Below are 115,343 nucleotides of genomic sequence, written 5' to 3'. Positions count from 1 at the left end.
ATAAATAAAAAAAGGGAGTGTCCATGTATAATTTTAGGAATTTATATAAAAAAATTTATGTTCCCGAAGAATTAAAAAACAGGATGATGGGGTGTCATCCTGATTTATAGAGTTTGTGAGAGAGTTTACACAAAATTATGGACACTTTCGTATAAAATTATGGACACTATCTACTCTATGAAAAATCATATATTTCAAACACGTCTGATACATAATTTCTTACTATTTCTTCATCACTTTTCAATAATAATTCTAATTTTCTTTTAGCTTTGAGTGTTCCAATTTTTCCTAACGCATAACAACATTTTCCTACCAAAGCAAAATTATCATCCCAACGATACTTTTCAAAATTTGAAATTGCTAATTCATAAACACAATCTACTGTATTAGGTGATCCTATATACTGAAATATATTTGCAATATCTTCGTGTTTATAATGCCATTCTTCTTTTGAAAGTTTACATAATATATCAATAAATTCTTTAGAATATAATTCAAAGCAAAATATCGACATTACAAACAAATCTACTTCATGATAATCCTTGTTATGATATGCTTTTTCTAATCCTATTTTTATTATCTTTATTTTTTCATTATCACCATACAAAAAATTTTCTTTTAAATATTTTATTGTTATTTCATCTTTACAATATTGTTTCAACATTATTAATAATTTTTTCAATTTTTTTTCTATTTCTATCATTTATTATTCATTTACACCTATCCCGTATTTTTTCATTAATCATTGAATTTTATGATATATCTCATCCACAGTCCATCAATTATATATACTTCATTATCTTTATAATTTCTGTTTATCATATTTGAAAACTCATTTATTTCTAATTTCTTTAACAGACTATCATAATAATAAAGTTCAGAAAATACTGACTTAAAACTTTTCACATTAGAAAAAATCAGACATTTATTATTATTTTTATGCCTATAATAAATATATAATTTTGTATCTTTATATCTACATTTTTTTATAAAAATATTTTCAAATTTCTGTTTTAACATTACTTATATCCCTTTCTATAATAATTTCAACTCTTACTTTATCTTTTGATATTATCAAATTTTCATATTTTTCATTTTTATTAAAAATTATATTTGCTTCTTTAAAAAAATTTTCATATTCTTTTGTTTTTTTGATATATATTCCTTTTTCCTCCCCATCTTTTTCAACTATATAGTTTATAAAATTCAATAGCTGAATTTTTATAGTTTTATTCCTATATATTTTATAATTTATGTTAAGATTTTTTAAAATTTGTTCTTCTTCTTTTGAAATATTTAAAAATTTCAGTTCTATTAATTCCATAATTCCTTCTTCTGCATATTTCTTATATTTTTCAAATTCAGAAGTAATATAATAATTAACTTCCATATTATGATTCCTTTCTATTATTGAAATTTAATTTTTGTAACCCATGAACCTGTACTTCCTTTAAACAATTCAATAGTTGGATAACTACCATTTATAACTGAAAAATCTCTATAAGTTAATTTATTTCCAAATTTATCGAATCCTATTTTTATTACTTTTCCTCCAGAATTTACTTTAGTTTCTATTTCCCCGACTACTCTACTTTCGAAAAATTTTAATGCTTCTTCTTTTGTTCCTTTCAACATTTTTATAGCATTACTAGAAGTGGTCTCTGAAGAACCAATTTTTCTTAAATCTTCTAAACTCATTTCTTTAATTTGTTTACTTGTAAATCCATTTATTATTGGAACAGTTTCCTGTTCAACTTTAGTAACCGGTTTAACTACAGGATTCTTTGGTGCTTCCAGTGTTGTTACACTCTTTCCTGATGTAATCAAATTTGAACCAATTGACCCTGTTACCGTTCTTGCAGAAGATGAAGTTGTTACCGTTACTCCGGAAGTTTCCATTTTTTTAACAGAAGTTACAGTATTATTTACACTCCACTCATTACTTCTACCTAATACATGGTTTCCATTAGAGGTTTTTACTGGTGTTCTTGGAATTTCTGGTTTAAATTTCCAATTTGATTTTTCTGAATTTAATGTGTAACTTTTTTCCCCTGTAGATCTATGCGAATTATTTGAACTCCTATGAGTCCTATTATTAATATTTCCTATAGATTCAGATCCTTCTTCAAGAACTGTCGCTCCTTTTCTTGTAGCGACGATTATGTTATTTTTTATTATGTGTTAAAAAAAATTTTAATATTTAACTTTGTAATTTAGATAAAATTTCTCTATATTTTTTTATTACTTTATCTTCTGTCAAAAACTGAATTCCCTTTAATTTATTATGTTCTTTCGATATAATTTCATTTTTACTTATATCATTATTTTGTATTATTTTTTTTAATTTCTTTTTAAAATTTTTCCATATTTTTTTATTATCATGAATCATTTCCAATATCATGTTAATTGAAAATATATCTAGATATTTTAAATCTTTTTCAAACGCACTTATTGTTTTATCTAAAAGATGATTATCTTCTAAAGTTTCAGTTAATATATATAGAATATTCCAGTATTTATCATATTTTAAGTTTATATTCTTCACTTCACTTATTGTTGATAGTATTTTCTCTACTTTTTCTTTTAACCATTTTCTTTCTTCTTTTTTTGAAATATTAAATTTCATATATTGATCAAGATACTCCTCTCTTTGCATATGAAAATAACTTCCATTATAATGTAAAAATATTTTTTTTGCTTCACTATAGTCTTTTATAATCATTATTGTTTCACCGCTTTCCAGAAACCTTTCTTTTTTTACATACTCTTGTCACATATGTATTATCTCACAACAAAAATTTCATCTATTTTAAAGAAAAAAATTAAAAATTTTAGTTTTACTGTTCTTTTACTATGAATTTTAAAAATATTTTATCTAACCATAAAAAATATCATTTAAAAAGCTCATATAACATCTATACAGCTCAAAAAAATCAATATTTGGAATACAGAAAAAATGTAAAAAAAAACTGCATCTCCTATTTTGTGACCCAAATTTAGGTGTAATGTAAAATAATTCTCTGACATCTTTTTTCTTTTTTTTTAATGTAATTTTTTATTTATTATTTAATCTTTTGACTGCTCATTTTTTTCGTCAATACAACTATTAAAAATTCTTGATTTACACCAATATTCTTTTGGAAATTCATTTTCAAATAATATTTTTAAAGTCTTAATCAATTTTTCTTCATCTTCAGAAAGACTGATATCTTTTTTATGCAATATTTTATTAGGAGTAAATATTGTATATTCAAAATTATAATCTGGAACCCAATAATAACTTTCTTCTTGCTTTATTGAATCAATTTTTTCTATAATTTTAAATATTTCATTATTTTTTTTAGATATTTTTCTTATTTCAAAATTATTATAATGTAATTCAAGAGAGACTTTATTATCTTCGATTTCCCATTTTCCAAACAAAATATTACTTTCTTTATCTTTCTTTATTATGCAAGTTGGATATAAATTCATATAATATTTTTCTATGTCTAATGAAAAAAAATTTAATACTTTTGATTTTGACTCTTCATCTAAATTATTTAAACAATGAATTTCTGGATAATTATTCTTTCTAAAATATATCTGAGCTTTTTTTTCAACATAATTTTTAGATTTTAAAACGAAATCATACGAATAATACGTAGTATAATGATTATATACATTATGAATAAAAGTATTTGTTTTTCCATCATAATATAATGGTACATTACCTGTTGTTAGATTTTTTAAACAATCTTTATTATCTGGACTACAAAAAATCTGATTGATTATTGTTTCATCATAAGAATAATCAGGTATTCTGCCAAATATTTTTATTTCTTTACAATACATAATATTATTAATAAAATAACCCTTTTCATTTTTTTAGCTCCGTCTCTTTTAGAATATTCTTTACATTGCCAATTTCATCAAATTCTATTTCAAATTCTTTTTCTAATCCAGAAAATATTATAATTTTTTTTATTTTGTTTTCTTCATAATTATAATATTCTACAACCTTTTCAATACCAGTTTTTATATTTGATTGTTCATTCAGATTTTCTCCATATAAATATCTTGCTATATTCAATTTATAAATATTTGCGTTTTTATAAATTTCTTCTCTTTTTATTTTATTATTTTTATTAAAATAAACGATTTTGTTAATTTCTTTCTTCTGATTAAAAAAGATAATAATATTTCCCGATGTTTCTGAAATAGTGATAAAGTCTTTATGATTAACATTTTTTTAGATAAATTCTTCATATTTTAAATCCATTTTCCTAGTAAAATTGTCATCCATTTTTTTAAACTCACTACCAAGTAAATTTAATGAAATTATAAAAACTATAAATTTTTTCATCATTTTACCTCTCTAATATATTTTTTGCATATTATATTTTTGACGAATGAATGCATCAGGTTTAAATTTTAACTCTGCATATCCAGTTCTTTTTCTGAAACATGAATTAAATTATCCAATGCCTTTGTAATGTCTTTTATTTTATCTTTAATCTTATTCGAATTTTCTTTCAACTTATCAGGATTAGTAGCATACTTAATAGACTAGCTCTCAAACACTGCAATCTTTTGTAACTTCATTAGCTTTCATAACATCCCTATTTATTGAACCTTCAGAAGTTTTACCTATTTCAGCATTTCCAACTACTGTATTTCTAGTTACTTCTTGTTTATTTCTATCATCTTGATTAAATCCAATATTTGTAACTCTAGGAGATTTTCCTAATGAAGCTCCTGTTGTTGTCATTGTATCATAGTTCTGCATATTATGTCCAGGATACTTATTATGAAAAAAATAGAAAAAGTACGATTATGAGGTAAAACTAATTAATTCAAAACAAATGTTATAATTATAATTTATAATTCTATTTTGTTATAAAAAATATAAGTGTGGAAAAATAAAATTAATCGTTGTATAATAATATAAAACTAAAAAATTTTTTTTAAAAATTAAAAGTTATAAATTATTAAATTATAAATTAGAAAGGCTGGAAAAGAATGAGAAAGAATGAAAAAGTTTGGTATAAATTAGACGCTTTTGCAAAAACTTATTCTTCTATCATAAGTGAAGGTAGAACAACTTGTTTTAGACTTTCCATTAAATTTTTGGAAAATGTTGACTTGGAAGTTTTACAGAAAATATTACCTTTTTTGGAAAAAAAATATCCATTTTTTAATTCAGAGCTTAAAAAGGGAATTTTTTGGAACTATCTTCAAGAAAAAAATACTGGATTTATGCTCGAAAAAGAAAAAACTTATCCATGTACAGACATTCAAAAAAATAATCCTTTGAGAATAATTTATTACAATAATAAACTTTCGGTGGAAATTGCTCATTTTTTGACTGACGGCGGGGGAGCTATGATATTTTTTAGAGATTTAATAGAAAAATATTTAGAACGAAAATATTTTTTTATAAAAAATAAAACGAAATTTTTCACAGAAACAGAAGAAGAAAAAAATTTTGAAGAAGTCAAAAATGTTGAAAAAGATGGATATGTAAATTCATATGAAAAGTATTTGCGAAAAGTGAGTAAAGAAGTGACAATAAAATCAGCATTTCATTTGCCACTAAAGATATTAAAAAAAGGTCAGTATCATATAACAACAGGAGAAATTCTTTTAAGTGAAATAAAAAAAGAAAGTAAAAAACATAACACAACAATTGGAAAATATTTACTCGCTGTTTATTTTAAAATTTTACTTGATAGATATTCAAGTGCGAAAAATCCGATTGTTATTGGTGTTCCTGTGGATTTGAGAAAAATTTTTTGTGAAAATACTTACAGAAATTTTTTCATGAACATAACACCAAGCATTGATGCAAGTCTTGGGACTTATTCGCTCTCGGAAATCATCACATATTTGGATAATTATTTTGCTCTTAAAATAAATGAAAAGGAGTTTTACAAAAGTATTTATAAAGCGATGAATCCAGTTGAGAATATTTTAATACAAATAGTCCCGTATTTTATAAAGCGAATGTTTTTTCCATTTATTTTTGACTATTACGGCGAGCGGGGATATACGACGGGATTTTCAAATTTGGGAATTTTTAGAATTGAGCCGAAATACGAAAAATATATTTTGGGATTTAGATTTTTGCCACCACCTAGCAAGAGATGTAAAGTAAAAGTTGGAGTAATTAGCGATACAAAAAAAATATATATAAACTTTGGGAATTTGACTACAAATTACGAAATAGAACGAGATTTTTTTATTTATTTGCGAAAGCGGGGAATAAGGTCAAAAATTATAACAAATTATTAAAAAAATAAATAAATTAAAGAAAGGAAAATGAGATGTATTGTGTAAAATGTGGCGTGGAACTTGAAGATGGCGTAAAAAAGTGTCCTTTGTGTGAAACACCTGTACCACAAATGGAAGATTTGGAAAAAAATATTTATGAAAGTGAATATCCAAAAATAAATATAAATATTTATGAATTAAAAATGAAAAGAGTGAAGAAAACCGTATTTTTGTCTTTTTTTTCAATTTCAATAATTTCAATTTTAGAAGTGCTTTTTCAAAATATTATAATGTATAAAAAATTAAAATGGGGATATTACACAATTCCATCAATTTTAATTTTTGACTTATTTTTATTTATTTTGCTTGATTCTTACAGAATGAGAACAAATTTATTCATTTGCTTTTTCGGACTTAGCGGTTATTTTTTAATTTTGGATTATGGAGATAAAGTCTTGACTTGGAGTTTGAAATTGGGAATTCCGATTGTTGTGGCATTTACAGTAATTGGATTGATTTTTTCATTTGTTTGGGATAAGCATAAATCAGATAAATTAAAAATATTAAATTTTTTTATTTTTTTTGTCGGAATATTTTTACTTGTGCTAGAACTCATAATAAGCCAAAAAATGACCTGGTCAATATTTTCCTCAATTCCGCTTTTTATCTTAAATATACTTTTACGATATTCGTATAAGTCGTATAAAGAGGAATTTAAGCGAAGATTACATTTATAAAAAAATAAAACCCAAAAAACATTTGTATTTGCAAAAAAGAATTTTTGGTGCTATAATAAAAAAATAAAAAATAAAATATAAATATAAAAATATAAATATAAAGGAAAAAATTTATGAAAAAAATAATTTTAAATTCTCTAATTTTACTTGTAATAGTTTCTTGTGGAAGTAAAAATAGTAGTAAAGTTGAAGAATCACAAGGTGTTTCTAAAAATTATGTGGAATATGTAAATAGTTTAAAATCTGAAAATGATTTGAAAATTAAAATGGGTGGAGAGCCAATTACAATCGTTGGAAAAAAATTGAAAGTTGGCGACAAAATAACTCAAGTTCCATTAGTTGTAAATACAAAATTGGAGGAAAAAAATATTTTTGATGATAAAAATATAAAAGTTTTGTATACAGCACCTTCTTTAGATACAAAAGTTTGTTCACTTCAGACGAAAATTTTGAATGATGAAGCTAAAAAAAATCCAGCTATAAAATTTTATTCGATTACAGAAGACACACCATTTGCACAAGCTAGATTTTGTACAGAAAATGACATAAATGGAATAAAAGCTGTTTCAGACTTTAAATACCACCAGTTTGGTCTGCAAAATGGATTGTTTATTAAAGAAAAAGGTCTTCTTACTCGTGCGTTAATCATTTTGGATAAAGATAATACTGTTAAATATATAGAATATGCACAAGATGAAAAAAATGAAGCTGATATAGACAAAGCATTAGCTTTTTTACAAAAAATGAAAAAATAAAATATAAAGTGAAAATATAAATTTAAAATTGGTAGTTTGGACTGCCAATTTTTTATTTTTTGTATTTATTCTACATTATTATTATTTATTTAAAATTTTTTTGTGGTTCACAAATTTTATTAAAAATGATATAATAAAAACAGTCATAAAAAGAAATGAGAAGTGAGAATATTGAATATTACATTGTATAGAAAATATCGTCCTCAAAATTTTGATGAAATAGCGGGACAGGAATTTGTAACTCGTGCTATAAAAAATTCTTTGAGAGAAAATAAATTATCACATGCTTATTTATTTAACGGACCTCGTGGAGTTGGAAAAACTACGATTGCAAGACTTATTGCAAAAGGAGTAAATTGCTTAAACAGTGAAGATGTAACGGATTCTCCTTGTGGAGTTTGTGAAAACTGTGTTGAAATAAGTAAGGGAATTTCTATGGATATGGTGGAAATTGATGCGGCATCCAATCGTGGAATTGATGAAATTAGGGAATTAAAAGAGAAAATAAATTATAGACCCGTAAAAGGAAGAAAGAAAATTTATATAATTGATGAGGTTCATATGCTCACAAAAGAAGCGTTTAATGCACTTTTAAAGACACTAGAAGAACCGCCGTCACATATAATATTTATTTTGGCTACAACGGAAATTGATAAAATTCCAGATACAGTTATTTCTCGATGTCAAAGATATGATTTTTTGCCAATTGATAAAAAAGGTATAATAAAATTGTTGAAAAGAGTCGCTTTTAAAGAAGATATTAAAATTGATGAAGAAAGTCTGGATTTGATATATAAAAAATCTGAAGGAAGTGCAAGAGATAGCTTTTCAATTTTTGAGCAAGTTGTGTCAAATTATTCTGGGGAAGCAATTGATATTTCAAAGACGCAAAAGGCATTGGGAGTTGTTCCAGAAATTCTTTTAAGAGAATTTTTGAATTTAATTTTTCTTGCAAATAAAGAAAAACTTATCGATTTTATTGATAGAATTTGGGAAGACGGAGTAGTGATTGAAAATTTTTTAAAAGATTTTGCTTATTATTTGAAAGAACAGTTTAGAAAAAGTGAAGAAGTCAAAGTAAATTTTTTGCTTGATACGGTAAGTTCGATTTATTTTACACTAAATGAATTTAAGTATGAGGAGGATAAAAGACTTCTTGGGTATGTCTTGATTTATGAATTGTATAAAAATAAGAGAGTTAAACTTTTAGAAAAAAAATTAGAAGATTTTGAGAATCTTGATATTGAGAATGAAAGAAAATCTTACGATAATTTAGAAACTTTTGATTATTTAAAAGAAGCAAATAGAACTTCTAAAAAAGGTTTTGAGAAAAAAGAAAAAATCGAGGATAATTCTAAAAAAGAAATTGCAGAAGAAACAATGGAATTAGAATTAGAATCAGAATCAGAATCTAATGAAAATATTGATATTTCTATTTTTAGAAAAAGAATTAAAAAGATAATGAATGAGTTGGAAAATTTAAATATGGCTTTTCCATTTTATTTTCAAAATGCAAGTTTTTTGGAAATAGAAAAAGAGATGCTTTGTATAGAAGTTGAAAATGACTTTATTAAAAATAAAATTATGGGAGAAGACAAGAGAAAAATAGAAGAAGCGATAAATAAAGTTTGTAAAACTAATATTGAAGTAAAAGCCGTAGTTTTAAGAAATAAGGTTAAAAGCGAAAGTAAAAAATTTTTGGATAAAATGACTGAATTTTTCGAAGGAAAAATTTTGAAACAAAAAAATCAAGAATAAAAAGATTAAATAAATAAAAAATAAAAATAAAAGGAGATTTTTAAAATGAAAATTAAGGTAATTTTGACAGAAACAATTAAAGGAATAGGGAAAAAAGATGAAATTATAGAAGTAAAAGATGGATATGCCAACAATTTTTTGTTGAATAAAAATAAAGCAGTTTTGGCAACACCAGAAAACATTAATAAATTACAGAAAAAAAATGAAAAGATAGAAAAAAATCATGCAAGAGATGTAAAGGAAGCAAATGAATTGAAAGATATACTTGCAAAAAAAGAAGTTGTACTAAAAGTTAAAGCTGGAGAAAACGGAAAAGTTTTTGGTTCAATTGGAGCAAAGGAAATTTCTGAAGCAATAAAAGATCAATTAAATATTGAAATTGATAAAAAGAAAATTTCGACTAGCACAAGAGTGAAAGATTTGGGACTTCATACAGTTGAGTTAAAACTTCATTCGGAAGTAAAAGGAAGTATAAAAGTGAAAGTGGAAGCAAAATAGTTTTTTAAAATTTTTTAGTAAAGGAAAAAAATGGATATAGACGATTTAAATTTGACTGATGAGAGAATGGGATTACCTGAGAAAACATACAGTATAAAAGCTGAAGAAGGTTTAATTGGTTCAATATTTTTAAAACCCAAAATTATGTCTGAAATTTTAGAAATTGTAAATGAAGAAGATTTTTACAAGGGAAGTCATAAAATATTATTTAATGAGATGAAAAAAGCTCATGAGAACGGAAAAATTATTGAAGTTCTCGTAATTGTTGAACTTTTGAAAAAGAATAACCTTTTGGAAGAAGTTGGCGGAGAAGATACCATTTACGATTTTACAGAAGTTGTTTCAACAGCGGCAAATGCAACAACTTATGCCAGAATAATAAAAGAAAAATCAATTCAAAGACAGCTTATTGATGTTGGAGAAGAAATTATAAAATTATCGCAAAATAGTTACAGCAGTATTGAAAAAATAATAGATGATGCTGAAAAGAAAATTTTTGAAATTTCCAAGAAAAAGCAGCATCAAGATATTATAAGAGTTGCAGAATTAGCTGATCAAAAAATAAAGTTACTGGATGAATATCAGAATTCGACAAGCGAGTTGAGTGGAATACCTACAGGATATTTTGCTTTTGATCAGATGACAGGAGGTCTGCACGGTTCTGACTTAATGATTCTTGCAGCTAGACCTGCTATGGGAAAAACGGCATTTGCACTAAATCTTGCGATAAGTGTTGCAAAACAAAATAAGCATGTTTTAGTCTACAGTTTGGAGATGGGAAATGAGCAGCTATTTGACAGAATTTTGTCAATTATGGCAAGAATAAGACTAAAATCGCTTAAAGATAATATGCTTAAAAAAGAAGAAATGTTTAAAATGGGTGAAATTTTTGGTGAAATTACTGAGATGCCACTTTATATATCAGATTCTGCAAGTGTAAATATGATGGAATTAAAATCAACAGCTCGTAGATTAAAATCAGAAGGAAAATTAGATTTTCTTTTGATTGACTATTTGCAGCTTATAAGTCCGCAGGAAGGTTATAGAAAAAGCAGGGAACAGGAAATATCAGAAATTTCTCGTTCGTTAAAACTTCTTGCAAAAGAATTGAATATACCAATTTTAACTTTATCGCAACTTTCTAGGGGAGTTGAGCAAAGAAATGATAAAAGACCGATGCTGTCTGACTTGAGAGAATCTGGAGCGATAGAGCAGGATGCTGATTTAGTGATGTTTTTATATCGTGACAGTTATTACAAAAAAAATAATTTTGATGATGAAGAACAAGGCGAAACTTCTGATGATAGCAGTGGTAGTAACGCTAACAGTAGTGAAGGAAATGAAAAAGGTGAAGAAGTGGAATTAATAATTGGAAAACATAGAAGTGGACCGATTGGAACGATAAAATTATCGTTTGAAGCTTCATATCAACAATTCTTGAATATAAAAGATGAACAACATTTGCCGCCGTCTGAATAAAAAAATTGCAAACAGAAAATAATTAAAAAGTTAAGGAGAAAAGATGGAAAAGAGAAAAAGAGTGGAGTTATTAGCACCTGCTGGAAATATGGAAAAGTTAAAAAGTGCTTTTCATTTTGGAGCGGACGCTTGTTTTATTGGAGGAAACGCCTTTAACTTGAGAGGAATGTCCTCTAATTTTAATAACAAAGAATTAAAACAAGCTATTGATTATGCTCATAGCTTGGGGAAAAAAGTGTATGTGACACTGAATATTTTTGCGCATAACGCAGAAATTGAATATATGCCAAGATTTATTAAAAAATTGGAAGAATATGGAGCAGATGCGGCAATTGTGGCAGACCTTGGAGTTTTTCAGCTAGTTAGAGAACATGCTCCAAACTTGAGAATACATGTTAGTACACAAGCTAACAATACAAACTGGATGAGTGTAAAAACTTGGAAAGAGATGGGAGCTAAAAGAGTTATTTTGGCAAGAGAAATGTCATTAAACGAAATTAAAAAGATTCGTGAAAAAGTGCCAGATGTTGAAATAGAAGTGTTTATTCATGGAGCGATGTGCATGACTTATTCGGGTAGATGTCTGCTTAGCAACTATTTTACTGGAAGAGATTCAAATCGTGGAATTTGTGCGCAAGATTGCCGTTGGAATTATAAAGTTATTGCAGAAGGGCATGAAGAAACAGGGGCGCATGATGTTATAGAAAATGAAGATGGAACATTTATGTTTAATGCAAAAGATTTGTGTACAATTGAATTTATTGATAAAATTATTGAAGCGGGTGTCGATTCTCTAAAAATTGAAGGAAGAATGAAGAGTATTTATTATAATTCAACTGTTGTAAAACAGTATAAAAGAGCACTAGATTCTTATTATTCAGGAAATTATAAATATGATGAAGATTGGTTAAAAGAACTTAAAACAATTAGTCATAGACAATATTCAAATGGATTTTTCTTAGGGCCTACGACTGAAAAGGATCAAAATTATAAGACAGGGCTTTCTTATAGCCAGACTTACAGATTGGTTGCAAATGTACTAGAAAAAGTAGATACGAATAAATATAAAATTCAAATTAGAAATCAGGTTTTTGCAACACAGGAATTGGAACTTGTAAGACCAGAGTCGGAAGTTGTGAAATTTAAAGTGAAAAACTTTTTTAATACAAAAAAAGAAGAATATGAAGACCATGTAAATCCAAATACAATAGCAATTATCAAAACTGATGTTGAAATGGGACCGATGGACTTGCTTAGAATAAAACTTCCTGAGGGAAAATCAGATAGTGATATGGACAAAGAAAATTTTTAAAATTAAATTTTTATAATAATTATTTAACTAAAAATTTAATAAAATAAAAGTAAAATTCGTAAAAAAATAGCTATATTAATTTTATTATAATTATTTTTTATATAAAAATTGTTTAAAAAAAAAGATAAAAGTGTATACAAATTTTAAAAAATAAGGTATAATAACTACAATGAATTAAAATAAATTAAAATAAAAGTGGTGATAAATGATGAAAGAAAAAATATTGGTTGTGGAAGACGACCCAAAAATTTCAAGACTTCTTGAAATTGAATTAAAATTTGAAGGTTTTGATGTGTTTTTTGCATATGACGGTAAAGAAGGATTAAATATGGCTAAATACGGATCATATGACTTAATCTTGCTAGATGTAATGCTTCCAAAAATGAGTGGAATGGAAGTTTGTAAAAGAGTGAGGGAAACTTCACAAGTTCCTATAATTATGCTTACAGCTAAAGATGAAATAAGTGATAAGGTTGTTGGATTTGATTATGGTGCTGATGATTACATGACTAAACCATTTTCAAATGAAGAATTGCTTGCTAGAATAAAAGCATTATTAAGAAGAACTAAAAAATCGGTTGATCATAAAGGACTATTTGAATTTGAAGACTTGACAATAAATTATTCGACTTATGAAATTTTTAGAGGTTACGGAAAAGATCTGATTCAATTGTCAAAAAGAGAATTTGAATTGCTTGACTTTTTAGTTCTGAATAAAGGGATTGTTTTATCGAGAGATAAAATATTGGAAGAAGTTTGGGGATTTGATTATATTGGAAATGATAACATTTTGGATTTATATATCAAATATTTGAGAGATAAAATTGACAGACCTTACGAAAGAAGATTTATTCAAACAGTGAGAGGAATTGGATTTATCTTTAAATAAGGAGTAAATTATGAAAAATTTAAAATTAGAAGATCGTATTTCTTTGAACTATGTTCTTCTATTTTTGGTATTGATATTGTTTTCGAATATTATTTTAGTGTACTCGTTGCAAAGACAGTCAAAAAAGGCTTTGGTGTCTTTGGCACAAAATAAGGTTGAAGACATAAATAGTTTTTTGGATAAAGTTACTGTATTTTCGCAGAAAACAAATGAACTTACATTTGATTTTAATCCACAAGTTATGGAAGGAAAAAAGATTATTTATCTAAAACCTTTTAATCCTGGAGAAGAAGGTTATTTGTATGTTCTTGAGATGAAAAGAAATAATAGTCGTGTAATTCCAATAAATACAATTGGTGGGACTGACACGGAAGAAGCGAGTGCCACAAACGAAGAAATAGTAAAAATGTTAGAAAAATTTAATTTGAAAAAAAATGATGCAAATGGAAAAACTATTGACTTAGGAAGTGAAAATAAATATTTTGCATTTAAAGTTGCAAGAAATATTAAACACTATGATTTCAATGTCTATGTGTTAAAAAATATTTCACAGGAAAATAAAATTTATAAAAGACTGGAATATCTTGTAATTTTATTTACAATAATAGGAGCAGTTCTCACAGCAATTGTTTCAAAAATAGTCAGCAGAAGAATTTTAAAACCAGTTAAAAATGTAATAAAAACAGCAAAAACTATTACAAGTGAAGATTTGAGCCAAAGAATTGAAGTGCCAAAAAGTGAAGATGAACTTCAGACATTGACTCTTATTATAAATGAAATGCTAGATAGAATTGAAATTTCTTTTGGAAATCAGAAAAAATTTGTGTCGGATGCATCGCACGAACTTAGAACGCCACTTGCGATAATAAAAGGTTATGCGGAAATAATTAAAAAGCGTAGACTTACAAATGAAGAAATTTTTGAGGAATCAATTGACTCGATTATAAATGAAACTGACAACATGCGAAATTTAATTCAAAAGTTGTTATTTTTAGCAAAAGGTGATATTACGAAAATTAATACAAAATTTATTGAAATTGATGCGAATGAAATGGTTAAGCAGATTTATTCGGATACGACTGTTTCAACAAAAACTCATAAGATTCATTTGACAGAGGGAGAAAATTTTAAAATAAACGGAGATGAAACTTTACTTCAACAGGCAATTAGAGCAATAATTGAAAATGCGACAAAATATTCGGAAGAAAATACGAATATTTATATTGAATCAGAAATAAGAAATGGAAATGGAGTAATTTCAATTCGAGATGAAGGAGTTGGAATTTCAAAAGAAGATGCGAAACGAATTTTTGACAGATTTTACAGAGTTGACTTGTCGAGAACTAAAGCGACTGGAGGAACTGGACTTGGACTTGCAATTGTGAAAAGAATAATTGAAATTCATAATGGAAAAATAGAAATCGATTCTGAAATGGGAAAAGGGACTAAAATTTCTATAGTTTTGCCAATAAATGGAAAAGAAATTGTAGTTAAAAATGAGAAATCTAATAAAAATGATAAAACAAAAGAAAAATCAAGTTCTTTTTTTAGATTTTTTAAAAAAAAGTAAAGATAAAAGATTATAATAAAAAAATAAAATAAAGAATTAAAACAAAAAAATTAAAAAACAAAAGAAAAATAAAATTGAAGAAAAGAAAGGAATAAAATTAATAAGAATGGCTAGAAAATATTTTGGAACAGACGGAATGCGTGGAGAAGCTAACAAAGATTTAACTATTGATTTAGTTGGAAATTTGGGACTTGCTCTTGGATATTATTTAAAAAAACATAGAAAAAAAGCGGGAAAACCAAGAATTATCTTGGGAACTGATACAAGAATTTCGGGATATATGATAAGATCGGCACTATCTGCTGGTTTAAATTCAATGGGAGTTCACATTGATTTTGTAGGAGTACTTCCAACACCTGGTGTTTGTTATTTAACAAGAAAATTAAAAGCTGATGCAGGAATTATGATTTCTGCTTCACACAATCCAGTAAAAGATAACGGAATTAAAATTTTTAGCTCAAATGGTTATAAACTTCCTGATAAAGTTGAAGAAGAAATAGAAGCGCTTATGGAAGACAGAGAAAAATTATTAAAACATCAAATTGCTGGAGATGATCTAGGAAGATTTAAATATGTTGAAGACGATATGAGAATTTATTTGGACTTTTTGGCTTCAACTGTAAAAACAAGTTTTAAAGGTTTGAAAATTGTAATTGATGCGGCAAATGGTGCTGCTTATAGAGTGGCTTCAAAAATTTATCAAAAACTTGGTGCAGATATTATTGTAATAAATAATATTCCAAACGGAAAAAATATAAATGTAAATTGCGGTTCAACTCATCCAGAACTTTTACAGGAAGTGGTAAAAGTTTATAAAGCTGACTTGGGACTTGCATTTGATGGGGATGCGGACAGACTTATTGCAGTTGACCACGAAGGAAATGTAATTAATGGAGATTTAGTAATTGCTATAATTGCAAAATATTTCAAAAAAAGAGGACTTTTGAACGACAACAAAGTAGTTACAACAGTTCTAAGCAATATGGGATTTGAAAAATATTTGGATGAACAAGGTATTGGATTAATTAGAGCAAATGTTGGAGATAGATATGTTCTTGAAAAAATGAAAGAATATGGTCTAAATGTCGGTGGAGAACAGTCTGGACATATTTTGATGCTGGATTACAACACGACTGGAGATGGAGTTTTATCTTCGATTCAGCTAGTTGCAGCAATTTTAGAAAGTGGAAAAACATTAAATGAATTAGTAAAAGATATAAAATTGTGGCCACAGGATTCTAAAAATATAATGGTTTCTAAAGAGAAAAAAGCAACTTGGGAAACAAATAAAGAATTGACAGATTTTATAAGAGAAAAACAGAAAGAAATTGCTGGAAAAGGTAGAATCTTAGTGAGAGCTTCTGGAACAGAATCGCTTATTAGAGTGATGGTTGAAGCAGAAAAACAAGAAATTGTGGATAAATATATCAAAGAGTTGACAGAAAAAGTCGAAGAAGTTTTGGGATAAGTTAGTTGAATTATGGGAAATAGGCTAGATAAAATTCTAGTCTTTTTCTTTAATAAAATAAAAAAAAGTAAAAAAATAAGTTTAGAGTGATTAATTATCTTAGATTTAGAAAGGACTGTAAGTTAGAATGATTAAAAAAATTTTTGAGTATATAAAATCTAATGAATATATATTTTTTTCTCTATATTCATCAATAAGTCTAATTCTAGTATATTTTTTTTATAAATTAAAATTATTTAGAAAATTCGATGATTTAAGAATTGTATTTTTATGGTATTTGATGTTTTTTGGTATTTATGGACCATATAAAAAATTAAAGATCAAAAATTATTTGGTTAGATTTGTTATATCAATGTTTATTTTAATTATAGTTATAATAGGAGTTTAAGTTATGAAAATATCAAAAACAAAAATATCAACTGTAATAATTTTTTATTTAAGAATATTTATTTTAGTTAAATTACTTTTTTTTACATCTTTTTTGAACACTTCAAAAGAATATGAAATATGGACATATATGAAATTTATAAGTCTTGAATACACGATGTTAATTTTTGGGGATAAAAAAAATAAAGTATTAAATTTAATTGTAAATTTATTTTTTTTCTTTTGGGTTTTAAAAATATATTTTTGTTAATATAAAGTTTATACTTAGAGTAGAAAGAGAGGAAAAATGAAAGTAAATTTTTTTTATTAAATAGTACAAGAACACTCGCGACTTTAGTCGTGAGATGAATTGTACGAAAATTTTAGTAAGCATATAGGGAAACTTGTATGTAGACACGGAGCAAAACCGTGCAACAAAGAAACTGAACTGCTGGGAACTCTTAAAGCTAGTATAACCACAACATAATACCTAAGTGAGAATACGGTATAAGTGTGATGGTGGCGAAAGCAGAAAAAATATACTAGATGGTGCAAGGTTAAATCCTAAACATTATGATAATAGACAATCAGCAGCTAATCCTGAAAAGGAAAGTTCAACGACTATCCCTCGTGAGGGGAGTACAATACAAGCGGTAGGTATTGGAAGTGGTTTCGCCTAAGTCCTTGGAAATAGGATAAGGATAAGGATAAGATATAGTCTGTGCTTGTTAGAGATAACAAGAAGTTCAAGGCTAATCTCCTTAATTTATTAAGGAGTGTATATGCCATGAGAACTGCATAAGTAGTAGCGAACTTATGTGAACGACGCTTCCCACTGTTGTGGGGGTTTAAAAACTTTAAAAATATTTAAAAATAAATAAAAAATATTACTTTTTTGACAGATAAAATGTAGAATACATGGTATAATATCTCTGATGAAAAGGAGGTGATATCTATGTATTTAACTTTAAAACAGCAGGTAAAACATCTTAGTAAAAAAGAGTTTAGGAATTTAAAATATTTATCTCATATAGCCAAGAACTTAACTAATGAAGCTATATATAATATTAGACAGTATTATTTTAATAAGAAAAAGTATTTAAGTTATAACGAAAACTATAAAATGCTTAAAAATAGCGAGAACTATAAAAAATTAAATTCTAATATGGCTCAACAAATTCTAAAGGAAGTAGACGGAAGTTTCAAATCATTTTTTGGACTTTTGAAACTTGCTAAGAATGGTCAATATAATTTTAAAGATATAAAATTACCTAAATATCTTGCTAAAGATGGATTTACAACTCTTGTTATAGGTTTTGTTAGATTAAAAGATGATATGCTGATAGTTCCTTATTCAAATTCATTTAGAAAGACACATAAGGAAATCGCAATAAAACTACCACCAGTATTAAAAGACAAGAAGATAAAAGAAATTAGAATAATACCTAAACAACATTCTAGGTACTTTGAAATTCAATATACTTACGAAGTAAAAGAAGTTCAAAGGGAATTAAATGAAAACAATGCACTAGGGATTGATTTAGGTATAGATAATCTTTGTACTTGTGTAACTAATAATGGAGCATCATTCATAATAGATGGTAGAAAATTAAAATCAATAAATCAATACTATAATAAGATAAATGCAAAATTACAAAGTATAAAAGATAAGCAAAAGACCTCCCGAACAACATTAAGACAAAAAAGAATAACTAGAAAGAGAAATAATCGTATAAATGATTATCTTTCAAAAGCAGCAAGAATAATTATAAATTATTGTCTTAATAATGATATAGGAAAAATAGTTTTAGGATATAATGAAGATTTTCAAAGAAAATCAAATATTAGGAAGTATAAATAATCAAAACTTTGTAAGTATACCATATGGAAAATTAAGAGATAAATTAATATACCTATGTAAACTATATGGAATAGAATTCAAACTGCAAGAAGAAAGTTATACATCAAAAGCAAGTTTCTTTGATGGAGATGAAATCCCGATATATGATAAAGAAAATCAAAAAGAATATATATTCAGTGGAAAAAGAATAAAAAGAGGACTATATCAAACAAGTAAAGGCTATCAATTAAATGCAGATTGTAACGGAGCATTAAATATATTAAGAAAAAGTAAAGTTGTGGACTTAAGCGTCCTATACAATAGAGGTGAGCTGAACACACCTAAAAGAATAAGGGTAGTGTAAAGCTATCAAACTTCTTAGAAAATTTTTGAATATTTTTAAAGATTTTAGAACCCTGCGACTTTGGTCGTGGGAGGTTCAGACTCAAATAAATAAAAAAATAGGAATATATCATTTGGAAGATAGCATACTTTCAATTGGTAAAATAATTAAAGTTTCTAAAAATTATTTATTTTTGAAATCGTATGGAACAGATAATTTGGAAGATGGAATAAAAATTTTTTTGATTGAAAAAATTAAAAGAGTTATTTTGGAAGCTGATTATATTGAGAAATTAGAGAATGTAAAAAAAATTACACAACATTTTGAAAATTTAAGTGAAAAAATAAATTCATTTGAAGATGTATGCGAAGAAATTATAAAAAGAAAATATCTTATTTTATTAAATTTAAAAAATGGAGATATTGAGAAAGGATATCTTGTAAAAAAAGAGATTGATTACTGCTATTTTGAAATAGTAAATCAAGAGTTAGAAGTAATTTCTAAAGAAATTTTTGATGTGAATTACATTGAAAAAATAAGAATTTTCGTAAATGCTATAATTAATGAAAAAAATTGTAGTTCTTTGAATAAAATAGAATTATTTTCAGGAGAAATTTTTCAAGGAAATTTACTAGATAAAAGAGAAAAAATTGTTGTTTTTAAAGAAATAAAAGAATTTTCTGATGATAGCTATATTTCAATAGTGAGAAAACAAGATATCAAAGAGATAACAGAAATTTGTGGGGAAGAAAAAATTAAATATATGAATATAGTAAAATATTTTCAAAATATATCTAGTATAAATTTCTTGGATATTTTAGAAATTTGTATGAGATTTAAAATATTTATTTTTATTGACAATATTTATTTTGATGAAACTAAAGTTGGAATTGTTGAAGAAATATTTGATGAATATATTTATTTGAAAATGATAGATGAAAATTATCATTTTGTTGAAAAAATAAAAATAAAAATTTCTGAAATTGATATTTTGAGAATCAAAAATTATGTTTTAGAAATTTAAAGTAATGGAGATAGAAAAAAATGAAAATCAATGAAATAAAAAAAGTATATATGTTATATCATAGGACAAAACAGGGAGATGAAAAATTAATTGGATTTTTTTCAACAAAAGAAAAGGCGAAAGAAATTATGGAAAAAAGGAAATTGGATAAAGGTTTTAAGGATTTTCCAGAAGGATTTAAAATTAGAACGATGATTGTCGGAAAAGATTACTATACAAAAGGTTTTATATCAAAATGTTTGAAATAAATTTATTTAACAAGAGTTTTGGAAAGTGAAAAAATGGAAGTTTGGATTTTGTCGCATGGCTATGAATACGGAGATGTTTATAATAAATATAAATGGGAGGAAGAAACTAGATTTTTAGGTGCATATTGTACTAAAAAAGAAGCGATGGAAGCATTGCTGAGATATAAGAAAATAAGGGGATTTTGTTCTCATTTGGACGGATTTTATATAGGAAAATATACGCTTGATAAGTATTCACAGTGGGAGGGTGGTTATACTACTACTTATTACAAGAAAAATGAAGAAAAACATATTAAATCAAATAATCGAAAATTGTATTTGCTTTCACATTTTTATTATACAGTTGGTTTTCAAGAAAAAGAAAAACATAGAATTTTAGGTGTTTATCTGTCAAAGTTGGAAGCTAAAAGAAAAATAAAGAAATATCAGAAAATAAAAGGATTCTCTTCACATATTTCTAATTTTTATATTGAGGAATTTATTTTGGATGAATATAAAGAATGATATGACAGAAAAACTAAAAGGTTAAAAAAAATATAAACTAAGAAAAAAACAAATGTGGGAGGGTATAATTAAACAAAATATAAATAGCATTGAGAGAGGTGATTTACTATGTCAAAATATAAAGATGATGATGAAACTAAAGTAGTAACCGATGATGATTTGACTAATTTCTTAGGAACTGATTTGAATCCAAATGATCCAGATGATTAATCCAATCTTGAAGATAGAATTGAAGGCTAGTTTAGCAAATAATTTTTAGTATTATTAAAGAAATATTCTGTTTATTTTATTATGAGCGGAGTATTTTTATTATACAATATTATCATTAAATTTCTCAACTTCAACATATTTTTTAATAAAATTTTGTGGTATAATATACTTAAAATTTAAAGGAAAAATGAAAGGTGAAAAATATGGAACATAAAGAGTTTGCAGAAATTTATGATGTTTTTATTAAATAGTACAAGAACACTCGCGACTTTAGTCGTGAGATGAATTGTACGAAAATTTTAGTAAGCATATAGGGAAACTTGTATGTAGACACGGAGCAAAACCGTGCAACAAAGAAACTGAACTGCTGGGAACTCTTAAAGCTAGTACGACCACAACATAATACCTTCGTTAAAATATGGTATAAGTGTGAAGGTAGCGAAAGCAGAAAAAATATACTAGATGGTGCAAGGTTAAATCCTAAACATCATGATAATAGACAATCAGCAGCTAAGCCTGAAAAGGAAAGTTCAACGACTATCCCTCGTGAGGGGAGTACAATACAAGCGATAGGTATTGGAAGTGGTTTCGCCTAAGTCCTTGAAATAGGATATGGATAAGATATAGTCTGTGCTTGTTAGAGATAACAAGAAGTTCATGAGAGAACTGCATAAGTAGTAGCGTACTTATGTGAACGACGCTTCCCGCTGTTGTGGGGTTTTAAAAACTTTAAAAATATTTAAAAATAAATAAAAGATATTACTTTTTTGACAAATAAAATGTAGAGTACATGGTATAATATCTCTGATGAAAAGGAGGTGATATCTATGTATTTAACTTTAAAACAACAAGTAAAACATCTTAGTAAAAAAGAGTTTAGAAATTTAAAATATTTGTGCCATATAGCCAAGAACTTAACTAATGAAGCTATATATAATATTAGACAACACTATTTTCAAAATAAAAAGTATTTAAGTTATAACGAAAACTATAAAATGCTTAAAAATAGTGATAATTATAAAAAATTAAATTCTAATATGGCTCAGCAAATTCTAAAAGAAGTAGACGGAAGTTTCAAATCATTTTTTGGACTTTTAAAACTTGCTAAGAATGGTCAATATAATTTTAAAGATATAAAATTACCTAAATATCTTGATAAAGATGGTTTTACAACTCTTGTTATAGGTTTTGTTAGATTAAAAGATGATATGCTGATAGTTCCTTATTCAAATTCATTTAGAAAGACACATAAGGAAATCGCAATAAAACTACCACCAGTATTAAAAGACAAGAAGATAAAAGAAATTAGAATAATACCTAAACAACATTCTAGGTACTTTGAAATTCAATATACTTATGAGGTAGAAGAAGTTCAAAGGGAATTAAATAAAGAAAATGCACTAGGAATTGATTTAGGTATAGACAATCTTTGCACTTGTGTAACTAATAATGGAGCATCATTCATAATAGATGGTAGAAAATTAAAATCTATTAATCAATACTATAATAAGATAAATGCAAAATTGCAAAGCATTAAAGATAAGCAAAAGATTAAGCGGACAACATTAAGACAAAAAAGAATAGCTAGAAAGAGAAATAATCGTATACGAAGATTATCTTTCAAAAGCAGCAAGAATAATTGTAAATTATTGTCTTAATAATGATATAGGAAAAATAATTTTAGGATATAATGAAGATTTTCAAAGAAATTCAAATATTGGAAGTATAAATAATCAAAACTTTGTAAATATACCATATGGAAAATTAAGAGATAAATTAATATATCTATGTAAACTATATGGAATAGAATTTAAACTGCAAGAAGAAAGTTATACATCAAAAGCAAGTTTCTTTGATGGAGATGAAATTCCGATATATGATAAAGAGAATCCGCAAGAATATATATTCAGTGGAAAAAGGATAAAAAGAGGACTATATCAAACAAGTGCAGGTAAACTTATAAATGCGGATTGTAATGGAGCATTAAACATATTAAGGAAAAGTAAAGTTGTGGACTTAAGTGTCCTATACAATAGAGGTGAGCTGAATACGCCTAAAAGAATAAGGGTAGTGTAAAGCTATCAAACTTCTTAGAAAATTTTTAAATATTTTTAAAGATTTTAGAACCCTGCGACTTTAGTCGTGGGAGGTTCAGGAAGCATGTAGATTATGACAGCTGGTATAATTTTCTTAGGAGTTTTATTAAGAAAAAAGGAACTTTATTAGATTTGGGATGTGGAACTGGAGAGTTTTTAGTTAGGTTTTTGAGAGATGGGTTTTCAGTAACTGGAGTTGATTTGTCGGAGAAAATGTTGGAAATTGCAAAGAAAAAAATAACTGATAGAAAACTTGAGAATTGCGACTTTAAACTTGTAAAAGAAAATATTGTAAATTTTGAAAATACTTTTGAAAATGGAGAAATTTGCGAAGTTGACAATATTATTTGTAATTTTGACACGGTAAATTATTTGAAAAATGGAAGCGAATTTGAAAAGTTTTTGGAAAAATGTTCTAAAAATTTGAAAAAAGATGGGTTTTTGATTTTTGACGCTGTCACAGAAGATATTTTTTCTGAAATTTTTGAAAATGATATTTTTTTGGATGAAGAACCTGAATATACGAGCATTTGGCGTCATGAAAAACTTTCACAAAGAAAACATCTTGTGGAAATAGATTTATTTGTCAGAGAAAATCTAAATGATAATTTATTTAGAAAATATAACGATATTCAGTACAAATTTATTTATGATTTAGAATGGATAGTTAAAACTGCTAAAAATTATGGATTTGAAGTATTTGACACGGCAAGTAATCCTGAATTTGGAGAGAGTAGAATATTTTTTGTATTTAAAAAAATATAAGTTAGGGAGAAAATGAATATGTTAGAAAATAAAAAAAGTACAGATACAGATACAGATAAAAATATGAATGGAAAAAATATAGAGAAAGAAAATATTGACGAAGAAGAAAAAAGAAAAAAAGAATTTATGAAATTGAAAAAAAACTTGGACGGCATAATGAAAATGAGAAAAGAAATCGAAAAAGAAATAATAAACTTATCAAATATTTTGCACTAGCTACAAATATGGTTTATATTTTATCTGTGCCAGTACTTCTTATGATGGGATTTTATATGCTTTTGAAAAAATTCTTGTTTAAAACTGATCAGCCGATAGTTTTGGTCGTATTTCTTGTGATAGGTGCAGTTTCTGGATACTGGTCTTTGATTAAGCAGATTAATAATATAAAATAAGGAGAGAATATGTCTATCGAAATTAAAAAAAATTACAAACTTTCAATTTATATTACGATAATTGCATTTTTTATTGGACTTGTTTTTAAAATCGTGGAACTTTATTTTGGATTTTTTGTTGGGGGAATAATTTCACTAATAAATGTCAGACTTCTTATTTCAGGAATAAATAAAATTATGTATTTTAAAAGTAATGCAAAATTGCGAGGAAATTTTGAGCTTTGGAAAAGACTTTTGATTTTTTGTATTGGAATGTTTCTTGTTGGGAAAATTAGCCAAAGATATTTTGTGGATCATGTGTCGACAAATCTTTTATTTACTGGAATTGGAGCGACAAATTACAAAATTGCAATTATTTTGAGAAATTGTTCAAAAAAAATTAAAAAAAAATTATTTTAAAATTAATAAAATACTGTTTTTTTTATTAAAGAATAGATTAAAAATATCTAAATTAGAAGATTTTGGCATAATGTAAACTCAATGAAATCAAGCGTAAGTGAAATTTTAAACAAAGAATAAAATTTGCAAAAAGAAAATAATTGGAGTATAATAAATATACGAGTGAAGTTTTTAATCTTTTTACTCCAAAATAAAAAAGAACTCTTAAAAGAAAGGAGGAAAATTGATGAAAAATAAAGTTTTTAAATTTATTGGACTCTTATTTCTTATGATGGTGATTGTAAATGTTATTTTGGCAGTTGTAAGTACAGTTTTGCCGATTAATTTTGAATCACCGAGTTCAGTTGTAGAGCCACCGCATTATTTTAATTTTGTCATCGGAAGTTTTAATTTTTCGTTGAGTCAAACGGTGTTAAACACTTGGGTTTTGATGCTTGTAATAATGTTTATAGTGCATATGGGAACAAAAAATGCAAGTGTTACCAATCCAACTAAGATGCAAATTGTAATGGAAGAGTATTATAACTTTATTGAAAATACATTTCTTACAACTTTTGGAAAATATAAAAAGAAATATGTTCCGTTTTTTGCGGCACTGTTTGCCTTTATAATGTTTTCAAATTTATGTGGATTTTTGTTTCCATTTGTAATAATGGTCTTAAAAGGACAGCATGGAATGGAAGTAAAACCATTTTTTAGAACACCGACAGCTGACCCAAATACGACAATTGGATTATCACTTGTAGTAATTGTTCTGTTTTTGACGGTTTCTATAAGAAAAGGCGGATTTAGAGCGTATTTAAAATCGTTGTTTGAGCCAATGTGGTTTATGTTTCCACTAAATATTGTCGACATTTTTTCAAAAGTTTTGAATACATCAATGCGTTTATTTGGGAATATGTTAGCAGGATTAGTAATTGTGGGACTTTTATACAGCCTTGTAGGACATCAGTTGTTCCAAACTGTGACAAATAATTTATTAAAAGGAAATTTCTCGTTCGCAGTAGGTTGGACAATAATTTTACAACTATACTTGGATTTATTTATAGGAATCGTTCAAGCGTTTGTCTTTACGGTGTTATCATCCGTTTATATTGGTGAAGGACTGGGCGAAGAAGAGGAAAGTGAGTAACAAAATAAATTTTAAGTATCTAAAGAGTACAAAGAATAAAAAAACTAAAAAAACAAAAAAATTAAAAAAATAGGAGGATTTTAAAATGGCAGCAACACCAGAAATCATTAATGCAGCAGCATTATTAGGAGCAGGAATAGCAGCAATAGGAGGAGTTGGAGCAGGACTTGGACAAGGAATTGCAACAGGATATGCGGTAGAAGCTATTTCAAGACAACCTGAAGCAAAACAAGACATTATGCAAACACTAATTACAGGATTGGCAATTACTGAGTCATCAGCAATTTATGCATTGGTAATCGCATTCTTATTGATTTTCTTGAAAGGATAGTTCTTATATTTTTAAAGAAAGGTTGTGATTGTCATAAATTTAAAAAAAATAGCAATAGGATTGTATTTAATCACATTTTTTAATGTATCTTTTGGAGCGGTAAATAATAAACCGAAAAAGGCCGATACTACTAAGACAAAAACTGCAACCCCAATTTCCAAAAAAGTTGATAATAAGTCTAAAGCAATAGATAATAAAAAAATAACAAAAAAAGTAGAAACTGTAAAAACTCCACCTAAAAATCAAAAAAAAACTGACAATAAAATTACAAAGCCAGTGCCAAAAGATTTAAATGGAACTAAAACTCCAGTTAAACCAGTTAAAACTTTAGATAAAAAGAATGTGGATAAAAAAAATCCAGAAAATAAAAAAATAAAAAAGACATCTGTAAAAAAAAATAATTTGCCAAATTCAAATAATGATGAAAATTTGAATGAAGTTGATAAGAAAATAAGAAAAGCTAAAGATTCGATTGAAAAAGGGATTTATACCGAAAAAGAAAATCCAAAACTTTTAAACGATTCACAAAAAAAAGATGAAAGAGTTGACAGAGTGAAATTAGACAAAATAACAAAGGTAAATTCTGAGAAGGTTTTGTCTTTTACAAAGAATTCAGAAGAAATTTTGGCTGGTGGAACAATGGTGTCGACTGATAATTATAAAATATTGTTTACTGGAATTAATGAAACTAATTCAGATGGAAGCGGTGAAATTACAAAGTCCACTAAGTTAAATACAAGTTTTATTTTGGGATTTCAAGTAAAAAAAACTGAAATTGAATTGGAGAGTGTAAAAGTTTATTTAGTTACATCAGAAAGAAATGAAAAACTTTTGATTTCTTCAAAAGTTCCAGAAAAGAGAGAAAAAAGAGAAAAAAATAAACCTTTTGTGGAAGAATGGGTAACTGAAGTTGGGAAAGTTTCTAAAATAAAAGGATTTGGAAGTGAAAAAGAAAGTAATTTAATAAGTTGGAGCGGAGAATCGAGTAATATAGGTTCAGTTAATTTGAAAAATGTGTTAAAAGATACAAAAGTTGATTTGGAAAAAGTAAAAGTTACCAAATTAAAAGATTTGTTTGCTTTAAGTGACAAAAAGTATCGTTATTTATTTAAATTTGTGATAAAAGCAAAAGGAAAAGAAGAGGAAGTTATTTTTCAACCTGGTATTTTAAATGTAAAATTGACGGGTGGTAAAAATATAAAATAAAAATAACTAGAAAATAAGGAGAAAAAATGGATGGATCAAAATTAGTAAACATTGATTTTACAATGGCTATTCAAATAATAAATTTTTTAGTATTAGTCTATTTTTTCACACGGGCATTTTCAAAAAAAATTGGAAAAATTTTGGAAGATAGAAAGAAAATAGCATTATCTGAAATGGAAATCGTCGAAAATGAGAAGGAAAAATTGGAAGAGAAAAAGAAAAATGTTGAAAAACTTAAAAAAGAATCAAAACGACGAGCTAATGACATTTTGATAAAAGCTGAAAGACAAGCTGATGAAAGAAAAGATCAAATTATAAATTTGGCTATGAATAACCGTGAAAGAATGATGATGAAAGCGGAAGCTGATATTGAAAAAATGCGACAAAAAGCTAAATTTGAGTTGCAAAAGGAAGTCGGAGAAATGGCTGTGGATCTTGCGGAAAAAATTATTAAAGAAAATATTGATAAAGATCAAGATAAGACAATTGATAAATTTATTGATGGATTAGGAGATTAATATGGAAGATGAAATCGCAAAAACATATGCACAAGCCATTTATGATGTAGCAAAATCTTCTAATAAAATTGATGAAATTCGAGAAGTTCTTAATATTTTGATGGAAAAATATTCGGAAGAAGAGCAATTTAGAAGAATTTTGGAAAATCCGATGATTAAAATTTCTGAAAAAGAAGAGTTTTTACAAAAATCTTTTAGTTTTGCTAGTGCAGAGTCAATTAAAGTGATAAAGTATATTGTCAAAAAAGATAGATTATCTTCAGTAGCGAAAATAAAAGCTAAATTTTTGGAAATTTATTATAAAGAAAATGATAAACTCCCTGTAACAGCTATATTTGCAAAAAAATTATCAAATGATCAAGAAAAAAGATTAACAGAAAAATTGGAAAAAAAATATAACAAAAAAGTTGTATTGAATTTAGTTGTTGATAAAAGTATAATTGGTGGAGGAATCATAAAAGTAAATGATGAAATAATTGATGGTTCAATAAAAAATCAAATAAGCGATATGAAAAAAGTTTTTTAGAAATGGAGGTGCTTTTTTTGAAGATTAAACCAGAAGAGGTAAGTAAAATAATTCGTAGCGAAATAGAAAATTACAAAAATAAAATTGATATTTCCAACACTGGAACAGTTCTTGAAGTTGGAGATGGAATCGCTAGAATTTATGGATTAAGTGATGCTATGTCTGGAGAACTATTAGAATTTGAAAATGGTGCAACCGGAATGGCGTTAAATTTGGAAGAAAGTAATATCGGAGCGGTTATTTTTGGTGAAACAGTCGGAATAAAAGAAGGAAGCCTTGTAAAAGGGACAGGAAAAGTTGCACAAGTACCAGCTGGAGAAGAATTACTTGGAAGAGTTGTAGATGCGCTTGGAAATCCAATTGATGGAAAAGGTGAAATAAAAGCTAGTAAATATATGCCAATTGAAAGACAAGCTTCTGGAATCATTGCAAGAAAACCTGTAAGTGAGCCGTTACAAACTGGAATAAAAGCAATTGATGGAATGTTTCCAATAGGAAAAGGACAAAGAGAACTTATAATTGGAGATAGACAAACTGGAAAAACTGCAATAGCAATTGACGCAATAATAAATCAAAAAGAAAATGATACAATTTGTGTTTATGTTGCAATTGGTCAAAAAAGATCAACAGTTGCACAAATTTATAGAAAATTAGAAGAAACAGGAGCACTTGATTATACGATAATTGTAGCAGCAACAGCATCGGAATCTGCACCGCTTCAGTATTTAGCACCATATGCGGGAGTCGCAATGGGAGAATACTTTATGGATAATGGAAAGAGTGTTTTGATAATTTATGATGATTTATCTAAACATGCTGTAGCTTATCGTGAAATGTCATTGCTTCTTAAAAGACCGCCAGGAAGGGAAGCATTCCCTGGAGATGTATTCTATTTACACTCAAGACTTCTTGAAAGAGCTGCAAAATTAAGTGACAAATTGGGTGGTGGATCAATTACAGCATTACCAATTATTGAAACGAAAGCAGGAGATATTTCGGCATATATCCCAACAAATGTAATTTCGATTACAGATGGACAAATTTTCTTGGAAACTGATTTGTTTAATTCAGGATTTAGACCAGCGATAAATGCGGGAGTTTCTGTGTCAAGGGTAGGTGGATCAGCTCAAATTAAAGCAATGAAACAAGTTGCTTCAAAAGTAAAATTGGAACTTGCACAATATAATGAGTTACTTGCATTTACGCAATTTGGTTCAGATTTGGATAAAGCGACAAGAGATCAGTTAAATCGTGGTTCTAAAATTATGGAAGTGTTAAAGCAAGGTCAATATAGTCCTTATAAAGTTGAAGAACAAGTAATTTCATTTTACTGTGTAACAAACGGATTTTTTGACGATGTACCAACAGAAAAAGTTCGTCAATTTGAAAAGGAATTGATTGATGAAATTTCAAATAAAACAATTATTTTGAAACAAATTTTGGAGAAAAAACAGATAGATGATGAAATCAAAAATTCTTTAAATGATTTTATTAAAGAGTTTAAAGAAGATTATGTCTGGTAAGTAGGTGAAAAAATATGGCTGCAAATATGAAAGAAATAAAAGAAAGAATTGACAGCGTAAAAAATACAAGTCAAATCACAAATGCTATGAATATTGTTTCTTCTACAAAATTTAAAAAGTTTCAAATATTGACGCTAAAATCTCGTAGTTATGCACAGGCACTAGATATAGCGTTTGATAACTTAGTTGCGGGATTAAAAGGTAATAAATTTGTAATATTTGACGGAAAAACTCAAGTTAAAAAAGTTGGAATTATTGTGATGACTTCAGATAGAGGACTTTGCGGAAGTTTTAATTCAAATACGCATAGAAAACTTGAAGAAATGAGAAAAAAATTTCAAAAAGAAAATAAAGAAATTTCTGTAATTACAATTGGAAAAAAGGCAAAAGATTATTGTAAAACTAGAAATATAGATGTCGACAGTGAATATACACAAATGATACCTGAAACAATGTTTGAAAAAGCGAAAAAAATAAGTGAAGATGTTGTACAATTTTATTTGGATGACTACTATGATGAAGTTTATTTGATTTATTCAAAATTTGTGTCAGCGGTAGAATATAATATTCAAACTGAGAAATTGCTTCCAATTGAAAAAAAGGAAGGACTTCCAACAAAAGAATATATGTTTGATCCATCGGAAGATGAAGTGTTAAACGTTTTTATTCCACAAGTTTTAAATATAAAATTGTATCAAGCGCTTTTGGAAAATTCAGCAAGTGAACATTCAGCTAGAATGTCAGCGATGAAACAAGCCAATGACAATGCTGCAGATATGATAAAAAAATTGGAAGTGCAGTACAACAGAGAGCGTCAAGGACTTATAACACAAGAATTAACCGAAATAATTGGAGGTTCATCAGGAGTACAGTAAAAGTTAAATTTACATAAAGAGAAAGGAGAGCGACATTAATCAATGAATAAAGGTAAATTAGTTCAAGTAATTGGACCGGTTATAGATGTAAGATTTGAGAACGAATTGCCAGATATTTATAACGCTTTGGAAATTCACACAAAAAGCGGTAAACTGGTTGCGGAAGTTCATTCACACAATGGAAACAATGTAGTAAGAGCGGTAGCGATGTCTGGGACTGACGGATTAAGACGAGGACTAGAAGTAATTGACACAGGAAAACCTATTCAAGTACCAGTTGGTAGAGATACTTTGGGAAGAATATTCAATGTTTTGGGAGAAACAGTTGATGATGGAGAACCACTTGACAATGAAAGTGTTTTAAAAGAGTCAATTCATAAAGAAGCACCATCATTTGAAGAACAAGGAACAGATACAGAAATCTTAGAAACTGGAATAAAAGTTGTAGATTTATTGGCACCTTATTTAAAAGGTGGAAAAATTGGACTTTTTGGAGGTGCAGGAGTAGGAAAAACTGTACTTATTCAAGAGTTAATTAATAATATTGCAAAAGGACACGGAGGACTTTCTGTTTTTGCAGGAGTAGGAGAACGTACAAGAGAAGGAAGAGATTTATATAATGAAATGACTGAAAGTGGAGTTATAGATAAAACTGCCTTAGTGTATGGACAAATGAATGAACCGCCTGGTGCAAGACTTAGAGTAGGTTTGACAGCACTTACAATGGCTGAATATTTTAGAGATAAAGAAGGACAAAATGTACTTTTATTTATCGACAATATTTTCAGATTTACTCAAGCTGGAGCAGAAGTTTCGGCACTACTTGGAAGAATGCCATCAGCAGTTGGTTATCAGCCAAATTTGGCAACTGAAATGGGAGCACTACAAGAAAGAATCACTTCAACAAATGCTGGTTCAATTACATCTGTTCAAGCAGTTTATGTTCCAGCGGATGATTTGACTGACCCGGCACCAGCGACAACATTTGCGCATTTGGATGCAACTACAGTACTTTCAAGACAAATTGCTTCACTTGGAATTTATCCAGCAGTTGACCCACTTGATTCAACATCAAGAATTTTGGAACCAGAAATTGTTGGAAATGAACATTATAAAGTTGCAAGAGATACTCAAAAAGTTTTGCAAAGATATAAAGAATTGCAAGATATAATTGCTATTTTGGGTATGGATGAATTGGATGAAGAGGATAAACTTATCGTAAACCGTGCAAGAAAAATTCAAAGATTTTTCTCACAACCATTTTCAGTAGCAGAACAGTTTACTGGAATGAAAGGAAAATATGTACCTTTGCGTGAAACAATCCGTGGATTTAAAGAAATTTTGGATGGACTTCACGATGATTTGCCAGAACAGGCGTTCTTATATGTGGGAACTATTGACGAAGCAGTTGCAAAAGCAAGAGAATTAATGGCAGAATAGAATGAAAATAGGAGTGTTTAATTTGCTCCTTTTTCATATTTATAAAATTTTTTAGTTGTTAAAGGAGGGAAGATGGCTACAGAATTTATTTTAAAAGCAGTAACTCCAGAAGGTCTTGTGTTTGAAAAACCTGTTACTTTTGTGAAACTTAGAACAGAAAACGGAGATATTGGGATTCTTGCCAAACATATAAATTTTATTTCCCCAATCGGTGCCGGAGAAATGGTAGTTAGAGAGAATGATAAAGAAGAGGTCACATATTATTTGGAAGGCGGATTTTTGGAAGTAAGACAAGATAAAGTCGTAATTTTAGGAGAAACTTTGGTTGAATCGACAAAAGCTGAAGCTGTCAAAAGAGCGAGAATTGCGGCAATTGAAATTGCAAAGAAACACAAAATTCAAGAAGAACGGGATATTTTAGGAACTAAAAAAAGACTTCAAAGTAATTTGACAAGAAAGTAATTTTAATGTAAAATATAGGTATAAAAAAATTTATGGGAGGCGGTGTTATCATGATGCAAAAAAATTATAGGACAAAAAGGACACATTATAGAAATTATGTAAACAAAAAATTTACAATGAATAAAAAAATGGAAAAAGAATTGAAAAAAATATCAAGATTCGTTCCAATGGAAGTAATTGAACGAATGATGATAGTAAAATTTTTAAAAAATATTTTTGAAATAAAAAGAAGTAAAGTTTTTTATAGAAATTTTATAAATAAAAAATTAATAGGAAATTTAGGTCAAAAATATAGAAAAATTTTTAGAGAAATATCTTTTAATTATGAAGGTATGACAGTGGAACAGTTAAAGAGAAGACACATTGAAACAGAAATAAATCAGTCAAAATTTGCGATAGGAACAGAATTTGATGGAAATTCTAATCATGAAGATATTTATTTTGATAAATCACCACTTCCATATTCATACTTTGTAGATGAAATAGTTCTTATGCCTAAAAATCCAACAACATTGTTTGTTTATTGGGAAATTAGAGAAGAAACATTTACAAGATTGTCTAATGACAATGGAGTAATTGATAATGTAATTATTAAATTGTTTAAAAATGGACAAGAATATAGAAAAATAGTAAGACATGAAAGAATAGGTTCACATTATATTACTGATATTGATGTAAATGAACATTATGAAGTTTCAATCGGATATGAAGATGTTTATGGAAACTTTTCTGAAGTAGCACATTCAGTTGAAGCAATTTCACCAAATGATAAAATATCTGATAATTTAGATTTGTTATGGGGAACTGTAAAAGAAGATGAAAATACAAATCAACTTATAAAATATATAAATGTTCCTGTAATGACACCAGAAAACAAAGAGTTCTTGGAACTTTCTGGAGAATTTGAAGGTGAAACAGGAGATGAATTTGTTTATGAAATAATAAGAAGATTAAGAAAAGTTGGTTCATCTGAAATTTTAGTCGAAGAAGAAGCATTAAAAGGAAGAACATTGAAATCAAAACCAGATAGGCTTGATATGAGTGGATCTAGAAGTAGTTAATGAGCAATTAATTTTGAGAGAATAAAGTGTTCTCTCATTTTTTTTATCAGTTAATTGTGAAATTGTGGATAAAGGAGATGAAATCAGAAAATATGAAAAATTTAGAAAAAATAAACGAATTAAAAAAAATAATAGAAGAAAGTAAAAAAATTGTGTTTTTTGGAGGAGCTGGAGTTTCCACAGAGTCTGGAATTCCTGATTTTAGAAGTGCAAATGGAATTTATAATCAAAAGTTAAATAGACATTTTTCACCTGAAGAGCTGATTTCACACACGATGTATTTAAAATATCCAGAAGATTTTTATGATTTTTATAAAAAAAATTTAATTTATAAAGAAGCTAAACCCAATTTTGCACACTTTTATTTGGCTAAACTGGAAAAAGAAGGAAAATTGAGTGCTGTTGTAACTCAAAATATTGACTGTCTGCACGAGATGGCTGGAAGTAAAAATGTTTTGAAAGTGCATGGAACAATTGATAGAAATATTTGCACAAAATGTGGTAAAGTTTATAATTTAGATGAGTTTTTGAGTTTTTGCGAAAAGGAAAAAATTCCACATTGTCCCAAATGTGGTGGAGTTATAAAGCCAGATGTGACTCTTTATGAAGAAAGTCTAAATATGGAAATTTTTTCAGAAGCGATAAGACAGATTTCAAATGCGGATACTTTAATTATCGGCGGAACATCTTTAATTGTTCATCCAGCGGCTTCATTGATTCAATATTTTAATGGAAAAAATCTCGTTTTAATCAACAAAAGTTCAACTGACAAAGATTATTTAGCAAATTTAGTCATTCACGATAAAATTGGAGAAGTTTTTAAAAAATTATAATTGACAAAATATATTAAAATGGTAAAATATTATAAATAATTTAAATTTTTTGGAAAGTGAAAATTTTAGATGGAAGATAGAAATAATAATGGAAATAGAGATAAAAATAAAAAAATAAATATAAAAACTTGTGGAAAACTTTATATTGTTGGAGAATATGCCGTATTAAACTGTGGAAATAGTGCGATTATAAAAAATGTTGATATTTTCATGAATGCACAAATAAATTTTTCTAAAAATTCAGAATATCATATATTTTCAGATATGTTTGATTATTTAGTTACACTTAAATACGATAAAAACTATTCGTTAATTCAAAATGCGATAAAAAATGTAAATGATTTTTTGATTTTAAATAAAATTGATCCAGAACCAATTGATTTAAAAATAACTGGAAAAATGGAGAAAAATGGGAAAAAATATGGAATTGGATCAAGTGGAAGTGTTGTAATTTTGGTAATAAAAGCTATGTTTGAGTTATATTATAAAAAATTAAATAATAAATTTTTCTCAAAAGAAATAATTTTTAAATTGGCAGCTTATACATTGTTAAAATTGGGAGATAATGGCTCAATGGGAGATTTAGCCTGCATTTCTTATGAAAATATGGTATTTTACACATCTTTTGACAGGGAAAAAATAAAAGAATTTATTGAAAAAAAAGATTTAAAAGAAGTTTTGGAGATGGACTGGGGATATAGAATTGAAGAGATAAAATGTGGAATTGAATGCGATTTTTTAGTTGGCTGGACGAAAAAGCCGTCAATTTCTAGTGAAATGATTAAAATTGTGAAATCTTCAATAGATAAAAAATTTTTAAGTGAAGTTCAAGATATTGTAAATAATTTGAGAGAAGCTATTATTAACGGAGAAAAAGAAAAAATAAAAAAATTAATTGAAAATAATGGAAATATTTTGAAAAAATTAAATGAAAATATTTATAGTTTAGAATTGATAAAACTTGTCCAAGCTACACAAGGACTTGATATATGTGCTAAAAGTAGCGGTTCTGGCGGTGGCGACTGTGGAATTGCGATTTCTTTTGATGAAAATGACAGTAAAGAATTGATTAAGAGATGGGAAAAATTGGAAATTGAGACAATATTTTCTGGAAAATTATAAAAAATGGATAAATTAAATAAATTAAAATTTAAAAAAAATTAAAATAAAAAATTTAAAAATTTAAATATTAAATAAAAGAAAGGAAAAAATTTATTGTATGAAAAGAAAAGATGATCACATTAAGTTTGCTCTGCGATATAAAAGTGATTATAATAGCTTTGATGATGTTCAGTTGGAGCACAGTTCACTGCCAAAATATAATTTGGATGAAATTGATTTATCGACAAATTTTGCGGGACATAATTTTAAGTTTCCGTTTTTTATCAATGCGATGACAGGTGGAAGTGAAGCTGGAAAAAATATAAACGAAAAATTGGCTAAAATTGCAAATGAATGTGAAATTTTGCTTGTAACTGGTTCATACAGCGCAGCGTTAAAAAATAAAGATGATGATTCTTTCAAAATTGTGCGAAAAAATAATGAAAATTTATTACTTGCAACAAATATTGGAGTTGACAAAAATTTCACAAGTGGACAAAAAGCGATAAAAGATTTAAATCCAATATTTTTACAAATTCATATAAATCTTATGCAAGAGCTTATAATGCCTGAAGGAAGCCGAAATTTTAACGAGTGGGAAAATAATTTAAGAGATTTTGTAAAAAATATAAAAGTTCCGTTGGTTCTAAAAGAAGTTGGCTTTGGTATGGACAGAAAAACTATTGAAAAAGCAATAGAGTTGGGAATAAAAACAGTGGATATAAGTGGTCGTGGCGGCACAAACTTTGCTTATATCGAAAATATGCGCCGTAAAAATCATTTTAAATATTTGAATGACTGGGGAAAGACGACGGTTCAAGCACTTTTGGATGCAAAAAAATTTGATGGAAAAGTTGAAATTGTTGCAAGTGGCGGAGTGCGAAATCCACTTGATGTAATAAAATGCCTTGTATTAGGAGCGAGTGGCGTTGGAATTTCAGGGACAATTTTAAAATTTTTGAGCGAATATTCTACAGATGAAATTATAGAAATTTTGAATAGCTGGAAACATGAGTGTAAAATGATAATGTGCGCTTTAAATGCAAAAAATTTAAATGAATTAAAAAATGTAAAATATTATTTGTATGGAAAAACATTAGATTATTATAAAAATTTATGAAAAGGAGCTGATTTATGAAAAAAAAATTAGTTGTGTATGACTTTGACAAGACAATTTATGATGGAGAAACTGGAGTTAATTTTTCGGTATTTTATTTAAAAAAATATCCACTAAAATCTATTTTATTTTTGATTACTTATTCCAGATATCTATTTTTGTATCTTTTTAAAATTGTAAATTTGACAAAAATAAAAGAAAAATATTTTAAATTTTTAGAATCTCACACAAAAAAAGAAATTCAAGATTTGATTGATGAATTTTGGGAAACGAAAAAAAATAAAATTTATCCTTGGGTAAAAGAAGAGTTACAAAAAAATAGAAAAGAAGCTGATTTTGTTATTGTGACTTCAGCAAGTCCATTGTTTTTAATTGAAAAGTTCTTACTTTCACAAGGATATGACATTGTTTTTGGAACAAGATTTGTGGGTGACAATCAAAAAAAATTTGTTGCTCAAATTAATGGGAAAAATAATAAAGGTGACGAAAAAGTAAAAAAATTAAACAGATGGGCAAAGCAAAATAATTATGAAATTGAAATAGTGAAATTTTATTCTGATAGCCTTGCTGACAAGCCTTTGTATGAGATTGCAAAACGAAAATTTTGGATAAAAAGGGGTAAAATTTTAGAAGGAATGCCAAAGAGAAAAACTTTAATTGATAAATTATTTTGGAACTAAAAAAATAAAAAACTAAAAATATAAAAAATGAAAAGATTGTTCTAATTTTAGAGCAATTTTTTTATAAAAAAGTAAAAATAATGAAAAAACAAAAATAAAAAAAAGATTAATTTATAAAATTAATCCTAATTAATTATAAAAATCTTTTTTTTATCAATTTTAAAGTTAGTTAAAACATCATCTTGTATAGTGTTTCCCCATTTCGCCATCTGTCTTAATGTTATTTTATTTTTCCAGCTTTTCTTATTTCCAACAATCAAAACTTTATCTCCAATTTTTATATCTTGAATATCAGTTAAATCAATAAAAATCATATCCATACATATTTCACCCAAAATATTTGCTTTTTTGTCATTTACAAGCACATACGCACAATTTTTTTTATTCTCAATTTGTTTTGGAAGTCCGTGTGCATAACCTATTGCGACAATTCCAACTTTTGAATCTCTTTTCAAAATTCCTTTATTTCCATACGAAACTTTTTCATCTTTTTTCACTTCACGAATATTTATAATTTTTGATTCCACTAAAATGGCATTTTCCAAACCGACATCGTAAGAAAGCGGCTCTAAACCATAAATTGCCATTCCAACACGGCAAAAATCATAGTTATACTTTTTTTCATATTTAAATAACAGCGGACTTGCTTGTAAATGTCTATATTTATATTTTATTTCGTTATCGTCAAAAATTTTTAAAATTTTTTCAAATTTTTTTACTTGCTTTTCAGTTTTGGTTTTATTTTCAGCTTCAGAAATATGTGAAAAAATCGAGATAATTTCCAATTTAAATTTTTTATCCTTCAAAAATTCAGAATTTATTTTTTTAATTTCTTTTATTATTTCAAAAACTTCATTTTCATCAAATCCAAGTCGATTCATTCCGCTATTTATTTTTATGTGAATTTTTAAACAGATATTTTTTTTAAAATTATTCAAAATATCGATATAATCGTAAAATTGTTTTTTACTAAAAATTGTTATTTCAATTCCATTTTTAATCGCTACTTCCAATTTTTTCGGTTCCACATAATTAAGTGTCATCACATTGCAATTATTTTTTTTATTTAAATTTTTAAAATTTTTTAAAATTTTATAAACTTTAACAGCTTCTTCAAGATAAGCTACTGCAAAATAATTACAGTTATTTTTTATCAAAACAGGCAAAATCTTTTCTATTTTTAGACCGTAAGCATCATCTTTTATAACACAAATCATATTTTTATTAATCGAGCGAATTTTTTCCAAATTTTTTTTTATGCTTGAGTTATTTATTTTCAAATTTACTAACATTATTTTTTACTTTCCAAAATTTTTGATTCAATTAATTTTCTAAAGGCTTTTCCTCTGTGACTCACAGATTTTTTTTCGTCAGGTGAAGCAACTCCAAAACTTTTTTTCAAATCATATGAATAAAACAGCGGATCATATCCAAATCCTCCATCTCCACAATTTTCAAATAAAATTTCTCCGTCGGCTCTTCCAGAAAAAGATTCAACTTTGCCATCTGGAAAAGCGATACTTACAACTGAGATAAAATGTGCTGTTCTTTTTTCTTTTGGCACATCTTTCAAATTTTGTAAAAGTTTTTCATTATTTTTTTTATCATTTCCATCTTCTCCCGCATATCTTGCTGAAAAAATTCCAGGATCTCCATTTAATGCGTCAACGCAAAGACCAGAGTCATCAGAAATTGTTGTAATTTTTATAAATTTAGAAATTTCAAGTGCTTTTTTTTGTGAATTTTCTTCAAAAGTAGTACCATCTTCCACTACATCTGGTATTTCTATGTCATCTAAAATTGATAAAATTTCAATATTCATTCCTTCAGTCAACTTTTCAAAATCTTTAATTTTTCCTTTATTTTTTGTAGCTAAAAATACTTTCATTATATTTTCTCCTAAAAATTGCTTTTTATGTCTGTAATTTTTTTAAATTTAAATTTTATATTTTTTCAAATTTTCTCTTATTATGTCGTTCACGATTTTGTGAATATTTTTTTGTTCTTGAATTGGCAAATTAGCAGGATCAATAGGTTTGTCAACTATTACTTTAATGTTTTTATTGCCTTTCACTTTTAAACTTTTTTTATTTTGAACTTCGTAAGTTCCACAAATTGTTATTGGCAAAATTCTAACTTTGCTATCTTTCGCAAGTTTAAAACTTCCCTTTTTAAATTCGCCAACTTCTCCATTTTCAGTTCGACTTCCTTCTGGAAAAATTACATAAGAATATCCATCTTCTACTTTTGAAATCGCATTTTTCATATCTTTCATTCCTTGACGAGCATTTTTTCTATCCAAAAAGATACAGTTTAACGCTTTCATCCAGCCACCGATTAATGGCCAAGTTTTCATTTCTTTTTTTGCAATAAAAGCAAAATCTAGTGGTAAATATCCAAGAAGAGTTGGAATATCTAAATTACTTTGATGATTTGAAATTAAAATGATAGGTTCTCCAGTTTCTTTTATTTTTTTTATTTCTTTTTCACAGTCATTTTCGTAAATAACTTTTACTTTACTGCCTGAAGCCCAAACTAAATTTTTTCCCCAATTTACTCCAACTTTACGAGCAAAATTATGAGCATCTCGACCTTTTTTAAAAAGTAGTGCCGGAGCTCTAAAAATCATTCCATATAGAAATGTTCCCACAAGTATAAAATGGTAAAATATTGTTCTCATTTTTTACTCTCCTTATTAAATTAAAAATTTTTTAGTATATTTTTTTGTTTATTATAAATTTTAACATAAATTTTTTATAAAAATGATTTATATTCTTTAATTTTTTCAAATATTTTATCAAGTGAAAATCCTTGTCTTGCCAAATATTGTATCAGTTTTTGTTCTTCTTTTAACTGTTTTAAATATTCTTCTTTTGTTAAACTAGAATTTTTGTGTGCTAATTTTTTTTCATTTTTTTTAATTAAAATTTCAAGCCTTTTATCGTCAATATTTCCTTCAGATTCTAATTTTTCGTAAGCAAGTTCGATTGTCTTTTTTTCGAGTCCCTTTTGAGACAAATTATAAGAAATTCTATTTTTTCCATATTTTTTATTTTTTATATAAGAAATTGCGTAGTCTAAATCATTTAAATATCCAAGTTCTTTTAATTTTTTTACAGCTTTTTTTACAGCTTCTTTATTTTGATATTTTTCTGATAATTTTTTATAAATTTCTTTTCTGTTCGATCTTTTAAAGAAATCAGAAAAATTCCTTTTTCCAAAGAAGCCTCATATGAAATATCATCATAGAGGCTAGAAATATCATCATTTACTTTTAATTCATATCTTTGTCTTATAAATGGACTTACATCCATTATTTCTTCTGTAGACAAGTATAGTTTATTTCTTGATATTTTTATTATAATCATTAATCTTCCGTTTCATTAGAATTATTGGAATCATTAGAATCGTTATTATTTTCTGAATTTTTTATTTCTTCAGAGTTTTCTTCTTCAGCATTAAGTCCCAATTTTTCTCTAATTTTTTCCATAACTTGAGCTTCGATTCGTGAGAATAACTCAGTGTTTTCTTTTAACATTTTTTCAACATTAATTCGACCTTGACCTAATTTCTCATCTCCATAAGCAAACCAAGAACCACTTTTTGAGATAACTCCAAAATCAATTCCAGCGTCCAGTATTTCTCCAATTTTTGAAATTCCTTGTCCATACATCACATTAAATCTAGCTTCTTTAAATGGCGGTGCAACTTTATTTTTAGTAACTTTGACTAAAACTTCATTTCCAACCATTTCATCCCCTTGTTTTACTGAACCAACTCTTTTTACCTCCATTCTCACTGTTGAAAAGAATTTTAGTGCACGACCTCCTGAAGTAGTTGTCTGAACTCCTGGAACAAAAGAAAATCCACCAATTTTTTCTCTTATCTGATTGATAAAAATCATAACCGTATCAGATTTTGCAATACTTCCTGTCAATTTTCTAAGCGCTTTTGACATAAGTCTAGCTTGAAGTCCCATTTGCTGGTCTCCCATTTCGCCTTCAATTTCCGCTTTTGGAACAAGTGCTGCAACTGAATCCACTACGACTACATCCATTGCTCCACTTCTTACAAGCATATCAGCAATTTCAAGAGCTTGTTCTCCTGTATCAGGTTGAGAAATCAAAAGTTCGTCAATATTTACTCCAAGTGCTTTTGCATAAACTGGGTCAAGTGCATGTTCAGCATCAATAAATCCTACAACTCCGCCTTCTTTTTGAGCTTCTGCAATGATATGCAGTGCAAGAGTCGTTTTTCCAGAAGATTCAGCTCCATAAATTTCAACGATTCTTCCTCTTGGAACACCACCTACGCCAAGTGCTATATCTAAGTTTATGCTTCCTGTAGAAATGGTTTTTATATTCAGTTTTTGATTTTCCCCAAGTTTCATAATAGCACCGTCACCAAAGTCTTTGTGTATTTGCTTTAGTGCTAGATCTAACATTTTCTCTTTATTTTCTTTGTTTTTTTCGTCAATTTTTTTCTTTGCCATATAACCTCTCCTTTATTTTTTATTTTTAGTTTTTTCAATTTACATTATATCATAAATTTAAATTTTTTATAAATTAATTTTTTTCATATCTTTATTTTTAAAAACTGACCGACTGTACAAAACATTAAAAATTTAGTATAATATATTAAGTGATTTTTATTCAAAAGTTTATTTAAAAGAAGAGGAGAAAATATGAAAATAGTAGTTTATGGTGCTGGAGTTATGGCACAATATGTAAAAGAATCTATAATAAATAGTAAAAATGAATTTGTGGGTTTTGTTGATCCGCTTGGAAAAGGAGATTTCATTAATTTAAAAGGGGAAAATGCTAATGTGGAATATGATGCAATAATTGATTTTTCACATTTTAGCTTAATTGACGATGTCTTGGAAGCGGGAATTGCTAAAAAAGTTCCAGTTTTGGTGGCGACAACTGGTCATACGGAAGAGCAATTAAAAAAAATTGAAAAAGCTGCAGAATTAATTCCTGTGATTAAAGCGACAAATACTTCGTTAGGAGTAAATATAGTAAATGAAATAGTTGCATTTGCTACAAAATTATTAAAAGATTTTGATATTGAAATTGTGGAAAAACATCATAACAGAAAAATTGACGCTCCAAGTGGGACAGCTTCGACACTTCTTGAAATTGTAAAAGAAAATTTAGATGACGGAAATGATTACAGAACAGTTTACGGAAGAGAAGGATATAGTAAAAGAGCTGAAAAAGAAATAGGAGTTCACGCAATTCGTGGTGGGAATATCGTTGGAGAACATACTGTTATTTATGCAAAAAATGATGAAATTATCGAAATAAAACACGAAGCGTTGTCAAGAAAAATGTTTTCAGATGGTGCAGTAAAAGCGGTAGAATTTTTAAAAGGCAAAGATGCTGGGAAATATACTATGAGAGATGTTTTGGGAATAAATAAATAAAATATTAGTTGTAAAATTTGTAAAAAAGTGGTAAAATAGACGAAAATTATAATATACTAAAATTAAAAAGATTTTGAGAAAATGGAGGGAAAATGACAGAATTAGAAAAATCAAAAGCTATTATTCAATATATCGCCGATGCGAAAAAGACTACTCCAGTAGAACTTTACACAGATGAAGAAATAAAAAATCCTTATTCTTGCAAAGTTATTGGAAAAGATGGATTAAAAGTTATTTTTGGAGATTGGGAAGAAATAGAAAAAATCATAAAAGAAAATAACTTACAAAATTATTATTTAAAAAATGATAGAAGAAATTCTGGGGTACCAATGCTTGATATGAAAAATATTAATGCAAGAATTGAACCAGGAGTATTTATCAGAGATAAAGTTAGCATTGGAGATAGAGCTGTAATAATGATGGGTGCAGTTATAAATATTGGTGCTGAAATCGGTGAAGGAACAATGATTGATATGAATGTTGTTTTAGGTGGAAGAGCCAAAGTTGGTAAAAACTGTCACATCGGTGCAGGAGCAGTATTAGCTGGGGTTATCGAACCACCTTCAGCAGATCCAGTTGTGATCGAAGACGATGTAGTTGTAGGAGCAAATGCAGTAGTCTTAGAAGGAGTCAGAGTTGGAAAAGGTTCAGTAGTTGCAGCAGGAGCAATAGTTACGCAAAATGTTCCAGAAGGTGTCGTAGTTGCAGGAACACCAGCTAGAATTATAAAAGGAGTTGACGCTAAAACAGCTTCAAAAACTGAATTAGTTGATGCTTTAAGAAATTTATAGAAATTTATCGTTTAATTATCAAAATAGATAAATTAAAATTAGGAGGAAATTATGAAAAAATTATTACTAATAGGAGCAATATTAGTTACAGGAGCTTTGTCATTTGCAGATTCAAAAGCAGATTATGAAAAAGCTAGAACTTTAGCAGGACAAAAGAAAACAGCAGAAGCAGTTAAAATTTTGGAAACGCTTTCAAAAACTGGAGATGCAGAATATAAACAAAGAGCAAATTTAGAATTAGGTTCTTATTATTTACAACAAAATCAAATAGCTAAAGCAAAACCTTATTTGGAAACAGCTTTTGATGGTGGAAAAGTTGTAAACAGCTACAGTGCTGAATCAGCAAGATTATTATATCTAGTTGGAATTGCTCAAAAAGATAAAGAATCAGCTGAAAAATATATTCTTTGGACAGATGAAAAAACAGATGGAAAAGATGCGGATATAACTTCAAGTTTAATTATTTTTTACTTCGATAACAATGAACAATCAAAGGGAACAGAAAGATATAACAAAGCTATGAAATCAACTGATAAAGCATTTGTTTCAGAAGTGAACTACAATGTAGGACAATATTATTTGACAAAAAATAATACAACTCAAGCCAAAACATATTTGCAAAAAGCATACACAGGTGCGCCGCAAAAAGTAAATGGAGCTGGAATCTTATTAGCTGAAATAGCTATGTCAGAAAAAAATCCTGCTCAAGCTGAAAAATATTTAACTGAAATGAATACAGCAGCAGGTGGAAAAAATTCTCAAATTTTAGGAATGCTTGGAACTTTCTATTTACAAAAAGGAGATGCGACAAAAGCTGAACAATTTTTATCAAAAGCAGTTGCTGCAGAACCTAAAAATGTAGAAGCAAAAGTATTACTTTTAGGAATTTATGAAATGCAAAATAACACAGCAAAAGTAAACTCAACATACAGCCAATTAAAATCAGGAACTCCAAAAGTGACTAACGCTGAAATCGGAACTTATTTTGCTCAAGCTGGAGCTGCGGATTTAGCTGTTAAATATTTACAAAAATCAATTTCAGAAGATAAAAATAGTGAAGCAAAAGTAATTTTAGGACAAGTTTATGCAGCAGCAGGTAAAAAAGCAGAAGCTGTAAAAGTTTTAGAAGAAGCTGTAAAAGGTAAAGTAAAAGGTGCGGCAGAAATTTTAAAACAAGTTCAAGCAATGAAATAAAATAATTAATTAATTAAAGTAATAAAGTATTAAATTAACAAAATAATAAAAAATTAGAAAATAAAAAATAGTGAGATTATTAAATTTCACTATTTTTTTATAAAATAAGTTTTAAAAAAATAATTTAAATTTTATTTTTTTACAGGTGCAGTTTTTACATTTTTGTTATTATTCTTGTTATTATTATTGTTTAAATTCGGATAAGATTTGTCATTTGAAAAAGCCCAAGAACCGCTATAAAAGAAGTTACCATCTTTATTAACTAAATCTTTTCCAGATTTTAAATGCATAAATTTATATTTTTTTAAAAAATTTTCAAATTTGTCTTTGTCTTGAATTAAAATCCCAACTTTTGCATTTTCATAATTTTCTCCATCAAATACACAGTTTTCAAAGTCGATATCTACACGACTATCTTTATCATTAATTTTTTTATAATCTCCGTGTGATTTTGGAGCTTTACAATAAGCGTCTTTTTCTAATTTTGCAGTTTTTTCATGAGTTTTTTCAGCAAAAGCTGCAAAAGAAAATAAAATTAACATTGCTAATATACCTTTTTTCATTTTAGCATTCCTTCTTTCTATAATTTTTTAATTATAACACCTGTTATATAAATTTTATCATAGTTATTATAACAGATATTCAAAGTCTTTGCAATGATAATTTAAAAAAAACAAAAAAATAAGAAGAAATTAATAAAAAAATAGTAAAGATAATAATATTTATTATTATCTTTACTATATTTAAAATCTTTATTTATCAATATTTTTAACTAAAAAATATTTGTAAATCATTTTCAACATCAGTTATACCAGTCAATCCAAATTGCTCGTTTAAAAGAGTAGCAACATTTTTAGAAATAAATGCTGGTAAAGTTGGACCAATGTGAATATTTTTAACGCCTAAGTAAAGCAGCGCAAGTAGCACGATTACAGCTTTTTGCTCATACCATGCGATGTTAAACTCGATTGGCAAGTCGTTTATATCGTTTGCGTTAAAAATTTCTTTTAATTTTAGCGCTACGACTGCCCAAGAATAAGAATCGTTACATTGACCAGCATCAAGCACTCTAGGTATACCGTCAATATCTCCAAGATTTAATTTGTTATATCTAAATTTTGCACATCCTGATGTTAAAATTACTACATCTTTTGGTAATCTTTTTGCAAATTCAGCATAATATTTTCTTGTTGTCTGTCTTGCATCGCATCCGCTCATAACGATAAATTTTTTAATTGCTCCTGATTTCACTGCCTCAACAATTTTATCAGCAAGAGCAAATACTTGTCCGTGTGCAAATCCACCTGTGATTGTTCCACTTTCAATTTCAGTTGGTGATTTACATCTTTTTGCTAATTCTATAACTTCACTAAAATCAATTTTTCCATTTTCGTCTGTTTTCAATTTTTTCCAGCCAGGAAGTCCTGTTGCATTTAATGTAAATATTCTGTCATTATAAGTCGCATTTTTCTTAGGTGGAACTAAACAGTTTGTAGTAAATACGACAGGTCCATTAAATGTTTCAAATTCAGTTGTTTGATGATACCAAGCATTTCCATAATTTCCAACTAGATGTTTGTATTTTTTTAATTCAGGATAGTAATGAGCTGGTAACATTTCTGAATGTGTGTAAATATCAATTCCAGTCCCTTCAGTCTGTTCCAAAAGCTCTTTTATATCTTTTAAATCATGTCCTGAAATCAAAATTCCAGGATTTTTTCCAACTCCAATATTTACTTTTGTCATTTCAGGCATACCAAAAGCCGAATTGTTTGCTTTGTCTAAAAGTGCCATCGCATCTACACCAAATTTTCCAGTTTCAAAAACAAGATTTGTAAGCTCTTCAGCACTTAAGTCGTTATCTTCAGTTGCAACCAATGCTCTTTCAAAAAAGTCATATAATTCATCGCTTTCAAATTTTAAGTTTAATGCGTGAAAACCATAAGCAGAAAGTCCTTTTAAGCCATATAAAATTATTTCACGAAGTGAACGAATATCTTCATCTTTAGTTCTCAAAACTCCAACTTCACGAGCTAAATCCACTAAGTCACAACTTTCATCAAATTCAAAAGTGGCAAGTCTAGTATTTTTAAATTTAGAATCAAATGAAATTTTGTTATTTTCTAATTCTTGTTCTAAAAATTTTCTTAATTTAATACCTTCGTAAATATATTCCTTGATTTCCTCTCCATCAAAGTTTGCATTTGTTATAGTTGAAAAAAGTGCACGATATAAATATTCATTTACATTTTCATAAATTTTATTATTTTGTCTAAGTTTGTTTGAAAAAAGTGCAACTCCTTTTACAACAAAAATAAGCACATCTTGCAAGTTCGAAACTTCATCATTTTTTCCACAAGTTCCAATAACTGTGCAGCCTTGATTTCTACTTGTTTCCTGACATTGAAAACAAAACATGTTATTCATAATTTTCTCTCCATTTTTAATTTATTTTTTTATTTTTTTATTTTGAAATATTTAATTTTAAAATCTCCACAATTTTAAAATTAATTTTTTATTATTTCAACAAAAAAATTATATAATAAATTAAAAATAAATTCTGTAACTTATATCACACTTTTTAATTTTTTTGAAAATAAATTTTATATAAAATTATTTTTTTAAATATTTTTTTACAATTTCTCTATCATCAAAATGAATTTTTTCTTTTCCAATTATTTGATAAGTTTCGTGACCTTTTCCAGCAATTAAAAGGCTATCTCCTTTTCGAAGCATTCCAATACCTCTTCTTATCGCTTTTTCCCTGTCAGAAATAATTAAATATTTGTCAAATGGATAATCAATTTGAACTAGTCCTTTTTCAATAGCAGCTAAAATTGAAATTGGGTTTTCTGTTCTGGGATTGTCAGAAGTTAAAATTATAAAATCGCTAAATTTTGCGGCAGCTTTTGCCATTTTTGGTCTTTTATCGTGATCTCTGTCTCCACCTGCTCCAAAAATTGTAATCACTCTGTTGTCAGTGATTTTTTGTAAAGTTTTTCCAATATTTAAAAGTCCATCGTCTGTGTGAGCAAAATCTACGACAATTCTGGCTTCTAAATCATTTTTTATAGTTTCAAATCTTCCTGGAATTGAAGAAATATTTGATAATTTTTCTAAAATGTAGTCGATGTCAATTCCTATTGATAAAAGACTGGCAACGCATCCTAAAATGTTATAAAGATTGTAATCTCCAATTAAGTTTACTTCCACAACATATTCAGATTCATTTGAAATAGAATTAATTTTCTCAAAATAATTTTTAGCATTAATTTTTATTTTCATTCCGTCATTTGTGTAATTGATAATTTCTCCGTGAATATCGGCACTTTTATCATTTTTTGAAAATGAGATATAGTTTCTTCCACGATTTTCTTCAAAAATTATTTTTCCATATTTGTCGTCAATGTTTATAATTCCAGCGCCATCATTTTTTAACAGTGTAAATATTTTTTTCTTGGCATTAAAATAATTTTCCATCGTTTTGTGAAAATCTAAATGGTCTTGAGTTAAATTTGTAAAAATTGCACTGTCAAATCTTAACATATCCACTCGTCCAATTTGAAGAGCATGGGAACTCACTTCCATTATAAAATATTCTGCACCCATTTTTACGCTTTTGTCTATTAATTTTATTAATTCAAGCGATTCTGGAGTTGTATTTACAGTTGGGAAATTTTCGTTTAAAATACGATTTCCAGTAGTTCCAATTCGAGCAGTTTTTTCTAAAATATTTTCTAAAATGAAACTTGATGTAGTTTTTCCGTTTGTTCCAGTGATACCGATTATTTTTATTTTATTTTGTGGAAAATCATAAAAATTTGAAGCGATGATTCCTAATTTTTTTCTTATATTTGAGATGAAAACAAAAGTAACATTTTTTGAATTTTCATATCTTTCAGGATTTACCATTTTTTCAACAACAATCATTTTAGCACCTTTGTCAATTGCACTTTGAATAAATTCGTGTCCATCAACGACACTTCCAATCATAGCGATGAAGACAAAGTTATTTTCTATTTTTCTGGAATCATATTCTATACCTTTTATTTCAAAAGTTTCTCCTTCGTGAAAAACTTTGTAGTCAACATTTTCAAAAATTTTATACATTCATTATCATCTCCTATTTATTTTTTTAAAAATTTTAAATATTATATTTTTATTATAACACTTTTATCCAGTTTTTTTAAGTTCAAAAATTTTATTTCGAACTTTTTTTGTTGAAAAAAAATAAAAAAAATTGTAAAATATATTAAATAAAAGTGAGGAGAATTTTATGAAATATAAAAATTTGAAAGACAGATTTTTTAGATATGTTAAATTTGAAACAAGGTCAGATGAAAATAGCACTTCAATTCCATCGACACCTTCACAAATCGAATTTGCCAAAATGCTAAAGCGTGAATTAGAAGAAATAGGACTAGAAGATGTCAACATAGACAGCGCTTGTTTTGTAAATGCAACTCTTCCAGCCAATTTTGATGAAAAAGTTCCAACAATAGGATTTATCGCTCATATGGATACAGCAGATTTTAACGCAAAAAATGTAAATCCAAGAGTTTTTGAAAATTATGACGGAAATGATCTTTTGTTAAATGAAAATTTAAAAGTAATTTTGTCAGCAAAAGAATTTCCAAATTTGAAAAATTATATTGGAAAAACTTTAATTACGACTGATGGAACAACGCTTTTGGGAGCTGATGACAAAGCTGGAATTGTGGAAATTATTGAAGCAATGAAATTTTTGATTGAAAATCCGCAGATTAAGCACGGAAAAGTGAAAATAGCTTTTGGTCCAGATGAAGAAATAGGCAGAGGCGCAGATAATTTTGATGTAAAAAAATTTGGTGCAGATTTTGCATATACAATGGATGGCGGACCAGTTGGAGAACTTCAATATGAATGTTTTAATGCGGCACAGGCAACTTTTAAAATAAAAGGAAAAAGTGTTCATCCAGGAACGGCAAAAAATAAAATGATTAATGCAAATGTTGTAGCAATGGAAATTGCAAATAGTTTTCCAAAAGAAGAAGTACCCGAAAAAACAGAAGGTTATGAAGGTTTTTATTTGCTTGAAAAAATGACTTCAAATATTGAAGAAGCGAAAATGTCATATATTTTGCGTGATCACGATAGAGAAAAATTTGAAGCAAAAAAAGAATTTGTAAAAAAAGTTGCTAAAAAAATAAATGAAAAATATGGCGATAAAATTGTAGAAGTTGATATAAAAGATCAATATTATAATATGCGAGAAATTATAAAAAATCATATGAATGTTGTAGAAATTGCTCAAAAAGCTATGAAAAATGTTGGAGTTAAGCCAGTGATTGAGCCAATTCGTGGTGGAACAGATGGATCAAAAATCTCGTTTAAGGGTCTTCCAACTCCGAATATTTTTGCAGGTGGAGAAAATTTTCACGGAAAATATGAATTTGTTGCGCTTGAGAGCATGATTTTAGCGGCTGATGTCATTGTGGAAATCGTCAGATTGAATGGAGAAGGGGAATAAACGATGAAATCAAGGTTTAAATTTATTTTAGGATATGGAGTTTTAATATTTCTTGGTATATATGACGGATCTATATTTATTAAGAAACCATCATTTTTTAATATTTTTCCATTTATATTTATATTTTTAATGTTTTATATATTATTGTGGGTAGAAACATATAATATGCTAGTTAACGAGTTGAAAGTGGAAAAGTATATTTCAAGATTAAAGAGAATTTTTAAATTCCTTTTGACGAAAGAAAGCAAAAATATAATTTTAATAAATTTATTTACGGCATATCTCCTTTTAAACAGTGAAAAGGATTTTTTGAGCTATATAGATATTATAGAAATAACTAAAAAAACGCCTAAAAAAGTTAAATATGTTTATTATTATAATTTAGCAGCGTATAAATTGTCCATAAATGAAAAGGGTGAAGCTAGAAAAATATTTGATGAAAATATTAAAAAAGAAGAAAGCTTATTAGGAATTTTATTAAATTATGAAAATAATCCAGAACAAAAAATTGTTAAACTTGAAAAATTATTGTTAAAACAAAAAGTAGAATTATCTAAGATAGAAGTAAAATTTTGTTTGGGAGAAGTATATGAACAAATTGGAAACTTAAAAAAAGCAAGAAGATTTTACAATGAAATCGCTGAAAAAAAAAGTGATATTTATTTTGTAAAAGTTGCTAAAGAAAAAGTTTTGGAATTGAGTTCAGAAAATATTTAATAGTAAAATTTTTATTTCAATTAGAATTAATGTCTTCTTTTATTATGTTAGTAAATTTTAATTTAGTTAATAAAAAAAATATTGAAATTCTAGTAAAAATTGTGATAAAATAATATAATATAAAAAATAGGACAAATCGTGATGAATTAAAAGTAGGAGGAAAGAAAAAATGGATAAAAAAAACAAAATTGTAATTTCTGAAGGATTGACATTTGATGATGTGCTTCTTATTCCACAAGCGTCGGAAGTAGCGCCTAATCAAGTTGTATTAAAGACAAAGCTGACTAAAAACTTGGAATTAAATATGCCAATTTTAAGTGCAGCTATGGATACTGTGACAGAATCAAAACTTGCGATTGCTATTGCAAGAGAAGGTGGAATTGGGTTTATTCATAAAAATATGACCATTGAAAGACAAGCTGAGGAAGTGGCAAGAGTTAAAAGATATGAGAGCGGAATGATTACAAATCCTGTTACATTGCGTCAAGATGCTATTTTGGAAGATGCAAATAAACTTATGAAGGAATATAAAATTTCAGGACTTCCAGTTGTTGACGGAGAAGGAAATTTGAAAGGGATTATTACAAATAGAGATTTAAAATATAGAGAAGATTTATCGTCTAAAGTTACAGAAGTTATGACAAAAGAAAATTTAATAACTGCACCAGTCGGAACTACATTGGATGAAGCAAAAACAATATTGCTTCAACATAGAATTGAAAAATTGCCAATTGTGGAAGGAACAAAATTAAAAGGATTAATCACAATAAAAGATATTGACAATGTAATAAATTATCCAAATGCCGCAAAAGACAGTCAAGGACGACTTCGTGTGGGAGCTGGAGTTGGTGTTGGACCTGATTCTGTGAGAAGAGTTCAAGCGTTGGTTGAAGCTGGAGTTGATATAATTGCAGTGGATTCAGCTCATGGACACTCAAAAGCAGTTATAAATAAAATTAAAGAAATTAGAGAAGCATTTCCAAAATTGGATATTATCGGTGGAAACATTGTTACAAAAGAAGCTGCACTTGATTTAATTGAAGCTGGAGTAAATGCCGTAAAAGTTGGTGTTGGACCTGGATCAATTTGTACGACAAGAGTTGTATCAGGAGTAGGAGTTCCACAAATTTCAGCGGTTATGGATGTTGCTGAAGTTTGCCAAGACAAAGGAATTGGAGTAATTGCTGATGGTGGAATTAAATTATCTGGAGATGTTGTAAAAGCGATTGCCGCTGGAGCAGATTGCGTAATGCTTGGTGGAATGCTTGCCGGAACTGATGAAGCACCAGGAGAAGAAATTTTGTACAACGGAAGAAAATTTAAAACTTATGCTGGAATGGGGTCACTTGCAGCAATGAAAAGAGGAAGTAAAGACAGATATTTCCAATTGGAATCAGCTACAGAAAAATTGGTTCCAGAAGGAATAGAGTCAATGGTTCCATATAAAGGTGCATTAAAAGACACGGTTTATCAAATTTGTGGAGGACTTCGCTCAGGAATGGGGTATTGCGGAACTCCGACAATTGAAGATTTGAAATTGAATGGAAAATTTGTGAAAATTACAGGAGCAGGACTTAAAGAAAGTCATCCGCACGATGTAATTATTACAAAAGAAGCTCCAAATTACAATAATTCAAATAAATAAAAAAATAAAAGGCTGTCTTAAAAATTATTTTTAAGACAGTCTGAAGTTTAAGATTAAATGGACTTTGAAAGGAAAAAAATGAAAAAAATAAAAAATTTGATTATTTATTCAGTGATGGTTTTTGGAATGAGCAGTTTTGTTTATTCTTATGAAGATTATTATGAAAAAGTTTATGTCGTAAAAGTTTCAAAAGGTGATATTTTTAAAAAATTGAATGTAACGAAAAATCAGCAGAAAAAATTGGAGAAAATATTTGATTAAAAATGCGGTCGCACACTCGTGACGCAAGGAATGAGTTAGACCGAGAAGTATAGTCAGCATATATAGAAATATGTATGTGGAGATAGCAACTTAAAAAAAGCTATCCAATACTACTCGAATTGCTGGGAACCCCTAAAGCTGGTATAACTACAACATAATACCTAAATAAATACAGTACAGATGTGAAAGTGGCGAAAGCAGAAAAAATATACTAGATGACATAAGGTTAAACCCTAAGTGTTAAGACAATGGGCAATCAGCAGCCAAGACCGAAAGGTAAGGTTCAACGACTATTCCTCCTGAGGGAAGTACACGGAAAGCTTCGTGGAAGTGGGTAGACCCAAACAGGTAAAGCTGTGGGATAAGATATAGTCTGTGCTTAATAGAAATATTAAGAAGTTCATAAGAGAACTGCATAGGTGGTAGCGTACTTATGTGAACGACAACCTCTAAAACGACTAAGTCAGTTTGTAGGTTCATATATTTAGAAAAATTTTATTTTTTCATTTACTTACAGTATAAAAAATAGTATACTTATGTATAAGTAAATGGAGGTGAAATCAAATGGAAAAAGCATACAAGTTCAGATTTTATCCAACTAAAACTCAAATAGAAAAGTTAAATTGTACTTTTGGTTGTGTTAGATATGTCTATAATCATTTTTTAGGTTTAAAACAAAAGCTGTATAATACAGAGAAAAAGTCTATGTCATATAGTGAGTGTAGTAAAGAATTAACAGTTTTAAAGAAAGATAAAGAATGGTTAAAAGATGTAGATAAATTTTCTTTACAAAATTCTTTAAAAGATTTAGATAAAGCCTATAAGAACTTTTTTAGTGGAAAGGGTTATCCAAAGTTTAAATCTAAGAAAGATAATAGAAAATCATACAGAACTAGTTATACTAATAATAATATAGAGTTTTTAGATAAATGGATAAAAGTACCTAAGTTAGGAAAACTAAAAATAAGAGATAAGATGACACCACAAGGAAGGATACTAAGTGCAACAATAACACAAGTACCTAGTGGAAAATATTATATATCTTTATGTTGTACAGATGTAGAAATAAAAAAACTAGAGAGCACAAATAAAAATGTTGGAATAGATTTAGGTATAAAGAACTTTGCGATTACCAGTGATGAAACCTTAATAGAGAATCCAAAATATTTACAGAAGTCTTTGAAAAAACTAGCTTTATGCCAAAGAAAACTGTCACGAAAAACAAAGGGCAGTTCAAATAGAAATAAGGCTAGAATAAAAGTAGCGAAATGTTATGAAAAAGTAACAAATCAAAGAAAAGACTTTTTGCAGAAATTATCGACAGAACTGATAAGAAAATATGACATTATCTGTATGGAAGACTTGCAAGTAAAAAATATGGTAAGAAATCATAAATTAGCAAGAAATATTGTAGACGTATCATGGAGTGAATTTAGTAGAATACTGGAATATAAAGCGAAGTGGTATGGAAGAACGATAGTAAAAGTAGATAAGTTTTTTGCAAGTAGTCAAATATGTAACTGTTGCGGATATAAGAATGAAGAAGTAAAAGATTTAAGTGTAAGAGAATGGAATTGTCCAGTATGTGGAGCTGTACATAATAGAGATAAAAATGCAGCCAAAAACATACTAAAAGAAGGACTAAGAATATTGGAAAAAAGTGCTTAAATATATAAATATATGAACCGTAGGAACTATGGGGATAGCTTGGTAAATTTAGTTGGCTAAAAAAAGCAACTACTACCCAAGAACCTCGCGACTTCAGTCGTGAGAGGTTCAGAAATATCAAAATAAAGCTAAAGATGTTGAAAAAGAGTTAATAACATTTGAAGAAAAAAAAGAAAAAATTGGAAAAATAGAAACTCAAAGATATGAAGAAATTGCAAAAATTTTGACAAACGAGCAATTAGAACAATATAATTCTTATATAAATTCAAAAAAAAAGGATTTTAATGAAAAAATTGACAGAATTAAAAAACTTGAAGACAATGTAAATTTGACAAATCAGCAAAAAGCAAAAGTTCTAAAATTTGAGCGTGATTTTAAAAGAAATGTAGAAAATCTGAAAAACAACAGATTGAGCGTAGAAATGTTTACACAAAAATATGAAGATTTGAAAAAAATTAGAAATGAAAAAATTCGTTCAGTTTTGACTGATGAACAAAGTAAGTTTTTGGATGAAAATTAAAAAATTAAGAGTAGATTTTAAAAATAAATTTACTCTATTTTTTTTATTTCAAGAGAAAAATATAATTAGTAAAAATATAAAAATTACCTTGATTTTTTTTTGTGTATTTGATAAAATCAAAATATAAAAAAAGTATTGGAGGGATTTTAGTGGTTGGAAATGTAAAAAATGAGATTGGATTGATGTTTTCAAAAGACAATTTTATGTTAGTAAAGAAAGCATTAAAAAAAGGTGAAAAAGTTGAAAAACATAATCACGAAAATGAAGAAATTATTTTCACAGTTTTAAAAGGAAAAGTGGAAGTTTTTTTAAACGAAAAAGAAAATCATGTTTTAGTGCCAGGAGAAATTTTACAATTTGATGGGATAAACTTTATAAGCGCAGTTGCAATGGAAGACTCTGAATTTAGTGTCACGCTTATAAAAAAATAAATAAACAAATAGACAAATAAATGGATTTATTTTGGATAAAGATAATTGGCATAATAACAATGTTTATTGACCATTATCATTTTGTAATTGGTGGAAGTTTGATTCTTAACATAATTGGAAGGTTGGCTTTTCCAATATTTGCATTTTCTCTTAATGAAGGATATTTTCATACGAGTAATTTAAAAAAATATTTAATTAGATTATTTATTTTTGCAATAATTATACAAATTCCTGCAATTTTATTTAAACTTAATTATCCAGTAAATATATTTTTTACGCTATTTTTTGGATTACTTGCAATTTATATTTTAAATTTAAAAAATAAAAAAATGCCTTTATATATTTTTGTTTTTTTAAAAATATTTTTGATATTTTTAATTTTTTATATAAGTAAAAAATTTAAATTTGATTATGGAATATATGGAATTTTGCTTATAATAATTTTTAATATATTTAGAAACAAAAAATTATTTTTATTTTTAGCGTTTTTTTTATTAAATTTAACAATTATAATTTTTCCAAATATTTTTGAGTTATTTAAAATACAATTTTTTTCAATATTTTCATTGATTTTTATATTTTTTTATAACGGAAAAAAAGGCAAAAGTTTAAAATGTTTTTTCTATCTATTTTATCCGATACATTTTTTAATTTTAGAAACAATAAATTTCTTACTTAAAAAGCTGTGATATGAAAAGTGAGAGTTAAAATAAATAATAAGGTGATAAAATGACGAAAAAAGAAAGATTTGATAAAGTGTTTCCGATATTGGAAAAAAAATTTGGTAAAGCAAAAGCGGCTCTAAATTACGAAACACCATTTCAGTTTATGATAGCTGTAATACTTTCAGCGCAATGTACGGATGCAAGAGTAAATATCGTCACAAAAGAGCTGTTTAAAGTTGTTAAAAATCCAGAAGATATTAGAAAAATGGATATTAAAACGCTTGAAGAATACATTAAATCGACAGGATTTTTTAGAAATAAAGCTAAAAATATAAAATTAAATGCTCAAATGATGAAAGAAAAGTATAATGATAAATTACCAAAAACAATGGAAGAATTATTAATTTTACCAGGAGTTGGGAGAAAGACGGCAAATGTCATTTTGGGAGATTTGTGGAATATTAGACAAGGAATTGTTGTAGATACACATGTTAAAAGGCTCTCAAATTTAATTGGATTTGTTGATAGCGATAATCCAGAAATTATTGAAAGAGAACTTATGAAATTTGTACCAAAGAAATATTGGTTTGAGTATTCGCATTATTTGATTTTGCATGGCAGGGACAAATGTGTGGCTCGTAGACCAAAATGCACAGAGTGCGAAATAAATAAATATTGTAAACATGGACAAAAATTAGTTAATAAAGATAAAGATTTATAAATAAAAAAGAAAGGAATATAAAGAAAGGAATATAATGTTTAGTAAAACGAAAAAATTTTTAATTTTAACAGTATTTTTTGCAGCTTTGCTGTATGGGGAAGGAGAAGGAACAAGCGACAGACAAGATAGTGGAAGTAGTAAAAGTGAAACGGTAAAAGAAGTAAGAAGCAGTTCAGAAGAGATAGATCAAGCAACAAAAAGAGGGAATACTAGTTCTCGTGAACATTCAGAAAAATCTTCAAAAAATATTAACAGAAATAAAAATAAAGAAAATAAAGAAGTGAGAAAAGATGTAGAACAACATACGATATCTTCTAAAAGTACATCTGAAAAAACACCAAGCAGTTTAAATAACACAAAAAAAGTTGAAAATTCAAAACCAAAAGCAACTTCTTCAGTTAAATCAACTTTAAAAAATAAAAAGCCTGTAAAAATTGTAAAAGCGGTAGAAAAAGAAAAAGAAGGGGATTCAAAATATAACGGAAAAGTTATAAGATTTATAGCTACGACAGATGGAAAAGTTATAAAAAATGAAGATGCAAAACAAAAACATCCGATAGCTTCGCTTACAAAAGTTATGAATATCATGGTCGCACTTGACCAAGTCGATAAAGGAAAGGTAAAATTAAGCGACAAAGTTTGCTTTACGCCTGATGTGGTTGATACAGGTGGAAGCTGGTTAAATGCAAAAGCAGGAGATTGTTTTACACTAAGAGATTTACTTCGTGCAGAAATAATTTATTCGGCAAATAATGCAGCTTATATGGTTGCTTCTTACATTGGAAAAGGAAATCTTGACAACTATGTAAAACTTATGAATGAAAAAGCAAAAGAGTTTGGAATGAAGGATACACAGTATTTTACACCAGCTGGTCTTCCAACTTCGATGACTAAAAAGCAAATGGATGTTTCTACAGCATACGATATGTATTTACTAGGGCGTCAAGCGATTAAAGATGAAAGACTTAGGGAATGGATGAGCGAAAAAGAACTTGAGTTGTTAAATGACAAAGGTGAAGAAGTTGTCTACAATAATCGTAATCACTTGCTTGGACAATTTGGAGTTTTTGGACTTAAAACAGGATTTCATGAACAAGCTGGATACAATATGATAGTTTCAAGTAAACTTGGAAATCTTGAGATAATTTCAGTTTCGCTTGGAAATAAAAGCGATATTGAGAGAACAGAAGGTCAGAAAAAAGAATTTCAAGCGATAGAAAAAAATCTTGTGCCAATTTACAAAGCTGGACAAGTTGTGGCAAATAAATTTAAAATAAAAAATGCTGAAAAAAAAGAAATTAATGGAATTTTAGCTGATAATGTCTATCAATTAGGAAATAATACGGATTATAAATTTGAAGTAAAAGATTTGAGAATTACAGCAGAAAAAGATGGAATTTCAAAAGGAGATGTAATCGGTAAATTACAAGTGTTGTCAAATGATGATAAAGTAGTAAATACAATTGATATAGTTGCAAATAACGACTACAAGCAATTATCATTATTTGGAAAAGTTTTGAGATTTGTAACTTTCGGAATGGCATAAAATAAAAAAAATACACTTTTAAGAATTAATTTAAATTTAATATTCTTGAGAGTGTTTTTTTTGTGTAAATTAGTGAACTACTCCCGCTTTTAGAAGCGGAAGCTTCTTGGGAAGTATCTGCGCATGACTAGCCAAATATATTTACCAAGCTCTTCGGGTAGTTCCTACCCTGTTTTTTTTTATATTTTCCTAATATTCCAACATCAATTTTCCAATGTTTTTTATATTCAGTGCCACATTGTAATCCCTATCAATCTCAATTCCACAGCACTTACATTCATAACTTCTTTCTGATAATTTCAGTTCCTCTTTAACATTTCCACATTTACTGCAAGTTTTCGATGACGGAAACCATTTATCTATCTTCAAAAATTGTTTTCCTGAAAACATCAACTTATACTCAAGCATTCTCAAAAACATTCCCCATCCATTATCTCCTACACTTTTCCCAAAATTTAATGCCTGGCTCATCCCTTTCATATTCAAATCTTCGACAACCACAGCATTATATGTTTCAGACAATTTTTTCGACAATTTATGCAAAAAATCTCTTCGACAATTTTTGATATACTCATGTAATTTTGATATTTTCATTTTTTGTTTATACCAATTTTTAGAAAATTTCACTTTTCTCGATAATGATTTCTGTAATTTTTTCAATTCTTCTTCCAACATTCTAAAATATTTTGGATAATCAGCTCTTTGGTTTTCAGAACTGACAAATAATTCAGACATCGAAAAATCAAGTCCAATTACTTTATCGCTACTTGGTATTTTTTGAATTTCTTTTTCAAATTCTGTCAAAATAGAAATATAGTAATTTCCATTACTGTTTGTCAATGTTACTGATTTTATCTTGTAATCCTTCGGTATTTCTCTATGATATTTTAATTTTATTCTTTTCAATTTTGGCAAGACCAAATATTTATTCTCCTCAATTCGTATCGAATTATTCACACAATTTGTTGTATAACTTTTAACATTATTCTTTTTAGATTTGAACCTTGGAAATTTCGCTCTCTTCTGAAAAAAATTTGTAAACGATCGTTTTACATTCAATTGAGCATTTGAAAGTGCCAAACTGTCTACTTCTTTTAGAAATTTATTTTCACTTTTCAAACTAGCAGGTGTAATTATTTTATTTTTTCCAGTTTCTTCATAAAATTTATTCGCAGTGTACAAAATTGTATTGTAAACAAAACGAACACATCCAAAAGTCTTATTTATCAATAATTCTTGCTCTTTATTTGGATAAATTCTGTATTTGAATGCTAAATTATATTTCATGAAATTACACCTCCTTTTGATTTTGAATATTATTTTTAATTATTTATTTAGAGATTTTATCATTAATGATTTCTCTTCGATATTTTATACAAAAATTGTATCATAAGAGTATCTTTTTTTCAATTTTTTTTACAAAAAAAGCAATTCATCTCCCACTTATAGAAATCGGAGACTTCTTGCTATCTTTTTGTTAAAAAATATGATAAAATTAAATGTAAAATAAAATTTAAAAAGGGAGAAAAATATGAAAATATTGGGAGTGATTCCAGCAAGGTTTGCTTCAACAAGGTTTGAAGGAAAGCCATTAAAAGATATAAATGGAAATCCGATGATAGAATGGGTTTACAAACGAGCTAAAAATGCAGATATTGATGAATTAATTGTTGCAACTGACGATAAAAGAATATTTGACGCAGTTAAAAAATTTGGCGGAAATGTGGTTATGACTTCAAATAATCACAAAAATGGGACTTCAAGAATAATTGAAGTTATAAATAAAGAAAAATATAAAGATTTTGATTTTGTAATAAATATTCAAGGAGATGAGCCGTTAATAGATATTAAGTCTATAAATATTTTGGCTGATAATTATAGAAGCCAAAAGTCTGAAATTATTACATTAAAGCAAGAAATTGCTGAAAAAAGTGACATTTTAAATCCGAATGTTGTAAAAGTTATCACAGATTTTTATGATAATGCAATTTATTTTAGCAGGCTTCCAATTCCGTTTGAGCGGGAAAAAATACAAAATTTTAAATATTATCGACATATTGGGATTTATGGATATACAACAAAATTTTTGAATGAACTTAGTAATTTGAAAGATGGAATTTTGCAAAGAATGGAGTCGCTTGAACAGTTAAAATTTATGGAAAATGGTTATAAAATTAAAGTTTTGGAAACGGATTCCAAAGTTATTGGAGTTGATACAAAAGAGGACTTGGAAGAAGTTGTAAAATTTATTAGCAAAAATGGGATTATTTTAGAATAAAAATATTTTTAATAAAATTTTTTTAAAAGAGGTGTTTTTCATGAAAAGAAGAATATTGTTTTTAATTTTTTCTGTGCTATTTTTAAATTCTTGTGCAGCGACTGCGGTTGCGACTGGACTTTTAATGACTTATGAACTTGGGTGTTTTGAAGGGGAAATGAAAACTTGCGATTCAGATGATTCGGTTGCGAAAAAAGTGGCTAAAGGACTAACTTGGCCTGTGACAGAGCCGATAAAAAGCATTTCTGACAGTATAGAAGATTATCAGCCAAAAAGAAAAAATAGATACATGGCTTACTCAAATAAAAGTTATAAAGAATCTGTAAGTCGTGTAACATTACGAGTGATAGATAGAGAAATGACAACACAAATGATAAATATTTTGGGTAAAAACATACAAATTTCAGTTCCTAAAAATGTTGAATTAAAAGTTATAGATAATGGTATAGAAATGGTAGATGTACAGTCTGGCTATGGACTTCCAATAAAATTTTTTACTGTTTCAAATCCTTGTAATAATCAGGAAGACTGGAAAAATAAAGAATATAAAGATAAATATTTGAAAAAAATATTTAAAGATGAATATTTTTATTTAGAATCTTACACTTATGATGGAAAAGAGCTGGTAGATAAAATTGTAAAAGCAAACGATATGGAAAAAATTTGTGAAAATAATTAAAAAATTAATGATTGGAGAATTAATATTATGAAAAAAGCATTTTTATTAATTTTGAGTATAATTTGTTTAAATTCTTGTCATGCTCTTGTTATAAGACCGTTGACAGAAGCGACAGTTGCAGTTATAGGAGCACCGTTTTATGCAGTTGGTAAGTTACTTCCTAAACAAGATGAGACAGAGTATGGGAAATATAGAGAAGGTTATCGTGCCTATAAAGTCGAAGAATATAAAGATAGAATTGACAAATTGATGAGTGATATTTTACAAAGGGAATGGGAAAAAACGACATTTTTTTCTGGTTTTGTGGATGCGGATTACCATACAGAACAAATTTTACTTCCTAAAGGTTTAGTTGTAGAAAAAGATGTGTTGGTTGATAAAGAAACTGGTTATGGATTGCCTGTTCATTTTTTAAAAGATGAATATCCTTGTTATTTTGACACAAAAAAAGGGATATATGATTTGAAGTCAAAAGAAGAATATTTTATAAAAGGGAATAGAAGAGATTATTTTAGAATTGAAAGCGAAACTGAAAAAGGAAACTTACTTGAAAAAATGATTTTGGAAAAAAATAATGTGCAAAGAGGGTGTAAGCAATGAAAAAATTGATACTTTTTTTGATAATATTTACCAGTTTTATCGTATTTTCTGAGCAAAAAGATAAAAATAGTGAAATTTATGAAAAAAGAAAATATTCAACGGTTTTAAAAATTGAAAATGATGACTATGATAGAGCTATTGGGATAAGGACGAGCAATAGAAGAGATTTAAAAGGGGTAATGACAGTTATAATGGGAGGAAGTTTTTCTGTAGACAATGATGTGGCTAGTATATACAATCAAATATCTAAAAATGCGAATAAAGTTACATTGATTTATTTCGATGACAAAGATACACCTACTATAAAAAGAGTAATTGATACTTTAAAAAAGAAAAAATTTAGCGGAAAAGTTGAAGTTATTTCTTTTTTGAATAAAGAAAGCAGAATTTTAAAAAATAGTTTTGCAAAAAAAGATTGGAGTTATACAAATTATTATAATTTAGATGATATTTCAGAATTAGTTAGTTATGATGGGGAGAAAAAAACTAAAAGTGAAGTTATAAAAATATTTTTAGAAAAAATAAAAAAATCTTTAGAAAATAACGAAGATGATATAAATAAATTTTATGAAACAAATTAGGAGAAAAATATGATAAATGGAGTAATGATACAATATTTTGAGTGGAATTTAGCAGATGATGGAAAACATTGGGAAAGATTGAAAAATGATGCCGCTCATCTAAAAGAAATTGGAGTTTCGGCGGTTTGGATTCCACCTGCTTATAAAGGGACTTTTTCAGGAGATGTTGGATACGGCGTTTATGATTTGTGGGATTTGGGAGAGTTTAATCAAAAAGGAACTGTGCGTACAAAATATGGGACAAAAGAAGAACTTATTGATGCGATTAATGAACTTCATAAATATGGAATAAATGTCTATTTGGACGCTGTACTTAATCATAAGGGAGGTGCTGACGAAACAGAAAGATTTTTGGCAATAGAAGTGGACCCTGAAAACAGAAATGAAGAAATTTCAGAACCAAAAGAGATTGAAGGGTGGACAAAATTTACTTTTCCTGGAAGAAATAAGAAATATTCTGAATTTGAATGGAACTATACTCTTTTTAGCGGAGTTGACTACGATAATTTAACAGGGGAAACTGCAATTTATAAAATTGCTGGTGAAAATAAAGGATGGGCAGAAAATGTGGATTCTGAACTTGGAAATTATGACTATCTTATGAATGCTGATGTCGATTATTCACATCCTGAAGTGAGAAAGGAAATTATAAACTGGGGGAAATGGGTTGTAAACGAATTAAATCTTGATGGATTCAGAATGGATGCTGTAAAACATATAAGCGAAGATTTTATCAAGGAATTTTTAATTGAAGTAAGAAAAGTTTATGGAGAAAAATTTTATTCTGTTGGAGAATATTGGAAAGGTGACTTGGATACTTTAAAAACTTATTTAGAAAATATAGGATATGAAACTGATTTATTTGATGTGGGACTTCATTTTAATTTTCATGAAGCTTCGGTAGAAAAAGAAAACTATGATTTAACAACAATACTGGATAATTCAGTAATGCTTATGGATCCAATTAAAGCGGTAACATTTGTGGATAATCACGATTCGCAAAAGGGAAGCGCACTGGAATCTGAAATAGAAAGCTGGTTTATTCCGCATGCCTATGCAATAATATTACTTTCTGAAAAAGGTTACCCATGCTTATTTTATGGAGATTATTACGGCGTAGGAAATAATAAAAGTCCGCATGGATGGGTAATAGACAAACTTCTTCATGTGAGAAAAAATAATGCTTATGGAGAACAAATAAATTATTTTGATGATCCAAATATAATAGCTTTTTATAGAAAAGGTAGAGAAAATGAAATAAATACAGGATGTGTAGCTATTTTATCCAATGATGAAGATGGAGAAAAAGTTATTGAAGTTGGAAAAGATAGAATTGGACAAGTTTGGGAAGAAGTTACAGGAAGCGGATTTGAAGATGTAGTAATTGACGAAGAAGGAAATGCTGCATTTAGAGTTGAAGCGCAAAAAATTGCAGTTTGGGTACCTAAAAAGCAATAATTTAAAGTATGAAAAAACAAAAAAAATAAAAAAATGAAATTAAAAGGGAAAAAATTAAAGAAAAAAATTAAGGGAGAAAAATTATGAAAAAAATAAAATTAGTATTAATATTATCAGTCTTAGTGGGAGCGCTTAATTCTTGCACTGCAATTGCACTTGGAGCAGGAGCTGTTGCTGGAGGATATACTTGTACAAAAACTGATATTTGCAAAAATTTAACAAATAAAAAAGATAGCAATAAAAATGCTAAGTTAGAAAGTGCAAATGAGAGCGGACTGTAAAATTACAGAAAGGAAAAGTTATAAATATGAAAAAGCAAAATAAAAGAGAAGAAATTTTAGAAGATATACAAAGAATAGTAATAAAAGTTGGAACTTCTACGCTTACTGATGAAAATGGACAACTAAATTTGCAAAAAATGAAAAAAATAGTTGTGGAAATTAGTAATCTTCAAGATAAAGGATATGATGTAATACTTGTTTCATCTGGAGCAGTTGGAGCTGGAATGGGACTTCTTGAAATCGAAGAAAGACCAAAGTTGCTTTCAGAAAAACAAATGTTATCAGCAGTTGGACAAGTGACACTTATGCAAGTTTATCAGACTTTTTTTAAAAAATATGACAAACTTATTGGACAGCTTCTTTTGACTAAAGGAGAATTTTCAAACAGAAAAAGGTATTTGAATGTAAGAAATGTATGTAACGCCTTTTTGGATAAAAAAATAATTCCGATTATAAATGAAAATGATGCAATTGTTTCAGATGAGCTTAAAGTAGGAGATAATGATACGATGTCAGCGCTTGTTTCAGGACTGATTGATGCAGATTTATTAATTATTTTGTCGGATATAGATGGACTTTACAACAAAAATCCTAAGAAATATGAAGATGCCAATTTGATTGAAGTTGTTGGAGATATAAATGAAGATGTAAAAAATATGGCTGGAGGAAATGGCTCAAAATTTGGAACAGGTGGAATGATTACAAAAATATTGGCAGCAGAAATGGCAACAAAAATTGGGACAAATTTAGTTATCGTAAATGGAGATGACCCGAGAAATATTTCAAGAGTTGTGGAAAAAGAAAATATCGGAACATTGTTTGTAAGAAAAAATAAAAAAATTAGTTCTAAAAAATATTGGCTTGCTTATGGAACAAATAAAAAAGGTGAAGTTGTGGTTGATGAAGGTGCAGAAAAAGCTTTACTTTCAGGAAAAAGTTTGCTTCCAATAGGAATTAAATCAGTTTTTGAAACATTTGACAGAGGTGGAGTCTTGGAGATAAAAAATGCTGAAAATAAAATTATTGCAAATGGAATTTCAAACTATTCGTCAGATGAAATTGAATTAATAAAAGGGCAAAAAAGTGAAGATATTGAAAAAATATTGGGACATAAGTATGATAATGTCGTGATTCATGCGGACAATATTGTTTTGATTGAAAATGTATAAATTTAATTTAAAAAAATTTTGAAAAATAATTCATTAATGCAAAGTATTTAGGATTTTTTTTTAAATAAAATAAAGTAAAGTATATTTGAATAAATTTTTATAAATTATTAATATTAATAAATTGGAATAGGAGAAAAAATTATGAATAAATATATTGAAGAAATGGGGAAAAAGGCAAAAATTGCTTCTCAAAAACTTTTGACGCTTGATACAAAAACTAAGAATAATGCACTTTGTGCTATTGCGGATGAATTGATTAAAAAAAAAGAAGAAATAAAAGCGGCAAATAAAATTGATTTGGAAAATGGGAAAAAGTCAGGACTTAGTTTTGCGTTACTTGACAGAATGGAATTGACAGACGCTAGAATTGAAGGGATGGCACAAAGTTTGAGAGAAATTGCGGCATTTACTGATCCGATTGGAGAAATTTTAACTGGATGGAATCACAAAAATGGGATGTCGATTGCGAAAAAAAGAGTACCACTTGGCGTGATAGGAATGATTTATGAATCAAGACCAAATGTTACGATTGACGCAGCAGGGCTATGTTTAAAATCTTCAAATGCAGTAATTTTGAGAGGTTCTGAAAATGCAATAAATTCAAATATTTATTTGAATAAATTATTTAATGAAGTTGGAAAAAAAGCGGGAGTTCCTGAAAATTCAGTTCAATTGATTGAAAAGCCAGAACGGGAATTGGTAAAAGAAATGATAACTTTGAACGAATATATTGATGTTTTGATTCCAAGAGGCGGAAAAGGTTTAAAAAAATTTATGATTGAAAATGCAACAATTCCTGTAATTGAAACGGGAGCTGGAGTTTGTCATGTTTTTGTCGATGAAAGCGCAGATATTGAGATGGCTTTACCAATAATTGAAAATGCAAAAACTCAAAGACCTAGCACTTGTAATTCGATTGAAACAGTTTTGGTTCATAAAAATATTGCAAGTGAAATATTGCCAAAATTGACGGATATGATGATAAAAGATAAAGTTGAGCTTAGATACAGCAAAGAAGCGCTTGAAATTGTTGGAAACAGAAGCGATGTGAAATTGGCTCAAGATGAAGATTTTGGGATGGAATATTTGGATATGGTGCTGTCGCTAAAATTGGTGGACAATGTGGAAGAAGCAATTTGTTACATCAATGAGCACGGAACACATCACTCGGATTCGATTATTACAAAAAATATTCAAAATGCTGAAAAATTCTTGAATGAAGTGGATTCAGCAGCGGTTTATTTGAATGCGTCAACTAGATTTTCTGACGGCGGAGAATTTGGATTTGGTGGAGAAATCGGAATTTCTACGCAAAAATTACACGCTCGTGGGCCTATGGGAGTGAGAGAATTGACTACGACTAAGTATGTAATTCGTGGGAATGGACAAGTTAGAGAATAAAAAATTTTTTGTGTAAAATATTGAAGTCAGAATATAAAAAATTTTGATTATTAAAAGTTTAGATTTTGTAATTAAGAATTATAAAAAAGGAGATTATTGTGAAAAATAAGTATTTTAAAATTTTGATTTTATTAGCTTTTTTTATGTTAACTTTTGAAATTTTTGCTGAAAGTCAAGAAGAAATTATGAGAGTTACAAGGCAAGAATTAAAAGATTTGAAGATAAATGAAAAATCAATTGAAAAAACTTTTGAAGGAATTAAAATGCAGGAAGTAGATTTTTCTAAGTCAAAAAAACCATTTGAAGAAGCAGTTCAATTAGATGGGAAAAATTATCTTGCAATGCTTTATATTGGAACATACGAAAGAATGATTAATAAAGATAGCAAAAAAGCAATTGAATATTATCAAAAAGCAATAAAATTAAATCCAAAAAATCCTAGACCTTATAATAATATGGCAATCGCATATGCGTATTTAGGTGATAAGAAAAAATCTAACGAAACAATTCAAAAAATTATGTCGTTGTTTCCTGAATATCCAGAAGGTTACTATCAATGGGCTTTGAAATTGGCAGATGAAAAGAAATATTCTGAAAGTACTGAATATATGAAGAAAGCAATTGAAAAATATAACAAGATAAAAAAACTTGATTATTGGTATATAACTCAAGATGCAAAAGAACATTATATTATGGATGCACAGAAAATAATCATATATAATTATTTAGATCAAAATAAATTAACTGATGCAATAGACTTTTTCAAAGACGATATTTTCTTTAAAATGAAAGAAAATGGTTATCCCGATGTAGATAAGTTATTGGTTGCGATGTATGACAAAAATGAGAAACTGTATAAAAATAAAAATTCTAAATTGTATAAAGAAAATTTTGAAAAATTAAAATCTATTGAATTTGCAGGGCTTTTAATTAAAGCATACGATGATATGAAAACTAAAGACAAAAAATAATATGTGAAAAGTTAAATTTATCATAAATAAAAAAAGGAGCAAAAGATGAAAATAGGATTTATTGGAACAGGAAATATGGGAAGTTCGATAATTAAAGGAATTTTGTCTTCAAAATTTGAGGAAAATGAAAATATAAATATTTTCGATTTGGACAAAGACAAAGTGAATAATTTAGTCAAAGAATACGGAGTAAATGCCGTAAATAGTGAAAAAGAGCTGGCGAAAAATTGTGATATTATTATTTTGTCAGTAAAACCGCATATTATTCCCATCGTTTTAAAAAATTTGAGTGGAAATGTAAAAAAAGATACAATTATTTTGACAATTGCAGCTGGAATAAGTATTTCCGTGATTGAAAATACTTTGGGAGAAGATAAAAAAGTTGTTAGAACAATGCCAAATACTCCTGCTCAAGTACTTTCAGGAATGACAGCGGTTACATTTAATAAAAATATTGAAAATTCTGAAAAAGAAATAATTTTTAAACTTTTAAATAGTTTTGGGAAAAGTGTAGAAATTGAAGAAAAATTGATGCATGCATATACGGGAATAAGCGGCTCACTTCCAGCGTATGTCTACATGTTTATGGAAGCACTAGCTGACGGTGGCGTACTTTGCGGAATGCCAAGAAATAAAGCATACGAAATAGTTGCTCAAACTGTAGCAGGATCAGCAAAAATGCTTCTTGAAACAGGAAAACATCCAGGACAGTTAAAAGACGAAGTTTGCTCTCCAGCTGGAACGACAATCGAAGCAGTCAGAGTTTTAGAAAATGGAAATTTTCGTGGAAATGTAATTGAAGCGGTTGTAGCTTGTACGGAAAAATCAAAAGAAATGGCAGGAGAAAAGTAAATTTTACAAAGAAAAACTGAATTTTTTGTTTAGTTTTTCTTTTTTTTATAAAAAAATTTTGAAAAAAGAGAAAAATATGGTAAAATAAGTTTGTAGAAAAAGTTCCTACCACTACAAGAAATAAAAAAGTGTTAAGAAAATCCATTCAAAGCCAGTAAAAATGGGGATTAGGAGTTACGGAAAATGCTAAAAAAACGACAAAAATTGAAAAAAATTAAGCAAAAAAAAGCAATTTTAATGTCTGAAAAAATCTCTGTAACATTGATGAATAAAGGGTTTTCTTGAAAGTACGGGTTAAACTAGTTTATCCATTAAAACAAGGATTGAAACATTCCAAGTCTTTTACGGTTTTAATATATTCTGTTCCTGTTAAACTAGTTTATCCATTAAAACAAGGATTGAAACTACTAATTCTTCTCCCATATAGAAAGGCTCAGTTAATGTTAAACTAGTTTATCCATTAAAACAAGGATTGAAACATGATGTACTTTAATGCTAACCGTGAATTAGAATTAGTTAAACTAGTTTATCCATTAAAACAAGGATTGAAACCCTCTAATTGCTTGTCGTAAGTGTTTTGTAGTTCATTTGGTTAAACTAGTTTATCCATTAAAACAAGGATTGAAACTCTACGACATTACTATCAATTTCCCCTTTCGGGAAAGTTAAACTAGTTTATCCATTAAAACAAGGATTGAAACTTATGAAAGTTTTAAAGAATCGTTCTATTAGAGTTTTGGGTTAAACTAGTTTATCCATTAAAACAAGGATTGAAACATTCAGGAAAGAGTAGTTCCTATTGAACATTCTAATGCTGTTAAACTAGTTTATCCATTAAAACAAGGATTGAAACAACGAGAATACCCAATCGCTATCGAAACACAGATAGCAGGTTAAACTAGTTTATCCATTAAAACAAGGATTGAAACAATTCCTTGAAAATTTCGTATCTGCTATTAGCATACACATGTTAAAGTAGTTTATCCATTAAAACAAGGATTGAAACTTCAATGCTCTTCTGATAGCTGTGTAATGTGGTAATCGTTAAAGTAGTTTATCCATTAAAACAAGGATTGAAACGAAATAACATAGGTCGTTTGATAGTTGGTTAAAGTAGTTTATCCATTAAAACAAGGATTGAAACCATAAATTTTGTATCAGGTGTCATTGTGGCACTCAAGTTGAAATAATAATTCTATTAAAATAAAGATAAAAAATAAAAAAATATTTAATCACAGTTAAGTTATAAAACTGTGATTTTTTTTTGGAAATAAGTTAATTAGTAAAAAAAATAAGTTATAAGGATTGGATATAATTATTGTGTAAAGAATGAGAGAGAAAAATTTTTAAAATTTAAAAATAAAAAGAGTTATTTTTAGGAAAAAATAGGTTAGAGAGAAAAGGTATAATGATTTTGTAAATGAGAAAGAGAATAAAAAATATGGAGTGTGATTGATTATGACGAGTTTTAAATATTATAGAAAAAATGATATAGAAAAGAAATTGGAAAAAGCTAGATTTAGACCTTTGGATGTGATGGTAACAGGAGTAACAGGAGCAGGTAAATCGACAACATTAAATACAATTTTTAAAAAAAATGTGGCAACGGTTGGTAACGGTGTGGATCCTGAAACAATGGATTTAGATTCTTATTCGTTAAATGATGTATTTAGATTGTGGGATACTCCTGGATTAGGAGATGGTGTTGCGAATGATGAGATTCATAAAAGAAAATTGGTGGATTTGCTGTATAAAACTTATTCATTAGATGGAAATATTTATGGTTGGATAGATTCGGCAATTGTGGTTTTAGAAGGTTTGAATAGAGATATGGGAAGTACATATACATTGTTAAATGAGGTAATAGTTCCAAATATACAGGCAGATAGAATATTGGTAGTGATTAATCAAGCGGATATGGCAATGAAAGGCAGACATTGGAATAAGGAAACAAATAGACCAGATGAAGTGTTAGTAGATTTTTTAGAAAGACAAGCGTTATCTATACAAAATAGGGTAAAAGAAGCAACAGGAGTAACAATAAGAAAACCAGTATACTATTCAGCAGAATATGGTTATAACATAGAAAAATTATTAGATTTCATAATAGATAATATGATTGTAGAGAGAAGACCGTTAGTTAGAGCATAATGTAGATATTAAATTTTTTTGGAGTGATAAATATTGAAATTTAGATAAAAAAAATATTTTTGTAAGTTAAATAAAAAGAAAAATGAGTTATTTAAAAATGTTACCATAAGTTATAATAAAAATTTGATTTTTGGAGGAATGAAATATGGGAAGATTGATTAGGGAAAATGAAATGAGATATTATGGAGTTAAAATAAAAAGAGATAAACAAATTTTAAGAAATAAATTGATGTATTCAAGCAAAAAATAGGCTAAATTTTTGAAAAATAGTTTATGGTTAGAGAGTTATAATAAAAATAAATAAAAGAAAGAGGTATTGATTATGGCAAGAAATATATTTAAGGAAATTGAAAGAAGAGTGATGAATGAACAAATGGATGAAACTACGAGACAAAAATTATTGGGTAATTTATTGAGAATGAAGGAGCAACAAATTAATTTAATGGTTACAGGTGCAACAGGAGTGGGGAAAAGTAGTACTATTAATGCGTTGTTTGGAGAAGAAGTAGCAAAAGTAGGAACAAGTGTAAACCCAGAAACAATGGGAATTGATAAATATGAGTTGGATAATTTAGTAATATGGGACACTCCAGGATTAGGTGATGGAAGAGAAGCTGATAACAGACATAGTAAAATAATAATTGATAAGCTTTATGAAAAAGATAGAAATGGGAATTTGTTAATTGATTTGGTTTTGGTAATATTGGATGGTAGCAGTAGAGATTTAGGGACATCGTATGAATTAATAAATAGTGTGATTATACCAAATTTGGGGGAAAATAAGAAAAATAGAATATTAGTGGCGATTAATCAGGCAGATGTAGCGATGAAGGGAAAATATTGGAATGCACAAGAAAATCGACCTGAGAGAAAACTACAAGATTTTTTGGAAGATAAAGTTGCATCAGTGAGAAGAAGAATTAAAGAAGCTACAGGAATAGATGTCGAACCGATTTATTATAGTGCTGGAGACAAAGAAGAAGGATATATGCAACAAAAACCGTACAATTTATCAAAACTATTATACTACATATTACAACATACGCCAGAAGAAAAAAGATTAGTTTATGCACAAAATATTAATAAAGAAGAAGCTATGTGGAAAGACAATGATGATTTACAAGATTACAGAGCAGGAATTTTAGAAACATTTATGGAATCAGTAACAAGAGGAATGGCAATAGGTGGAACAATAGGTCAAGCAATAGGAGATATAGTAGGATTAGGTACAGTTGGAAGAGTAATAGGTACAGTAGGTGGAGCAATATTTGGAGTAGGAGTAAATATAATTAATGGATTTGTTGATTTTTTTGAAGGAATATTTTAGAAGATAAATAGAGGGTTTGGGTGGGTGGGAATAAAAAGTTGGTGAAAAAATTACATAAATAAGTTATTGAATTAATATATAATGAATCTAAAATAAAAAAGGAGGTGATAAAAATGACAGGAATTGAAGAAACAGTAGGCACAGTATTATTAGTAACAGCAGGCGTAGTTGCAGTGGCAGAAGGTGTAAATGAAACAGCAAAATTATTGAACGAAACAGTGAATACAGCAGATGAAATGTTTACAACAATGGGAAATATGGCAGAAGATTTTTGTAACGAAGTGTCTAATTTTTTTGATAGTTTTTGTTGGTAATTTTTAGTAAAAGTAGTAATTCTATTTTAGAGGAGGAATTATTCTGAATCTAAAATGGGATTACTACAAGCTAGATTGTTAAAATATAAAATAAAATTTTAAAAATACCAATTAAAGAAAGGAAGGTGATAAATATGTTGTTGTGTCTAATAGGTTTAGTAATTTTAGGAGGAGATCTTTAGAGAAAATGGTAGTTCTATTTTGAAGGAAGAATCATTCGGAATTTAAAGTGGAATAACTTGGACTAAATTAGTTGTTGTATTGATTTTTAAAATAAATGCGGTAAAATAATATTATTGAGAATAATTTAGAGAAAGAAAAATTATAATTAGAAGGAGAAAAAGATGGCTAAAATATTGATAGCAGGGTTGGGAAAAGGGATGATAGATCGTAATAGTGAAGAAAGAGATTACAGAAAAGCGGATTATAAAATAAAAATTGAAGAAACAGGAGAATATAAAATTTATAGAGATGAATATTTTGTAACATCGGTATTAGAAAAACATTATGATATAGATAAAACAATATATATTGGAACAGCAGGGTCGATGTGGGATAAACTTTATACACATTATTGTAAGAAAAATGGATTTTCGACTGAAAGTGAAGAATATGAAAAATATAGAGATGAATTGAGAAATGTTACTAAAAATGCGAATAAAAATACAGATGTTTTAAATATAAACAGTGAAAAATTTAATTCTATATTTGAGAATACAGAGAAAAAAGTACAAATAATAGTGACAAAATATGGAATGAATAAAAATGAAATATTTGAAAACTTTAATAAAATTATAGAAATCGTAAATTCTTTAAATAAAGAAGATGAAATTTATTTGGATATAACCCATTCTTTCAGATCAAATGCAATGTGGATATTTTTAGTGATGAACTATATTACAGAAGTTATTGATAAAAATATAAAAATAAAAATGATAACATATGGAATGCTAGAAGAAATGGATGATGATGAAATAGAAAAAGATTTAAATGGGAATCCTTTAAAAGTAGCTCCAATAATTAATTTGAAATCATTTTATGATTTAATGAAATGGATAAAAGGAGCGAACGCTTTTAAGCAATATGGGAATACTTATGAATTTTTAGATATGATTGAAGATAATAAGTTGAAAAATACATTAGAAGAATTTTCAAATTCAATGAATATGAACTATATTGGGAATATAAAAGAAAATATCGGAAAAATTAATCAAATGGAAAAAACAATAAAAACATTAGATGGACCTGCCAAACTATTATTACCAGATATTTTAGAAAGATTCGCACAAAATTTTGGTGAGAAACAGGAGACATTTGAGATATTATTAGATTTAGCAGAATGGCACTATAATCAAAAAAGATATTCAATGAGTTATGTAAATATTATTGAAGCTATTTATACTTTTACAGGAAAAATTTTAGAAGTTGAAGATATCAATAAAGGTAAAGAAGTATTAAGAGAATGGATAAATAGAATAACTGAAGAAAATAGAATAAAATATAAAGATTTGTCGGAAGAAGAAATAAGTAATAGAATAAAATTAAGTGAAATTTTTGAAAGTTCTAGGATTATTAGAAATAATATTTCGCATACATTGGAAAGTAGAGCAGAAATGCAAGAAATTATTTCAAAAATTCCAGAAAATATAAAAAAATTAAGAGAAATATTTAAAACTGAATATAAAAAAGGTGAGATTTATGAATCACAAGATTTAAAAATGCAACAGACATATACTTTTTTAGAAAAATTAGCTGAAAATGGTCAGTTTGCAGAAATTGGTAGAGTTGCATCTAATGGAATTTATGATTTTTTGTTTGAGGAACTTGGAGTACAAAAGTCAGGAGAAAATAAAAATACTGTAAAAAATTGGCTGGATAATAAAAAAGAGAATTTTGAAAAAGAATTAGAAAAAGAGCAGTTGTCTGAATTAATGCAGTTGTTTTTAGAAGTTAAAAATAATAGTAGAAGTATTACAAGAAAAGAAATAATTAAGAAGATAAGACATTTACAAAATATATTAACGAAAAAGTCATTTTTAGAAGCTATTGAAAATGTAAATTTAAATGATAAAAGAAGTTCTCAAACACAACAAGTGCCTAAAATAAATGTAAATAAAGAAGACAGAAAAATTTTAGTATTTAAAGAAATATTTGGAGAGCAAGAAAAAAAAGAAGTAATAAAAAAATATAAGATAAAAAGAATAAGCAAATTGAGTAGTGAAACTATAAAAGAATGGAAAAATCTTGAAAATGATAGCAACAAAGAAAAAAATATAAAAAGATTTAAAGATATAATAGACAGAAATATTGATTCAGGTGATATTTTATTGATAGAAGGAGAAGTTGGGATAACTTTTGAATTGGTAAATTGGGCGAAAGAAAAAGGAATTATTGCAATTTATGGAGTTGAAAAAGTGACAGATAATCTTTTACTTAAAGTGGAATTTTATGAATATTAAATTTCAAAATTATGTTATAGGAATTTTTGTGATTTTAAATAGTTATGTAAAATAAAGAAGTTTGAAATTTTAGTTTGAAATGTAGAAAAATTGAGGGAGATGATATTATGGAGAGAAAAGCACTTTTACTATTTTCACATCAGTTGACGGAAAATCAAGAAAAAGAATTGGTAGAAAATTTTAAGGTAAAAAAAATAGTAAGTTTGTCTAGTGAGTTACAAGAAATGTGGTCAAATGTGTCAATTAAGGAAAATTATAAAGAGAATCTGGAAAAAATAAAAAAATATATTGAAGAAAATTTTAATGAAAATGATGTGATGTTGGTTCAAGGAAATTGGGGATATACATATAATATTGTTAAATGGTCGATAGAAAAGAAATTGGTTCCTGTGTATAGTTATACTGAAAGAAATGTTGAAGAAATAAAAGATGGGGAAAATGTGAAGAAGATTAGTTATTTTAAACATGTGAAGTTTATTGAGTATGAGTAGTAATAAAAAATAAATTTTCGATAAATTTATAGAAAGAAGGAAAAAATGGAAAATAATATTTTAATAATGTCTTTATCAAATAATCTTGAAAAAAATATAGAAAAAGCAAAAAAAAGTAAAAAAGAATACAGATGGGAAAGTAAAAAATATGATTTGGAAAAATATGAGTATTTGACAAAAGTATATTTAGAAGAATTAAAACCTAATAAAATAATAGTTTTTGGAACAGATCAAAGTAGTTGGAATTATTTGTATAATTTATTAAACAAATATTTTTATTCTGAAAAAGAAGATGTTATTTTTTTAGATGAACAAAAAAATGATGTTGAATATATAAGAAAAGTTTTTAAAGAAAGATTTTCAGATAAATGTAAAATATTTTTTATAGAAAGTAAAAATAAATTTGATAATGAAAATATTGTTTCAGATTTAGTTTTTCAAATAGAAGAAATAAAAAAAATTTTAGATGAACAAAGCAGAAATCAGGTTTATGTTGATATAACAGGAGGACTTAGAATAATATTTTTGTCATTGATTTCAATTATTAATATTTTAAAAATATATTATAGCAAATTAAAATTAAAAGTATTATATTCTCAAAATGATATAAATTTAGATTATTTTCAAATAATTGATATAACAAATGTGCTAGAAAAATTGGATTTTGTAGATGCTGCTAGTTCTTTTACAAAATATGGAAGTGTAAATAAATTAAGAGAAATCATTCAAAATAATAATTTATTGAATAAATTAGAAGAATTGTATATAAAATTACAATTTAATTTTAAAAATATTAATGATACTTACAAAGATTTAGCAAAAATAAATGTAAATAATGAGAATGAAAAAATTTTAAAAGAAAGAATTAAAGAATTAAAAACATTGAAAAATGAAAAATATCATAATAAAGTGAAAAATTATGGAATAGAAATAGTCAATAAATATGAAAGTGATAATAAAAAATATAAGAGTTTAAAGGATCAAAGAAATAAGATTGTTCATCCTTTAAATAAATTTGGGAAATATATAGAAAATAATAATGCTTGTAAAAATTTATCAAAAAGAAAAATATTAATTTGGAACTTAGGAACAGGCGAATTTGGAAGAGGATATGAAAAAATATTATATAAATATATAAATAGTGAAGGACAAGAAGAAATTATTGAAACACAGTATACATTTGAACCTTATATAGAAAATTATGATGAAATTTATATTTTTGGTATTGAAACAGGTAGATGGGATCTTTTAACAGAATATTTTAAAAATAAGGATATAATGTTACCAAATGAGAAAATAAAATATGCTCATGTTGATAATTTTGGAAATATAAATGAATTAAATCAGAAGATAGGAAATGAAATAAAGATAAAAAAACAAGAAATAATAGAAATAGATATGGATGTTACTCATTCATTTAGAAATATTCCGTTTAATTTGTTGACTTCGTTGAGATTGTTTGAATTGTTAAATGATAATATTGTACTTCGTTCGATTTATTATGGAGAAAGAATATTAAACTCTGAGTGTGGAAGTATTTATAAAATACCAATTTTAGAAATAATTAATTTGTATAAATCAATAGTAGAATTTAAAGATTATACGAAGTATACAAATTTTTTAGAAAATACTAAAATGATAGATGAAAAATTATTAAAAATTATGAGAAAAATTTCAGAAGCATATACATATAATGAATATAGAAAGATTATAGAAATATCTAAAGAATTTGAAAAAGTAAATAATAAAGAATTAGATTTAATAAATAAAAAAATATATGAAATTATAGAAGTAAAATTAATAAAAAATGAAACATATGAAGAATTAATGAAATTTGTAAAAAATCAGAAAAATTCTAAAAATTATGCATTGGCGTCATTTTTCTTAATAGATATTTACAAATATAAAATTTTTAAAATTGATTCAAAAGAAAAAAGCGAAACTTTTTATAAAAAAATAGAAAAGTTGAAAAATAAATATGTAGATAATAAATTAAAAAAATTAATTGATTGTTTAAATAAATTAAAAAATATAAGAAATTATGCAGGACATATTAATATTAGAGAGGAAGTAAATCTAATTAATTTTTCAGATTCATTAGAAAAAGCAATTGAAATTATGAATAAATTAACTTTAAAAGATATTAAAAAATATGAGAAAGAATACGAAGCGATAGAATAAATAAAATAAAAAATTATTTAGTATTTTATATAGTTTAGAATGATGATACATAGGAGGAATTAAAAAGTGGAAAAAAATAAAATCTCAAGAATAGAATTAGCACGAGAAATAAGAAAATTATTTGTAAAAAATAGAAATATTCAGGAGTATTCAAAAATAGATGATAATTTTTTAGTAGATTATTATTTTAATAGATATGATGAAAGAAATAATAAATCAGGAATGAAAATTGATGAAAATAATTTTAATTTGAAAATTTTTGAGGAAGATTTTAAGAATCATTTATCAAATGAAAAGAAACTACTTGAAGAAGAAGGAGTAGATACAAGCGAAATAACAAAAATAGTGTCAGCTTTTAGTCATAGTTACAGTGAAAACTCTATTCTTGAAGAATTACCGTTTGAAAAAGATCTAAGAATATTTCCAAATATAAAAACACTTTATTTATTGTATACCGATCAAACTGAAAGTAAATTTTTAGAATATAAAGAATCAAGTAAATATAGAGATAAAATAGAAATAGAAGGTATTTTAATTGAGAACAGTATAGAAATGTTATATAAAGAAATAGTGAAGTTAATACAAGATGGAAAAATTTCAAAAAATAATACAGTTTTAGATACAACACTTGGTTTTAAGGAAATAGGAATTGTATTTTATAGAATCTCAGTTGAAAAACAAATTAAATCAATTAACTGGCGTGAAACAATGTTACCTAATTATAAGCCTGTTGATGATAATAAAAATGAATTTATTAAAGGAAAAGGTCAAGGACCTAGAATGAGTCTGGTTACAAAATTAAACTTGATGAAAGAGCCATTAGAAGAATCGAATAGAATATATAGAAAAATAAATGAAAATATTTTGAAAGTAAATTGTAAAGCTGTTTCAGATTTATATGAAGTAGTAGGAATTGATGACTTAAGATTTTTCTATGAAGAAATTGGAAAACTATTTAATTTTTTTAAAATGTTAGAGTATAACGAAGATATTGAAAATTTTTATAGCGATTTAAATGAAGCATTGAAAAAAATATTTAAATATAAATTTTTATCAGAAAATATTTCAAGATTGCGAGAATATGTAAAGTATCTGGCGAGAGTAATTTATAGAGTTGAAAGCGATTATATAGATATCAAGTGGTTAAAATTTAGTAACAATATTTTTGGGATAACAGAAAATGAGATAAAAAAAGAAAAAGATGAAAAAATAGAAATAGGAGCAGTAGGGAAAAAATTAGATGATGATGAAATAAAAAAAATAAGAGAAAGTGACAAAAGTTTAAAAAATATAGATTTTAATTCAAACAAAAATGATGAAGATGAAAATGATCAAGGATTAGAGAAAAATATTGATATGGTTGACTATTTTTTGTATCTTTTATTAAAACAAGCTATTTTTGAAAAAATTTCGAATTATCATTTAAAAAGTATTTTAGAAGAGTATTATGAAGAAGAAATGATTCAAGAGATTATTGGAGTAAGAGATTCGGTTGATATAAGTGAAGATGAAAAAATTAAACTTATAAAAAATATCTTATTTGAAGAATTTACGGAAGAATATGAATTAGAAGAGCTTGAAATACCTGATTTAGCAGATAAAAATGTAGGATTGCTTAAATATAAAGGCGGAATACTAGATATACCTTTTGAAGATGAAGGGAAATTGGAAATATTAAAAATTAATTTTAAAGAAGAATATTTTATAAGAAAAAGAGATAAAAGACAAGAATTTGATATTTCAAAAGTGGAAAATAGGATTAAACTAAATAAAAAAATAGAAATAAAAATGAAATTAGAAGAAATACTTGATAAAAATAATAAAGATGAGATAAACTTTCCTTTTAAAATTTCAGAAAAATCGGATATAGTTGAAATTCAAAATGGTAAAATAGTTACGAAAAGTGATAGAAAGACTAAAGTAAAAAATATCTTTTTTAATAATTCTGATAGTATAATTAATGTTCCGATAGTAGAGTTATTTAAGAATATTGAAAAAAATAAATTTGAGATTTCTAAAAAAGATTTAGAATATAAATTTGGAATAAAAGATCAGAAAGTTACTAAAGTAAAAGATATTATTTTTGGAATAAACCAAATAATTAGGAGAAAAATTGAAGAAAAATATCCTAAAAAAGACGATATTGAAGATTTTATTATTTATGAAAATGGATTAAAGATAAATTTAAAATACAGATAGATTAACAGAAAGAACCATCTTGAAATTAGAATTTAAGATGGTTCTTTGCCAATCATATAACTAAAAAATTATAATAAGTAAATACTAAAGAGAAAAATGAGTTATTTTAGAGAAAAATAGGGGAAAAAATATTTGTTAAAATTATTGATGTAATAGAGATAGTAAGCGGAGGTATAAAATGAAAGTAAAAATTGCATCAATTAAGAAAAACAGATATGAAGATGGGCCTGGAATTAGAACAACAATATTTTTTCAAGGTTGTAATGTAAAATGTAGAGGTTGTCACAATGAAAGAATACAAGATATACGATATGGAAAAGAGTATGAAGTGAGAGATTTATGTGAAGAAATATTATCGTATAACTTGCCAGTAAAAAAAATTACTATTTCAGGTGGAGAGCCTATGATACAAAAAGAAGCCTTAGAAGAATTTATTAATGAAATGTACAAGAAAAATTTTGAAATCGCACTTTATACTTCATATGATTTAGAGAAAGTTCCAAAAAACATTTTAGAAAAATTAAAGTATTTAAAAGTTGGAAAATACATAGATACATTGAGAATACAAGAAAAGTTTTATGGATCAAGTAATCAAAAATTTTATTCATTGGAAAAAGGAGAGATTGTAAATGAGAGTTAATCAAGCAAATGCAAATACAAATGCAGCATATAGAATTTTGAAAAATGAAGAATTTAAGAATCAATTGCATGAAGAAAGATGGATTCACATTCATGATAAAGAATATACAGGAGTTTCATATAATTGTATCGGAATTGAATTAAAAGAAAAGTTAATCGAATTGAAAGAAGTTTTAGAAAAAATGGAAATTGATGATGCATTAGACTATATTTTTCAAGTAATTGTAAATTTAACAAATGATCAATCAGGTGGAATAGGGTTTATTAATATTGACAGTGATTTGGCGGAATTTGTACAAGAAGTTTCAGAAGAAAAATTAATAACAAAAATTAGAAGATTATACCAAAAGTTGAATTTACCATTGAGAAATGGGTATGAAAAGGCGTATGTCTCATTTAATTTAGGATTAGATACTAGTGAAAATGGGAGAAAAGTAACTAGATGTTTTTTAAAGGCTTTTGAATATGGTGAAATATTAAATGGATTGCCTTTTGTTTTTCCAAATATAATTTTCAAAGTAAAAAAAGGTATTAATTTTGATTTAGGTGATAAGAATTATGATTTATTTTCATTAGCGACAAGAGTTACAGGAAAAAGAATGAATCCAACATATTTTAATTGTGATAGCATTTTAGTAAAAGATATTGATGAGAAAAAAGTTGGAATAATGGGATGCAGAACATTAGTTGCAAAAAATGTAAATGGAGAAAAAGGAGCATTAAAAAGAGGTAACATTGCATCAATTTCAATAAATTTACCAAAAATAGCAAAAGAAAGTACAAATTTAAATAATTTTTATAAAAAATTGAATAAAATCTGTGAAGAATCAAAAGATATCTTAATTCAAAAATATGAAGCTTTATGTAAATTAGAAATTAATAACTTTAAATATATTTTAGAAAATAATTTTTATGAAAATTCTGAAGAGTCAATAAATAATGATGATATGGAAAAAAGTTTTAGAAATGGTACACTTTCAATTGGATTTATTGGATTGGCTGAATGTGTAAGTTACTTAGTAAAAGAAGAAATTTCTTTAGATATGATAGAAAGTAATTTAGGATTGTCGAGAGAAATATTAAGATTTATGAGAAAAATGACAGATAAATGGACCAAAAAGTATAGTTTAAATTTTTCAGTTTTGGCAACTCCTGGTGAAGGAATTAGTGGGAGATTTTGTGAAGATGAAGAAACTAAGGAATTTTATACGAATTCGTTTCATATACCAGTTTATCTTGAATTAGACGCATTTAAGAAATTAGAATTAGAATCAAATTTTGTTGAATATTGTAATGGAGGTTCAATTTCTTATATCGAATTTTCAACGCCTGTGTTAAATAATAGTGAAGCGATTATGGATGTTGTTAAATTTGGAATTTCCAAAAGTATAAATTATTTAGGAATAAATTTCCCGTTAGATTATTGTGAAAGTTGTAAAACTACTGGAATATTTGAAGAAAAATGTAGTTGTTGTGGAAGTATTGAAATAAAAAAATTAAGAAGAGTTTCTGGCTATTTATCATATAAAGAAACATTAAAAGGTGGAAAAAAAGCAGAGGAAGAAGTTAGAAAATCTCATTTGAAATAGTGTGGATAAAATACAACTAATAAAAGAAATTGTTTCAAATTATTGGAGCAGTTTCTTTTTTTTAGAAATAAGTTAATTACTTAAAAAAATAAGTTAAAGAAATAGATTATAATTACAATATAAAAAGAAAAAGTAGAAAGAAGGTATTGATTATGAAACGTGATTTATTGAAAGAATTTGAAAGTATTATTATGAAACAAAAGTTAAATGAAAATGTGAAACAAAAATTGTTAGGTAATTTATTGAGATTGAAAAAACAGAAAGTTAATTTGATGGTTACAGGTGCAACAGGTTGTGGGAAAAGTAGTACGATAAATGCGTTGTTTGGTGTAGAAGTGGCTAAAGTTGGAACAAGTGTGGATCCTGAAACAATGGATATTGAAAGATATGAGTTAGACAATTTAGTAGTATGGGATACTCCAGGATTAGGTGATGGAAAAGAAGCGGATAACAGACACAGTAAAAGAATGATTGATAAACTTTATGAAAAAGATGAAAATGGGAATTTGTTGATAGATTTAGTTTTGGTGATTTTAGATGGTGGTAGTAGAGATTTAGGAACATCGTATGAGTTAATAAATAATGTGATTATACCGAATTTAGGAAAAAATAAAGAAAATAGAATATTAGTGGCAATTAATCAAGCGGATGTAGCGATGAAGGGGAAATATTGGAACGAAGAAGAAAATGGGCCTGAGGATGAGCTAGAAGAATTTTTAGATAGAAAAGTAGAATCTGTAAAGAAGAGAATTAAAGAAGCGACAGGAATAGAAGTAGAACCAATATATTATAGTGCAGGATACAAAGAAGAAGGATATTTACAACAAAAACCGTACAACTTATCAAAATTATTATATTACATATTACAAAATACACCAGAAGAAAAAAGAGTAGTTTATGTGCAAAATTTGAATCAAGAAGAAGTAATGTGGAAAGATAATGATGATTTGAAAGATTATAGAAAAGGTATTTTAGAAAGTATTTTAGGAGCAGCAGTTGGAGTGTTAGCAGAAGGTGTGGCAAATGTGGTAAATGGAGTTGCAAATGTAGTTGAAGGTGCATCAGATGGGATTTCAGAAGGTAGTGATACAGGATCAGATGTTGGTGGAGCGATAGGTAGTATGTTTGGAGAAGTTGGAGAAACAATAGGTTCAGCAGTGGGTTCAGTAGTTGGAGGAGTTGTTGGTGGAGTAGTAGGAGCAGTTAGTTCGGCAGTAAGTAGTGTGTGTGATACGATTGGAAGTTTATTTGGTGGTTGGTTTTAAATGAATTAAGGGTTTGGGTGGGTGGGATAGAAAAAATAAGTCAAAATAAGGGAAAAATAAGTTAGATAATAGTAGTAAAATATCAATATAGAAGAGAAATTAAGAAAATTTAAAAAATTAATTTTAGGAGTGATTGTAATGTTAAATAAAAATTTAGTTTTGAGAAAAAGATACTACTCTTGTGGAGATACTGAAATAAAAACAGATTCAAAAATTCATCTTGGTAAATCTAAAATAAAATTGATGGAAAAAAATTTCTTTAGAGTATTGGATTATGTTGAAAGTGTATTTGAAACTAATATTGCAATGATTGATTTGGAAACTAGTGAGGAATCGTTATTCGGTGAACAAATGTTAGTATTCAGAAATAATGAAAATGGTGATTTTATAGTTTTTTATTTTAGATCAATAGGAATATTTACTAAATGTAACAAAGGAAAAATTTTAAAAAATGGGTATGAATTTCCGATTACAAATGATGATGTTTACAATGATATGGATGAAGGATTTCTTGATGAACTTTCTAATTTATTTATAGAAACGAAGAGATTATTTGAAAGAAACGAAATGTTAGAAACTGCATAAAAAAGAAAATTTAATAAAATGAAAAGTTGTTCTGCTTGAATCCCTTCAAACTGAGGGGATTTGAGTGGAAAAATAAAAAAGTATGTTATTTTAGAAAAAGATGAGTTAAAAAAAAGTGATATCATAATCTTATAAAAAATATTAGGAGGTATTAGCTATGCTAGAAAGAGAAATGATGAATTTGTTGGATGTGTGTTATGATAAGGCTTTACAAGGTGTATTATCAGGAGAAAAATCAATTGAAGAATTAGCAGAAGATTATTTATACAAAAGTAGTAGTAAAAAGAAAGCAATTGACGATTTAATAGGATATCAAACATTATTGTGCGGAACAAATGGGTTTATAACAGGATTAGGTGGATTATTAGTATTACCAGTAGCAATACCAACAAATATATTGAGTACAATTTATATACAGTTAAGAATGATAGCAGCAATAGCATATATAAATGGTTATGATATTTACAGTGATCAAGTAAGAACAATAGCTTATGCATGTTTAACAGGGAGTTCAGCAACAAAAGTATTAAAAAATGTAGGAATAAAAATTGGTGAAAAAGTAGTAATTAATGTGATAAAAAAAATTCCAGTAGAAGTATTAGTAAAGATAAATCAACAAGTTGGATTCAGATTAGTAACAAAGTTTGGACAAAAAGGTTTAGTGAATTTTGGAAAAATGATGCCATTAGTAGGCGGAGTAGTAGGTGGAGTATTTGACACAGGAATGACATTAACGATAGGGAATATAGCAAAAAAAGTATTTTCGGAATAGTAAAGTAATTGTAAAAATTAATGCCAAATGTAACTTGGACTCTTGAAAAAAGTTTTTTAAGGGGTAAGAATCAAGAGTTTGAGTCAAATTTGGAACTGGATTTAAAATCAAAAATTTATTTACGAAAGGATAAAAAACTATGGAACTATATATAACAGATTTAGGGACAGTGGTAAAAAAGAGAGATGATTTGTTTGAAATAACTACGAGTGAGAAGAAAGTAGCAGTGGCTCCACAAAAGATAAAATCATTAGTGCTATCTAAAGGGATATTTTTGACAACAGATGTAATAAAATTGGCAGTGGATAATAATATTGATATAGTGATTGTTGATGATTTTGGAAATCCTTATGGAAGATTTTGGCAAAGTAAATTTGGTTCAACAGCTAATATTAGAAGAAAACAGTTGGAAATATTTGGGACTCAAAAAGGAATTGAATTGGCAAAACAGATATTGATACAAAAAATTAAAAATTGTGCAGAACATTTGGAAGATTTGAAGATAAAAAGAGAAGCGAAAAAAGCATTTTTGGATAAACAAATAAAAGAAATGAAAAGATATATTTATCAAATAAAATTAGTAGAAGGAAATGTTAGTGAAAAAAGAGGAACTTTGATGGGGTACGAAGGAAATGCAGCAAAAATATACTACCAAACATTGTCAGAATTAATACCAGAAGAATTTAAATTTGAAAAAAGAAGTATGCATCCAGCAGAAGATGAATTTAATGCAATGTTAAACTATGCTTTTGGAATACTATACAGTAAAGTTGAAAAAGCTTGTATAATTGCGGGACTTGATCCTTATGTTGGAATAATTCATACAGATAATTATGGGAAAAAATCGCTTGTTTTTGATTTAATAGAAAGTTACAGACATTTAGCTAGTAGAACGGTATTTTCACTTTTTACACAAAAAAGAGTTCAAAAATATTTTTTCAAAAGAGAAGGAAATAGTGTTATGTTGGTAGGCGATGGAAAAAAAGTTTTGGTTGAGAGTTTTTATAACAGATTGGAAAAAAAGGTGCGTTACAATAACAGAAATATTTCGAGTTTAGATAAGTTACAGTTTGAATGTCACGAATTAGCAAATTTTTTGATATCAAAGTAAAATTAAAATTTTGGGGACTTGAGGACTATTTTTGAATTATTTATAGAAGGTGATTGAAAATGATGACTTGGTTAATATACGATATAACAGATGATAGAAATAGAAGAGAAATTATTAGAATAGCACAAAAGCATGGATTATACAGAGTTCAGAAATCGGTATTTCTAGGAAATATAGAAAAAGATGAAGTTGATGAAATTATAGTGGAAACAAAAAAAGCAATTGATTTACGAGAAGATTCAGTATATATTTTCCCAGTTTGTGAATCAGATTACAAAAAGGCAACATTGTTGGGATTATCTTTTGAACAAGATATCGTTAAAGATGAAAAGCCAGTACTATTTTTTTAAAAGAGGTGAATAAAAAATGGAAGTTATTAAATCTCAAAAAATATCAATATTTGAAGTTTTGGACTATATTTTTTGTCCTAGAATAATATATTATGAAAATGTGTTAAAAATGTTTGGAGAAAAAAAGGAAGATTCTAACAAGGAAGAAGAAGAAAGGGTGAAAGGAAAAAATCGTATAAATAGGAAATGGATATGGGATAGATTGAAATTAAAAAAACAAAATATAGAACAAATGATAAATTCAAATCAAGAAAATATACTATACTGGTATAATAGAGAATTTAACAAAGAATTATCTTCAGAAAAATATCATTTTTATGGGAAATTAGACGACATACTTCTTTTAGAAGACGAAACAATAGTTCCAGTTTATTACTACAATGCTAAATATGCAGCAAGAGAAGAAAATAGATACAAATATATAGTAGCCATGTTTTTAATATTAATTGAAGAAAAGTATAAAATTAAATCTCAAAAAGGGTATATTTTGTTTTTAGATGGTTTATCATTAAAGAAAATAGAATGTACAAATAAAGATTTGGAAAAAGTAAAAGAAAGTGCTGCTGAAGTATTAAAAATAATTGAAACTGAGCGATATCCAATAGAAGCAGAAGGCGGTACAAAATGCCGAGATTGTTATTACAAAAAAATTTGTGGAAGATAATATTAAAAAATAAAAACAGAGAAAATCATTTTTTAGTAAAATTATCATAAATAGATTTTCTCTTTTTTTTGTAAAAAAATCAAAAAAAATTTTGAAAAAATAAAAAAGTATGGTAAAATAAGTTCGTGGTGAAAATTCCTACCACTATCAAAAATAAAAAAAGAGAAAGAAAATCTACTCAAAGTCAATAAAAATGAGAGTTAGGAGTTACGGAAAATGCTAAAAAAACAGCAAAAAACGATAAAAATTAATCAAAAAAACATGATTTTAATGTCTGAGAAATCTCTGTAGCACCTATAAATAAAGGATTTTCTTGAAAGTACGGTTAAAGAAGTGAATCCATTAAAACAAGGATTGAAACAAAATACAGTACTACATAAAAAAATAATTTGTTTGAAAGTTAAAGAAGTGAATCCATTAAAACAAGGATTGAAATAGAGTCAGAATATAAATTAAAATAACAACTTTTATAAGGTTGTTATTTTTTTTTAGAAAAAATAGGTGAATTATTAATAAAAATAGGTTAGAACAATGGTATATAATAAGATTATAAAAGAAAAAGGAGTGAGAGAAATGGTTAAATAATGAATTAGAGAAATTGTCGAGCATATTTATAAAAAATTATGATAATTTTTATTACTTTAATTAGATTTTTGTTAAAAAAATTTAGTGAAAAATTGTTATTTCTTAAGAAATGTGGTATAAATATAGTAATAAAAATAAAATTAGATGGATATATATAACAATGTTAAATATAAAAAAGGAGGAGTGATGTTTAAGTTAGAAAATATGGAACAAGTTGTTTCCTTGGCTGGACTGTTACATGATTTTGGAAAGTTTACAAATAGATCATCAAGTTATGTAAAAAATATAAAAAATAAAGAATATAGAACATTTAAGCATCCTGTGTTGTCAAAAGAATTTATATGTTTTTTAGAAGAAAATAGAATAATAGAAAGTTCTGAATTGTTAGAAAATTTGAAGGAACTTGTTTTAAAACATCATGAAAGCAAAGAATTTAATGAAGTTAAGCTTTCAGTTAAGGATATTGAAGATAAAAAATTACAAAGAATTGGAAATATAGTAGCAAGAGCAGACAATTATTCTGCTTTTGAAAGAAGAGAAGAGTCTATTGAAAAAGATCAAAGAGAGGACACTCATTGGAGAAGAAAACCTTTAAATCCAATATTTGAAACAATTTCTTTAAAAAATGATGAAAACAAAAATGATTCGTCATATTTTGCATATAAATTAAATTCCCTTAGTTATGAATCTATTTTTTGTCAACAACTTGCAACAGGAATAGATGCGAATAATTTTAGAGGAAATAATGAAGAAGAATTGTATAAACATATATGTAATTTTTTTGATGAAATAAAAAATATAAATAGTAGTAACTATGATGTATTTTTTTCACAATTATATTTATTAATGGAAAAATATATGTGGTGTATAGCATCGGACACACAAACAAAAATATCGGATATCTCGTTGTTTGATCATTTAAAAAGCACTTCAGCATTAGCATTAGCTTCTTATAAATATCATAAAGAAAATAACATATTAGAAAATGGGAACCAGCCTAGAAAAGAAATTAAGCAATTTACAGTTTTAGTTGGAGATGTTAGTGGGATTCAGAATTTTATTTATGATGGTATAAAATCAGAAGGTGCTGCTAAAACATTGAGAGGAAAATCTTTTTTTGTAAAAATGATAAGCGATGCCATAGCATTACATTTAATAAAAGAATTTGAGTTAAATTTAACAAATATTATTTTAACTGCTGGTGGAAAGTTTTATATTTTACTTCAAAATACGGACGATTTAACGAAAAAAGTAGAGGAAATAAAAGAAAAATTGAATGATTATTTGTATAAAGAATTTTTTGGGCAGCTTTTTGTAAATATTGTAACTATTGAATCAAATGGTAATGAAATAGCTAGAAATTTTACTAAAATTCTTGAAAAGGGAAATAGAAAATTAAATTGGCAAAAAGATAAAAGATTCTTTAATCAAATAAAAGAAAATCCAATTTTTGATGTAAGATATAGAAGCGATGGAACAACTGCTCTAGATAGATTAAATGAAAAATTTAAGGAAATGGGAGGGAAAATTCCAAAAGCTAAATTTATAGGTATAAGATACAATCATAAAGCAGATAATAAAAAAACTTTTGAAGTGATTGAAAATATGTCTATTCAGTTTTTTAAATCAAAGAAAGATATTGATATTTCAGGAAAAAACGAGAAAATAGATTTAGTAATATCTCTCAATAATATTGAAATAGTTGAAAATTATCCCACAATATTAAGATTTATTAGTAACTATGCTCCTTTAGAAGAAAATAAAAATTCATTGAAAAGTTTTGAAGATATTTCTAATACAGCAACGGGAAATAAAAAAATAGCAGTTTATAAAGCAGATGTAGACAATTTAGGAATGATATTCAGTATAGGGCTTAAGAAAAAAAAGAATCTTTCAGATGAAGAATTGGAGAAATTAGAAGAAACTGATGAAAAAAAAGATTATCGTTCTATCTCAAGAATTTCTACTTTAAGCAGAAATATGGAATACTTTTTTTCGTATTGGATGAATTCGATTTTTGAAAAAGGAAAAGTAGAAATCTATTTAGGCAACAAGATTAAGAAAGAAATAGACTTGAGTGAAATATATGTTCTTTATTCTGGAGGAGATGATTTAGTCATAATAGGTCCTTGGGATAAAATTATCTTTGTATCATATTTTATAAAAAATAATTTTGAAAAGTTTGTGACAGAAAACGAAGAAATAACTCTATCTGGTGGAATAGCTATTTCACACCCAAAATTAAAAATAATAAATGGAATTAATGAAGCTGGAGAACTTGAAGAAAAATCTAAAGAAATTGACAAAGATAAAAATGCTCTTACTTTATTTGATAAATCATTTAAATGGGATGAATTTGAAAAAATATTTGAGTTTGCTGAAAGACTACAAAAAATATATGGAAATAAAGAAGAAGGAGAAATGATTACACAAACATTTTTATATAGGTGTTTAAATTATACAGAAATGGCCGAAAAGTTATATAAATCTTTGTCAGGAATTGATAAAAATAGTAAAGCTGGGAAAAATATAGATTTTAATTTATTAACATATATTTCAAAATTTGAATATGACTATGGTAGAAATATATTGCCAAAATTGAAGGAACTTGAATCTGAAATTGAAAAAAAATAGAAAAAAACTTGAAAAAGTAAGAGATAATGAAGAAAAAAATAAAATAGTAAAAATAATTAAAGATAAGGAAGAAAAAGTTGAAATAATTAAAGAATTAAGAAATAAATTTATGGAAGAAATAGACAATAAGCAAGGTAATTTTTTAACAAAATATATGAGAATAGTTTTAAACTATATAATTTATTTGAATAGAAAGTAGCAGGTGAAGAATATGGGAAATAGTAAAATATCTTTTAGTGATTTTAAGAAAGAAAATAATTCAGAAAGAAGAGGTAGTAATAGTCGAAATCGGAATGGTAAAAATATACAAAATAATAATTGGAATAGTCCAAAATTTAAAGTGACAGAAATAATGAAAGAAATATTAGAAAAAGGTTATCGAGACAAATCAAAAAATGTATTAAGAAAAGAGCTTGTATCGATAGAAGCTAAAAATATAGCAGAAAATATGAAAATAACAAATAGTCAGTTAAGAGCATTTTTTAATGAATTAAAAAAATTAAAGCAAAAATATATAGATGAAAATGAGAAAAATGTAGATAAATTACATATAGAGTTATTGATATTAAAATCAAAATTAGAGTATAAAAAAGGTGGAAAGAAAATAACAAATGAATTTTCTGAATTTATGGAAAAAAATATTGACATTGTCATTAAAGAAAATACAATACAAAGTTATAAAGATTTTTTAGTATTTTTTGAAACAGTATTAGGATATATGTATGGACTTGGTGGGGTAAATAATAGATAGAAAAGGAGAATAAAAAATGTCAGAATATAAATTAATGGGAATATATAAAATAAGTGGACAAATAAAATTAGAAACAGGATTACATATCGGTGGAGATGAAGGTGTTATAGAAATTGGAGGAAATGATAATCCTATTGTAAGAGATATAGCAACAGAAAATCCTTATATACCAGGAAGTAGTTTAAAAGGGAAAATGAGATATTTATTGGAATGGTATACTGGAAAAGTGACTAGCGATGGAAAGGTATATGATGGAAAAAATTTATCAAAAGATAGTGAAGGTGATACACTTTTAAATGTATTTGGTGGAACGGCAGGTGGAAATGGTAGAAAAGGTCCTACAAGAATAACAGTAAAAGATATGTTTTTGAGTGAGGATTCAGAAAAAGAAGTAAAGAGAATGAAAGAGAGAACGGGAACGGATACAGAATTAAAAATAGAGAATAGTATAAATAGACTTGATTCAAGTGCTAATCCAAGAAATTTAGAGAGAGTTCCAAGAAATCTAATTTTTGATATGGAAATTAATTTTAAAGTTTTAAATATAGATAAAAAAGATGAAATAGAAAAAATAATAAAAGATGGATTAAAATTAGTTGAAATAGAAGGGCTTGGAGGAGCAGTTTCAAGAGGAAGTGGACAAATAAAATTTGAAAATTTAAAAATAAAAAATTTATTTGATGAACAACAAAAAGAAGAAAATTTAAATTTAAATGATATAAAATTAGGAGATTAGAACATGAATTATAGTATTTGGAAAATAGACTTAAAACCAAAAAGTTCATTTATAACACCTATTCAGTCGGATACTTTATTTGGATCAATGATCTGGGCCTTGAAAATGATAGAAGGAGAAAAATTTATTGAAAATATTGTAGAAGAAACAAAAAATTATAATCCACCTTTTATTTTTTCGAATCCTATAATTAATGGAAATTATCCTATTTTTGGAGAATTGAGTGAAGAATTTTTAGATGAAATAGATAATACTAAATTAAAAAAATTTGATAGAAAAAGAATAGAGTTTTATAAAGCTATGAAAAAGAAAAAATATATTAGCAGAAGTGTATTTGAAGAACTTTTAAATGGTAAAAAATTAGAACAAATATATTTGGAGGTTTTAGAAGGAAAAAGGGACTTTTCTACATTAGAAAAAAGAAAAAATCCTCGTAATTCAAGAATTAATGAAAATTTTTTGGAAGAAATGTTAAATGGAACAACAGATGAAAATAAGAAAATAAATAGAGAAAATAAATTTTTTAAGATAGAAGGAAGAATACGAAATCAAATAAACAGACTTGGAATTATTAGTGAAGAAGAAAATGATATAAGATTATTTGAACAAAATGAAATTAGATTTTTTGAAGAAACAGAAATAGAAATTTTTGTAAAAATAAGAGATAATTTTAATATGAAAAAATTTGAACAAGGATTGAAATATATATCTTTTAATGGATATGGAAAAAGTGCGAGTACAGGGAAAGGACAATTTGAAATCATTAAAATGGAACCAGAAAAAGTATTTAGTGAAAGAAAAGCTAAGAATAGTTTTGTAGTTCTTTCTAACTATATTCCAAATAAAAAGGATAATATAGAAGTTATAAATTCTAAACTTCTTACTAAAAAACCTAAAGCATATATGACAGAAAATCCTTTTAAAGATTATTTTATTTGCTATACAGAAGGTTCTTATTTTAAAGGAAATTCTGATTCAGTTAAAGGGAGAGTATTGAAAAATCTAAAAAAAGATGATGAAAAAAGTATTCAATGTCTTATTCCTTTTATTGTAGGAGTTGATGACTAATGAATGTAGCAAAAAAATATAATGTGAAATTACTTCCATTGACAGATATTCATATTGGAAGTGGAAAAGACATAGAAGCGTATGAATATACAGTTAAATCTGGGTACATGTATAGAATTGATATGTCCGAAGCTTTTGATAAAATGAATGTTTCTGAAAAAGAGAATTTTTATAAAATACTTAAAAAGAATAACCTTTTTAATATTAGAAGTTGGATATATAATAATTACAAAGAAGAATGGGGATATATTTACAAAGAAAAAATATCTTCTGAATTTGAGAAATATTATAAAAAGAAGATAGATGATAGAAATCAAGCTAATAGTCAGTTAAGTATTTCTGAATTTATTGGATATGATAATAAAAGATATATTCCAGGAAGTTCAATAAAAGGAGCGTTAAGAACAGCTTTCATATACAGTGATTTTTTAGAAAATGAGAAAAAATATCAAATAAAAAGTAGCTATGAAATAAAAAATGGGAAAAGAGTGTATAATCGAAAAGAGATTGATAAAGAAGCTAAAATAATGGAATCAGAGGTTTTATTAGCTGAAAAAGAAGACAGATATGGAAATAAAATAGATAAAAAAGGAGAAAAACTAGGATTAGAACCAAAAAAAGATCCTTTTAAAATAGTGAAAGTCTCTGATACAGAAGAAATAGATTCGGAAAAATTTGAAGTAGTTAGGCTTAAAATAAAAGAAGGAAATTTAACTTGCGAAGTTTTAAATGGAACATACAATGAAATAAAAAAAACTAAAAAAGTGAATTTTGAAAAAGGAATAAACTTTAATATTGTTTTAACAGAGTATTCTTTAAAAGATAATCCGATGATGGATTACAAAAAAAATTTAGGAATAAAACAAATATTGGATTCTTTAAATAATAAAATGAAAAATATGTTAGACTTTGAGATTGAAAAAGAAAGAAAAAAAGATGAATACAATATAAAAGGATTTTATGAATTCTTAAAAAAGATATTTTATAGTTTTAAAAATAAAAATATAACTTTAATAAGAATAGGAGGATATACAGGATTTAACGATAAAACAATAAATTTAGTTACAACTGAACCTATTGAAAATTCAAGAACGGTATTTGATGCAAATCATTATCCTATAGGATGGGCTTTAATAAAAGTAGAAGAGGTAGATATTTGATGAATAGTTTTTTGGTTGTATTATCCCCTGTTAAAAATACTATTGTTACAAAAGATGATTACAGCATAAAAATACATGAAGCTTTTAATAAAATATTTCCTGAAATGGGTATAAATGATTTTAGAGTATCATCTTTTTTTGGATATTTTTTTGAAAATATTTTTATAGTTGATAAAGAAAAAAACTATAAAATAATGATAACAATAAAAAAAATAGAATATTTTTCTTCAATCATTCAAAAATTATTTAGAAAAGCTTTAAATAAAGAAATTATTTTTATTGATGAAAATGAGTTTAAAATAAAGGGCATAATTTCAAATGATAAAATTTGGACTGGATACTATAATTTAAAAGAAATATTGAAAAAGGATTTTGATGAACTGACAAGTAACTTGAAAATAAAAATTGTGACACCTGTAATTGAAGAAAAAAGTAATAAATTTATATTTGGATTTGATAAAATCTTTTGTGAAATTTTAAAAAACTTTTCTGAATACTGCAATGAGGATTTTAATTGGATAAATGATAGAAAAAATTTTCTTGTTAAAAAAGAGAAATATTATATAAAAGAAATAAAAAGAAATAAAAAAATTGAAAATTCTTATTTAGGAGAGATTGAAATTAAAATAATAGAAGAACAATATAAAAATTTAATTTATGCAATATTTATGTTTGCTAAATTTTATGGAATAGGGAAATTTTCTAATTACGGATTTGGACAAATAATTATAAAACCTTGAGTTTTATAATTATTAAATAAAATTTTTTAAATAAATATGAATAAAATTTAAGGAGTTCTACTAGTGAAATACTCAATATTAAAATTCAAAAGAAACGAAAAACACTCAATGAGAGACCTAGAAAAATTAAGAGGTTTTTTGGCAGATAAATATAAAGAAAATGTATTATTTCATAATCATTTATCAGATGGATATAATTATTCATATCCTAAGTTACAGTATAAATTGATTATGAATACGCTTTCTGTGATGGGAATTGGTGAAGAGGTTATTGAAATAAATAAAAAACTTTTTGAGGAAGTTGATTATTTAAATATTGATGGAAATTTTATTTTTGATATTCAGAAAGAGCTGGAAATATGTGATGAAGAGATAAAATATACAGGCGATAAAATGTATGAGTATAGATTTGTGACGCCTTATTTGCCATTAAATGAAAAAAATTATGCAAAATACTTGAAAAGAGAATATACATTGGAACAAGCCATTACGAATAATATATTAGAAGTTTTAAAAGGATTAGGAATTTGGCTTGATAAAGAAGATAAAATTTATGTATCTCAAAATTTAGAAATAAGGTCAAGAGATTTAAAAAATGTAAATATGATAGCGTTTATTGGGAGTTTTTCTGTGAATATTAAATTTCCAGATTATTTTTCGATTGGAAAAAGAAAAAGTATTGGATTTGGAACTTTTATAAAAAATAATTTTTAATTTTTATTTTTTGGAGGAGAAATATCAAGAGTTTAATTTCGTAATATTTGGGTGTATAAAAATTTTTGTGAAAACCTCTAAATAATATATGGTAAAATAACTATATAATATTTGGAGGTTTTTGTTATGGCTAAAAAGAAAATTAGCATTGAAGGTCAAATTCTTTTTCTCTGCTCTAAAGGGGTGAGCAGCAGAGATATTGAATATCATTTTAACAATCAGAAAAACAGTTTGCTATTTAATAATCAAAGTTTAGGATAAACTATATAAAGTTTAAAATTTAATTTTAGAGAATATGTCATTAAAAGTTACTTCTTTATTATAATAATCTAATTTTTCTAACCATATTTCTAATTCATTTTTTCTTTTTCTAAAAATTTTCAAATCCTTTTTATTTCTCGATATAATTCCTTCAAAATGTTCGGGTAAGTTGCATAATTCATAATAACCACACAAAAAATCATATTTTGAATTATTCCCTAATGAAATAGACCAGTTAAATGGCATTTTAGATTTTTCTATATCAATATAAATTTCTGAAACCCATTTTATTTCATTTTCTTCTTCTATTAAATAATATGGTTTTTTATTATTTTTAAAATAGCATATTCCCATTACTAAATAATCTATATTTTTACTATTTTTATATCTTATTTTCATACAAGCTCCCTATTTATTTCTCAAATTCGTATAACATATTATCAAAAATTTTACTATAGTCTAAAATTTCATCATAATATTCTAAATTTTTTTGCCAATTCTTTTTCATTTCATTAGATTGTAATTTCAAATATTCTATTGCTTCTTTTCCTTCCCAGTGATAAGCGGCGTAAATAAGATTTTTTGTTAATTTTTTTGGACCTATGACTACTTTGCACCATTTTTCATTTATTGCTTTCCAGAGCCAATTAAAAGGTATTCTTCCATCAATAATTTCTAACTCTGTACCAAGAACTTCAAAATTGCTATACAACAAAAATAATTTTTCCTGATTATCTAAAATAACAATTCCAAAAACTTCATAAATCGTTTCGTCTTCTTTTAATTTTACTTTCATTAAATATTTTCACATCCTAATTTTTCTATCTTTAATTAATAAGATTTAATCTACCGTTATTTTTGTATAGTTTTTTATTTATTACATCATATTAACAGGATCAACATCAACTGTAATTCTCACATTACTGTCATTAAATTTAGCCAAATATTTTTTTATAATTTTTTTTATTTTTAATATATTTTCTTTATTAAACTTAAAATAAATTTGGTAACGAAATCTTGAGTTTATTTTAAAAATTGGAGCGCAAAAAGGTTCTGAAATAAATTCATTTTCAGATATTTCCATATTTTCGTCAACAATTTTGGAAATAGTTTTGTAAAAATCATTCGCTTTTTTTTGTGCTAAATCTTCTTTTTTTGAAGAAATTACAACTGCGATAAGTCGGCCAAAAGGCGGATAATTAAAAGATTTTCGCAAAAATAGCTCATTTTTGTAATAACCTTCGTAATCATTTTCAATTGTTTTAGCAATGACATCGTTATTTTCGTTAAATGTCTGAATTATGACTTTTCCATCTTTTGAACCTCTTCCAGCTCGTCCAGAAGCCTGTGTCAACAATTGAAAAGTTTTTTCTCCGGCACGAAAATCTGGAAAATTTAAAATTATATCGGCATTGATAATTCCAACTAATGTGACATTTGGAAAGTGAAGTCCTTTTGCAATAACTTGAGTTCCCAGCATTATATCGTATTTTTGATTTTTAAAATCATTGTAAATTTTTTCATAGTCACTTTTAGTTTTCATTGTTTCGGAATCCACTCTTATCATTTTTGCAGTTGGAAAAAATTCTTTTAATTCTTCTTCAACTTTTTCAGTTCCCGCTCCCATCTGCTGCATTTTTTCGCTGCCACATTCCTTGCAAAATCCACTAAAATGTTCTTCATATCCGCAGTAATGACATTTCAGCTGATTAGTTTTTTTGTAGTAAGTTAGCGAAATACTACAATTTGGACAAGTTGGAATATTTTGGCAACTTTTACATTTTAAGAAATTTGAAAATGCTTTTCTGTTTAAAATCAATATAATCTGCTCTTTTTTCTTTAAAGTTTGAGAAATTTCTTCCAATAGCTTTTCTGAAAAATTTTCGGTTGTTTCATTTAAATCCACAATTTCATATTTTGGAATTTTAGAATTTTTAAATCTTTTTTTTAGCTCAATTAACTGCAAATCGCCTTGTTTTGCTTGATAAAAACTCTCAAATGACGGAGTTGCTGAACCTAAGATAACTTTTACTTTTGTATTTTCGTTTAGAAGCGCTCTTTTTATTGCGACATTTTTTGTGTGATAACGGGGATTATTTTCCTGTTTATAAGTATTTTCGTGTTCTTCATCCATAATTATGTACTTTAAGTTTTGAACAGGTGCAAAAATGGCAGATCTTGCTCCAATCACAATTTTTTTGGCACCATTTCTAATAAAAGACCATTCTTCTCGCTTTTCTTTGTCACTAAGTTTACTGTGCAAAATGGCAACTTCGTCTAAAAATTCTTCTTCGAGTCGCTCTATCATCTGTGTCGTCAAAGAAATTTCTGGGACTAAAAATATGCTTCCATATCCATTTTTAAGTGCTTCTTTAATAAGATTGATGTAAATTTCTGTTTTCCCAGAACCAGTGACTCCTTTTAACAAAAAGAGTTGTTTTTCACTGTTTTTTATAGTATTTACTGCATTTTCCTGCTCTTCATTTAAAATTATTTGTTTTTCAACAATTTTTCCTTTGTTCTTTTTTTTTCCTGAAATTTTGGAATTTAAAATAATTTTTTTTTCGACAGAAATAATTTTTTGTTTTATAGCTTTTTCAATAATTTCTTTTGAGAAATTTTTTTTCAAAGTATTTAAAGTGACTTCTGGTCTTTTTTTCATATATTCATTAAATTTTTGAGCTTCTAAATTTTTAAAATCTTCGTCAAAGTCTTTCAAATAAATGGCTCTTTTAGAATAATTCAATTTTAATGTTCCAGGATAAATAGTTTTAAAAACGCTAAAAAAATCGCTTAAATAATAGTTTTTTATCCATTTTGCAAGTTTCATTATTTCAAGCGGAATAGAAAGAACGGGAGCAACACGAATGACGGATTTTAATTTTTTTTTGTCAAAATCGATTTTTTCTTCTTTTACAATATTTACGATAAGTCCCATTTTATCACGGTTTACAAAATTGACGATGCACCACTGACCAATTTCATATTTTTCTTCAGATTTGTAAGTAAAAAGTCTTATATTATTTTCTACATAAATTTCATAATAATACATTTATAAGTTCCCCCCTGTTTTATAGAGTATATTTATTTTACATTTTATTTTAAAAAAAATCAAGCAAGATAGATCAAGATAGATTATAATAAAACATTTTCAAAGTAAAAGCAAACTGAAATAAAAGTAAAAATGTTGTATAATTTATTAAACATATAAAACTTTCAAGGAGGAAGAGATATGAAAAAAATGTTAGCAATCGTTATGTTATTGGTATTGGTAGCTATTTCTTGTACAACGGCACCTGATGGGACTCGAAAAGTTAGTAAAACTGGAATTGGAACAGGAATTGGTGCAGCAGCTGGTGCAGTAATTGGACAGGTTATTGGAAAAGATACGAAAGGGACACTTATTGGTACAGCTGGAGGTGCAGCAGTTGGTGCGGTAATTGGAAATATTTTTGACAGACAGGAAAAAGAATTGAAGGAAAAATTAAGTGGAACTGGAGTAAAAGTTGAAAGAACTGGAGAAGGAGAAATTAAATTAACTGCACCTGAAAATATTACTTTTGATACAAATAGTTACATTGTAAAACCTCAATTTAAAGGAACAATAGAATCTATCGCAGCTACATTAAAAGCTTATCCTGATTCAAAAATAATAGTTTCAGGACATACTGATAATACAGGAAATGATGCAATAAATAACCCATTATCAGTAAATAGAGCAAATGCAGTTGCAAATTTATTACAAGCAGATGGAGTTGATAGCTCAAGAATAACTTCAACAGGTTATGGAAGCAGAAATCCTATCGCAAGTAATTCAACAGTACAAGGAAGACAGCAAAATAGAAGAGTTGAAATAAAAATAGTTGCAAATCAAAAATAATAATTTTTTTGGCTACCATTAATTTTGGTAGTTTTTTTAGTAAAAATTTTTAGTAAAAATTATATATTTGTATATTAAAATATATATTATACTAATACTTAAATATATATAATATATTTTACAAAGTCTTATAAGTTTGCTATAATAAGTGCGTGAAAAAAAATAGTTTCTATTAAAATTTTAATAAATTGGAGGAATATTATGTCATTATTGGTTTTAGTCTTATTATTATTACTGGTTTTAGAAATTTTAGAAATTAAAATTGTACAAAATTTAAAATATTGTGCCTTAAAAGTTTCTTATAATAATTTTCATAAAAACGATGTAATGGATGAAAGATTGAACAATAATAATTAATATAATCCAAAAATGAAATTATTTAGATTTGAAATTTTGTGAATGTTTGTGAATACTAGACTTTTAAGGTAGTTCTTTTTAGAGCTGCCTTTTTAATTTGAAAAAATAAATAAATATAAAAAAAATATAAAAATTGTAAAAAATATGGTAAAATAAACAAAGTGGAAGATCTAAAATTTTAAAGAAATAAAAAATTTAGGAGAGTGAAAATCAATGGATGGAAAAAAAAGAAGTAATAACTTGACAGAAGGTGCAGCAAGAGCACCACATAGATCGTTATTAAAAGGGTTAGGTTTTATAAATGATGAAATGGAAAAACCAATAATTGGGATTGCGAACTCATTTAATGAAATAATACCAGGGCATGTTCATTTGAAAAACTTGGTTCAATCGGTAAAAGATGGAATTAGAATGGCTGGAGGAGTTCCAATGGAATTTAATACAATTGGAATTTGTGATGGACTTGCGATGAATCACATTGGGATGAAATATTCGTTGGTTACAAGAAATATAATTGCAGATTCGATCGAAGCAGTTGCTATGGCTACTCCATTTGATGCGATTGTGTTTATGCCAAGCTGTGATAAAGTAGTGCCTGGAATGTTGATTGCTGCGGCAAGATTGAATATACCTTCAATATTTGTAAGTGGAGGAGCGATGCTTGCAGGAGTTTACAAAGGTAAAAAAATTGGATTAAGTAATGTATTTGAAGCGGTTGGAGCTTATAACACTGGGCAAATTACTAGAAAAGAATTAAATTCTGTAGAAGAAATGGCTTGTCCGACTTGTGGATCATGTGCAGGAATGTATACTGCAAATACTATGAACTGCTTAACAGAAGCACTTGGAATGGGACTTCCAGGAAATGGAACTGTTCCAGCTGTATTTTCAGAAAGAGCAAGACTTGCTAAAAAAGCGGGAATGCAAATTATGGAAGTTTTAAAAGCAGATTTAAGACCAAGTGATATTTTAACAAGAGAAGCATTTGAAAATGCGGTTGCAGTAGATATGGCACTTGGAGGATCTTCTAATACAGCGTTACATTTACCTGCGATTGCTCATGAAGCTGGAATTGACTTGACTTTAAGTGACTTTAATGAAATTGCGCAAAAAACTCGTCAAATTTGTAAATTGTCACCATCAGGAGAATATTTCATTGAAGACTTGTATAGAGCGGGTGGAGTTACTGGAGTTATGAAGAGATTGCTTGAAAATGAAAGATTGCATGGAGATGCGAAAACTGTAGCATTGCAAACACAAGGAGAATTGGCAAAAGATGCATTCATTAATGATGATGCTGTAATCAAACCTTGGGATAAACCAGCTTACAAAACTGGAGGAATTGCTGTATTGAAAGGTAACTTGGCACCAAATGGATGTGTTGTTAAAGAAGGTGCGGTAGATCCAGAAATGTTGCAACATACAGGACCTGCGAAAGTATTTAATAGTGAAGAAGAAGCCGTTAAAGCGATTGTTGGTGGAGAAATTGTAGCAGGAGATGTTGTAATTATTAGATATGAAGGACCAAAAGGTGGACCAGGAATGAGAGAAATGTTATCGCCAACAGCTATGATTGCAGGAATGGGTCTTGATAAAGATGTTGCGTTAATTACAGATGGAAGATTCTCTGGAGCTACGAGAGGTGCTTCGATTGGACACGTTTCGCCAGAAGCTGCTTCAGGTGGAAATATTGCGATTATTCAAAATGGAGATATTGTGGAAATTGATATTCCAAACAGATCAATTAATATTAAAATCTCTGATGAAGAAATTGAAGCTAGAAAAGCTAAATTGGAACCATTTAAACTTCAAGTAAAAGGATACTTGAAAAAATATGCTATGCATGTGTCTTCTGCAGATAGAGGAGCAATTGAAATTTTAGATTAGTAAATACCACATTACTGTTCGTCAGAAAATAAACATTAGATGGAATTTGATATTGCTAACTTTAATCGTAATTATTAGGAAAATTTCAGAGGAGAAAAATCAAATGGTAAATGATAATGAAAGTAAAATTCTAAATGTTAAATTGACACAAGAAAAAATAAAATCAATAGTAAATGTTACTTATTCACAGCCAGTTAGTTATTTTAGGAAAAATATAAAATTGGAAATGGATATTTTAAAGCCTAATAGAGAGGGGAAATATCCGACAGTATTATTTGTGCCGGGAGGATCTTTTGCACACAGCTATAAGGAAAATTATTTGCAGCAAAGATTGGAAATAGCTAAAGCAGGTTATGTGGTTGCAAGTATGGAATACAGGACTATTCCTGATGGAGTTTTTCCTCAAAGTCTGGAAGATGTAAAGGCAGCAATAAGATTTTTAAAGGCTAATGCTGATGAGTATGGAGTTGATAAGGGGAAAATAGCATTGATGGGTGAATCTGCTGGAGGTTATTTAGTAGCAATGGCAGGAGTTACAAGCGGAACTACCAATTTTGACAGGGGCGAGAATTTATCTGAAAATAGTGATGTGCAAGCAGTTATAGATATTTATGGCGTAACAGATTTTGGAGAGGTTGATTTTGATATTCCAGAAGATGCAGAAGAAGGTTATAGGGCGATACTTATGTCGGTAAAGTTCTGGCTAAATGATGTAAGGAATAATGTTGAATCTACAAATCCTATATCTTATATTTCACAAAAAACGCCTCCATTTCTATTAATGCATGGAGATGCAGATACATTGGTTCTTCCGAATCAGACAGAAATGCTTCATAAGGCGTTGATTGAAAAGGGTGTGGACTCAAAAAGATACATAGTTCCAGGAGCAGGACATTCAGATGAATATTGGTTTCAGTCTGAAGTTACAGAATTGATAATAGATTTCTTGAATAAAAAAATAAAAAATATTTAAAATAAGACAGGGAGTGCCTAATAAATCAGAAGTAATTTTATTGGCATTAGTTGAAAGATGACAATGTTTAGTGTAAATTATTTTTATTTGATTTATGAGATAACTCCTTGTAAAAAACTGAAAGAAAATTAGAGAAATAAAAAAATTGGAGAAGGTGAAAAAATTGCATAAATTATATGATTTTATGGAAGCTAGAGAACGATTGGGGACGGTTATTGAAAAGACGAAATTGATTCATAGCAATATTTTTTCTGATGAATCAGGAAACGATGTCTATATTAAACCTGAAAACTTACAAAGAACAGGTGCATTTAAAATAAGAGGTGCTTATAATAAAATTGCGAAATTGACGGAAGAAGAGAAAAAAAGAGGAGTAATTGCAGCATCGGCTGGAAATCATGCACAAGGTGTGGCACTAGCTGCTCAAAAATTAGGAATTAAGGCTGTAATCGTTATGCCTAAACATACGCCGCTTATTAAGGTTGAAGCGACTAGAAGATATGGTGCGGAAGTTATTTTGACTGGGGAAGTTTATGATGAGGCTTATGAGTATGCAAAAAAATTGCAGGAAAAAGAAGGGTACACTTTTGTGCATCCGTTTAATGATGAAGATGTAATTGAAGGACAAGGGACTATTGCTTTAGAAGTTTTGGAGGAATTGCCTGACGCTGATATTATTTTGGTGCCAATTGGTGGAGGAGGACTTATTTCAGGAATTGCTTCGGCTGCGAAATTAAAAAATCCATTGATAAAAATAATTGGTGTTGAGCCAGAAGGTGCAGCGAGTGCATTGGAGGCTAGAAAAAGTCATCATGTGGTTGAACTTGATGAAGCAAATACAATTGCAGATGGAACAGCTGTTAAAAAAATTGGTGACATTACATTTGACTATATTGAAAAATATGTAGATGACATAGTTACTGTATCTGATTATGAGTTAATGGCGGCATTTTTGGTTTTGGTTGAAAAACACAAAATTGTTGCGGAAAATTCGGGAATTTTGGCTGTGGCAGGATTGAAAAAATTGAATGTTACAGGAAAAAAGATAGTTTCAATAATAAGTGGTGGTAATATAGATGTATTAACTATTTCATCTATGATTAATAAAGGATTGGTAGCTAGAGGAAGAATTTTTACATTTGCAGTTGATTTGCCTGACAAACCAGGACAATTGGTGGCTGTGTCACAAATTCTTTCGGAACAAAATGCGAATGTAATTAGACTTGAACATAATCAGTTTAAGAATTTAGATAGATTCCATGAAGTTGAATTGCAAGTTACGGTTGAAACAAATGGAGAAGAACATATTAATAAAATAACTCAAGAATTTGAGAAAAAAGGATATATAATTAGAAGATTGAATGCACAAGCAATGATTGATGATTAAAAATAAAAAATTAAGAAAAGGTGGTTGAAACAATGAGTGAAACTAAGATGATAAACGGTGGTAGAATTTTACTAGAATCGCTACATAGATTAGGAATAACAGATATTTTTGGATATCCGGGAGGAGCGGTAATTCCAATATTTGATGAAATTTATAGTTATGACAAAATAAATTACTATTTTGCAAGACATGAGCAAGGATTGTCACATGCGGCAGATGGTTATGCGAGAGTTTCTGGAAAAGTGGGAGTTTGTCTTGCGACTTCAGGGCCTGGTGCGACAAATATGGTTACGGGAATAATGACAGCACATATGGATTCTGTACCAATGATTGCGATAACTGGACAAGTTAGATCAAATTTATTGGGAAGAGATGCTTTCCAAGAAACTGATACAGTTGGAATTACAATGCCAATTACAAAATGTAATTATTTGATTCAAAATATAAAAGAAATACCTAGAGTTGTAAAAGAGGCTTACTACATTGCGACAACAGGTAGACCAGGACCAGTTCTTATTGATATTCCAAACGATATTCAAGTTCATCAAATTCCATATGAAGAATTTGAGAGATTATTTGATGAAAAAATTGAATTGGAAGGATATTCACCAACTTATGAAGGACATCAAGGTCAAATTAAAAGAGCAATTAAATTGATAAAAGAAGCGAAAAAACCGTTGATAATTGCAGGAGCGGGAGTTTTGAAATCGAAAGCGTCGAAAGAATTGTTTGACTATGCTGAAAAGACACAAACACCTGTGGCTACGACATTACTTGGATTGGGAGCATTTCCTGAATCGCACGAATTATCTCTTGGAATGTTAGGAATGCACGGAACTGTACCAGCGAATTATGCGACAGATGAGGCAGATTTAGTAATTGCGGCTGGAATTAGATTTGATGACAGAATTGCTGGAAATCCTAATAAATTTATTGAAAATGCAAAAGTTATTCACATTGACATTGATCCAGCTGAAATTGATAAGAATAAAAGGGCTGATGTGCCAATTGTTGGGGATTTAAAACATGTATTGACTGATATTAATACTGAAATTGAGCCACAAACTCACGAGGAATGGGTTAAAAAAGTTGTTGAATGGAAAAAAGAATATCCATTAGGACATAGAGAAGTTGGAGAAGATAAATTACTTCCACAAGAAGTTCTAAAAGCGATTGACGATATTTTGCAAGGGGACACAATTGTTGTAACTGATGTTGGTCAACATCAAATGTGGGCTGCTCAATATTTCACTTACAAAAATCCTGATTCAATCGTAACTTCAGGAGGAGCTGGAACAATGGGATTTGGACTTCCTGCGGCAATTGGAGCACAAATAGGAGCACCTGATAAAAAAGTTGTTTTAATCGTTGGAGATGGTGGTTTCCAAATGACATTACAAGAATTAATGATGATTAAACAATACAATTTACCAGTAAAAGTTGTTATCTTGAACAATTCTTACTTGGGAATGGTTAGACAATGGCAAGAATTGTTTAAAGATAGAAGATATTCATTCGTTAATTTAGAAATAAATCCAGATTTCATCAAAATTGCAGAAGCGTATGGAATTAAAAATGCAAAACTTACAAACAAAGAAGATTTGAGAACAAAATTGAAAGATTTAATATTATCTGATGAAGGTGTGTTAATCGAATGTGTTGTTGAAAAAGAAGAAAATGTATTCCCGATGATTCCAGCAGGAAAAACTGTAAGTCAAATGATCGGAAAGAAAGGTGTGTTAGAAAATGAATAGAGAACATGAAATTTTAATAATTGCAAAAAATACTGATGGAATTGTGTCGAGAATAATGTCTTTATTCAATAGAAGAGGATATTCTGTTTTAAAAATGACAGCAGGAGTTACAAATAAACCTGGTTATGCGAGATTGACAATGACAGTAGAAGGAGACGACAAAACATTAAATCAAATTCAAAAACAAGTTTATAAAATTGTGGATGTTGTAAAAGTAAAAGTTTTCCCAGTTGAAAATGTTATTAGAAGAGAATTGATGTTAATAAAAGTAAAATCTGATCCAGAAACTAGAGCACAAATTGTTCAAGTTGCGGATATTTACAGAGGAAAAGTTTTAGATGTGTCACCAACTTCATTAGTTATTGAACTTACAGGAAATGTGAAAAAATTGCGTGGATTTGTGGAAATTATGCACAATTATGGAGTTTTGGAAATTGCAAAAACTGGAGTTGTAGCGATGAGCCGTGGAGAAAAATTGTAGAATTTTAGAAATTTTGAAGTGAATTTTGGGATTTTAGGATTGAGTATCAATGAATATAAATATTGATTATTTTGCTAAAAATAGAGAAATATTGTAATAGCACAGAAAGAAGGTACAGAAAATGAGTGTGAGTCAGCATTGGGAAAAGGAAAAGTATGAAAAAAATGCACGGTTTGTTTCGAATTATGGAAAGGAACTGATTGAATGGCTGAATCCGAAAAAGGATGAATATATTTTGGATTTAGGCTGTGGAGATGGTGTATTGACTAAGGAAATTTCAAAATATGGGTGCAAAGTTTTGGGACTGGATGGAAGTCAGAAATTTGTTGAAGCGACTAGAAAATTGGGAGTTGATGCGATACAAGGCGATGCACAGAATATGAATTTTGAAAATGAATTTGATGCAATTTTTTCCAATGCGGCACTTCATTGGATGACAAATCCTGATAAAGTTTTGGAAGGTGTGGCAAAAGCACTCAAAAAAGGTGGACGATTTGTGGTCGAAATGGGTTGCAAAGGAAATGTGGAAAAAATAGAAAATGCAATGTTTGAAGTTGCAAGAAAACATAATTTTAAAGCTATAAAATGCTGGTTTTTTCCGACAGAAAAAGAGGAAACAGAATTACTTAATAAATATGGCTTAAAAGTAAAAAGAATGATAAGTTTTTCTCGTCCAACTTTACTTCCAACAGGGATAAAAGGATGGCTACAAACCTTTTCTGCACCTGCTTTTGTGAATATTCCGAAAGAAATGCACGAAAAATTGATTGATGAAATAGCTGAAAAAGTGGAAAAAGAGCTTGAAAAAAATGAAAATGGACAAATTATAGCTGATTATGTAAGATTGAGATTTGAAGCTGTGAAGAAATAGTAAATTTTTGTTTTTAAAGTGAACTTTTTTTAGAGTGAATATTTTGAAAGAAATTTTTGAATTTGATAAATTGAGGTATAGAAAATAAAAAAGCGAAACAAGAAAATTAATTTACAAGGAGAATAAGACAATGAAAAAGCATATTAAAATATTCGATACAACACTAAGAGATGGAGAACAAACACCAAGAGTTAATCTTAATGCTGAAGAAAAATTAAGAATTGCAAAACAATTGGAAAGTTTGGGAGTGGATATAATTGAAGCTGGATTTGCTGTGGCATCGCCTGGAGATTTTGAAGCTGTAAAAATGATTGCTGAAAATGTAAAAAATTCAACAGTTTGTAGTTTGTCAAGAGCTGTGAAAAAAGATATTGAAGCAGCAGGGGAGGCTCTAAAAGGTGCGGCAAAACCTAGAATTCATACATTTATTGCGACTTCGCCTATTCACAGAGAATTTAAGTTGAAAATGACGAAAGAGCAAATTCTTGAAAGAGTAAAAGAAATGGTAGAACTTGCAAAATCATTTGTTGATGATGTTGAATTTTCTTCAGAAGATGCGACCAGAACAGAAAAAGAATTTTTGGTAGAGGTGTATGAAACAGCTATAAAAGCTGGAGCAACTACATTAAATGTACCTGATACTGTAGGTTACAGAACTCCAAATGAAATGTTTGAACTTATAACTTATTTGAGAAAAAATGTAAAAGGAATTGAAAATGTTGATATTTCTGTGCATTGTCACGATGATTTGGGACTTTCTGTAGCAAATTCGGTTGCAGCGATTCAAGCTGGAGCAACTCAAATTGAATGTACAATTAACGGACTTGGAGAAAGAGCTGGAAATACTTCACTTGAAGAAATTGCAATGATTTTGAAAACAAGAAAAGATTTATTTGAAGAATATTACACAAACATTGATTCAAAGCAAATTTACCCAACAAGTAAATTAGTAAGCCTTTTGACAGGAGTTTCAACACAGCCAAATAAAGCAATTATTGGAGCGAATGCCTTTGCACACGAATCAGGAATTCATCAACATGGAGTATTAGCAAATCCTGAAACTTACGAAATTATGAGTCCAGAATCAGTTGGAAGAAATCCGGACAGCTTAGTACTCGGAAAACATTCAGGAAAACACGCTTTTGTACAAAAATTAGAATCACTAGGATTTAATCATGTCGGAAGTGACAGAGTGGAAGAATTATTTGCACAGTTTAAAAAATTGGCAGATAAGAAAAAATATGTTTTAGATGAAGACATTATCGCATTAGTTGCTGGAGAAGCAGCAAAAATAGAAGGAAGAATAAAACTGGCTCACTTTGAAATTTCAAGACAGGAAGGGAAAAAGCCAAAAGCGACAGTTACAATTGAACTGGATGGAGAAAAACTGGTTAAAGAAGCTCTTGGAGACGGACCTGTTGATGCAGCTTATAATGCGGTTAATCTAGCGGTAAGTGATACTTTTGTTTTAGAAGAATACAAGCTGGAGGCAATAACTGGAGATACTGATGCACAGGCACAAGTAGTTGTAATTATCGAGAAAAATGGAAACAGATTTATTGGTAGAGGACAAAGTACAGATGTTGTGGAAGCAAGTATAAAGGCTTATATTAACGGAATAAATAGGCTTTATAGTAATTAAGTGAAAATATAGGAGAATAAAAAACATGATAATGATGCAGTATAAAGTAAAACTCCCAAATGATTTTGATATGAATAATATTAGAAGAAGAGTGCAAGAAAATGGGTTTAAAACAGATGGATTTGAAGATTTATTTTTTAAAGCCTATTTAATCTCTGAGGAAAATAAAGAATATTCGCCATTATACTTTTGGAAAGATAACAAAGGAATGAATAAATTCATATTTGATGGTTTCTATGATAATATTTTAAATTCTTTTGGCTGGCAGACTATAAATATTGGAATACCATTGTTGCAAGAGTTTAATGAAAACTTTTCTAAAGCAAGATATTTATTAGAAATAGAGAATGAAACAAAACCGATGGAAAAAATGAAAAGAATGGAATTTTCTATATCAGATGATAAAATTGTTGGAAGAGCATTAGTATATAACCCTGAAAATTGGAAACATACAGAGTATTATTTTTTTGAAGATGCTCCTAAAGAAGTAGAAAATTTAAAAGTGTACGAAGTTTTACATATTTCTCAATAAATTAAGATGAGAGTAATAGATTTTACCGTAATCAAAATTGATTTTGGAAAGATAAAAATGGAAACAGATTTATTGGTAGAGGACAAAGTACAGATGTTGTGGAGGCAAGTATAAAGGCTTATATTAACGGAATAAATAGGCTATACAGCAATTAAAAAAAGAGGGGGATTTTTATGGGGGTTTCAAATAACTATATTAATGAAGTGAAAGAGATACTTAAAAGTGCTAGACAAAAAGCATACAATACTATAAATTCAGTAATGGTGGAAGCGTATTGGAAAATCGGTAGACGAATTGTAGAAGAAGAACAGAATGGGAAAGAAAGAGCTGAATACGGGAAAGAAATATTAAAAAATTTATCTAAGGAATTGACAGAAGAATTTGGAAAAGGTTTTGGAGAAAGAAATATTCGGAATATTAGACAGTTTTATGTACTATTTTCAGATTATGAAAAATGGAAATCACTGATTTCCAAATTAACTTGGACACACATTCAAAAAGTTTTAAGAGTTTCCGATGAGAAGGCCAGAATATTTTATCTGACAGAAGCAGCTGAAAATATGTGGTCTGTAAGAACATTAGATCGAAATATATCTACACTTTATTATAATCGTATTGTTGCAAGTATTGATAAAAAAATTGTTGAAAATGAAATGCAAGATAAGACAAAAAAACTACAAGCAAAAGAATTTATAAAAAATCCAGTAGTTTTAGAGTTTCTAGATTTGCCAACAAGCATGTCTTATACAGAAAATGAATTGGAAAAAGCACTAATAGATGATATTCAAAAATTTATGATGGAACTTGGAAAAGGTTTTGCATTTGTTGAAAGACAGCAGTATATCCGTACTGAAAATTCAGATTTTTACATTGATTTGGTATTTTACAATTATATTTTAAAATGTTTTATTATAGTAGAATTAAAGACAGAAAAATTAACACATCAGGATATTGGACAACTTGATATGTATGTAAGAATGTATGATGACTTAAAAAAACAGGAAAATGATAATCCAACAATAGGACTTCTTCTTTGTACGGAAACAGATGGAACTATTATAAAATATTCGGTTTTGAATGATAATAAAAATCTTTTTGCAAGTAAATATGTAAATTATCTGCCTAGTGAAGAGGAATTAATAAACGAAATCGAAAGACAGAAGACATTGTTTGAAAGTAAAAAGAATAATGAAGTGGAATATTAATTATAAAATTGATTACGGAAAGAAGGAAATAAAAGTGAAAACGGTAATTTTCTCACACCCATGGAATGGAAGTTTCAATAAGGCAATTTTAGATAAAGTAGTGGAAAATTTGGAGAAAACAAAAGAAAAATATACGATTATAGATTTGAATAAAGATGGATTCAATCCTGTGATGACTGAAAAAGATTTGGAATTGTATTCGCAAGGAAAAAGTGCTGATCCTTTAGTTTTGAAATATCAGGAAATTTTGAAAAATACAGATGAATTAATATTAATTTTTCCGATTTGGTGGATGTCATTACCTGCGATATTAAAAGGATTTTTGGATAAAGTTATGTTGAGAGGATTTGCTTATGAAAGTGGGAAATATGGAATAAAAGGACTTTTGCCAATAAAATCGGCTAAAATGATTACAACGGCTGAAGCACCAAAGTTTTTATTAAATATAATGGGGTTTGGAATGACGATGAGAAAGGCGAATCTTGGTGGAGTCGGAATAAAAAACACAAAATGGATTCATTATAGTTTAAGAGCAAAAGGAAAATATGATGATAGAAAGAAATTTCTTGAAAAAGTTGGGGAATTTGTGAGTGAATAGAAATCGAATCGACATTTAATTTATTTAAAAGGAGAAAAAATGAAGGCAAAAAATTGGATTATTAAATTTCTGTTGGTTTTTGCGGGACTAATTGTGATATTTTTAATTTATGCTCATTATGAGTACAGGCATATTAAAATTAGGACAATTGAGATAAAATCAAAAGATATTCCAAAAGAATTTGATGGGAAAAGAGTGCTGTTTGTGGCGGATTTTCAGTATGATACGATGACACGGTTTAATAGAAAGCAGCAGAAAAAGGCAATTGAACTGATTAATGCACAAAAAAAGGATATGATTCTTTTAGGTGGAGATTATGCGACTTGGGAGAAAAATATTCCTAAGTTTTATGAAGATGCTAAAAATATTAAAATTCCTGAACTTGGAGTATATGCGATTTATGGAAATCATGAGTATCCAGGTGAAAAGGAAACTGCTGAAAATATGAAAAAACTTGGGTTTAATCTGCTTACAAATGAAAATAGAAAAGTAATGATAAATAATGAGAAAATATACATCGCTGGAGTGACTGACTTGTGGCATGGAAAACCTGATGCGAAAAAAGCTCTTGAAGGTACGAAAAAAGAAGACTTTGTGTTATTTTTAACTCATAATCCTGAATATTTTGAGCAAATGTCGGAAACTGAAAAGGAAAAAACTGATATGATTTTAGCAGGACACACCCACGCTGGACAGGTTACTTTTTTTGGAAAAATTATTGTGTCGGCAGTGAAGGATAAGAAAAAATATGGCTACGGAATGAAAGAGTATGGCGGACATAAAATTTATATTACTTCTGGAGTTGGTGGTGCTTTTCTTGAGATGTTTATTCGATTTTTCGCACAGCCTGAAATTGTGATTTTTGAGTTGAAGAGAATTAATTAAAATTTGGAAGTGGTGTGATATGGAAGATAAAGAATTAAAGAAGTTGGCAAAAGAGATTTTTGAAAAAATTAAAAAAAAGTATTATGAAACAGCAAAAGAAATGATAGTTGCAAATGCTTCAGTCAATACTTCAAAGGAAATAAAAATAACAGACAGTAAAATTGAAGGAATTCCATATATTCCAAAAGGGAGTAAAATTCCAACAAATTCAGAAGGGAAACAGTTTATGTTTCTTGCACAGATAAATTGTGCTGACTTAAAAGGTCTAGAAAATTTTCCAAAAGAAGGAATTTTGCAATTTTGGGTTTTGGGAGATGACTTGATGGGATTAGATTTTGACAACAGTACAAATCGGAATGGTTTTGATATAATTTATTATGAGAAAATTGAAGATTACTATTTGGAAGATGAGTTTAATAAAATGTATAATCCTTACAAATATGACTCGGCATGGGATTTTTTGGTAGCACATCATCCTTGCAAAATGGAATTTTCTTTGGGAAAACAAAAAGAGAATTTAGACTATGATTTTTTAGATATTTTATTTGAAAAAGTATGGGAAGAAGAAAATTTTAAATTTGATGAAAAAGATAAATTGTCTGAAGAAGTGGAAGAAATTTATGGATATGAATTTTATGAAGAAAATATTGGTACAAAATGTAATGGATTTCCATTTTTCACACAATCTGAACCAAGAAAAGGCGATGAAATGAATGAATACGATACTTTGTTATTTCAAATCAATAGTGGAAAAGAAATAATGATTGGAGATTGTGGAGTGATGAATTTTTTTATTAATCGTGAAAAATTAAAAAATAAAGACTTTTCAGATGTTTTCTACAATTGGGATTGTTATTGATTTTATTGGGTAGACAGGAAAATAGAAAGTTGGGAAAATGGATATAAAAACTATAAATTATGAATATTTTTTAGATTTATCAGTAAGAATGACGCATCACTCGAATGCTATTGAAGGAAATACATTGACACTAAATGAAACTGCTACAATTATTTTGGATAGTACAATACCTGGAAGCAAGAGTGTACGTGAAGTTTTTGAAGTTTTAAATCATAAGAAAGCAATTGATTATATTATAAGTGAACTTGAAAATGAGAAAAAATTAGATATTTATATGATTAAAAATATAAATAAGGAAATTTTAGACAGGTTGAATGACAATGCGGGAAATTTTAAAAATAGCAGTAATGCAATAATTGGTGCAGATTTTGAAACTTCTACACCAAGTCAAGCACCAGTTCTTACAAAAAATTGGATTGAAAACTTGAATTATAGGTTGGAATTGTGTAAAACTGATGATGAAAAGTTGTCAGAAATATTAAATTCTCATATAGAATTTGAGAGAATTCATCCTTTTAGCGATGGAAATGGACGAACAGGAAGGCTGATTATGCTGTATTTGTGTTTTCAGGAAAATATAAGTCCGTTTGTGATTGAAAAAAATGATAGAGCATTGTATATGAACTATTTAAGGGAACAAAATGCAGATATTATTTTAGATAAAGTGAAGGAATTGCAAGAATTTGAAAAGAAACGAATGGAACAATTTTAAATAGATTAATAAATAAAAAAATATAAATAAAAAATTTGGAGAGAAAATCGGAGGAGAAAAAATGTCAGAAATTAAAAATAAAGAGAAAAACCCAAAAACTTTGTTTGATAAAGTTTGGGAAAAACATGTGATTACAGGAGAACCTGGAGAAGCACAACTTTTGTATATTGATTTGCACTTGATTCATGAAGTTACTTCGCCACAAGCGTTTTCAGGATTGAGAATTGCAGGGAGAAAGGTTAGAAGACCTGACTTGACATTTGGAACAATGGATCACAATACGCCAACAATTATGGCTGACAGAATGAATATTAAAGATAAAGTTTCAAAGGCACAGTTGGATGCATTGTCGGCAAACTGTAAAGAATTTGGAATTGAGTTGGTTGATATGTTTAATGAAAATAATGGAATTGTGCATATGGTTGGACCTGAACAAGGGTTGACACAGCCTGGAAAAACTGTAGTTTGTGGAGATAGCCATACTGCGACTCATGGAGCTTTTGGAGCTTTGGCATTTGGAATTGGAACAAGTGAAGTGGAACATGTTTTGGCGACACAGACAATTTGGCAAAAGAAACCAAAAACAATGGGAATTGAAATAACTGGTGAATTGCAAAAAGGTGTTTATGCGAAGGATATAATTTTACATATTATTAAAACTTACGGAATTGGGCTAGGAAATGGGTATGCATTTGAATTTTTTGGAGATACAATTAGAAATATGTCAATGGAAGGAAGAATGACTATTTGTAACATGGCAATTGAAGGAGGAGGAAAATCAGGAATTATCGCACCTGACGAAACTACTTTTGAATATGTAAGAGGAAGAAGATTTGCACCAAAAGGCGAAGAATTTGATAAAAAAGTGGCTGAATGGAAAGAATTGTACACGGATTCTGTAGATGCATTTGACAAATACATAAAAGTTGATGTTTCAAACCTTGAACCACAAGTAACTTGGGGAACAAACCCTGAAATGGGAATTGGAATAAGTGAAAGATTCCCTGAAATTAAAGATGTAAACTACGAAAGAGCGTACAACTACATGGGACTTACACCAGGAGGATCACCTTACGACATTCCATTAAAACATGTATTTATCGGATCTTGCACAAATGGAAGATTAGCAGACTTAGAAATTGCAGCAAAAATTGTAAAAGGGAAGAAAGTTGCTCCAAACATTACAGCAGTAGTCGTTCCAGGATCACAACTTGTTAAAAAAGCAGCCGAAGAAAACGGAATCGCACAAATATTCAAAGACGCAGGATTTGAGTGGAGAGAAGCTGGATGCTCAACTTGCTTAGGAATGAACCCAGACTTAATTCCAAGCGGAGAACACTGTGCGTCAACTTCAAACAGAAACTTTGAAGGAAGACAGGGAAAAGGAGCAAGAACTCACTTAGTAAGTCCAGCAATGGCTGCGGCTGCTGCAATTTATGGGAAATTTGTGGATGTTAGAGAATTGGATGAAGTGAAATAGAAAAATTTTTTGAACTTT

The 115,343-nt window shown here is 27.6% G+C and carries 118 protein-coding genes, 3 pseudogenes and 1 CRISPR repeat array (1 of these 122 running past the window's edge); of the genes and pseudogenes, 100 read left to right on the top strand and 21 right to left on the bottom strand.

Features of this window, described 5'->3' with window-relative positions:
* Positions 1-4 carry the 3' end of a hypothetical protein gene (locus tag J5A73_RS06975; protein ID WP_211614344.1) on the top strand. Its footprint begins 338 nt before the window's first position, so the window shows 4 of its 342 coding nt (coding positions 339-342); its start codon lies off the left edge, out of view; the stop codon is at positions 2-4.
* 171 nt (positions 5-175) lie between these two features.
* On the opposite strand, the gene J5A73_RS06970 is transcribed toward J5A73_RS06975, so the two are convergent.
* The 8 genes from J5A73_RS06970 to J5A73_RS06935 form a co-directional block, all read right to left on the bottom strand.
* Positions 176-703: a HEAT repeat domain-containing protein gene (locus J5A73_RS06970; RefSeq protein ID WP_249069197.1), complete on the bottom strand. Its 528-nt coding sequence runs from the start codon at positions 701-703 to the stop codon at positions 176-178.
* A 35-nt stretch (positions 704-738) separates the two neighbouring features.
* Positions 739-906 carry a hypothetical protein gene (locus J5A73_RS06965; RefSeq protein WP_211614342.1) on the bottom strand — a complete coding sequence of 56 codons (168 nt, stop codon included), beginning with the start codon at positions 904-906 and terminating at the stop codon, positions 739-741.
* A gap of 94 nt (positions 907-1,000) precedes the next feature.
* Positions 1,001-1,390, bottom strand: a complete 390-nt coding sequence (locus J5A73_RS06960; RefSeq protein ID WP_211614334.1) for a hypothetical protein — start codon at positions 1,388-1,390, stop codon at positions 1,001-1,003.
* A gap of 17 nt (positions 1,391-1,407) precedes the next feature.
* On the bottom strand, positions 1,408-1,899 hold the full coding sequence (locus J5A73_RS06955) for a hypothetical protein (RefSeq protein WP_211614332.1): 492 nt from the start codon (positions 1,897-1,899) through the stop codon (positions 1,408-1,410).
* Between the two features lie 301 nt (positions 1,900-2,200).
* On the bottom strand, positions 2,201-2,722 hold the full coding sequence (locus J5A73_RS06950; RefSeq protein WP_178936964.1) for a hypothetical protein: 522 nt from the start codon (positions 2,720-2,722) through the stop codon (positions 2,201-2,203).
* Between the two features lie 344 nt (positions 2,723-3,066).
* Complete coding sequence (locus tag J5A73_RS06945; protein ID WP_211614330.1) at positions 3,067-3,834, bottom strand: hypothetical protein; 768 nt, start codon at positions 3,832-3,834, stop codon at positions 3,067-3,069.
* A 25-nt stretch (positions 3,835-3,859) separates the two neighbouring features.
* On the bottom strand, positions 3,860-4,072 hold the full coding sequence (locus J5A73_RS06940) for a hypothetical protein (RefSeq protein ID WP_211614328.1): 213 nt from the start codon (positions 4,070-4,072) through the stop codon (positions 3,860-3,862).
* Between the two features lie 483 nt (positions 4,073-4,555).
* Complete coding sequence (locus J5A73_RS06935; protein WP_211614326.1) at positions 4,556-4,768, bottom strand: hypothetical protein; 213 nt, start codon at positions 4,766-4,768, stop codon at positions 4,556-4,558.
* A 233-nt stretch (positions 4,769-5,001) separates the two neighbouring features.
* On the opposite strand from J5A73_RS06935, the gene J5A73_RS06930 reads away from it, so the two are divergent.
* From J5A73_RS06930 to J5A73_RS06765, 35 genes and pseudogenes are all read left to right on the top strand, one after another.
* Entirely contained in the window at positions 5,002-6,273 is a 1,272-nt protein-coding gene (locus J5A73_RS06930) for an alcohol acetyltransferase (RefSeq protein WP_211614324.1), read from the top strand.
* A 32-nt stretch (positions 6,274-6,305) separates the two neighbouring features.
* Positions 6,306-6,989, top strand: a complete 684-nt coding sequence (locus J5A73_RS06925; protein ID WP_211614322.1) for a DUF6320 domain-containing protein — start codon at positions 6,306-6,308, stop codon at positions 6,987-6,989.
* A gap of 113 nt (positions 6,990-7,102) precedes the next feature.
* Entirely contained in the window at positions 7,103-7,744 is a 642-nt protein-coding gene (gene tpx, locus J5A73_RS06920; RefSeq protein WP_211614320.1) for a thiol peroxidase, read from the top strand.
* 168 nt (positions 7,745-7,912) lie between these two features.
* Positions 7,913-9,502 (top strand): DNA polymerase III subunit gamma/tau, encoded by a 1,590-nt coding sequence (gene dnaX, locus J5A73_RS06915; RefSeq protein WP_211617369.1) that lies wholly within the window; start codon positions 7,913-7,915, stop codon positions 9,500-9,502.
* Positions 9,503-9,547: 45 nt separating this feature from the next.
* Complete coding sequence (gene rplI, locus J5A73_RS06910) at positions 9,548-10,000, top strand: 50S ribosomal protein L9 (RefSeq protein WP_211614318.1); 453 nt, start codon at positions 9,548-9,550, stop codon at positions 9,998-10,000.
* 30 nt (positions 10,001-10,030) lie between these two features.
* Positions 10,031-11,479 carry a replicative DNA helicase gene (dnaB, locus tag J5A73_RS06905; RefSeq protein ID WP_211614316.1) on the top strand — a complete coding sequence of 483 codons (1,449 nt, stop codon included), beginning with the start codon at positions 10,031-10,033 and terminating at the stop codon, positions 11,477-11,479.
* Positions 11,480-11,522: 43 nt separating this feature from the next.
* Complete coding sequence (locus tag J5A73_RS06900) at positions 11,523-12,791, top strand: U32 family peptidase (RefSeq protein WP_211614314.1); 1,269 nt, start codon at positions 11,523-11,525, stop codon at positions 12,789-12,791.
* A 208-nt stretch (positions 12,792-12,999) separates the two neighbouring features.
* Positions 13,000-13,680, top strand: coding sequence for a response regulator transcription factor (locus J5A73_RS06895; protein ID WP_305798703.1), 681 nt, complete (start codon positions 13,000-13,002; stop codon positions 13,678-13,680).
* A 10-nt stretch (positions 13,681-13,690) separates the two neighbouring features.
* Complete coding sequence (locus tag J5A73_RS06890) at positions 13,691-15,250, top strand: ATP-binding protein (protein WP_211614311.1); 1,560 nt, start codon at positions 13,691-13,693, stop codon at positions 15,248-15,250.
* Positions 15,251-15,356: 106 nt separating this feature from the next.
* Positions 15,357-16,718 carry a phosphoglucosamine mutase gene (gene glmM / locus J5A73_RS06885; protein WP_211614309.1) on the top strand — a complete coding sequence of 454 codons (1,362 nt, stop codon included), beginning with the start codon at positions 15,357-15,359 and terminating at the stop codon, positions 16,716-16,718.
* A 736-nt stretch (positions 16,719-17,454) separates the two neighbouring features.
* Positions 17,455-17,571 (top strand): MarR family transcriptional regulator, encoded by a 117-nt coding sequence (locus tag J5A73_RS06880; RefSeq protein WP_080667958.1) that lies wholly within the window; start codon positions 17,455-17,457, stop codon positions 17,569-17,571.
* A 468-nt stretch (positions 17,572-18,039) separates the two neighbouring features.
* Positions 18,040-19,288 (top strand): annotated as a pseudogene (locus tag J5A73_RS06875) (RNA-guided endonuclease InsQ/TnpB family protein).
* A gap of 25 nt (positions 19,289-19,313) precedes the next feature.
* A complete protein-coding gene (locus tag J5A73_RS06870) occupies positions 19,314-20,291 on the top strand; it encodes a hypothetical protein (RefSeq protein WP_211614307.1) in 978 nt (325 codons plus the stop codon).
* Between the two features lie 20 nt (positions 20,292-20,311).
* The gene (locus J5A73_RS06865) at positions 20,312-20,539 is read left to right on the top strand and encodes a serine kinase (RefSeq protein WP_211614305.1); all 228 of its coding nucleotides are present in this window, start codon (positions 20,312-20,314) and stop codon (positions 20,537-20,539) included.
* 33 nt (positions 20,540-20,572) lie between these two features.
* Positions 20,573-21,043: a hypothetical protein gene (locus tag J5A73_RS06860; RefSeq protein WP_211614303.1), complete on the top strand. Its 471-nt coding sequence runs from the start codon at positions 20,573-20,575 to the stop codon at positions 21,041-21,043.
* 496 nt (positions 21,044-21,539) lie between these two features.
* Positions 21,540-21,656 carry a MarR family transcriptional regulator gene (locus tag J5A73_RS06855; RefSeq protein WP_211614301.1) on the top strand — a complete coding sequence of 39 codons (117 nt, stop codon included), beginning with the start codon at positions 21,540-21,542 and terminating at the stop codon, positions 21,654-21,656.
* A gap of 424 nt (positions 21,657-22,080) precedes the next feature.
* Positions 22,081-23,329 (top strand): annotated as a pseudogene (locus J5A73_RS06850) (RNA-guided endonuclease InsQ/TnpB family protein).
* A 29-nt stretch (positions 23,330-23,358) separates the two neighbouring features.
* The gene (locus tag J5A73_RS06845; protein WP_371813429.1) at positions 23,359-24,114 is read left to right on the top strand and encodes a class I SAM-dependent methyltransferase; all 756 of its coding nucleotides are present in this window, start codon (positions 23,359-23,361) and stop codon (positions 24,112-24,114) included.
* 18 nt (positions 24,115-24,132) lie between these two features.
* Positions 24,133-24,330 (top strand): hypothetical protein, encoded by a 198-nt coding sequence (locus J5A73_RS10500; protein ID WP_249069191.1) that lies wholly within the window; start codon positions 24,133-24,135, stop codon positions 24,328-24,330.
* An 8-nt stretch (positions 24,331-24,338) separates the two neighbouring features.
* Positions 24,339-24,506, top strand: a complete 168-nt coding sequence (locus J5A73_RS10495) for an AtpZ/AtpI family protein (RefSeq protein WP_249069190.1) — start codon at positions 24,339-24,341, stop codon at positions 24,504-24,506.
* Positions 24,507-24,515: 9 nt separating this feature from the next.
* Positions 24,516-24,905 (top strand): hypothetical protein, encoded by a 390-nt coding sequence (locus tag J5A73_RS06835; protein ID WP_211614299.1) that lies wholly within the window; start codon positions 24,516-24,518, stop codon positions 24,903-24,905.
* 226 nt (positions 24,906-25,131) lie between these two features.
* Entirely contained in the window at positions 25,132-26,037 is a 906-nt protein-coding gene (atpB, locus tag J5A73_RS06830; protein WP_211614292.1) for a F0F1 ATP synthase subunit A, read from the top strand.
* A gap of 85 nt (positions 26,038-26,122) precedes the next feature.
* Positions 26,123-26,368 carry an ATP synthase F0 subunit C gene (gene atpE, locus J5A73_RS06825; RefSeq protein WP_211614290.1) on the top strand — a complete coding sequence of 82 codons (246 nt, stop codon included), beginning with the start codon at positions 26,123-26,125 and terminating at the stop codon, positions 26,366-26,368.
* Positions 26,369-26,428: 60 nt separating this feature from the next.
* The gene (locus J5A73_RS06820; RefSeq protein WP_211614288.1) at positions 26,429-27,574 is read left to right on the top strand and encodes a hypothetical protein; all 1,146 of its coding nucleotides are present in this window, start codon (positions 26,429-26,431) and stop codon (positions 27,572-27,574) included.
* Positions 27,575-27,600: 26 nt separating this feature from the next.
* Positions 27,601-28,092: a F0F1 ATP synthase subunit B gene (gene atpF, locus J5A73_RS06815; protein WP_211614286.1), complete on the top strand. Its 492-nt coding sequence runs from the start codon at positions 27,601-27,603 to the stop codon at positions 28,090-28,092.
* 1 nt (position 28,093) lies between these two features.
* Positions 28,094-28,618: an ATP synthase F1 subunit delta gene (atpH, locus tag J5A73_RS06810; protein ID WP_211614284.1), complete on the top strand. Its 525-nt coding sequence runs from the start codon at positions 28,094-28,096 to the stop codon at positions 28,616-28,618.
* A gap of 17 nt (positions 28,619-28,635) precedes the next feature.
* The gene (gene atpA, locus J5A73_RS06805; RefSeq protein WP_211614282.1) at positions 28,636-30,141 is read left to right on the top strand and encodes a F0F1 ATP synthase subunit alpha; all 1,506 of its coding nucleotides are present in this window, start codon (positions 28,636-28,638) and stop codon (positions 30,139-30,141) included.
* Positions 30,142-30,155: 14 nt separating this feature from the next.
* Positions 30,156-31,016 carry an ATP synthase F1 subunit gamma gene (atpG, locus tag J5A73_RS06800; RefSeq protein WP_211614280.1) on the top strand — a complete coding sequence of 287 codons (861 nt, stop codon included), beginning with the start codon at positions 30,156-30,158 and terminating at the stop codon, positions 31,014-31,016.
* A 42-nt stretch (positions 31,017-31,058) separates the two neighbouring features.
* Positions 31,059-32,456, top strand: a complete 1,398-nt coding sequence (atpD, locus tag J5A73_RS06795; RefSeq protein WP_211614272.1) for a F0F1 ATP synthase subunit beta — start codon at positions 31,059-31,061, stop codon at positions 32,454-32,456.
* A 72-nt stretch (positions 32,457-32,528) separates the two neighbouring features.
* On the top strand, positions 32,529-32,918 hold the full coding sequence (gene atpC / locus J5A73_RS06790) for an ATP synthase F1 subunit epsilon (RefSeq protein WP_211614270.1): 390 nt from the start codon (positions 32,529-32,531) through the stop codon (positions 32,916-32,918).
* Between the two features lie 50 nt (positions 32,919-32,968).
* Positions 32,969-33,979, top strand: a complete 1,011-nt coding sequence (locus J5A73_RS06785) for a DUF4912 domain-containing protein (protein WP_211614268.1) — start codon at positions 32,969-32,971, stop codon at positions 33,977-33,979.
* Between the two features lie 77 nt (positions 33,980-34,056).
* Positions 34,057-34,812 (top strand): NAD-dependent protein deacylase, encoded by a 756-nt coding sequence (locus J5A73_RS06780; protein ID WP_249069189.1) that lies wholly within the window; start codon positions 34,057-34,059, stop codon positions 34,810-34,812.
* A gap of 69 nt (positions 34,813-34,881) precedes the next feature.
* Positions 34,882-35,934 (top strand): phosphomevalonate kinase, encoded by a 1,053-nt coding sequence (locus J5A73_RS06775; protein ID WP_211614266.1) that lies wholly within the window; start codon positions 34,882-34,884, stop codon positions 35,932-35,934.
* A gap of 97 nt (positions 35,935-36,031) precedes the next feature.
* The gene (fni, locus tag J5A73_RS06770) at positions 36,032-37,033 is read left to right on the top strand and encodes a type 2 isopentenyl-diphosphate Delta-isomerase (RefSeq protein ID WP_211614264.1); all 1,002 of its coding nucleotides are present in this window, start codon (positions 36,032-36,034) and stop codon (positions 37,031-37,033) included.
* Positions 37,034-37,047: 14 nt separating this feature from the next.
* Entirely contained in the window at positions 37,048-37,710 is a 663-nt protein-coding gene (locus J5A73_RS06765; RefSeq protein WP_211614261.1) for an HAD family phosphatase, read from the top strand.
* 125 nt (positions 37,711-37,835) lie between these two features.
* Here J5A73_RS06765 and alr read toward each other — a convergent pair whose 3' ends face one another.
* From alr to recA, 6 genes are all read right to left on the bottom strand, one after another.
* On the bottom strand, positions 37,836-39,002 hold the full coding sequence (gene alr, locus J5A73_RS06760; protein WP_211614259.1) for an alanine racemase: 1,167 nt from the start codon (positions 39,000-39,002) through the stop codon (positions 37,836-37,838).
* On the bottom strand, positions 39,002-39,598 hold the full coding sequence (locus J5A73_RS06755; protein ID WP_211614257.1) for an XTP/dITP diphosphatase: 597 nt from the start codon (positions 39,596-39,598) through the stop codon (positions 39,002-39,004). Before J5A73_RS06755 ends, alr begins: the two co-directional genes overlap by 1 nt.
* A gap of 48 nt (positions 39,599-39,646) precedes the next feature.
* Positions 39,647-40,390: a 1-acyl-sn-glycerol-3-phosphate acyltransferase gene (locus tag J5A73_RS06750; RefSeq protein WP_211614255.1), complete on the bottom strand. Its 744-nt coding sequence runs from the start codon at positions 40,388-40,390 to the stop codon at positions 39,647-39,649.
* 74 nt (positions 40,391-40,464) lie between these two features.
* The gene (locus tag J5A73_RS10775; RefSeq protein ID WP_371813385.1) at positions 40,465-40,728 is read right to left on the bottom strand and encodes a hypothetical protein; all 264 of its coding nucleotides are present in this window, start codon (positions 40,726-40,728) and stop codon (positions 40,465-40,467) included.
* A 107-nt stretch (positions 40,729-40,835) separates the two neighbouring features.
* On the bottom strand, positions 40,836-41,078 hold the full coding sequence (locus J5A73_RS10490; protein ID WP_249069188.1) for a hypothetical protein: 243 nt from the start codon (positions 41,076-41,078) through the stop codon (positions 40,836-40,838).
* Positions 41,078-42,202, bottom strand: coding sequence for a recombinase RecA (gene recA, locus J5A73_RS06740; protein WP_211614253.1), 1,125 nt, complete (start codon positions 42,200-42,202; stop codon positions 41,078-41,080). The genes J5A73_RS10490 and recA overlap by 1 nt, the downstream gene beginning before the upstream one ends.
* 192 nt (positions 42,203-42,394) lie before the next feature.
* On the opposite strand from recA, the gene dapB reads away from it, so the two are divergent.
* The 3 genes from dapB (at position 42,395) to J5A73_RS06725 (ending at position 45,123) form a co-directional block, all read left to right on the top strand.
* The gene (dapB, locus tag J5A73_RS06735; protein WP_211614251.1) at positions 42,395-43,138 is read left to right on the top strand and encodes a 4-hydroxy-tetrahydrodipicolinate reductase; all 744 of its coding nucleotides are present in this window, start codon (positions 42,395-42,397) and stop codon (positions 43,136-43,138) included.
* Between the two features lie 92 nt (positions 43,139-43,230).
* Complete coding sequence (gene dapD / locus J5A73_RS06730) at positions 43,231-43,929, top strand: 2,3,4,5-tetrahydropyridine-2,6-dicarboxylate N-acetyltransferase (protein WP_211614249.1); 699 nt, start codon at positions 43,231-43,233, stop codon at positions 43,927-43,929.
* 51 nt (positions 43,930-43,980) lie between these two features.
* Positions 43,981-45,123: a lipopolysaccharide assembly protein LapB gene (locus tag J5A73_RS06725; RefSeq protein WP_211614247.1), complete on the top strand. Its 1,143-nt coding sequence runs from the start codon at positions 43,981-43,983 to the stop codon at positions 45,121-45,123.
* A 131-nt stretch (positions 45,124-45,254) separates the two neighbouring features.
* On the opposite strand, the gene J5A73_RS06720 is transcribed toward J5A73_RS06725, so the two are convergent.
* From J5A73_RS06720 to J5A73_RS06710, 3 genes are all read right to left on the bottom strand, one after another.
* The gene (locus J5A73_RS06720) at positions 45,255-45,686 is read right to left on the bottom strand and encodes a MarR family transcriptional regulator (protein ID WP_211614245.1); all 432 of its coding nucleotides are present in this window, start codon (positions 45,684-45,686) and stop codon (positions 45,255-45,257) included.
* 205 nt (positions 45,687-45,891) lie between these two features.
* Positions 45,892-47,550 carry a hydroxylamine reductase gene (hcp, locus tag J5A73_RS06715; protein ID WP_211614243.1) on the bottom strand — a complete coding sequence of 553 codons (1,659 nt, stop codon included), beginning with the start codon at positions 47,548-47,550 and terminating at the stop codon, positions 45,892-45,894.
* Between the two features lie 186 nt (positions 47,551-47,736).
* Positions 47,737-49,233, bottom strand: a complete 1,497-nt coding sequence (locus tag J5A73_RS06710) for a UDP-N-acetylmuramoyl-L-alanyl-D-glutamate--2,6-diaminopimelate ligase (RefSeq protein ID WP_211614241.1) — start codon at positions 49,231-49,233, stop codon at positions 47,737-47,739.
* 166 nt (positions 49,234-49,399) lie between these two features.
* Between J5A73_RS06710 and pepT the strand changes: the two genes are divergently transcribed.
* The 10 genes from pepT (at position 49,400) to J5A73_RS06660 (ending at position 58,806) form a co-directional block, all read left to right on the top strand.
* A complete protein-coding gene (gene pepT, locus J5A73_RS06705; RefSeq protein ID WP_211614239.1) occupies positions 49,400-50,632 on the top strand; it encodes a peptidase T in 1,233 nt (410 codons plus the stop codon).
* Positions 50,633-50,818: 186 nt separating this feature from the next.
* On the top strand, positions 50,819-51,349 hold the full coding sequence (locus J5A73_RS06700) for a hypothetical protein (protein ID WP_211614237.1): 531 nt from the start codon (positions 50,819-50,821) through the stop codon (positions 51,347-51,349).
* 169 nt (positions 51,350-51,518) lie between these two features.
* Positions 51,519-52,994: an IMP dehydrogenase gene (gene guaB, locus J5A73_RS06695; protein WP_211614235.1), complete on the top strand. Its 1,476-nt coding sequence runs from the start codon at positions 51,519-51,521 to the stop codon at positions 52,992-52,994.
* Positions 52,995-53,072: 78 nt separating this feature from the next.
* Complete coding sequence (locus J5A73_RS06690) at positions 53,073-53,255, top strand: hypothetical protein (RefSeq protein WP_211614233.1); 183 nt, start codon at positions 53,073-53,075, stop codon at positions 53,253-53,255.
* Between the two features lie 564 nt (positions 53,256-53,819).
* Positions 53,820-54,923, top strand: a complete 1,104-nt coding sequence (tnpB, locus tag J5A73_RS06685; RefSeq protein WP_211614231.1) for an IS200/IS605 family element RNA-guided endonuclease TnpB — start codon at positions 53,820-53,822, stop codon at positions 54,921-54,923.
* A gap of 223 nt (positions 54,924-55,146) precedes the next feature.
* Complete coding sequence (locus J5A73_RS06680; protein WP_211614229.1) at positions 55,147-55,443, top strand: hypothetical protein; 297 nt, start codon at positions 55,147-55,149, stop codon at positions 55,441-55,443.
* Positions 55,444-55,592: 149 nt separating this feature from the next.
* Positions 55,593-55,874 carry a cupin domain-containing protein gene (locus J5A73_RS06675; RefSeq protein ID WP_211614221.1) on the top strand — a complete coding sequence of 94 codons (282 nt, stop codon included), beginning with the start codon at positions 55,593-55,595 and terminating at the stop codon, positions 55,872-55,874.
* 20 nt (positions 55,875-55,894) lie between these two features.
* Positions 55,895-56,563: a TraX family protein gene (locus J5A73_RS06670; protein ID WP_211614219.1), complete on the top strand. Its 669-nt coding sequence runs from the start codon at positions 55,895-55,897 to the stop codon at positions 56,561-56,563.
* A 40-nt stretch (positions 56,564-56,603) separates the two neighbouring features.
* The gene (gene nth / locus J5A73_RS06665) at positions 56,604-57,260 is read left to right on the top strand and encodes an endonuclease III (protein ID WP_211614217.1); all 657 of its coding nucleotides are present in this window, start codon (positions 56,604-56,606) and stop codon (positions 57,258-57,260) included.
* Positions 57,261-57,294: 34 nt separating this feature from the next.
* Complete coding sequence (locus J5A73_RS06660) at positions 57,295-58,806, top strand: D-alanyl-D-alanine carboxypeptidase family protein (protein WP_211614215.1); 1,512 nt, start codon at positions 57,295-57,297, stop codon at positions 58,804-58,806.
* Between the two features lie 189 nt (positions 58,807-58,995).
* Here J5A73_RS06660 and J5A73_RS06655 read toward each other — a convergent pair whose 3' ends face one another.
* Positions 58,996-60,093, bottom strand: a complete 1,098-nt coding sequence (locus tag J5A73_RS06655) for an RNA-guided endonuclease TnpB family protein (RefSeq protein WP_211614213.1) — start codon at positions 60,091-60,093, stop codon at positions 58,996-58,998.
* Positions 60,094-60,337: 244 nt separating this feature from the next.
* Here J5A73_RS06655 and kdsB point away from each other — a divergent pair, with 244 nt between their 5' ends.
* The 34 genes from kdsB to J5A73_RS10680 all read left to right on the top strand — a co-directional run bounded on the left by kdsB (position 60,338) and on the right by J5A73_RS10680 (position 95,822).
* Positions 60,338-61,084 carry a 3-deoxy-manno-octulosonate cytidylyltransferase gene (gene kdsB, locus J5A73_RS06650; RefSeq protein WP_211614211.1) on the top strand — a complete coding sequence of 249 codons (747 nt, stop codon included), beginning with the start codon at positions 60,338-60,340 and terminating at the stop codon, positions 61,082-61,084.
* A gap of 40 nt (positions 61,085-61,124) precedes the next feature.
* On the top strand, positions 61,125-61,763 hold the full coding sequence (locus tag J5A73_RS06645) for a hypothetical protein (RefSeq protein WP_211614209.1): 639 nt from the start codon (positions 61,125-61,127) through the stop codon (positions 61,761-61,763).
* 27 nt (positions 61,764-61,790) lie between these two features.
* Positions 61,791-62,363, top strand: coding sequence for a hypothetical protein (locus J5A73_RS06640; protein WP_211614191.1), 573 nt, complete (start codon positions 61,791-61,793; stop codon positions 62,361-62,363).
* On the top strand, positions 62,360-62,944 hold the full coding sequence (locus J5A73_RS06635) for a hypothetical protein (protein ID WP_211614189.1): 585 nt from the start codon (positions 62,360-62,362) through the stop codon (positions 62,942-62,944). The genes J5A73_RS06640 and J5A73_RS06635 overlap by 4 nt, the downstream gene beginning before the upstream one ends.
* 9 nt (positions 62,945-62,953) lie before the next feature.
* Complete coding sequence (locus J5A73_RS06630) at positions 62,954-64,402, top strand: alpha-amylase (protein WP_211614188.1); 1,449 nt, start codon at positions 62,954-62,956, stop codon at positions 64,400-64,402.
* Positions 64,403-64,485: 83 nt separating this feature from the next.
* Entirely contained in the window at positions 64,486-64,683 is a 198-nt protein-coding gene (locus J5A73_RS06625) for a hypothetical protein (protein ID WP_211614185.1), read from the top strand.
* Between the two features lie 26 nt (positions 64,684-64,709).
* Entirely contained in the window at positions 64,710-65,852 is a 1,143-nt protein-coding gene (proB, locus tag J5A73_RS06620) for a glutamate 5-kinase (RefSeq protein WP_211614183.1), read from the top strand.
* Between the two features lie 141 nt (positions 65,853-65,993).
* On the top strand, positions 65,994-67,253 hold the full coding sequence (locus J5A73_RS06615; RefSeq protein ID WP_211614181.1) for a glutamate-5-semialdehyde dehydrogenase: 1,260 nt from the start codon (positions 65,994-65,996) through the stop codon (positions 67,251-67,253).
* 98 nt (positions 67,254-67,351) lie between these two features.
* Positions 67,352-68,224 (top strand): tetratricopeptide repeat protein, encoded by an 873-nt coding sequence (locus J5A73_RS06610; protein ID WP_211614179.1) that lies wholly within the window; start codon positions 67,352-67,354, stop codon positions 68,222-68,224.
* A gap of 45 nt (positions 68,225-68,269) precedes the next feature.
* Complete coding sequence (proC, locus tag J5A73_RS06605) at positions 68,270-69,076, top strand: pyrroline-5-carboxylate reductase (RefSeq protein WP_211614177.1); 807 nt, start codon at positions 68,270-68,272, stop codon at positions 69,074-69,076.
* Between the two features lie 293 nt (positions 69,077-69,369).
* A CRISPR array of direct repeats spans positions 69,370-70,220; the repeat unit is 37 nt; unit sequence GTTAAACTAGTTTATCCATTAAAACAAGGATTGAAAC.
* A gap of 314 nt (positions 70,221-70,534) precedes the next feature.
* The gene (locus J5A73_RS06600; protein ID WP_211614175.1) at positions 70,535-71,227 is read left to right on the top strand and encodes a GTPase family protein; all 693 of its coding nucleotides are present in this window, start codon (positions 70,535-70,537) and stop codon (positions 71,225-71,227) included.
* 322 nt (positions 71,228-71,549) lie between these two features.
* Positions 71,550-72,554 carry a GTPase gene (locus tag J5A73_RS06595; RefSeq protein ID WP_211614173.1) on the top strand — a complete coding sequence of 335 codons (1,005 nt, stop codon included), beginning with the start codon at positions 71,550-71,552 and terminating at the stop codon, positions 72,552-72,554.
* Positions 72,555-72,667: 113 nt separating this feature from the next.
* Positions 72,668-72,868, top strand: a complete 201-nt coding sequence (locus J5A73_RS06590; RefSeq protein WP_094080042.1) for a hypothetical protein — start codon at positions 72,668-72,670, stop codon at positions 72,866-72,868.
* 344 nt (positions 72,869-73,212) lie between these two features.
* Positions 73,213-75,327 carry a TIGR02221 family CRISPR-associated protein gene (gene csx2 / locus J5A73_RS06585; RefSeq protein WP_211614171.1) on the top strand — a complete coding sequence of 705 codons (2,115 nt, stop codon included), beginning with the start codon at positions 73,213-73,215 and terminating at the stop codon, positions 75,325-75,327.
* 74 nt (positions 75,328-75,401) lie between these two features.
* Positions 75,402-75,818, top strand: a complete 417-nt coding sequence (gene csx20 / locus J5A73_RS06580; protein ID WP_249069187.1) for a CRISPR-associated protein Csx20 — start codon at positions 75,402-75,404, stop codon at positions 75,816-75,818.
* A gap of 45 nt (positions 75,819-75,863) precedes the next feature.
* On the top strand, positions 75,864-77,999 hold the full coding sequence (locus tag J5A73_RS06575) for a TM1812 family CRISPR-associated protein (protein WP_211614169.1): 2,136 nt from the start codon (positions 75,864-75,866) through the stop codon (positions 77,997-77,999).
* Between the two features lie 66 nt (positions 78,000-78,065).
* Positions 78,066-80,198: a hypothetical protein gene (locus J5A73_RS06570; RefSeq protein ID WP_211614167.1), complete on the top strand. Its 2,133-nt coding sequence runs from the start codon at positions 78,066-78,068 to the stop codon at positions 80,196-80,198.
* 178 nt (positions 80,199-80,376) lie between these two features.
* The gene (locus J5A73_RS06565; protein ID WP_211614165.1) at positions 80,377-80,838 is read left to right on the top strand and encodes a 4Fe-4S single cluster domain-containing protein; all 462 of its coding nucleotides are present in this window, start codon (positions 80,377-80,379) and stop codon (positions 80,836-80,838) included.
* Positions 80,828-82,426 (top strand): anaerobic ribonucleoside-triphosphate reductase, encoded by a 1,599-nt coding sequence (nrdD, locus tag J5A73_RS06560; RefSeq protein ID WP_211614163.1) that lies wholly within the window; start codon positions 80,828-80,830, stop codon positions 82,424-82,426. Before J5A73_RS06565 ends, nrdD begins: the two co-directional genes overlap by 11 nt.
* A gap of 152 nt (positions 82,427-82,578) precedes the next feature.
* The gene (locus J5A73_RS06555) at positions 82,579-83,691 is read left to right on the top strand and encodes a GTPase family protein (protein ID WP_211614161.1); all 1,113 of its coding nucleotides are present in this window, start codon (positions 82,579-82,581) and stop codon (positions 83,689-83,691) included.
* Positions 83,692-83,829: 138 nt separating this feature from the next.
* Positions 83,830-84,276, top strand: coding sequence for a hypothetical protein (locus tag J5A73_RS06550; protein WP_211614159.1), 447 nt, complete (start codon positions 83,830-83,832; stop codon positions 84,274-84,276).
* Positions 84,277-84,433: 157 nt separating this feature from the next.
* Complete coding sequence (locus J5A73_RS06545) at positions 84,434-85,048, top strand: EcsC family protein (protein ID WP_211614157.1); 615 nt, start codon at positions 84,434-84,436, stop codon at positions 85,046-85,048.
* 139 nt (positions 85,049-85,187) lie between these two features.
* Positions 85,188-86,159 carry a CRISPR-associated endonuclease Cas1 gene (gene cas1 / locus J5A73_RS06540; protein WP_211614155.1) on the top strand — a complete coding sequence of 324 codons (972 nt, stop codon included), beginning with the start codon at positions 85,188-85,190 and terminating at the stop codon, positions 86,157-86,159.
* A gap of 59 nt (positions 86,160-86,218) precedes the next feature.
* Complete coding sequence (gene cas2 / locus J5A73_RS06535) at positions 86,219-86,509, top strand: CRISPR-associated endonuclease Cas2 (RefSeq protein WP_211614152.1); 291 nt, start codon at positions 86,219-86,221, stop codon at positions 86,507-86,509.
* 16 nt (positions 86,510-86,525) lie between these two features.
* Positions 86,526-87,173, top strand: a complete 648-nt coding sequence (locus J5A73_RS06530) for a Dna2/Cas4 domain-containing protein (protein ID WP_211614143.1) — start codon at positions 86,526-86,528, stop codon at positions 87,171-87,173.
* A 771-nt stretch (positions 87,174-87,944) separates the two neighbouring features.
* Entirely contained in the window at positions 87,945-90,392 is a 2,448-nt protein-coding gene (gene cas10, locus J5A73_RS06525; protein WP_211614142.1) for a type III-A CRISPR-associated protein Cas10/Csm1, read from the top strand.
* The gene (locus tag J5A73_RS06520) at positions 90,379-90,591 is read left to right on the top strand and encodes a hypothetical protein (protein WP_211614140.1); all 213 of its coding nucleotides are present in this window, start codon (positions 90,379-90,381) and stop codon (positions 90,589-90,591) included. Before cas10 ends, J5A73_RS06520 begins: the two co-directional genes overlap by 14 nt.
* A 12-nt stretch (positions 90,592-90,603) precedes the next feature.
* On the top strand, positions 90,604-91,143 hold the full coding sequence (gene csm2, locus J5A73_RS06515) for a type III-A CRISPR-associated protein Csm2 (RefSeq protein WP_178937742.1): 540 nt from the start codon (positions 90,604-90,606) through the stop codon (positions 91,141-91,143).
* A 16-nt stretch (positions 91,144-91,159) separates the two neighbouring features.
* Positions 91,160-91,879, top strand: coding sequence for a type III-A CRISPR-associated RAMP protein Csm3 (gene csm3 / locus J5A73_RS06510; protein WP_211614138.1), 720 nt, complete (start codon positions 91,160-91,162; stop codon positions 91,877-91,879).
* 3 nt (positions 91,880-91,882) lie between these two features.
* Complete coding sequence (locus J5A73_RS06505; RefSeq protein ID WP_211614136.1) at positions 91,883-92,947, top strand: hypothetical protein; 1,065 nt, start codon at positions 91,883-91,885, stop codon at positions 92,945-92,947.
* Positions 92,947-94,107, top strand: coding sequence for a type III-A CRISPR-associated RAMP protein Csm5 (gene csm5 / locus J5A73_RS06500; protein ID WP_211614134.1), 1,161 nt, complete (start codon positions 92,947-92,949; stop codon positions 94,105-94,107). The genes J5A73_RS06505 and csm5 overlap by 1 nt, the downstream gene beginning before the upstream one ends.
* Positions 94,107-94,847 (top strand): hypothetical protein, encoded by a 741-nt coding sequence (locus J5A73_RS06495; protein ID WP_211614132.1) that lies wholly within the window; start codon positions 94,107-94,109, stop codon positions 94,845-94,847. Before csm5 ends, J5A73_RS06495 begins: the two co-directional genes overlap by 1 nt.
* 63 nt (positions 94,848-94,910) lie before the next feature.
* Positions 94,911-95,561 carry a CRISPR-associated endonuclease Cas6 gene (locus J5A73_RS06490; RefSeq protein WP_211614130.1) on the top strand — a complete coding sequence of 217 codons (651 nt, stop codon included), beginning with the start codon at positions 94,911-94,913 and terminating at the stop codon, positions 95,559-95,561.
* Positions 95,562-95,687: 126 nt separating this feature from the next.
* A complete protein-coding gene (locus J5A73_RS10680) occupies positions 95,688-95,822 on the top strand; it encodes a hypothetical protein (RefSeq protein ID WP_256438633.1) in 135 nt (44 codons plus the stop codon).
* Between the two features lie 12 nt (positions 95,823-95,834).
* Here the strand turns inward: J5A73_RS10680 and J5A73_RS06485 are convergent, their stop codons facing one another.
* From J5A73_RS06485 to priA, 3 genes are all read right to left on the bottom strand, one after another.
* Positions 95,835-96,221 (bottom strand): hypothetical protein, encoded by a 387-nt coding sequence (locus tag J5A73_RS06485; protein WP_211614128.1) that lies wholly within the window; start codon positions 96,219-96,221, stop codon positions 95,835-95,837.
* A 13-nt stretch (positions 96,222-96,234) separates the two neighbouring features.
* Complete coding sequence (locus tag J5A73_RS06480) at positions 96,235-96,618, bottom strand: hypothetical protein (RefSeq protein ID WP_211614126.1); 384 nt, start codon at positions 96,616-96,618, stop codon at positions 96,235-96,237.
* Positions 96,619-96,699: 81 nt separating this feature from the next.
* Positions 96,700-98,874, bottom strand: coding sequence for a primosomal protein N' (priA, locus tag J5A73_RS06475; protein WP_211614123.1), 2,175 nt, complete (start codon positions 98,872-98,874; stop codon positions 96,700-96,702).
* A gap of 180 nt (positions 98,875-99,054) precedes the next feature.
* Here priA and J5A73_RS06470 point away from each other — a divergent pair, with 180 nt between their 5' ends.
* The 17 genes and pseudogenes from J5A73_RS06470 to leuC all read left to right on the top strand — a co-directional run bounded on the left by J5A73_RS06470 (position 99,055) and on the right by leuC (position 115,325).
* A complete protein-coding gene (locus tag J5A73_RS06470; protein ID WP_211614121.1) occupies positions 99,055-99,702 on the top strand; it encodes an OmpA family protein in 648 nt (215 codons plus the stop codon).
* Between the two features lie 201 nt (positions 99,703-99,903).
* The gene (locus tag J5A73_RS06465) at positions 99,904-100,059 is read left to right on the top strand and encodes a LemA family protein (protein WP_211614119.1); all 156 of its coding nucleotides are present in this window, start codon (positions 99,904-99,906) and stop codon (positions 100,057-100,059) included.
* 213 nt (positions 100,060-100,272) lie between these two features.
* Entirely contained in the window at positions 100,273-101,946 is a 1,674-nt protein-coding gene (gene ilvD / locus J5A73_RS06460) for a dihydroxy-acid dehydratase (RefSeq protein ID WP_211614117.1), read from the top strand.
* 103 nt (positions 101,947-102,049) lie between these two features.
* Positions 102,050-102,919: an alpha/beta hydrolase gene (locus J5A73_RS06455; protein WP_211614115.1), complete on the top strand. Its 870-nt coding sequence runs from the start codon at positions 102,050-102,052 to the stop codon at positions 102,917-102,919.
* A 163-nt stretch (positions 102,920-103,082) separates the two neighbouring features.
* Positions 103,083-104,306, top strand: a complete 1,224-nt coding sequence (ilvA, locus tag J5A73_RS06450; protein WP_211617361.1) for a threonine ammonia-lyase — start codon at positions 103,083-103,085, stop codon at positions 104,304-104,306.
* 32 nt (positions 104,307-104,338) lie between these two features.
* Positions 104,339-106,060: a biosynthetic-type acetolactate synthase large subunit gene (gene ilvB / locus J5A73_RS06445; protein WP_211614113.1), complete on the top strand. Its 1,722-nt coding sequence runs from the start codon at positions 104,339-104,341 to the stop codon at positions 106,058-106,060.
* The gene (gene ilvN / locus J5A73_RS06440) at positions 106,053-106,541 is read left to right on the top strand and encodes an acetolactate synthase small subunit (RefSeq protein WP_211614111.1); all 489 of its coding nucleotides are present in this window, start codon (positions 106,053-106,055) and stop codon (positions 106,539-106,541) included. The genes ilvB and ilvN overlap by 8 nt, the downstream gene beginning before the upstream one ends.
* Positions 106,542-106,662: 121 nt before the next feature.
* Positions 106,663-107,412: a class I SAM-dependent methyltransferase gene (locus J5A73_RS06435; protein WP_211614103.1), complete on the top strand. Its 750-nt coding sequence runs from the start codon at positions 106,663-106,665 to the stop codon at positions 107,410-107,412.
* A 109-nt stretch (positions 107,413-107,521) separates the two neighbouring features.
* Positions 107,522-109,054 (top strand): 2-isopropylmalate synthase, encoded by a 1,533-nt coding sequence (locus J5A73_RS06430; protein ID WP_256438663.1) that lies wholly within the window; start codon positions 107,522-107,524, stop codon positions 109,052-109,054.
* A 31-nt stretch (positions 109,055-109,085) separates the two neighbouring features.
* Entirely contained in the window at positions 109,086-109,586 is a 501-nt protein-coding gene (locus tag J5A73_RS06425) for a DUF4865 family protein (RefSeq protein ID WP_249069185.1), read from the top strand.
* Between the two features lie 50 nt (positions 109,587-109,636).
* Positions 109,637-109,741, top strand: a pseudogene (locus J5A73_RS10770) (alpha-isopropylmalate synthase regulatory domain-containing protein); the annotation flags it as partial.
* Between the two features lie 18 nt (positions 109,742-109,759).
* Positions 109,760-110,791, top strand: coding sequence for a YhcG family protein (locus J5A73_RS06415; RefSeq protein WP_211614097.1), 1,032 nt, complete (start codon positions 109,760-109,762; stop codon positions 110,789-110,791).
* On the top strand, positions 110,775-111,389 hold the full coding sequence (locus J5A73_RS06410) for an NAD(P)H-dependent oxidoreductase (RefSeq protein WP_249069184.1): 615 nt from the start codon (positions 110,775-110,777) through the stop codon (positions 111,387-111,389). The genes J5A73_RS06415 and J5A73_RS06410 overlap by 17 nt, the downstream gene beginning before the upstream one ends.
* 39 nt (positions 111,390-111,428) lie before the next feature.
* Complete coding sequence (locus tag J5A73_RS06405; protein ID WP_211614094.1) at positions 111,429-112,274, top strand: metallophosphoesterase; 846 nt, start codon at positions 111,429-111,431, stop codon at positions 112,272-112,274.
* A gap of 19 nt (positions 112,275-112,293) precedes the next feature.
* Entirely contained in the window at positions 112,294-113,133 is an 840-nt protein-coding gene (locus tag J5A73_RS06400; protein WP_211614092.1) for a YwqG family protein, read from the top strand.
* Positions 113,134-113,170: 37 nt separating this feature from the next.
* Entirely contained in the window at positions 113,171-113,845 is a 675-nt protein-coding gene (locus J5A73_RS06395) for a Fic family protein (protein ID WP_211614090.1), read from the top strand.
* Positions 113,846-113,906: 61 nt separating this feature from the next.
* Complete coding sequence (gene leuC / locus J5A73_RS06390; RefSeq protein ID WP_178938166.1) at positions 113,907-115,325, top strand: 3-isopropylmalate dehydratase large subunit; 1,419 nt, start codon at positions 113,907-113,909, stop codon at positions 115,323-115,325.
* Positions 115,326-115,343: the final 18 nt, after the last annotated feature.

This window comes from Leptotrichia sp. oral taxon 218 (assembly GCF_018128225.1).
GTDB lineage: Bacteria > Fusobacteriota > Fusobacteriia > Fusobacteriales > Leptotrichiaceae > Leptotrichia.
Note: the sequence above shows the minus strand (reverse complement) of the source record. Positions and strands in the feature narration are given on the sequence as shown.

Coding starts and splice junctions, on each gene's coding strand:
- J5A73_RS06970 (WP_249069197.1), bottom strand. CDS start 703: ATGATAGAAATAGAAAAAAAATTGAAAAAATTATTAATAATGTTGAAA.
- J5A73_RS06960 (WP_211614334.1), bottom strand. CDS start 1,390: ATGGAAGTTAATTATTATATTACTTCTGAATTTGAAAAATATAAGAAA.
- J5A73_RS06955 (WP_211614332.1), bottom strand. CDS start 1,899: ATGGAAACTTCCGGAGTAACGGTAACAACTTCATCTTCTGCAAGAACG.
- J5A73_RS06950 (WP_178936964.1), bottom strand. CDS start 2,722: ATGATTATAAAAGACTATAGTGAAGCAAAAAAAATATTTTTACATTAT.
- J5A73_RS06945 (WP_211614330.1), bottom strand. CDS start 3,834: ATGTATTGTAAAGAAATAAAAATATTTGGCAGAATACCTGATTATTCT.
- J5A73_RS06935 (WP_211614326.1), bottom strand. CDS start 4,768: ATGCAGAACTATGATACAATGACAACAACAGGAGCTTCATTAGGAAAA.
- J5A73_RS06930 (WP_211614324.1), top strand. CDS start 5,002: ATGAGAAAGAATGAAAAAGTTTGGTATAAATTAGACGCTTTTGCAAAA.
- J5A73_RS06925 (WP_211614322.1), top strand. CDS start 6,306: ATGTATTGTGTAAAATGTGGCGTGGAACTTGAAGATGGCGTAAAAAAG.
- tpx (WP_211614320.1), top strand. CDS start 7,103: ATGAAAAAAATAATTTTAAATTCTCTAATTTTACTTGTAATAGTTTCT.
- rplI (WP_211614318.1), top strand. CDS start 9,548: ATGAAAATTAAGGTAATTTTGACAGAAACAATTAAAGGAATAGGGAAA.
- dnaB (WP_211614316.1), top strand. CDS start 10,031: ATGGATATAGACGATTTAAATTTGACTGATGAGAGAATGGGATTACCT.
- J5A73_RS06900 (WP_211614314.1), top strand. CDS start 11,523: ATGGAAAAGAGAAAAAGAGTGGAGTTATTAGCACCTGCTGGAAATATG.
- J5A73_RS06895 (WP_305798703.1), top strand. CDS start 13,000: ATGAAAGAAAAAATATTGGTTGTGGAAGACGACCCAAAAATTTCAAGA.
- J5A73_RS06890 (WP_211614311.1), top strand. CDS start 13,691: ATGAAAAATTTAAAATTAGAAGATCGTATTTCTTTGAACTATGTTCTT.
- glmM (WP_211614309.1), top strand. CDS start 15,357: ATGGCTAGAAAATATTTTGGAACAGACGGAATGCGTGGAGAAGCTAAC.
- J5A73_RS06865 (WP_211614305.1), top strand. CDS start 20,312: ATGAAAATCAATGAAATAAAAAAAGTATATATGTTATATCATAGGACA.
- J5A73_RS06860 (WP_211614303.1), top strand. CDS start 20,573: ATGGAAGTTTGGATTTTGTCGCATGGCTATGAATACGGAGATGTTTAT.
- J5A73_RS10500 (WP_249069191.1), top strand. CDS start 24,133: ATGTTAGAAAATAAAAAAAGTACAGATACAGATACAGATAAAAATATG.
- J5A73_RS10495 (WP_249069190.1), top strand. CDS start 24,339: ATGGTTTATATTTTATCTGTGCCAGTACTTCTTATGATGGGATTTTAT.
- J5A73_RS06835 (WP_211614299.1), top strand. CDS start 24,516: ATGTCTATCGAAATTAAAAAAAATTACAAACTTTCAATTTATATTACG.
- atpB (WP_211614292.1), top strand. CDS start 25,132: ATGAAAAATAAAGTTTTTAAATTTATTGGACTCTTATTTCTTATGATG.
- atpE (WP_211614290.1), top strand. CDS start 26,123: ATGGCAGCAACACCAGAAATCATTAATGCAGCAGCATTATTAGGAGCA.
- atpF (WP_211614286.1), top strand. CDS start 27,601: ATGGATGGATCAAAATTAGTAAACATTGATTTTACAATGGCTATTCAA.
- atpH (WP_211614284.1), top strand. CDS start 28,094: ATGGAAGATGAAATCGCAAAAACATATGCACAAGCCATTTATGATGTA.
- atpG (WP_211614280.1), top strand. CDS start 30,156: ATGGCTGCAAATATGAAAGAAATAAAAGAAAGAATTGACAGCGTAAAA.
- atpD (WP_211614272.1), top strand. CDS start 31,059: ATGAATAAAGGTAAATTAGTTCAAGTAATTGGACCGGTTATAGATGTA.
- atpC (WP_211614270.1), top strand. CDS start 32,529: ATGGCTACAGAATTTATTTTAAAAGCAGTAACTCCAGAAGGTCTTGTG.
- J5A73_RS06785 (WP_211614268.1), top strand. CDS start 32,969: ATGATGCAAAAAAATTATAGGACAAAAAGGACACATTATAGAAATTAT.
- J5A73_RS06780 (WP_249069189.1), top strand. CDS start 34,057: ATGAAATCAGAAAATATGAAAAATTTAGAAAAAATAAACGAATTAAAA.
- J5A73_RS06775 (WP_211614266.1), top strand. CDS start 34,882: ATGGAAGATAGAAATAATAATGGAAATAGAGATAAAAATAAAAAAATA.
- fni (WP_211614264.1), top strand. CDS start 36,032: ATGAAAAGAAAAGATGATCACATTAAGTTTGCTCTGCGATATAAAAGT.
- J5A73_RS06765 (WP_211614261.1), top strand. CDS start 37,048: ATGAAAAAAAAATTAGTTGTGTATGACTTTGACAAGACAATTTATGAT.
- alr (WP_211614259.1), bottom strand. CDS start 39,002: ATGTTAGTAAATTTGAAAATAAATAACTCAAGCATAAAAAAAAATTTG.
- J5A73_RS06755 (WP_211614257.1), bottom strand. CDS start 39,598: ATGAAAGTATTTTTAGCTACAAAAAATAAAGGAAAAATTAAAGATTTT.
- J5A73_RS06750 (WP_211614255.1), bottom strand. CDS start 40,390: ATGAGAACAATATTTTACCATTTTATACTTGTGGGAACATTTCTATAT.
- J5A73_RS10490 (WP_249069188.1), bottom strand. CDS start 41,078: ATGATTATAATAAAAATATCAAGAAATAAACTATACTTGTCTACAGAA.
- recA (WP_211614253.1), bottom strand. CDS start 42,202: ATGGCAAAGAAAAAAATTGACGAAAAAAACAAAGAAAATAAAGAGAAA.
- dapB (WP_211614251.1), top strand. CDS start 42,395: ATGAAAATAGTAGTTTATGGTGCTGGAGTTATGGCACAATATGTAAAA.
- dapD (WP_211614249.1), top strand. CDS start 43,231: ATGACAGAATTAGAAAAATCAAAAGCTATTATTCAATATATCGCCGAT.
- J5A73_RS06725 (WP_211614247.1), top strand. CDS start 43,981: ATGAAAAAATTATTACTAATAGGAGCAATATTAGTTACAGGAGCTTTG.
- J5A73_RS06720 (WP_211614245.1), bottom strand. CDS start 45,686: ATGAAAAAAGGTATATTAGCAATGTTAATTTTATTTTCTTTTGCAGCT.
- hcp (WP_211614243.1), bottom strand. CDS start 47,550: ATGAATAACATGTTTTGTTTTCAATGTCAGGAAACAAGTAGAAATCAA.
- J5A73_RS06710 (WP_211614241.1), bottom strand. CDS start 49,233: ATGTATAAAATTTTTGAAAATGTTGACTACAAAGTTTTTCACGAAGGA.
- pepT (WP_211614239.1), top strand. CDS start 49,400: ATGAAATATAAAAATTTGAAAGACAGATTTTTTAGATATGTTAAATTT.
- guaB (WP_211614235.1), top strand. CDS start 51,519: ATGGATAAAAAAAACAAAATTGTAATTTCTGAAGGATTGACATTTGAT.
- J5A73_RS06690 (WP_211614233.1), top strand. CDS start 53,073: ATGAAAAAAATAAAAAATTTGATTATTTATTCAGTGATGGTTTTTGGA.
- tnpB (WP_211614231.1), top strand. CDS start 53,820: ATGGAAAAAGCATACAAGTTCAGATTTTATCCAACTAAAACTCAAATA.
- J5A73_RS06670 (WP_211614219.1), top strand. CDS start 55,895: ATGGATTTATTTTGGATAAAGATAATTGGCATAATAACAATGTTTATT.
- nth (WP_211614217.1), top strand. CDS start 56,604: ATGACGAAAAAAGAAAGATTTGATAAAGTGTTTCCGATATTGGAAAAA.
- J5A73_RS06660 (WP_211614215.1), top strand. CDS start 57,295: ATGTTTAGTAAAACGAAAAAATTTTTAATTTTAACAGTATTTTTTGCA.
- J5A73_RS06655 (WP_211614213.1), bottom strand. CDS start 60,093: ATGAAATATAATTTAGCATTCAAATACAGAATTTATCCAAATAAAGAG.
- kdsB (WP_211614211.1), top strand. CDS start 60,338: ATGAAAATATTGGGAGTGATTCCAGCAAGGTTTGCTTCAACAAGGTTT.
- J5A73_RS06645 (WP_211614209.1), top strand. CDS start 61,125: ATGAAAAGAAGAATATTGTTTTTAATTTTTTCTGTGCTATTTTTAAAT.
- J5A73_RS06640 (WP_211614191.1), top strand. CDS start 61,791: ATGAAAAAAGCATTTTTATTAATTTTGAGTATAATTTGTTTAAATTCT.
- J5A73_RS06635 (WP_211614189.1), top strand. CDS start 62,360: ATGAAAAAATTGATACTTTTTTTGATAATATTTACCAGTTTTATCGTA.
- J5A73_RS06630 (WP_211614188.1), top strand. CDS start 62,954: ATGATAAATGGAGTAATGATACAATATTTTGAGTGGAATTTAGCAGAT.
- J5A73_RS06625 (WP_211614185.1), top strand. CDS start 64,486: ATGAAAAAAATAAAATTAGTATTAATATTATCAGTCTTAGTGGGAGCG.
- proB (WP_211614183.1), top strand. CDS start 64,710: ATGAAAAAGCAAAATAAAAGAGAAGAAATTTTAGAAGATATACAAAGA.
- J5A73_RS06615 (WP_211614181.1), top strand. CDS start 65,994: ATGAATAAATATATTGAAGAAATGGGGAAAAAGGCAAAAATTGCTTCT.
- proC (WP_211614177.1), top strand. CDS start 68,270: ATGAAAATAGGATTTATTGGAACAGGAAATATGGGAAGTTCGATAATT.
- J5A73_RS06600 (WP_211614175.1), top strand. CDS start 70,535: ATGACGAGTTTTAAATATTATAGAAAAAATGATATAGAAAAGAAATTG.
- J5A73_RS06595 (WP_211614173.1), top strand. CDS start 71,550: ATGGCAAGAAATATATTTAAGGAAATTGAAAGAAGAGTGATGAATGAA.
- J5A73_RS06590 (WP_094080042.1), top strand. CDS start 72,668: ATGACAGGAATTGAAGAAACAGTAGGCACAGTATTATTAGTAACAGCA.
- csx2 (WP_211614171.1), top strand. CDS start 73,213: ATGGCTAAAATATTGATAGCAGGGTTGGGAAAAGGGATGATAGATCGT.
- J5A73_RS06575 (WP_211614169.1), top strand. CDS start 75,864: ATGGAAAATAATATTTTAATAATGTCTTTATCAAATAATCTTGAAAAA.
- J5A73_RS06565 (WP_211614165.1), top strand. CDS start 80,377: ATGAAAGTAAAAATTGCATCAATTAAGAAAAACAGATATGAAGATGGG.
- nrdD (WP_211614163.1), top strand. CDS start 80,828: ATGAGAGTTAATCAAGCAAATGCAAATACAAATGCAGCATATAGAATT.
- J5A73_RS06555 (WP_211614161.1), top strand. CDS start 82,579: ATGAAACGTGATTTATTGAAAGAATTTGAAAGTATTATTATGAAACAA.
- J5A73_RS06550 (WP_211614159.1), top strand. CDS start 83,830: ATGTTAAATAAAAATTTAGTTTTGAGAAAAAGATACTACTCTTGTGGA.
- J5A73_RS06545 (WP_211614157.1), top strand. CDS start 84,434: ATGCTAGAAAGAGAAATGATGAATTTGTTGGATGTGTGTTATGATAAG.
- cas1 (WP_211614155.1), top strand. CDS start 85,188: ATGGAACTATATATAACAGATTTAGGGACAGTGGTAAAAAAGAGAGAT.
- cas2 (WP_211614152.1), top strand. CDS start 86,219: ATGATGACTTGGTTAATATACGATATAACAGATGATAGAAATAGAAGA.
- J5A73_RS06530 (WP_211614143.1), top strand. CDS start 86,526: ATGGAAGTTATTAAATCTCAAAAAATATCAATATTTGAAGTTTTGGAC.
- cas10 (WP_211614142.1), top strand. CDS start 87,945: ATGTTTAAGTTAGAAAATATGGAACAAGTTGTTTCCTTGGCTGGACTG.
- csm2 (WP_178937742.1), top strand. CDS start 90,604: ATGGGAAATAGTAAAATATCTTTTAGTGATTTTAAGAAAGAAAATAAT.
- csm3 (WP_211614138.1), top strand. CDS start 91,160: ATGTCAGAATATAAATTAATGGGAATATATAAAATAAGTGGACAAATA.
- J5A73_RS06505 (WP_211614136.1), top strand. CDS start 91,883: ATGAATTATAGTATTTGGAAAATAGACTTAAAACCAAAAAGTTCATTT.
- csm5 (WP_211614134.1), top strand. CDS start 92,947: ATGAATGTAGCAAAAAAATATAATGTGAAATTACTTCCATTGACAGAT.
- J5A73_RS06495 (WP_211614132.1), top strand. CDS start 94,107: ATGAATAGTTTTTTGGTTGTATTATCCCCTGTTAAAAATACTATTGTT.
- J5A73_RS10680 (WP_256438633.1), top strand. CDS start 95,688: ATGGCTAAAAAGAAAATTAGCATTGAAGGTCAAATTCTTTTTCTCTGC.
- J5A73_RS06485 (WP_211614128.1), bottom strand. CDS start 96,221: ATGAAAATAAGATATAAAAATAGTAAAAATATAGATTATTTAGTAATG.
- J5A73_RS06480 (WP_211614126.1), bottom strand. CDS start 96,618: ATGAAAGTAAAATTAAAAGAAGACGAAACGATTTATGAAGTTTTTGGA.
- priA (WP_211614123.1), bottom strand. CDS start 98,874: ATGTATTATTATGAAATTTATGTAGAAAATAATATAAGACTTTTTACT.
- J5A73_RS06470 (WP_211614121.1), top strand. CDS start 99,055: ATGAAAAAAATGTTAGCAATCGTTATGTTATTGGTATTGGTAGCTATT.
- J5A73_RS06465 (WP_211614119.1), top strand. CDS start 99,904: ATGTCATTATTGGTTTTAGTCTTATTATTATTACTGGTTTTAGAAATT.
- ilvD (WP_211614117.1), top strand. CDS start 100,273: ATGGATGGAAAAAAAAGAAGTAATAACTTGACAGAAGGTGCAGCAAGA.
- J5A73_RS06455 (WP_211614115.1), top strand. CDS start 102,050: ATGGTAAATGATAATGAAAGTAAAATTCTAAATGTTAAATTGACACAA.
- ilvB (WP_211614113.1), top strand. CDS start 104,339: ATGAGTGAAACTAAGATGATAAACGGTGGTAGAATTTTACTAGAATCG.
- ilvN (WP_211614111.1), top strand. CDS start 106,053: ATGAATAGAGAACATGAAATTTTAATAATTGCAAAAAATACTGATGGA.
- J5A73_RS06435 (WP_211614103.1), top strand. CDS start 106,663: ATGAGTGTGAGTCAGCATTGGGAAAAGGAAAAGTATGAAAAAAATGCA.
- J5A73_RS06425 (WP_249069185.1), top strand. CDS start 109,086: ATGATGCAGTATAAAGTAAAACTCCCAAATGATTTTGATATGAATAAT.
- J5A73_RS06415 (WP_211614097.1), top strand. CDS start 109,760: ATGGGGGTTTCAAATAACTATATTAATGAAGTGAAAGAGATACTTAAA.
- J5A73_RS06410 (WP_249069184.1), top strand. CDS start 110,775: ATGAAGTGGAATATTAATTATAAAATTGATTACGGAAAGAAGGAAATA.
- J5A73_RS06405 (WP_211614094.1), top strand. CDS start 111,429: ATGAAGGCAAAAAATTGGATTATTAAATTTCTGTTGGTTTTTGCGGGA.
- J5A73_RS06400 (WP_211614092.1), top strand. CDS start 112,294: ATGGAAGATAAAGAATTAAAGAAGTTGGCAAAAGAGATTTTTGAAAAA.
- J5A73_RS06395 (WP_211614090.1), top strand. CDS start 113,171: ATGGATATAAAAACTATAAATTATGAATATTTTTTAGATTTATCAGTA.
- leuC (WP_178938166.1), top strand. CDS start 113,907: ATGTCAGAAATTAAAAATAAAGAGAAAAACCCAAAAACTTTGTTTGAT.